The sequence below is a fragment of the Nocardia sp. Root136 genome (assembly GCF_001427185.1).
GTDB classification, from domain to species: domain Bacteria; phylum Actinomycetota; class Actinomycetes; order Mycobacteriales; family Mycobacteriaceae; genus Nocardia; species Nocardia salmonicida.
The window spans coordinates 2,636,075-2,751,417 of sequence record NZ_LMFE01000001.1 but is presented as its reverse complement, the minus strand read 5'-3'; the positions used below and the strand labels follow the sequence as shown (position 1 = coordinate 2,751,417).

80 protein-coding genes and 3 pseudogenes (2 of these 83 running past the window's edge) are annotated in these 115,343 nt (G+C 67.8%); 47 read left to right on the top strand and 36 right to left on the bottom strand.

What is annotated here, in order from left to right; all coding sequences use genetic code 11:
* From rpoB to ASD42_RS12505, 3 genes are all read left to right on the top strand, one after another.
* Positions 1-1,935, top strand: partial view of a DNA-directed RNA polymerase subunit beta gene (gene rpoB, locus ASD42_RS12515; RefSeq protein ID WP_056814323.1) — the 3' portion only. 1,566 nt of this gene lie to the left of the window's left edge; only the last 1,935 of its 3,501 coding nucleotides appear in the window; its start codon lies off the left edge, out of view; it ends in the stop codon at positions 1,933-1,935.
* Positions 1,936-2,040: 105 nt separating this feature from the next.
* Positions 2,041-5,994: a DNA-directed RNA polymerase subunit beta' gene (locus ASD42_RS12510; protein ID WP_056814320.1), complete on the top strand. Its 3,954-nt coding sequence runs from the start codon at positions 2,041-2,043 to the stop codon at positions 5,992-5,994.
* A gap of 94 nt (positions 5,995-6,088) precedes the next feature.
* Positions 6,089-6,436 (top strand): hypothetical protein, encoded by a 348-nt coding sequence (locus tag ASD42_RS12505; RefSeq protein WP_056814317.1) that lies wholly within the window; start codon positions 6,089-6,091, stop codon positions 6,434-6,436.
* A 26-nt stretch (positions 6,437-6,462) separates the two neighbouring features.
* Here ASD42_RS12505 and ASD42_RS12500 read toward each other — a convergent pair whose 3' ends face one another.
* Positions 6,463-7,296 carry a formate/nitrite transporter family protein gene (locus tag ASD42_RS12500; RefSeq protein WP_056814315.1) on the bottom strand — a complete coding sequence of 278 codons (834 nt, stop codon included), beginning with the start codon at positions 7,294-7,296 and terminating at the stop codon, positions 6,463-6,465.
* A 159-nt stretch (positions 7,297-7,455) separates the two neighbouring features.
* Between ASD42_RS12500 and cynS the strand changes: the two genes are divergently transcribed.
* Both cynS and ASD42_RS12490 read left to right on the top strand, forming a co-directional pair.
* Positions 7,456-7,905 carry a cyanase gene (cynS, locus tag ASD42_RS12495; protein ID WP_056814313.1) on the top strand — a complete coding sequence of 150 codons (450 nt, stop codon included), beginning with the start codon at positions 7,456-7,458 and terminating at the stop codon, positions 7,903-7,905.
* A 202-nt stretch (positions 7,906-8,107) separates the two neighbouring features.
* Positions 8,108-9,157 carry a DUF3558 family protein gene (locus tag ASD42_RS12490; protein WP_056814310.1) on the top strand — a complete coding sequence of 350 codons (1,050 nt, stop codon included), beginning with the start codon at positions 8,108-8,110 and terminating at the stop codon, positions 9,155-9,157.
* A 76-nt stretch (positions 9,158-9,233) separates the two neighbouring features.
* On the opposite strand, the gene ASD42_RS12485 is transcribed toward ASD42_RS12490, so the two are convergent.
* A complete protein-coding gene (locus tag ASD42_RS12485; RefSeq protein ID WP_056814306.1) occupies positions 9,234-10,232 on the bottom strand; it encodes an EamA family transporter in 999 nt (332 codons plus the stop codon).
* Positions 10,233-10,270: 38 nt separating this feature from the next.
* On the opposite strand from ASD42_RS12485, the gene ASD42_RS12480 reads away from it, so the two are divergent.
* The gene (locus ASD42_RS12480; protein ID WP_056814303.1) at positions 10,271-10,801 is read left to right on the top strand and encodes a CGNR zinc finger domain-containing protein; all 531 of its coding nucleotides are present in this window, start codon (positions 10,271-10,273) and stop codon (positions 10,799-10,801) included.
* 16 nt (positions 10,802-10,817) lie between these two features.
* On the opposite strand, the gene ASD42_RS33780 is transcribed toward ASD42_RS12480, so the two are convergent.
* The 3 genes from ASD42_RS33780 to ASD42_RS12465 all read right to left on the bottom strand — a co-directional run bounded on the left by ASD42_RS33780 (position 10,818) and on the right by ASD42_RS12465 (position 12,679).
* A complete protein-coding gene (locus ASD42_RS33780) occupies positions 10,818-11,507 on the bottom strand; it encodes a hypothetical protein (protein WP_063004005.1) in 690 nt (229 codons plus the stop codon).
* Positions 11,508-11,603: 96 nt separating this feature from the next.
* Positions 11,604-12,173: a TetR family transcriptional regulator gene (locus tag ASD42_RS12470; RefSeq protein ID WP_200950404.1), complete on the bottom strand. Its 570-nt coding sequence runs from the start codon at positions 12,171-12,173 to the stop codon at positions 11,604-11,606.
* Positions 12,170-12,679 (bottom strand): hypothetical protein, encoded by a 510-nt coding sequence (locus tag ASD42_RS12465; RefSeq protein ID WP_156677431.1) that lies wholly within the window; start codon positions 12,677-12,679, stop codon positions 12,170-12,172. Before ASD42_RS12465 ends, ASD42_RS12470 begins: the two co-directional genes overlap by 4 nt.
* A gap of 85 nt (positions 12,680-12,764) precedes the next feature.
* Between ASD42_RS12465 and ASD42_RS12460 the strand changes: the two genes are divergently transcribed.
* Complete coding sequence (locus tag ASD42_RS12460; RefSeq protein ID WP_056814293.1) at positions 12,765-13,157, top strand: PPOX class F420-dependent oxidoreductase; 393 nt, start codon at positions 12,765-12,767, stop codon at positions 13,155-13,157.
* Between the two features lie 118 nt (positions 13,158-13,275).
* Here the strand turns inward: ASD42_RS12460 and ASD42_RS12455 are convergent, their stop codons facing one another.
* Together ASD42_RS12455 and ASD42_RS12450 are read right to left on the bottom strand one after the other, a co-directional pair.
* A complete protein-coding gene (locus tag ASD42_RS12455) occupies positions 13,276-13,917 on the bottom strand; it encodes a hypothetical protein (RefSeq protein ID WP_056814291.1) in 642 nt (213 codons plus the stop codon).
* Positions 13,918-14,025: 108 nt separating this feature from the next.
* Entirely contained in the window at positions 14,026-15,282 is a 1,257-nt protein-coding gene (locus ASD42_RS12450; RefSeq protein WP_056814288.1) for an FAD-dependent oxidoreductase, read from the bottom strand.
* A gap of 124 nt (positions 15,283-15,406) precedes the next feature.
* On the opposite strand from ASD42_RS12450, the gene ASD42_RS12445 reads away from it, so the two are divergent.
* On the top strand, positions 15,407-15,739 hold the full coding sequence (locus ASD42_RS12445) for an ArsR/SmtB family transcription factor (RefSeq protein ID WP_056814285.1): 333 nt from the start codon (positions 15,407-15,409) through the stop codon (positions 15,737-15,739).
* The gene (locus ASD42_RS12440; RefSeq protein WP_056814283.1) at positions 15,736-16,224 is read left to right on the top strand and encodes an SRPBCC family protein; all 489 of its coding nucleotides are present in this window, start codon (positions 15,736-15,738) and stop codon (positions 16,222-16,224) included. The genes ASD42_RS12445 and ASD42_RS12440 overlap by 4 nt, the downstream gene beginning before the upstream one ends.
* A gap of 121 nt (positions 16,225-16,345) precedes the next feature.
* Here ASD42_RS12440 and ASD42_RS12435 read toward each other — a convergent pair whose 3' ends face one another.
* The 5 genes from ASD42_RS12435 to ASD42_RS12415 form a co-directional block, all read right to left on the bottom strand.
* The gene (locus ASD42_RS12435) at positions 16,346-17,335 is read right to left on the bottom strand and encodes a pirin family protein (RefSeq protein WP_056814280.1); all 990 of its coding nucleotides are present in this window, start codon (positions 17,333-17,335) and stop codon (positions 16,346-16,348) included.
* Positions 17,332-17,649, bottom strand: coding sequence for a GNAT family N-acetyltransferase (locus ASD42_RS12430; protein ID WP_056814277.1), 318 nt, complete (start codon positions 17,647-17,649; stop codon positions 17,332-17,334). The genes ASD42_RS12435 and ASD42_RS12430 overlap by 4 nt, the downstream gene beginning before the upstream one ends.
* A gap of 10 nt (positions 17,650-17,659) precedes the next feature.
* Positions 17,660-18,676 (bottom strand): aldo/keto reductase, encoded by a 1,017-nt coding sequence (locus ASD42_RS12425; RefSeq protein ID WP_056814274.1) that lies wholly within the window; start codon positions 18,674-18,676, stop codon positions 17,660-17,662.
* Positions 18,673-19,137: a MerR family transcriptional regulator gene (locus ASD42_RS12420; protein ID WP_056814271.1), complete on the bottom strand. Its 465-nt coding sequence runs from the start codon at positions 19,135-19,137 to the stop codon at positions 18,673-18,675. The genes ASD42_RS12425 and ASD42_RS12420 overlap by 4 nt, the downstream gene beginning before the upstream one ends.
* 88 nt (positions 19,138-19,225) lie before the next feature.
* Positions 19,226-19,594: a VOC family protein gene (locus tag ASD42_RS12415; RefSeq protein WP_056814268.1), complete on the bottom strand. Its 369-nt coding sequence runs from the start codon at positions 19,592-19,594 to the stop codon at positions 19,226-19,228.
* A 105-nt stretch (positions 19,595-19,699) separates the two neighbouring features.
* On the opposite strand from ASD42_RS12415, the gene ASD42_RS12410 reads away from it, so the two are divergent.
* The gene (locus ASD42_RS12410; protein WP_056816178.1) at positions 19,700-19,903 is read left to right on the top strand and encodes a hypothetical protein; all 204 of its coding nucleotides are present in this window, start codon (positions 19,700-19,702) and stop codon (positions 19,901-19,903) included.
* 17 nt (positions 19,904-19,920) lie between these two features.
* On the opposite strand, the gene ASD42_RS12405 is transcribed toward ASD42_RS12410, so the two are convergent.
* The gene (locus tag ASD42_RS12405) at positions 19,921-20,412 is read right to left on the bottom strand and encodes a SixA phosphatase family protein (RefSeq protein WP_056814265.1); all 492 of its coding nucleotides are present in this window, start codon (positions 20,410-20,412) and stop codon (positions 19,921-19,923) included.
* A gap of 155 nt (positions 20,413-20,567) precedes the next feature.
* On the opposite strand from ASD42_RS12405, the gene ASD42_RS12400 reads away from it, so the two are divergent.
* Complete coding sequence (locus ASD42_RS12400; protein ID WP_056814263.1) at positions 20,568-22,235, top strand: FAD-dependent oxidoreductase; 1,668 nt, start codon at positions 20,568-20,570, stop codon at positions 22,233-22,235.
* A gap of 183 nt (positions 22,236-22,418) precedes the next feature.
* On the opposite strand, the gene ASD42_RS12395 is transcribed toward ASD42_RS12400, so the two are convergent.
* Entirely contained in the window at positions 22,419-23,189 is a 771-nt protein-coding gene (locus ASD42_RS12395; RefSeq protein ID WP_056814260.1) for an acyl-[acyl-carrier-protein] thioesterase, read from the bottom strand.
* Between the two features lie 187 nt (positions 23,190-23,376).
* Here ASD42_RS12395 and ASD42_RS12390 point away from each other — a divergent pair, with 187 nt between their 5' ends.
* From ASD42_RS12390 to ASD42_RS12350, 9 genes and pseudogenes are all read left to right on the top strand, one after another.
* Positions 23,377-25,269, top strand: a complete 1,893-nt coding sequence (locus tag ASD42_RS12390; RefSeq protein ID WP_084465429.1) for a serine/threonine protein kinase — start codon at positions 23,377-23,379, stop codon at positions 25,267-25,269.
* Positions 25,270-25,323: 54 nt separating this feature from the next.
* Positions 25,324-26,298 carry an NADPH:quinone oxidoreductase family protein gene (locus ASD42_RS12385; RefSeq protein WP_056814252.1) on the top strand — a complete coding sequence of 325 codons (975 nt, stop codon included), beginning with the start codon at positions 25,324-25,326 and terminating at the stop codon, positions 26,296-26,298.
* An 86-nt stretch (positions 26,299-26,384) separates the two neighbouring features.
* Positions 26,385-27,496, top strand: a pseudogene (locus tag ASD42_RS12380) (winged helix DNA-binding domain-containing protein).
* 127 nt (positions 27,497-27,623) lie between these two features.
* Entirely contained in the window at positions 27,624-28,937 is a 1,314-nt protein-coding gene (locus tag ASD42_RS12375; protein ID WP_056814249.1) for an amidohydrolase family protein, read from the top strand.
* Positions 28,938-29,049: 112 nt separating this feature from the next.
* On the top strand, positions 29,050-29,835 hold the full coding sequence (locus ASD42_RS12370; RefSeq protein ID WP_056816175.1) for an ABC transporter ATP-binding protein: 786 nt from the start codon (positions 29,050-29,052) through the stop codon (positions 29,833-29,835).
* The gene (locus ASD42_RS12365; protein WP_056814245.1) at positions 29,835-30,677 is read left to right on the top strand and encodes an ABC transporter permease; all 843 of its coding nucleotides are present in this window, start codon (positions 29,835-29,837) and stop codon (positions 30,675-30,677) included. The genes ASD42_RS12370 and ASD42_RS12365 overlap by 1 nt, the downstream gene beginning before the upstream one ends.
* 15 nt (positions 30,678-30,692) lie before the next feature.
* A complete protein-coding gene (locus tag ASD42_RS12360) occupies positions 30,693-31,862 on the top strand; it encodes a hypothetical protein (RefSeq protein ID WP_056814242.1) in 1,170 nt (389 codons plus the stop codon).
* A gap of 11 nt (positions 31,863-31,873) precedes the next feature.
* Complete coding sequence (locus ASD42_RS12355) at positions 31,874-32,866, top strand: isopenicillin N synthase family dioxygenase (RefSeq protein WP_056814239.1); 993 nt, start codon at positions 31,874-31,876, stop codon at positions 32,864-32,866.
* A 29-nt stretch (positions 32,867-32,895) separates the two neighbouring features.
* Positions 32,896-33,534 (top strand): GntR family transcriptional regulator, encoded by a 639-nt coding sequence (locus tag ASD42_RS12350; RefSeq protein WP_056814235.1) that lies wholly within the window; start codon positions 32,896-32,898, stop codon positions 33,532-33,534.
* 19 nt (positions 33,535-33,553) lie between these two features.
* Here the strand turns inward: ASD42_RS12350 and ASD42_RS12345 are convergent, their stop codons facing one another.
* Positions 33,554-34,069 carry an Lrp/AsnC family transcriptional regulator gene (locus tag ASD42_RS12345; protein WP_056814232.1) on the bottom strand — a complete coding sequence of 172 codons (516 nt, stop codon included), beginning with the start codon at positions 34,067-34,069 and terminating at the stop codon, positions 33,554-33,556.
* A 133-nt stretch (positions 34,070-34,202) separates the two neighbouring features.
* Between ASD42_RS12345 and hppD the strand changes: the two genes are divergently transcribed.
* The 7 genes from hppD to tuf all read left to right on the top strand — a co-directional run bounded on the left by hppD (position 34,203) and on the right by tuf (position 41,027).
* Entirely contained in the window at positions 34,203-35,345 is a 1,143-nt protein-coding gene (gene hppD, locus ASD42_RS12340; protein ID WP_056814229.1) for a 4-hydroxyphenylpyruvate dioxygenase, read from the top strand.
* Between the two features lie 31 nt (positions 35,346-35,376).
* Complete coding sequence (locus tag ASD42_RS12335) at positions 35,377-35,904, top strand: DUF3558 domain-containing protein (protein ID WP_056814226.1); 528 nt, start codon at positions 35,377-35,379, stop codon at positions 35,902-35,904.
* Positions 35,901-36,446, top strand: coding sequence for a DUF3558 domain-containing protein (locus tag ASD42_RS12330; protein ID WP_056814223.1), 546 nt, complete (start codon positions 35,901-35,903; stop codon positions 36,444-36,446). The genes ASD42_RS12335 and ASD42_RS12330 overlap by 4 nt, the downstream gene beginning before the upstream one ends.
* 271 nt (positions 36,447-36,717) lie before the next feature.
* The gene (rpsL, locus tag ASD42_RS12325) at positions 36,718-37,092 is read left to right on the top strand and encodes a 30S ribosomal protein S12 (RefSeq protein WP_056814220.1); all 375 of its coding nucleotides are present in this window, start codon (positions 36,718-36,720) and stop codon (positions 37,090-37,092) included.
* A 1-nt stretch (position 37,093) separates the two neighbouring features.
* Entirely contained in the window at positions 37,094-37,564 is a 471-nt protein-coding gene (rpsG, locus tag ASD42_RS12320) for a 30S ribosomal protein S7 (RefSeq protein WP_056814216.1), read from the top strand.
* Between the two features lie 33 nt (positions 37,565-37,597).
* Positions 37,598-39,700: an elongation factor G gene (gene fusA, locus ASD42_RS12315; RefSeq protein ID WP_056814212.1), complete on the top strand. Its 2,103-nt coding sequence runs from the start codon at positions 37,598-37,600 to the stop codon at positions 39,698-39,700.
* 136 nt (positions 39,701-39,836) lie between these two features.
* A complete protein-coding gene (tuf, locus tag ASD42_RS12310) occupies positions 39,837-41,027 on the top strand; it encodes an elongation factor Tu (RefSeq protein WP_056814209.1) in 1,191 nt (396 codons plus the stop codon).
* An 85-nt stretch (positions 41,028-41,112) separates the two neighbouring features.
* On the opposite strand, the gene ASD42_RS12305 is transcribed toward tuf, so the two are convergent.
* Together ASD42_RS12305 and ASD42_RS12300 are read right to left on the bottom strand one after the other, a co-directional pair.
* Entirely contained in the window at positions 41,113-41,430 is a 318-nt protein-coding gene (locus ASD42_RS12305) for a nitroreductase/quinone reductase family protein (RefSeq protein ID WP_056814204.1), read from the bottom strand.
* A gap of 194 nt (positions 41,431-41,624) precedes the next feature.
* A complete protein-coding gene (locus tag ASD42_RS12300; protein WP_056814202.1) occupies positions 41,625-42,056 on the bottom strand; it encodes a PPOX class F420-dependent oxidoreductase in 432 nt (143 codons plus the stop codon).
* A gap of 269 nt (positions 42,057-42,325) precedes the next feature.
* Here ASD42_RS12300 and fusA (ASD42_RS12295) point away from each other — a divergent pair.
* A pseudogene (gene fusA / locus ASD42_RS12295) lies at positions 42,326-44,404 on the top strand (elongation factor G).
* Between the two features lie 53 nt (positions 44,405-44,457).
* Here fusA (ASD42_RS12295) and ASD42_RS12290 read toward each other — a convergent pair.
* Complete coding sequence (locus tag ASD42_RS12290) at positions 44,458-45,360, bottom strand: helix-turn-helix transcriptional regulator (RefSeq protein WP_056814200.1); 903 nt, start codon at positions 45,358-45,360, stop codon at positions 44,458-44,460.
* A 170-nt stretch (positions 45,361-45,530) separates the two neighbouring features.
* Between ASD42_RS12290 and ASD42_RS12285 the strand changes: the two genes are divergently transcribed.
* Positions 45,531-47,081 (top strand): MFS transporter, encoded by a 1,551-nt coding sequence (locus ASD42_RS12285; RefSeq protein WP_056814197.1) that lies wholly within the window; start codon positions 45,531-45,533, stop codon positions 47,079-47,081.
* Here the strand turns inward: ASD42_RS12285 and ASD42_RS12280 are convergent.
* Complete coding sequence (locus tag ASD42_RS12280) at positions 47,007-47,624, bottom strand: TetR/AcrR family transcriptional regulator (RefSeq protein WP_056814194.1); 618 nt, start codon at positions 47,622-47,624, stop codon at positions 47,007-47,009. The two genes, ASD42_RS12285 and ASD42_RS12280, sit on opposite strands and share 75 nt — an antisense overlap.
* Entirely contained in the window at positions 47,624-47,980 is a 357-nt protein-coding gene (locus tag ASD42_RS12275) for an SPW repeat domain-containing protein (RefSeq protein WP_056814191.1), read from the bottom strand. The genes ASD42_RS12280 and ASD42_RS12275 overlap by 1 nt, the downstream gene beginning before the upstream one ends.
* A gap of 219 nt (positions 47,981-48,199) precedes the next feature.
* On the opposite strand from ASD42_RS12275, the gene ASD42_RS12270 reads away from it, so the two are divergent.
* From ASD42_RS12270 to ASD42_RS12260, 3 genes are all read left to right on the top strand, one after another.
* Complete coding sequence (locus tag ASD42_RS12270; RefSeq protein WP_056814188.1) at positions 48,200-49,399, top strand: NAD(P)/FAD-dependent oxidoreductase; 1,200 nt, start codon at positions 48,200-48,202, stop codon at positions 49,397-49,399.
* A gap of 87 nt (positions 49,400-49,486) precedes the next feature.
* Positions 49,487-50,251, top strand: a complete 765-nt coding sequence (locus ASD42_RS12265) for a glutamate racemase (protein ID WP_056814186.1) — start codon at positions 49,487-49,489, stop codon at positions 50,249-50,251.
* 90 nt (positions 50,252-50,341) lie between these two features.
* A complete protein-coding gene (locus ASD42_RS12260) occupies positions 50,342-51,082 on the top strand; it encodes a DNA alkylation repair protein (RefSeq protein ID WP_056816173.1) in 741 nt (246 codons plus the stop codon).
* Here the strand turns inward: ASD42_RS12260 and ASD42_RS12255 are convergent.
* Both ASD42_RS12255 and mftR2 read right to left on the bottom strand, forming a co-directional pair.
* Complete coding sequence (locus ASD42_RS12255; protein WP_056814183.1) at positions 51,079-52,134, bottom strand: ferredoxin--NADP reductase; 1,056 nt, start codon at positions 52,132-52,134, stop codon at positions 51,079-51,081. The genes ASD42_RS12260 and ASD42_RS12255 overlap by 4 nt on opposite strands.
* Before the next feature lie 37 nt (positions 52,135-52,171).
* Entirely contained in the window at positions 52,172-52,804 is a 633-nt protein-coding gene (gene mftR2, locus ASD42_RS12250; RefSeq protein ID WP_056814181.1) for a mycofactocin system transcriptional regulator MftR2, read from the bottom strand.
* Between the two features lie 183 nt (positions 52,805-52,987).
* On the opposite strand from mftR2, the gene mftA reads away from it, so the two are divergent.
* The 9 genes from mftA to ASD42_RS12210 all read left to right on the top strand — a co-directional run bounded on the left by mftA (position 52,988) and on the right by ASD42_RS12210 (position 80,392).
* A complete protein-coding gene (gene mftA / locus ASD42_RS34360; protein ID WP_101468422.1) occupies positions 52,988-53,092 on the top strand; it encodes a mycofactocin precursor MftA in 105 nt (34 codons plus the stop codon).
* A 2-nt stretch (positions 53,093-53,094) separates the two neighbouring features.
* Positions 53,095-54,570 (top strand): mycofactocin radical SAM maturase, encoded by a 1,476-nt coding sequence (mftC, locus tag ASD42_RS12245; RefSeq protein ID WP_082843567.1) that lies wholly within the window; start codon positions 53,095-53,097, stop codon positions 54,568-54,570.
* Between the two features lie 140 nt (positions 54,571-54,710).
* Entirely contained in the window at positions 54,711-56,108 is a 1,398-nt protein-coding gene (gene mftF / locus ASD42_RS12240) for a mycofactocin biosynthesis glycosyltransferase MftF (protein WP_056814178.1), read from the top strand.
* Positions 56,109-56,118: 10 nt separating this feature from the next.
* Entirely contained in the window at positions 56,119-57,501 is a 1,383-nt protein-coding gene (gene mftG, locus ASD42_RS12235; RefSeq protein ID WP_056814175.1) for a mycofactocin dehydrogenase MftG, read from the top strand.
* A 105-nt stretch (positions 57,502-57,606) separates the two neighbouring features.
* Entirely contained in the window at positions 57,607-58,971 is a 1,365-nt protein-coding gene (locus ASD42_RS12230; protein ID WP_056814172.1) for a GAF domain-containing protein, read from the top strand.
* A 423-nt stretch (positions 58,972-59,394) separates the two neighbouring features.
* Entirely contained in the window at positions 59,395-77,364 is a 17,970-nt protein-coding gene (locus ASD42_RS12225; RefSeq protein WP_235569389.1) for a non-ribosomal peptide synthase/polyketide synthase, read from the top strand.
* Positions 77,364-79,490, top strand: a complete 2,127-nt coding sequence (locus ASD42_RS12220) for an AMP-binding protein (RefSeq protein ID WP_056814162.1) — start codon at positions 77,364-77,366, stop codon at positions 79,488-79,490. Before ASD42_RS12225 ends, ASD42_RS12220 begins: the two co-directional genes overlap by 1 nt.
* Positions 79,487-79,702: an MbtH family protein gene (locus tag ASD42_RS12215; RefSeq protein WP_056814159.1), complete on the top strand. Its 216-nt coding sequence runs from the start codon at positions 79,487-79,489 to the stop codon at positions 79,700-79,702. The genes ASD42_RS12220 and ASD42_RS12215 overlap by 4 nt, the downstream gene beginning before the upstream one ends.
* Before the next feature lie 30 nt (positions 79,703-79,732).
* Positions 79,733-80,392, top strand: a complete 660-nt coding sequence (locus ASD42_RS12210) for a hypothetical protein (RefSeq protein ID WP_063893590.1) — start codon at positions 79,733-79,735, stop codon at positions 80,390-80,392.
* An 8-nt stretch (positions 80,393-80,400) separates the two neighbouring features.
* On the opposite strand, the gene ASD42_RS12205 is transcribed toward ASD42_RS12210, so the two are convergent.
* The 8 genes from ASD42_RS12205 to ASD42_RS12170 all read right to left on the bottom strand — a co-directional run bounded on the left by ASD42_RS12205 (position 80,401) and on the right by ASD42_RS12170 (position 91,407).
* On the bottom strand, positions 80,401-81,822 hold the full coding sequence (locus ASD42_RS12205; RefSeq protein ID WP_056814153.1) for a DUF1254 domain-containing protein: 1,422 nt from the start codon (positions 81,820-81,822) through the stop codon (positions 80,401-80,403).
* Between the two features lie 81 nt (positions 81,823-81,903).
* On the bottom strand, positions 81,904-83,118 hold the full coding sequence (locus ASD42_RS12200; protein WP_056814150.1) for a TetR/AcrR family transcriptional regulator: 1,215 nt from the start codon (positions 83,116-83,118) through the stop codon (positions 81,904-81,906).
* A 12-nt stretch (positions 83,119-83,130) separates the two neighbouring features.
* A complete protein-coding gene (locus ASD42_RS12195) occupies positions 83,131-85,074 on the bottom strand; it encodes an acetoacetate--CoA ligase (RefSeq protein ID WP_056814147.1) in 1,944 nt (647 codons plus the stop codon).
* A gap of 56 nt (positions 85,075-85,130) precedes the next feature.
* Complete coding sequence (locus tag ASD42_RS12190; protein ID WP_056814144.1) at positions 85,131-85,946, bottom strand: HpcH/HpaI aldolase/citrate lyase family protein; 816 nt, start codon at positions 85,944-85,946, stop codon at positions 85,131-85,133.
* A gap of 40 nt (positions 85,947-85,986) precedes the next feature.
* Complete coding sequence (locus ASD42_RS12185) at positions 85,987-86,451, bottom strand: MaoC family dehydratase (RefSeq protein ID WP_056814141.1); 465 nt, start codon at positions 86,449-86,451, stop codon at positions 85,987-85,989.
* A gap of 92 nt (positions 86,452-86,543) precedes the next feature.
* Positions 86,544-87,704 (bottom strand): acyl-CoA dehydrogenase family protein, encoded by a 1,161-nt coding sequence (locus ASD42_RS12180; protein WP_056814138.1) that lies wholly within the window; start codon positions 87,702-87,704, stop codon positions 86,544-86,546.
* On the bottom strand, positions 87,701-89,794 hold the full coding sequence (locus tag ASD42_RS12175; RefSeq protein WP_056816168.1) for an acetyl-CoA carboxylase biotin carboxylase subunit: 2,094 nt from the start codon (positions 89,792-89,794) through the stop codon (positions 87,701-87,703). The genes ASD42_RS12180 and ASD42_RS12175 overlap by 4 nt, the downstream gene beginning before the upstream one ends.
* Before the next feature lie 5 nt (positions 89,795-89,799).
* Positions 89,800-91,407 carry a carboxyl transferase domain-containing protein gene (locus ASD42_RS12170; RefSeq protein WP_235569388.1) on the bottom strand — a complete coding sequence of 536 codons (1,608 nt, stop codon included), beginning with the start codon at positions 91,405-91,407 and terminating at the stop codon, positions 89,800-89,802.
* A gap of 88 nt (positions 91,408-91,495) precedes the next feature.
* Between ASD42_RS12170 and ASD42_RS12165 the strand changes: the two genes are divergently transcribed.
* Positions 91,496-92,098, top strand: coding sequence for an SACE_7040 family transcriptional regulator (locus tag ASD42_RS12165; RefSeq protein WP_056814135.1), 603 nt, complete (start codon positions 91,496-91,498; stop codon positions 92,096-92,098).
* On the opposite strand, the gene ASD42_RS12160 is transcribed toward ASD42_RS12165, so the two are convergent.
* The 4 genes from ASD42_RS12160 to ASD42_RS12145 all read right to left on the bottom strand — a co-directional run bounded on the left by ASD42_RS12160 (position 92,058) and on the right by ASD42_RS12145 (position 95,719).
* Positions 92,058-93,368 (bottom strand): chloride channel protein, encoded by a 1,311-nt coding sequence (locus tag ASD42_RS12160; protein WP_056814132.1) that lies wholly within the window; start codon positions 93,366-93,368, stop codon positions 92,058-92,060. The two genes, ASD42_RS12165 and ASD42_RS12160, sit on opposite strands and share 41 nt — an antisense overlap.
* 47 nt (positions 93,369-93,415) lie before the next feature.
* A complete protein-coding gene (locus ASD42_RS12155) occupies positions 93,416-93,847 on the bottom strand; it encodes an NYN domain-containing protein (RefSeq protein ID WP_056814129.1) in 432 nt (143 codons plus the stop codon).
* Between the two features lie 35 nt (positions 93,848-93,882).
* A complete protein-coding gene (locus tag ASD42_RS12150; RefSeq protein WP_056816162.1) occupies positions 93,883-94,593 on the bottom strand; it encodes an ABC transporter ATP-binding protein in 711 nt (236 codons plus the stop codon).
* Positions 94,594-94,678: 85 nt separating this feature from the next.
* Entirely contained in the window at positions 94,679-95,719 is a 1,041-nt protein-coding gene (locus ASD42_RS12145; protein ID WP_056814127.1) for an ABC transporter permease, read from the bottom strand.
* 130 nt (positions 95,720-95,849) lie between these two features.
* Between ASD42_RS12145 and ASD42_RS12140 the strand changes: the two genes are divergently transcribed.
* From ASD42_RS12140 to ASD42_RS12130, 3 genes are read left to right on the top strand one after another with little or no spacing between them, the layout of a single operon-like run.
* Positions 95,850-97,031: an ATP-binding protein gene (locus tag ASD42_RS12140; RefSeq protein ID WP_056816159.1), complete on the top strand. Its 1,182-nt coding sequence runs from the start codon at positions 95,850-95,852 to the stop codon at positions 97,029-97,031.
* Positions 97,028-97,645, top strand: a complete 618-nt coding sequence (locus ASD42_RS12135; protein WP_056814123.1) for a LuxR C-terminal-related transcriptional regulator — start codon at positions 97,028-97,030, stop codon at positions 97,643-97,645. The genes ASD42_RS12140 and ASD42_RS12135 overlap by 4 nt, the downstream gene beginning before the upstream one ends.
* A gap of 60 nt (positions 97,646-97,705) precedes the next feature.
* Positions 97,706-98,131 carry a PPOX class F420-dependent oxidoreductase gene (locus tag ASD42_RS12130; RefSeq protein ID WP_056814116.1) on the top strand — a complete coding sequence of 142 codons (426 nt, stop codon included), beginning with the start codon at positions 97,706-97,708 and terminating at the stop codon, positions 98,129-98,131.
* Here ASD42_RS12130 and ASD42_RS34355 read toward each other — a convergent pair.
* Both ASD42_RS34355 and ASD42_RS12125 read right to left on the bottom strand, forming a co-directional pair.
* The gene (locus ASD42_RS34355) at positions 98,128-98,280 is read right to left on the bottom strand and encodes a hypothetical protein (RefSeq protein WP_156677430.1); all 153 of its coding nucleotides are present in this window, start codon (positions 98,278-98,280) and stop codon (positions 98,128-98,130) included. The genes ASD42_RS12130 and ASD42_RS34355 overlap by 4 nt on opposite strands.
* 23 nt (positions 98,281-98,303) lie before the next feature.
* Complete coding sequence (locus ASD42_RS12125; protein ID WP_082843560.1) at positions 98,304-98,993, bottom strand: DUF3105 domain-containing protein; 690 nt, start codon at positions 98,991-98,993, stop codon at positions 98,304-98,306.
* A gap of 92 nt (positions 98,994-99,085) precedes the next feature.
* Here ASD42_RS12125 and cobM point away from each other — a divergent pair, with 92 nt between their 5' ends.
* A complete protein-coding gene (gene cobM / locus ASD42_RS12120; protein WP_056814110.1) occupies positions 99,086-99,829 on the top strand; it encodes a precorrin-4 C(11)-methyltransferase in 744 nt (247 codons plus the stop codon).
* Positions 99,830-100,248: 419 nt separating this feature from the next.
* A pseudogene (locus ASD42_RS35835) lies at positions 100,249-115,343 on the top strand (non-ribosomal peptide synthase/polyketide synthase); it runs 28,674 nt beyond the window's last position.

The window sequence follows — 115,343 nt, the reverse complement described above, 5'->3', positions numbered from 1 at the left end:
CGCTACGTTCGCGCGCAGGCCAATTCCCCGGTCGACGCCGAAGGTCGCTTCCTCGAGGAGAAGGTCCTCGTCCGCCGTGCGGGCGAAGAGGTCGAGTTCGTGACGCCGGCTCAGGTCGACTTCATGGACATCTCGCCGCGCCAGATGGTGTCGGTCGCGACGGCCATGATCCCGTTCCTCGAGCACGACGATGCCAACCGTGCCCTCATGGGTGCGAACATGCAGCGTCAGGCCGTGCCGCTGATCCGTTCCGAGTCCCCGATCGTGGGTACCGGCATGGAGCTGCGCGCAGCCGTCGACGCCGGTGACGTCGTCGTGAACGAGAAGCCCGGCGTGGTCGAAGAGGTCTCGGCCGATTACGTCACCGTGATGGCCGACGACGGCAGCCGCAAGTCCTACCGGATGCGCAAGTTCAACCGGTCGAACCAGGGCACCTGCTCGAACCAGCGTCCGATCGTGGACGAGGGCGATCGGGTGGAGAAGGGGCAGGTCCTCGCGGACGGCCCCTGCACCGAGAACGGTGAGATGGCGCTGGGCAAGAACTTGCTCGTCGCGATCATGCCGTGGGAAGGCCACAACTACGAGGACGCGATCATCCTGTCGCAGCGCCTCGTGGAAGAGGACGTTCTCACCTCGATCCACATCGAAGAGCACGAGATCGATGCCCGCGACACCAAGCTCGGTGCCGAGGAGATCACTCGGGATATCCCGAACGTCTCCGACGAGGTCCTCGCCGACCTCGACGAGCGCGGCATCATCCGCATCGGTGCCGAGGTTCGCGACGGCGACATCCTGGTCGGCAAGGTCACGCCCAAGGGCGAGACCGAGCTCACCCCGGAAGAGCGTCTGCTGCGTGCCATCTTCGGTGAGAAGGCTCGCGAAGTGCGCGACACCTCGCTGAAGGTGCCCCACGGTGAGTCCGGCAAGGTCATCGGCATTCGCGTGTTCTCGCGCGAGGACGACGACGATCTGCCTCCCGGTGTCAACGAGCTGGTCCGCGTCTACGTGGCCCAGAAGCGCAAGATCCAGGACGGCGACAAGCTCGCCGGTCGCCACGGCAACAAGGGCGTCATCGGCAAGATCCTCCCCATCGAGGACATGCCGTTCATGCCCGACGGCACGCCGGTCGACATCATCCTGAACACCCACGGTGTGCCCCGTCGTATGAACATCGGCCAGATCCTGGAAACCCATCTCGGGTGGATCGGTAAAGCCGGCTGGAATATCGACGTGGCCACGGACGGTACTCGTCCCGATTGGGCGGCCACGCTGCCCGAGGAGATGCTGGCCGCGCCTGCCGACTCGAACATCGCCACGCCCGTCTTCGACGGTGCCAAGGATGACGAGCTGACCGGCCTGCTCGCGTCGACGCTGCCCAACCGTGACGGCGAGCGCATGGTCGACGAGAACGGCAAGTCGACCCTGTTCGACGGTCGCTCCGGCGAGCCGTTCCCGTACCCGGTCGCAGTCGGCTACATGTACATCCTGAAGCTGCACCACCTGGTCGACGACAAGATCCACGCCCGTTCGACCGGTCCGTACTCGATGATCACGCAGCAGCCGCTGGGTGGTAAGGCGCAGTTCGGTGGTCAGCGATTCGGTGAGATGGAGTGCTGGGCCATGCAGGCCTACGGCGCGGCGTACACGCTGCAGGAACTCCTGACCATCAAGTCCGACGACGTGGTCGGTCGCGTGAAGGTCTACGAGGCCATCGTCAAGGGCGAGAACATTCCGGAGCCGGGCATTCCGGAGTCGTTCAAGGTGCTCCTCAAGGAACTCCAGTCGCTGTGCCTCAACGTCGAGGTGCTGTCTTCGGACGGCGCCGCGATCGAGATGGGTGGCGGCGAGGACGAGGATCTGGAGCGCGCTGCGGCGAACCTGGGCATCAACCTGTCCAGGAACGAAGCGGCAACCATCGACGATCTGGCGAACTAGGTGGTTAGCGGTGCGGTCGCTGTGGAAGCGACCGCACCGCGCACCGCGCTCGACAACTAGTGAACTTTTGCTCGAATTCGACCCGAATAGGGGAAAGGAAGTTACGTGCTAGACGTCAACTTCTTCGATGAACTCCGGATCGGCCTTGCCTCCGCCGATGACATCCGCCAGTGGTCTTTCGGCGAGGTGAAGAAGCCGGAGACCATCAACTACCGCACGCTCAAGCCGGAGAAGGACGGGCTCTTCTGCGAGAAGATCTTCGGTCCCACCCGGGACTGGGAGTGCTACTGCGGCAAGTACAAGCGTGTCCGCTTCAAGGGCATCATCTGTGAGCGCTGTGGCGTCGAGGTAACTCGCGCCAAGGTGCGTCGTGAGCGGATGGGCCACATCGAGCTGGCTGCTCCCGTTACTCATATCTGGTACTTCAAGGGCGTTCCGTCGCGCTTGGGTTACCTGCTCGACCTGGCGCCGAAGGATCTCGAGAAGATCATCTACTTCGCCGCCTACGTCATCGTCGGTGTCGACGAGGAGCTGCGTCACAACGAGCTCTCCACGCTCGAAGCCGAGATGGAGGTCGAGAAGAAGTCGGTCGCCGATCAGCGCGACGCCGACCTGGAGGCCCGTGCGCAGAAGCTCGAGGCCGACCTGGCCGAGCTGGAAGCCGAGGGCGCCAAGTCCGACGTGCGTCGCAAGGTCAAGGACGGCGGCGAGCGCGAGATGCGTCAGCTGCGCGACCGCTCGCAGCGTGAGCTGGATCGTCTCGACGAGATCTGGACCACCTTCACCAAGCTGTCGGTTCAGCAGCTCATCGTCGACGAGGTGCTCTACCGCGAGCTCGTCGACCGCTACGGCGAGTACTTCACCGGCGCCATGGGTGCGGAGTCCATCCAGAAGCTGATGGAGAACTTCGACATCAACGCCGAGGCCGAGAAGCTGCGCGAGACCATTCGCTCGGGCAAGGGCCAGAAGAAGCTGCGTGCGCTCAAGCGTCTGAAGGTCGTCGCGGCCTTCCAGACCAACGGCAACTCGCCCATGGGCATGGTGCTCGACGCTGTCCCGGTGATCCCGCCGGAGCTGCGTCCGATGGTTCAGCTCGACGGTGGCCGTTTCGCCACCTCCGACCTGAACGACCTGTACCGCCGCGTGATCAACCGCAACAACCGCCTCAAGCGACTGATCGATCTGGGTGCGCCCGAGATCATCGTCAACAACGAGAAGCGGATGCTGCAGGAGTCGGTCGACGCACTGTTCGACAACGGCCGTCGTGGCCGTCCGGTCACCGGACCGGGTAACCGCCCGCTGAAGTCGCTGAGCGATCTGCTCAAGGGCAAGCAGGGTCGTTTCCGTCAGAACCTGCTCGGCAAGCGCGTCGACTACTCGGGCCGTTCGGTCATCGTCGTCGGTCCTCAGCTGAAGCTGCACCAGTGTGGTCTGCCGAAGCTGATGGCGCTCGAGCTGTTCAAGCCGTTCGTCATGAAGCGTCTGGTCGATCTCAACCACGCGCAGAACATCAAGTCCGCCAAGCGGATGGTCGAGCGTCAGCGTGCCCAGGTGTGGGATGTCCTCGAAGAGGTCATCGCCGAGCACCCGGTGATGCTGAACCGCGCGCCCACCCTGCACCGCCTCGGCATCCAGGCCTTCGAGCCCCAGCTGGTCGAAGGCAAGGCCATCCAGCTGCACCCGCTCGTCTGTGAGGCGTTCAACGCCGACTTCGACGGTGACCAGATGGCCGTACACCTTCCGCTGTCCGCGGAGGCGCAGGCCGAGGCACGCATCCTGATGCTGTCGTCGAACAACATCCTGTCCCCGGCGTCGGGTCGCCCACTGGCGATGCCGCGTCTGGACATGGTGACGGGCCTGTTCTACCTGACCCGTCTCGACGAGGACGGTGCGGGCACCTACCGCGCCGCGGCCACCGACGAGCCGGAGTACGGCGTGTACTCCTCGCCCGCCGAGGCCCAGATGGCCGTCGATCGTGGCGAGCTGACCGTGCGGTCCACCATCAAGGTGCGGCTGACCGAGCAGCGCCCGCCGCGCGATGTCGAGACCGAGCTGTTCCCGGACGGCTGGAAGCGTGGCGAGGCCTGGCTGGCCGAGACCACGCTGGGTCGCGTGATCTTCAACGATCTGCTTCCGGCGGACTACGCGTTCATCAACGAGCCGATGCCGAAGAAGCGTCAGGCCACGATCATCAACGATCTGGCTGAGCGCTACCCGATGATCGTCGTCGCGCAGACCGTCGACAAGCTCAAGGACGCCGGCTTCTACTGGGCCACGCGTTCGGGTGTCACCGTCTCCATGTCGGACGTGCTCGTTCCGCCGGAGAAGCCCGAGATCATGGAACGCTATGAGGCCATGGCAGACCTGATCGAGAAGAAGTACCAGCGTGGTGCGCTCGATCACGCCGAGCGCAACAACGCTCTGGTCAAGATCTGGCAGGAAGCCACCGAGGAAGTGGGCGCCGCGCTGCGGACCCACTACCCGCCGGACAACCCGATCATCACGATCGTCGACTCCGGCGCCACGGGTAACTTCACCCAGACTCGTACCCTCGCGGGTATGAAGGGCCTGGTGACGAACCCGAAGGGTGAGTTCATCCCGCGCCCGATCAAGTCCTCGTTCCGTGAGGGCCTGACCGTGCTCGAGTACTTCATCAACACCCACGGTGCTCGTAAGGGTCTGGCCGACACGGCGCTTCGTACCGCCGACTCGGGTTACCTGACCCGTCGTCTGGTCGATGTGTCGCAGGACGTCATCGTCCGCGAAGAGGACTGTGGCACCGAGCGCGGCATCCTGGTGCCGATCGCGGAGAAGCTGGCCGACGGCACGATCATCCGTGACGCGCACGTCGAGACCTCGACCTTCGCTCGGACCCTGGCGTCCGACGCGGTCGATGCCAAGGGCAACGTCATCGTGGCGAAGGGCGCCGACCTCGGCGACCCCGCGCTGGAGGCGCTGCTCGAGGCCGGTATCACCGAGGTGAAGGTCCGCTCCGTGCTGACCTGCACCACCGGCACCGGCGTCTGCGCCACCTGCTACGGCCGTTCGATGGCCACCGGCAAGCTGGTCGATATCGGCGAGGCCGTCGGCATCGTCGCGGCCCAGTCCATCGGTGAGCCCGGTACCCAGCTGACCATGCGTACCTTCCACCAGGGTGGCGTCGCGGGCGACGACATCACCGGTGGTCTGCCGCGTGTTCAGGAGCTCTTCGAGGCCCGTGTCCCCAAGGGCAAGGCGCCGATCGCGGAGGTCTCGGGTCGGGTGCGTCTCGAGGACGACGACCGCTTCTACAAGATCACGATCATCCCTGATGACGGGTCCGAGGAAGTTGTCTACGACAAGCTCTCGAAGCGTCAGCGTCTGCGGGTGTTCAAGCACGACGACGGCTCCGAGCGCCTGCTGGCCGACGGTGACCACGTGGAGGTGGGTCAGCAGCTGCTCGAGGGCGCTGCCGATCCGCACGAGGTGCTGCGCGTGATGGGTCCCCGTCAGGTGCAGGTCCACCTGGTCCACGAGGTCCAGGAGGTCTACCGCTCGCAGGGTGTGTCGATCCACGACAAGCACATCGAGGTCATCGTTCGCCAGATGCTGCGTCGTGTGACGATCATCGATTCGGGTGCGACCGAGTTCCTGCCCGGCTCGCTCACCGAGCGCGCCGAGTTCGAGAACTCGAACCGTCGCGTGGTGGCCGAAGGCCGCGAGCCGGCCTCGGGCCGTCCCGTGCTGATGGGTATCACCAAGGCGTCGCTGGCCACCGATTCGTGGCTGTCGGCGGCTTCCTTCCAGGAGACCACCCGAGTGCTGACGGATGCGGCCATCAACTGCCGCTCCGACAAGCTGATCGGCCTGAAGGAGAACGTGATCATCGGTAAGCTCATCCCGGCCGGTACCGGTATCAACCGTTACCGCAACATCCAGGTGCAGCCGACCGAAGAAGCCCGTGCCGCGGCGTACGCGGTGCCGTCCTACGACGACACCTACTACTCCCCGGACAGCTTCGGCTCCTCCACCGGCGCAGCGGTGCCGCTGGACGACTACGGTTTCAGCGACTACCGCTAGTCCGTAGGTAGGCAATAGATTTCGGCCCCCGCCCATCAGGGCGGGGGCCGTTTTCGTGTGCGTGGTTCCCTCGGAGTCTGCGTACAGTCGCCGTGTGAAGTATCAGATCGTCGTCGGTGTGCTCGCGGTGATCGGCGTGCTCGCGATGGTGTTCACGGCCTGTCGTGTCGCGGCCACCGTGATGTCGACCCAGGTCTTGCTGGGTTGCAGCCAACAGCACAACACCGAGTACTGCGTCTACCACCGCACGACGTGGGGCCTGTTGAACACCGAGTACGAGATCCTCGTCGGCCCTTCATCCAACCGTGGCTTGATCTACAGCGTCCCCTATCCGGCCCACGAAGCGCATGTCACCTGGGCGGCTGAAACGGCCCTGCTGACGATCGAGATGCCCGGCACCGCACTCACGATCGAGGCCGCGGAATACATCGACACTCGATAGCTCTGCGAGCAGGAATCGCACAGGGGTCAGGCCTCTGATTCGGCAGTTTCGGGTCGAGGCCGGGAGGGGGCGGTTCGGGCGTGGGTGGCGTAGAGGGTCAGGCCGACGAACGTGAGCCCGCCTACGAGATTGCCTACGACGGTGGGGATTTCGTTCCAGATCAGGTAGTCGCCGATCGAGAAGTCGCCGCCGAGGAGCAGGCCGGAGGGGAACAGGAACATGTTCACGATGGAGTGTTCGAAGCCCATGTAGAAGAACAGCATGATGGGCATCCACATCGCGATCACCTTGCCCGACACCGAGGTCGACATCATCGCGGCGACCACGCCGGTGGAGACCATCCAGTTGCACAGCACGGCACGGATGAACAAGGTGAGCATGCCTGCGGCGCCGTGTTCGGCGTAGCCGAGGGTTCTGGATTCGCCGATCTCGCCGAGCTTTTCGCCGACAACGCTGGGGTCGACGGAGAAACCCATGGTGAGGATGATCGCCATCATCACGGCCACGGTGAACGCGCCGGCGAAGTTGCCGACGAACACCAGCCCCCAGTTTCGCAACATCGAGCCCACGGTGACGCCGCGCCGTTTGTCGATCAACGCCAGCGGTACCAGGGTGAAAACGCCGGTGAGCAAATCGAATCCGAGCAGATAGAGCATGCAGAACCCGACCGGGAAGAGCACGGCTCCGAGCAGTGGTTCACCGGTGTTCACGGTGATGGTCACCGCGAAGGCGGCGGCGAGTGCGAGGATCGCCCCCGCCATGTAAGCGCGGATCACGGTGTCGCGGGTGGACATGAACGCTTTGGCTTCGCCGGCGTCGATCATCTTCTCGACGAAGTCCGCCGGTTTGAGATAGGACATGAAAACCCCTTCGTAGTGGCTCTAGCGCAGGAGTTTTCGCTGTCGACATTGCCTCGTGATCACTCGAGGTTGCGCCCGCGTAAATAGTGGTATTCCACTATGGCGAGTGAGCGGCTCCGAATGGCAGGCTAGCGGCGACCCACCGACCTAGGAGCCCGTATGGAACCGATCCTGAGCAAGTCCGCCGCCGCCGACCTCGTCGTCGCCGCCCGTATCCGCAAGGGCCTCACGTGGGCTGGCATCGCGGAATCGATCGGCGCGCCGCTGGTCTGGACGACAGCGGCGCTGCTCGGCCAGCATCCGATGACCGAGGAACAAGCCGCCGCCGTCTGGACCCTGCTCGACCTGGACGACACCGTCGCCGAAAGCCTGCGCCTACAGCCCTCCCGCGGCGCCGACCCGGCACAACTGTCCGACCCCACCGTCTACCGCCTCGTCGAGGCCGTCTCGGTCTACGGCCCCGCCCTCAAAGAACTCATCCACGAGGAATTCGGCGACGGCATCATGAGCGCCATCAACTTCAACATCGACATAGCCCGCCGCCCCCACCCCGACGGCGACCGCGTCGTCATCACCCTGGACGGCAAATTCCTGGACTACCGCTGGTGAGAGGGCTGTACGCGATCGACGCCAGCGCTGTCGCGCTGCGGTGTGGTAGTTGTTGCGCGTGTCCATCCCATCCCGTCCGTTCCTGATTGCGTTGTGCGCGTCGGTGTTCGCAGCAGGCTGCTCGATCGGGGGCGGTGGTACGACGGGTAGTGCGGTCCCCGAGGTTCGGTCGTATTCGGCATTGCCGTCGTCGTGCGAGGAGGTGGACGCGGAGGCGCGGGAGTCACTGGGTCGGTTCGCCGGGTATCTCGAAGACCCGGATACACGGTTGCAGGCCGAGGACATCGGAACGCCCCTCGGGGCGAACCGTCTGTTCTGCACGGTGAGTTTCGATACCGACCCGGTCCCGGTCGGTGAGGTGATGCCTGCTGCTGGACCGTTGCTGCGCACCGTGACCATCGAGCTCGAGCGGGGCCCGGTCCTGCCGCCGCGGATTCACACCACGAGGACGCCGATGGCATCGAATGCCGTTGAGAGTGAGCACTTCAGCACACCGCGTCGGCTGGACGGAATCGGTGACGATGCGATGGTCAGGGACCAGGATCAAGCCGGAGCGATGCGGAGTTGGGCGACCGCGATGGTGGGTAACGTCAGGCTCGAGGTTGTCACGTCAGGGATGGATTGGAGTGGTGGTGCGACGCCTCCGGTCTGGAGGTCGCCGACCATGCGTGACGATCTGAGTTCGGGCGCGGAGGCGATCCTCGCCGATCTTGCCGGTTCGCTTGCCGAAAGCCTGCCTATCGCGACGAGTGAACCGCCGTCGTCGACCCCGACCACTGCTCATCCCGGTACGAAGACGACTGCGGCGCCGGTGCCTGTGTGGGACCCTTGCGGCATTCCTGAATCAGCGATTACCGCAATGGGATTGGATCCGTCGAAGAAGGAAAGTGGCACCGGCGGCCATTGCCGATGGCACGGCGACAAGTACACGGTAGAGATCTTGTCAGGCGCCGAGCCGTTCCATGAGGTGTATTACAGCCACTACGGCTGGTACCCGACTCCGCGACCGACCAAGATCCTGGATCGACGCGCGCTCATGGTCACCAAGGCCTTCGGTGGAGCTGGTGCCGACGTCGACGACGGCTACTGCGAGCTCGGGTTCGACACGCCTTTCGGCACGAAGAACGGCATTCCGACGGGCCACGTCAGCATCGAACTGTGGGATACCGTCGACCGCGAGCCGGCTGCGGTGTGCAAGGACCTTGCCCGCTTGGCGGAACCGCTCGTCGCCCACCTCCCACCCAGCAGATAGCGAGCATCGAACAAGCTTCGCCACCGCATTCCGGACAGTGAGGTGTGGCGGAATGCGTGTTGTCGCGCCAAGGGGATCAGGGTTCGGGCTGCGTCAGTTCGCGCGCGTCGTCGAGGGTGTCTGCCGGTGTCTCGGGGTCGCCGAGGGCGGAGGTCGTCGGTTCGCCGAGGCGGACGGCGACGACTCCGATGAGGATCAATGCGCCGCCGAGTAATTGGATGGGGCGGGGGGCTTCGCCCAGGAGGGCCCAGGCGAAGATCAGGGCGGCGAGGACCTCGGTGAGGGCTACGAAGGAGGCCAGGCGGGAGCCGAGGCGGCGGGTGGCGGCGATGCCGGTGACGTAGGCGATGGCGGCGGTGACTATGCCGATGAGGAGGATGGGGATCCACCAGGGGGTGGTGAAGTCGGCGAAGACTACCTGGTGCGTGGTGGCGTGCAGGGGGACGATGCCGATGGTGCCCGCCATGATCAGGATGAGGCCGCCGATCAGGAGACCGCCGCAGGCCAGGACGGTGCCGGGGAGGTCGCCGCCCTGGGCGGAGAGGACGAAATAGGCCGCCGCGCCGACCATCGCGGCCAGCGCCCAGGCGATGCCGATCGGGTCGGTCGACAGGCCGGAGGCTACATCGAGGACGAGCAGTAATCCGGTGATGCCGAGAACCGCGCCGGCGATCGTGGCCGCGCCGGGCTGTTGCCGGTGGCGCACCCACAACCAGCCCACCACCGCGATCGGTGCGGTGTATTCGATCAGCAGTGCGGCGCCGACTTCCATGTGCGCGACAGCGTTGAAGTAGGCGAGCTGAGTGCCCGCCACGGCGACCAGCCCGTACGCGCCGATGAGACTCGCGTTGGCGCGCAGTAGCTTCCAGTTTCCGCGCAGGTGGGGCACTGCGAGCGGCAAGAGAACCACTCCGGCCAGCAGAACGCGCGCGGCGACAACGGCGGCGGCACTCCACCCCGCGTTCATCAACCCGCGCGCGAGCGGACCGGACAGCCCGAACGAGGTGGCCGACGCCAGCGCGAACAGCAGCCCGGATCGCATCCGGATCGTGCTGTCATGAGTCAAAATCGCCATGACTAATGACGGTAAGCAGCCTGCGGTAATATGTCAATGTGGTTTTTGCTCATGACACCGAGGCGGCCCTGCTGGCGGCGGTCGAACTGGTCAATTCCGCCGAAGATCCCGACACGTTGACCGAGACAGCCCAGCTCGCCGAGTTCTTCGACCGACACGTCTACACGGGCGTGCACACCGGCGACCCCGCCGAACTGGCCGCCGTCCGGGCCCTGCGCGCGCCGCTGCGCGCGATGCTCACCAGCGACCGCGATGCCGCCGTCACGCTCGTGAACGAAACCCTCGCCGAGCATCGCGCCGTGCCGCAGTTGGTCCGCCACGGCGACGTCGACTACCACGTGCACGCGGTCCCGCCGCAGGCCCCGCTCCCGGTCCGCATCGCCGTCGAAACCGCGATGGCGATGATCGACCTGATCCGCGCGGACGACCTGAGCCGCCTCTCGGTCTGCGCCGACGCCGACTGCGCTGGGCTGGTGCTCGACCTGTCCCGCAATCGTTCCCGTCGCTATTGCAGTACGGCATGCGGTAATCGCAACGCCGTCGCTGCCTACCGCGCGCGTCAACGCTGAGGGTCGACTGGTCGTTTCAGCCCAGCGTGCGCACCTTCGGGCACTTCTTACCCGCCAGATGGCACTTGTCCTCGAATCCGGCGGGCAGCCAGGTCCCGGTCTTCAGCAGCGGATGATGCGGAAAATGCCGCAGGGCGGCCGTGACGAAAAGCAATGCTGCCCAAGGGGTCTGGACCTGTATCTGCTGTAACTTCCCGTCCCGGTCGGGGAATCGGCAGCCGACGCGATCCGGTGCGGTGAGGTCGATGGACTCGAGTGCCGACCAGTACAGCGAGAACGACCGCTCGGGGTTGGTCAGGTGCAGCCGCCGGTCCGAGATCATCACCGACCCTGCCCGTTCCGCCACCCAGCGCGGTTGCGCGGCGGCCGCTGCCTGCGTGCGCCGGGTCCGGTTCACGACGGCGTTGCCCAGCTGCGCGGCCACGACAACCGGGTTCGGGCCGACGACGGTGCTGCGGCTGCGAGGCGAGCTGCCGTCGCCCGTCGCCCGCCACGTGTACCAGTTGACCGGCCCCTCGGCCAGACCGACCTCACCGGGCTCGATCCGCACCCGCGTCGCGGTGTGCGGGATCAGCGCCACCTCACCGCGTGCCAGTAGATCGGCCACCCCACACGTGTACAGCAGGTAGTCGTCGAACCACGTCCACCCGGCCTGTTCGGCCAGGGCGCGTTCGATATCGGCCAGCGGGTCGAACACCACTCTCATCACCACCCACCCGTGCGGACTTACTGCCGTCAACGGTAGCGGAGACCGGCGGCAACGCACTGCTCGTGACTCGCAATCACGGGCGCCCCGAGCCGCTCACAGGAGGCGACGCACGGCTTCGACGATCGCGCGGCGGTGATCGGCGGCGGTCTCGGCCTCGGACGAGCCGGGGGGCACGCTGGTGACGTTGCTCGGGCTCCAGGCAAGCGCCATGCTCAGGACGAGGGTCAGTAGCGTCGTGGGTGAGAACTCGGAGCCGAAGCCGTCCTTCTTCTGTGCCGCGGCGAGTGCGTCCAGTTTGGCGTCGCGCGCAGGCGCCGCGCCGACCAGATCCCGGTCGCCACGCTCCAGGCGGTGCCAGGTGGCCAACCGGATGACTTCGGGGTTGTGACGGCAGTAGTCGAACAGCCGCCCCGCGTACTCGGGGAGGTTTTCGGGGGTGAAGGGAACCGAATTCAGGCCGTGGGTGACGTGGGCGTCGATGACCACGTCGAAGAGTTGATCCTTGCCGCCGAAGTAGATGTAGATGAGGTTCTTGTTGGCCCCGGCCGTCTTGGCGATCCGGTCAACCCGGGCGCCGGCGATACCGTAGGTGGCGAACTCGTCGGTGGCGGCCTGGAGAATGCGGGCCTTGGTCGCGTCGGCTCGGGACATCGCCTGCGTCATCCGATTCCGAAGACGGCTGAGGCCGCGTCCGATGCGACGAGTAGCACTGTGCACCACAGGGCGGTCCCGGTCATCAGCCAGCGGATCAGCCGCCAGTTGGGGATGCCGAGCGCCGCACCGAGTAGGGCCGAGCCCCAGGTGCCGAAGAGGGCAGGCCCGACGATGCCGAAGCCGGCCACGCCGTATCTGTCGAGGACCCGCCGGGCCCGTCGCCCCGCGGCGCCGGAGAGCCGGGGATTTTCGGCGGGCGCCACAACGATGGCGGACGCACCGTCGACCTCCGTCGCCGAATCGGCCAGTGTGGTGGCGGATTTCCGGCGAACCCGCCGGGACTGCCAGAGCAGCCGGGCGCGTTCCATGGCGAACACCGCGAAGACCACGCAGCAGGCCGAGCCGAGCAGCACCGCGAACAGGGTGACCGGGCCGGGTAGTGACAGTGAGAGACCGACGGGAACCGCGGGGGTCCCCAAGACGAAGCCCGCGAGCAAGGTCCCGACGAATCGCACCGAGCAGATTCCTTTCCGCCGCATCGTGCGGTTCGCTGGACGGTTCCAACGACCACAAAACTAACTAACTGGTTAGTATTGTGCCATGAAGGACACCGAGGCTGCGCTGGGCGAGTTGGCGGCCGGTAAGTATCTGCTGCTCACTACGTTCCGTCGAGACGGCACGGCGGTCCCCACGCCGGTCTGGGTGATGCGCGACGGGGAAACGCTGGCGGTGTGGAGCGCGGCAGACGCAGGCAAGGTGAAGCGGGTGCGCAACGGGAGCCGGGTGACGGTCGCCCCCTGCGACTGGCGCGGTAAGTCGAACGGTGCCTCGATTCCCGGCTTCGCCGAGGTGCTGGCGCCGGACGCGAGTGCGCACTTCACCGCTCTGATGAAGCGTAAGTACGGGCTGGTCGCCCGGATCGGACTGCTGGGCAGCAGACTGCGCGGCGGCTCCGAGCGCATGGTGGGCATCCGGGTCCGGCTGGACGGTTGAGCGGGGGCGAACCCGGCGCCGAGCGACGCGGTCAGCGTTCGCTGTCCGGTATGGCCGACCGCAGTCACGTGGCTGATCTCCGCGCAACCGTGGTGTATTCCTCAGTCCCGCAACGTGATCAGGGTGCCCCGGTGACGTAGGCCAGCGCGGTGTCGATCGCGGGCTGACCACCCGCCAGCGCGTACCCGGCGAGAGCGCCGATCGCCGCGCCCGCCACGGTGGCGACCGGGACGGTGATGAAGTCCAGGATGAACAGGCCGAGCGGGAAGCCGAGAACGAAACCGATCGCGGCCCCGATGACGGCGCCTTCGATGATCTTCGGTTGCAGACGTTGGGTTTCGGCGAAGAAGCGTTCCTGCGCGCTGATGTCGCGCACCGGTGCGGTGGATTCGCTGATCGGCGTGAGGGTGAGGCTGGTGCCCTTCTCGTCGATCGACGGCGTGAGTGGCACCGCGTGCTCACCGACGCGCACGACCATCGGCAGCGCGGCGAGTACCGCACCCGATTCGTCGGTCACCGTGACAACTTTCGCGTCATGAACGAGTTGGAACCGTCCCGCGTCGATGGTGGTGACCACCGCGCGCCGATCATCGGTCGCGCTCACCTGGTAGTTCAGGCCCTTGTCCACCCCGCGCAGCGAGGGTGCCTCGGCCGGCTGTTCGGTGACGACCGGAGCGGGCTCGGCGTGCCCGTGCCCGGCCGCCGCCACGATGACCCCCATCGCGAGCAGTGCCGCCCCGACCCCAGTGCCGATCCTCATCCCGCAAGCCTCCTGCTGCTTCACCCGGTCCCATGCGTCCCGCTCGTCGCGGCAAACTTAGCCGTTGCGACCCGTTTCGAAAAATGCCGACTGGAGCGGAAGGGCGGATCAGCGCGGCGCGTTCGACGGCGCGACGCCGGACTGCGGACGTCGCGCGAACTCCGGTGCGTGCTCGGGGCGCAGGCCGATGCCGCCGAGATAGGCGGTGAGTCCGGCCAGCGCGGGCACGGCGTCGACGACGCGCAGTGGCAGGGGTGCGGTGTGCAGGGTTCCCCGCAGCGCGGGCGCGATGAGCATGTCGTGCTCGCCACGCTGGGACCGCTGGGTGAAGCTGGCTGGCAGCATCCGCCTGCGCTGCACCTTTTCCAGATCGGCGGTCCGCACGGTGCCGTCGAGCAGTGGCTGCGCCAGGATGCGCGCGGCAGCCACGGCGTCCTGCACCGCGAGGTTGACCCCGACCCCGCCGACCGGTGACATCGTGTGCGCGGCATCGCCGATGCACAGCAGGCCGGGCACATACCACCGGTCGAGCATGCCCACCGTGACCTCGAGCAGCTTGACGTCGTCCCAGGTCCGGATCGCCGCCGTGGCCTCGGTGGACCAGCCGAAGAGTTCGGTGACGCGATCGCGGAGCCATCGCACGTCGTGGGTGGCGCGAAGCTCTGCGTCGCAGCCCTTCTCGATGATGTAGCCGGTCTGGTAGTAGTCGCCGCGGTCGATGGCCACCGCGGAATTGCCGCTGGTGAAGCGGGCCTGCACGGCCCCGCCGTCGATGTCGTCACGCGCTTTGGGGACGCGGAAGAACCACATGTCCATCGGTACGTCCTCCATCCGCTGGCGTAGGCCCGCGGCCTCGCGTGCCACGGAATCACGTCCGTCGCAAGCGATCACGAGATCGGCGCGCAAGGCGTGTTCGACGCCGTCGGCATCGAGGTAGCGCACGCCGGCCACCTGGTCCGCCTCGTGGATCAGCCCGATCGCGGTCGAGCGCATGCGCAATGTGAAGGACGGTTCCTCGGCCGCGGCGCCGGCGAGCAGGTCGAGGAAGTCCCATTGCGGCACCATGGCGATGTGTCGGTACCTGCCGGGAATCCGGGTGAGATCGGCGGCGACCACCATGCGGTCACCCGCGTACATGCACATGCGAGTCAGCGCGGAGTGCGGCAACTCGGCGAACTCGGCGCCGAGCCCCAGTTCGTCGATCAGCCGCACCGTCGACGGGTGCACCGTGTCGCCACGGAAATCCCGGAGGAAGTCGGCGTGTTTTTCCAGCACGGTGACTTCGACACCGGCTCTGGCGAGTAGTAGACCGGCCATCGTGCCCGCGGGGCCACCGCCGACGATGCAACACGTGGTCTTGTCCATGAGTGTTCCCCCTCGATGATTCCCGCCAAGTTCTACGACAAAGCGTAGTAGCAAATCCGTTGGCCCGTCCAGGGTTTTCCGGAAGGGGTTGACCGGATGAAACCGAGGCGCAATACTGAACTAGATGGTTCAGTATGACTTCCTTGACGCCTCGTTCGGGGCGCTCGCGGACCCCACACGGCGGGGCATCCTCGAGCAACTCGGGCGTGGGCCCGCGAGTATCAGCGAGTTGGCCGAGCGGTTCGAGATGACCTTGACCGGCATCAAGAAGCACATCGGGCTGCTCGAGGAGGCGGGCATGGTGGTCACCGAGAAGCGTGGACGGGTGCGGTACTGCCGGATCTCCGAGCACGTCTTCGATCGTGAGGTGGCCTGGATGCAGGGTTATCGGCAGATGCTCGAAGCCCGGATGGACCGTCTCGGTGAATTCCTGCAACGAACGGAGCCAGAGCAATGAGCACAACCACCAACTCCACCGCCAACGCCGTCATCACCTCGACCTCGGACCGCGAAGTCCACATCGAACGCGATTTCGACGCGCCGCTGGACCGGGTGTGGGACGCCTACAGCCGCATCGAGCAGCTCTCGCGCTGGTGGGGGCGCGGCCACGTGCTCGACGTCGAGCGCTGGGAGTTCCGCAAGGGCGGGCACTGGCGTTTCGTCGAACACGACGGCGACGCGTCCCACGGGTTCGAAGGCCGCTTCCGTGAGATCACCCCGAAGGAACGCATCGTGCAGTCCTTCGAATGGGACGGGATGCCCGCCCACATCTCCATCGACGACACCACTTTCGTCGACCTCGGCGACGGCCGCACCAGGGTCGTCACCGACAGCGTCTTCCATACGGCCGAGGAATGCGCGGGCATGCTGGCCTCTGGTATGGAGGGCGGTCTCAACGACAGCTACCGCGCCCTCGACGCCCTACTCGCCGACGGTCGCTGATCGCGTACACCCGGTGCGGCGTCGAGGAGCCGCATCGGGTGCAGGCGCGGACTGATCCGGTTCTGCCGATTCGGCTCGTGCGCAGGCTGATTCGGGGCTGCGATCCGACATCGGTGTCGAGTCAGCGGTGATTGCAGCCGGTCGCTCTTTTGCGTGGCTTCAAGCGTAACGGCGGTAGCGGAGGGGCAGGTATGCGCTCGTCGGGGATGTGACCGACGACCGTGGGAAAGCGGCTGGTGTCGCGGGCTTCCCACGCCTCGCGGGCATCGACGATCTCGTCGTGACTGCGGGCGACGAAGTTCCACCACATCACCAGCTCCTCGGCGAAGGGTTCGCCGCCGATCAGCGCGAAATGCGCACCGTCGGTACTGGACAGCCGCAGTTCGTCGCGGTCGGTACCCAGGTACAACAGCGGTCCCGGGGCGAGATCGGTGCCGTCGACGGTCACCGTGCCCGCGATCACCAGCACTGCGTGCTCGAACGCGCGCTCCAGCGGCAGCCGCACCTCGGCGCCGGGATCGAGCAGGATGTCGGCCCCGACGATCGGCGTGTAAGCCTTCGCCGGTGAGGTGACTCCACCCAGCGCGCCGATCAGCAAGGTGGCGCGCAGGCCCGGTGCCGCGTAGATCGGCAGTTCACGATGCTGCTCGAAATGTGGATCGACGCCCGTCGCGGTGCCGGGCAACGCGATCCACAGCTGGAGGCCGTTGGCCGACTCGGCGCCGGGCACACCGAACTCCGAGTGCGCGATGCCGCGACCGGACGTCATCAGGTTCAGCTGACCCGGTTCGATCACTACGTCGGAGCCGACCGAATCGCGATGCCGGATGCGGCCGTCGAGCGGCCAGGTCACCGTCTGCAAGCCGATGTGCGGGTGCGGCAGGATGTCGGGGGAGGCGCCGGCCTCGGTCGCCGACGCCGAACCGAACCGGTCGAGGAAACACCACGCGCCCACGGTCGGCAGATCCCGTTGCGGCAGTGTGCGTTCCACGTACACCCCGCGCACGCCGCCGAGCGGCACCTCCCTGGCCGGGTACGACTCGGTGATCGGACCCGGCCGAGGCGAGGGCTCACACAGCGCCTCGTCCGGGTCGATCTCCAAGTCGCTCATTGCGCGATGCCCTTGCCCACCACATGCGCGTCGTACTCGGGGTGCTTGTCCAGCCAGCCGCGAATGAACGGGCAGTGCGCGGTGACGGTGCGTCCGCGCGCGATCACGTCCTCGACGGCCTGGCGGGCGAGTACCCCGCCGAGCCCTTTGCCCGCGAACGCGTCGTCGATCTCGGTGTGGATGAAGTCGGTGTCGTTGTCGCGCTCGATGTACTCGGTGAAACCGGCGAGTTCATCGTCGAAGAACACGTCGTAGCGGTTCTTCTCGACATTGCGCACGACACGGCGCTGCGGATCGGCGGTGGCATCGGTCATGGTCGCGATCCTATTCGCGACCGGCCGAGGTGAACGACATATCCGCGTACCGGCTGCCCGCCACCTGCCCGGCGATCGGTTCCAGCGTCGCCAGTTCGTCCGGGGACAGACGCACCGACGCCGCGGCGACGTTATCGGCCAGTCTGGTCCGCTTGCGGGTACCGGGGATCGGCACCACCGACAGGTTGTGCACCCCCGCCCTGGCATGCACCCACGCGAGCGCGGCTTGGGCCTGGGTGATGTCGTGCGCCGCGGCGATCGCGGCCAACGGCGCGAGCAATTCGGCGTTGTGCTGGGCATTGTCGCCGGTGAAGCGAGGCTGGAATCGACGGAAGTCCTTGTCGCTCAGATCTTTCGCCGAGGTGAACGCGCCGGTGAGGAAACCGCGACCCAGCGGCGAGTACGGCACGAACGCCACCCCGAGTTCGGCCGCGGCGGGCACCGCGGTGTGCTCCACGTCGCGCGAGAACAGCGACCACTCCGACTGCAGCGCCGCGATCGGGTGCACCGCGTGCGCGGCGCGCAACTCGTCACCGGTCACCTCGGACAGCCCGAGCGCCCGCACCTTGCCCGCCGCGACGAGTTCGGCCATCGTGGCGACGGTCTCCTCGATCGGCACCGCGGGATCACGCCGGTGCATGTAGTACAGGTCGATGGTGTCGACGCCGAGCCTGCGCAGGCTGGCATCGACCGACGCGCGGATGTAGGCGGGGGAGTTGTCGAACCCGCGGAAGGACGGGTCGTCGGCCTTGCGCACGATGCCGAACTTCGTGGCGATCAGCAGGTTCTCGCGGTTGGCCCGGACGAAATCGGCCAGGAATTCCTCGTTGTGGCCCGAGCCGTACACGTCGGCGGTGTCGAACAGGGTGACCCCGAGTTCGAGCGCGTGGTCGAGAGTGGCCCGCGATTCGGCCGCGTCGGTGTCGCCGTAGAACTCGCTGATGCCCATGCAGCCGAGGCCCTGGGTGCCGATCAGCGGTCCGTCGGCGCCGAGAGTGGTGGTCGGCAGTGTCGCGGTGGTGCTCATATGTCGCTTCCTTCGCTCGTGTGCACGGTGATCGTGGCGGGACGCGACACATCGGATCGGCCTTCGTAGACGGCGATCTTGTAGTCGAGAACGGCCACGGTCTGCTGCAGCTCCGCGATCTTGTCGAGCACATCGGATCTGGTCTGCCGGAACATCTCCAGCCGATCGGGGTAGGTCTGTTCACCCGCCCGGACCAGTTCGGCGTAGCGGATCATGTCGGCCACCGGCATGCCGGTGAGCCGCAGCCGCCCGATCAGTGCCAGCCACTCCAGGTCGCGGTCGCTGAACCGGCGGTTGCCGGTGTGATCGCGACCGATGTAGCCCATCAGCCCGATCCGCTCGTACCAGCGCAGCGTGTCGCGGCTCAGGCCCGATCGTTGCGCCACCTGGCCGATCGAATACCTCGGGCGCCCGTGCTCGTCGTCGCCGCTGTCGTCGCGAAGCGCCGCGTCCTGATCCATCGTGCTCGTCCCTTCCCGTGGAACTTCCTAGAAGCTATCCACCTGGAGTGCGCTCCAAGCAAGACTCAATTCTCACGGGTGGGCGAATTCAGCTGTAGTTCGGCAGCTCCTGGATAGCCCATTTGTTGCCGTCGGGGTCGGCGAAGAACGTGAACCGGCCCCAGCCCATGTCCTCGACGGGGGTGGCCGCCACGCCTGCGGCGATCAGCTGTTCATAGGCCTTGTCGGCGCTGGCCACGACCATCTGCATGCCCTCGACGCTGCCCGGCGCGGCACTGGTGAGCCCGCGCCCGATACAGATCGAACAGCCCGATCCCGGCGGAGTGAGCTGCACGAAACGGATCTCCGGGGTCGGGGTGTGGTCGTGATCGGCGTTGAAGCCGATGCTGGTGTAGAAATCCTTGGCCCGGTCGACATCGGTGACCGGAATGGCAACGAGTTCGATTTTCCAATCCATGTGGTCAAGCATCGTTGCGAGGTCGGACAGAAACAAGATGTGGATCACATGTGGGTGCGTGCGAGCCTGTGTACCGGGGTCCGGCGGAAACGTAGTGTGGATCACATGGCTGGTAAGGACATCGACCGCGTCAGGGCCCGCTCGGCTTGGGAAACGGTCAAGGAGAGCCCGGTGATCACCGCTATCGCGGTGGCGCCGGTGGTACTCGTGCTAGGCGTGGTCTGGGCGCTGACGAACGGATTCGTCGCGTTCGTGCTGCTCGTGCTGCTGGGGGTGGGCATCGTCGTCGGCGGCAAGTTACTCAAGTGAGCCCGCGCCGAATGAACTCAGCGCGGGACGTGGAACGTCGTGAGCTCGCCCGTGCCGGGGCCGAGTTGTGCCCACGGCAGGTCGAATTCGAGCACCGCCAGGGCCGAGGTGGGGAATTTACGGCTGAGTTCGGTCGCCTGATCGGATTCACGGTTGCTCGCCAGTTCCCACGCGGTCCACGGGATGCCGGGCACATGGCCGACGATGAGCAGTGTCGAGATCGTGTCGTCGGTGAGCCCGATCAGCTCCATGAGAGCGTGCGGGTTGGCGTCGTAGATGTCGTCGGTGTATTCGACCGGCGCCGTGATGCCGGTGGCGGCCAGCGTCTGTCTGGTGCGCTCAGCCGTCGAGCAGCGCACGGCGTCGATGGGCGGCTGGGCGGCGCGCAGCCAGTCACCGGCCAGGGCCGCTTCGCGTTCGCCACGCGGCGCGAGCGGGCGCGCGTGGTCGTCGACGTTGTCGGGATAGGCCGATTTTCCGTGCCGCATCAGGATCAGGGTCGCCGCCATGAGACCACCGTAATGCCGGGCAGCGGGGAGGTGGCAGTCACACTCGAGGCACACTGAAAGCTGCGTCACCATCGATGGGTTCGTGGTTCACCAGCCACGGGCCCTGATCGGAGGCGTCTCGAGCCACCGACCACACATTTCGAGGATCTGCACCTATGGCCTACGTCATCACGCAGCGTTGTTGCAACGACGCCAGCTGCGTCACCGAATGCCCGGTCGACTGCATCCGCCCGACTCCGGATCAACCGGAGTTCGCCACGGCGGAGATGCTGTACATCGACCCGGACACCTGCATCGACTGCGGTGCCTGCGTCGACGCGTGCCCGGTGGACGCGATCTTCTCCGAGGACGACCTGCTCGCCTCGCTGGACAGGTATCGCGATATCAACGCCGCCTACTTCCAGCGCCACCCGCTCGAGTCGAACTTCGACCCGTTGAGCACCCCGGCCCGCCCGCCCAAGACTCTGGGCACGCTGCGCGTCGCGATCGTCGGCGCGGGCCCTGCGGCCTGCTACGCCGCCGACGAACTACTGCGGCGCAGTGATGTCGAGATCGAGATGTTCGACCGGCTGCCGACCCCCTGGGGGCTGGTGCGCGCGGGCGTGGCCCCCGATCACGCGGGCACCAAGGGCGTCGCCGAGATGTTCGAGTCGGCGTTCCGTCGCGACACGCTGCAGTACTACCTCAATGTCGAGGTCGGCGAGCACATCAGTCACCAGGAGCTCCTCGACCACCACCACGCGGTGATCTACGCCGTCGGTGCCTCGAGCGACCGCTCGCTCGACATCCCCGGCGAAGACCTGCCCGGCAGCCACTCGGCCACCGAGTTCGTGGCCTGGTACAACGGCCACCCCGACTTCGCCGACCGTGAGTTCGACCTGTCCGGCGAGCGCGCGGTGATCGTCGGCAACGGCAATGTCGCCCTCGATGTGGCGCGTGTGCTCACCGGCGACCCCGACGAGCTCGCCAAGACCGATATCGCCGACCACACGCTCGACGCCCTGCGCCGCAGCAACATTCGCGAGGTCGTGATCCTCGGTCGGCGCGGTCCGTTGCAGGCCGCCTACTCCTCACCGGAGTTCCTGGCGCTCACCTATCGCAACGGCGTCGATGTGATCATCGACCCCGCCGATGTCGAACTCGACCCGCACAGCCGCGCGGTGCTCGACGACCCGAACATCGAACCCTCGTTGCGCCTGAAGTACGAACTCGCGCAGGAGTATTCGACGGCGCAGCCGGACCTGTCGAACAAGCGGATCGTCTTCCGCTATCTCGCCACGCCGACCGCCGTGCACGGCACCGACGCGGTCACCGCGATCGAGTTCGCGCACAACGAGTTGACCGAGGAGAACGGGCAATTGGTGGCCACCGCCACCGATCGCACCGAGACCATCGAGACCGGCCTGGTGCTGCGCGCGATCGGCTACCGCGGCGAACCCATCGCCGGCCTGCCCTTCGACGAGCGCCGCGGCACCGTGCCGAGTGAGCACGGCCGCGTCATCGACGCCGCCGAGCCCGTCCCCGGCGTCTACGTCTCCGGCTGGATCAAGCGCGGCCCGCGCGGAGTGATCGGCTCCAACCGGGTCGACGCGGAGGAAACCGTCGAAGCGGTGATCGCCGACTTCATCGCGGGCAAACTCACCACGCCGACCGGCGATCGGGCCGCTCTGCGCGCACTGCTCGCACAGCGCCAGCCCGATCTGGTCGACCGCAAGGGCTGGAAGACCATCGACCAGGCCGAGAAGACCGCGGGCAAGGCGGCAGGCAGGCCACGGGTCAAGTTCACCACCCGCGCCGACCTGCTCAAGGCCGCGAAGGGCTAGACGTAGAGCCGGCACGGGGGCCCGCGGCGCCGGGTTCCCGTGTCGGCTGCCATAGGAACGGCCGAAGGCCGGTTCTCGGCGCGCCTCCGCCGATGGACTGACCGAAGGGTGCGACGAAGGAGTGCCCGTAGGGAGGGAAGAGGTGGAGTCAAGCGCCGAGAACCCGCGGCGCCAGCCGCCATATCACGGCAGGGGCATGATTCTGACGACGGTGGTGGTCACGCCGCCGACCACGAACCACAGTCGCAGCACCATCTGCCCGGTCCGGTCACCCGGTTCGTGGCGGGCGCGCACGGTGATGTGCTCGCGGGCCAGCACCGGCGCCACGTACTCGATCACGGCGCGGTGCGGTCCGGCGACCAGCTTCGGGAAGTCGACGAGGAACTGTTCGACGGCCTGCCAGTAGCAAGCGTTGTTGACGTGGTTGTACTGGTCGATATCGGTCGCCCGCACCGGGAACGGTAGGTCGTTGTCGGACTCGCGAGGCGCCGGATCGGTGAGATAGGGCCGCCAGCGCAGGCGGTGCTCGTCGGTGGATCGGGCCAGGTAGGCGAGGCCGTCGTCGCTGATCCGGGCGGGCAGATTGCTCGATTCGCTGAGGTTGATCCAGAAACCCTCGGTCTCGATCAGCCCGCCGCGCTCGCTGGTGATGCGCGTGCGCATATTCGTCCACCGGGTGGACATCGACGAACACCAGCGCTCGAGATGCACGTGATCGGGCCACACGATCGGGCGGACCACGTCGATGACGGTGCGGCGCACGATCCAGGTGGGATCGGTGAGATGCAGAGCCGTCTGATTCAGCTCGTCCCAGGCGATGTCGGACAGATAGCGCGCCACGGCATCGAGGCGCAGTCGTTGATAAGGATCCACGTCGCCGGCCCGGACGGGCCACGCCGTGGCGAAACCCGTGCCCTCCTCGGGAAGCGGGGCCAGTGGCTGATCGAGTGACACGTGTGCTCCTTGCACGACACACCAGTGCGTCGCGACTTCTTGCGTAGTTCTGTAGACGACTTTACGGGTCGCAGATCACACCCTCACGCCGAGTCGGGACTAGGGGTACCAGGTGTCGGTCACCACGGGGGTAGCGGCGCGGTTGTCCTACATGACAGACCTATCCGCGCCCAGGTAGCCTGCTGTAATGGCCGGCGGAGCAATGGCGGGCTCGATGTTCGGGCGCTATGAAATTCGCAGACTTCTGGGAGTCGGCGGCATGGGGGAGGTCTACGAGGCCTACGACACCTCCAAGAATCGTGTTGTCGCGCTCAAGATGCTCAATCGCGAACTCGCCACCGATCCCACCTTCGTGCAGCGCTTCCGCCGCGAATCGCACGCGATGGCGAGCGTGCAGGAACCGCACGTCATCCCGGTGCACGACTGGGGCGAGGTCGACGGTGTCCTCTACATCGACATGCGCCTGGTCAAGGGCGTCGATCTCAAGGAGCGGCTGCAGCAGTACGGCAGGCTCACGCCCGTCGAGGCGGTGCAGGTGGTCGAGCAGATCGCGTTCGCGCTCGACGCCGCGCACGAGATCGGCCTGGTCCACCGCGATGTGAAACCGGCCAATATCCTGCTCACCGGCAACCTGTTCGCCTACCTGGTCGACTTCGGCATCGCCCACTCCGCCACCGACCCGCAGCTCACGAGCGCGGGCAGCGCGGTCGGCTCGATGGCCTACATGGCGCCGGAGCGGTTCGAGAGTGTGCCGATGGCGCCGTCGGTGGACACCTACGCGCTCACCTGTGTGCTCTACGAATGCCTGGTAGGCCGGGTGCCGTTCCCGGTGAACAGCCTCGCGGGCGCGATCGGCTCGCATCAGATGGCGCCCGCCCCGCGTCCCAGCGCCGCCGATTCCACGCTGGCTACCTTCGACGCGGTCGTCGAGCGGGGCATGGCCAAGCGTCCCGACCAGCGTTACGCCACCCCCGTCGACCTGGCCCGCGCGGCCAGAGCCGCGTTGATCCAAGCCGAACGCTCCACTCCCGCAACGGTATCCGGCCCCCGCATCGAGATCACCGGCCCGCAGACACCGCCGAACCGGTCCGACGAGCTGCCTTCCCCGCCGACAACCCGTGGCTCGGCGGTGGTCCCGGCCGACTCGCAACCCCCACCGACGCGGGACTCCGCGGCCTTCTCGCCCGACGCGCACTCGCCCCCGACTCGGGCTTCCGGGGCGCTGTCGCCCGACTCTCGTTCACCCGCTACTCGGGATTCCGCTGCGCTGTCGCGTGATTCGCAGTCGCCCCCGACGATCCGCGGCTCGGTCGCCTATCCCGGCGAACCGCATGCGACGCGCCGCGTGACCGGTCCACAATCCGCCGGGCCGCAGTCGACGCGCCGCGTGACCGGACCCCAACCCACCGGCGCGTATCGGGCAGCGGGGCACGAGCCCACGGTTCTGCGCGCGTCACCCAGCGTGGGCGGGCCCGGTCAGGGAAGTGGTTATACCCATCCGTCGGCGCCGATACCGATTCCCCCGCAGCGTAATTCGGCGACTCCGCTCCTGGCCGGTGCGCTGGGTTCGCTGATCGTGTTGGCGGCGGTCGGTATCGGGGTGTGGTTCATGATGAACGCCGACGACCGCCGCAACGTGGCCGTCCCGCCGCCGCCCGCGTCCGGTGTCGTCGATCCCACCGTGATCGAGACCGGTAGCCAGACGGGCTACACCACAGCGCCGGCCACGACCACCGTCCCTCCACTGCAATCGAGTGTCTCCGGCGCCGATGGTCGAGGCTTCCTCACCGCGGGCCCTCGGTGCAATGACAACGACGCCGCGATGTCCATCGCCCGCACCACCAGATCGCGCGTCGTCATCTGCCATACCGGCGACCAGCGGTACTACTACAAGGGCGTACGAGCCAGCGACGGAGCCGGGATCGAACTAGACGATCCGGTACCGAACGGTGATGGCGCGTACACCGTGACCAACCCGACCGACGGCACCCAATACCAGCTCAACGCATCCGGTCTGACGATCATCAAGGCCGGTTCGGTGCTCGCCAGCGAGCCGGTGATCGAGTTCGCCCATCGTTGATCCCGTCGCCGGGTTATGTTCGCTGGCGAATGTCATAGAGAGAGGTGTCGAAAAATGCGCGCAGCCCAGGTCGGCAAGTTGGATGGACCGTCGGCGATCGAGATCGTCGATCTGCCCGAGCCGGTGGCCTATCCGGGCGGCGTGCTGATCGACGTGCACGCCGCGGGCATCGCCTTCCCCGATGTGCTGATGACGCGCGGTCTCTACCAGATGAAGCCGGGCCTGCCCTTCGTCGTCGGCGGCGAGGTGGCCGGGGTGGTGCGCGAGGCGCCGGAGGGTTCGTCGCTGCGCCCCGGTGACCGGGTCGCGGCGCTGACCATGCTCGGCAACGGTGTCGCCGAGGTGGCCGTGTCCCCCGAGCATGCCGTGTTCGTGCTGCCCGACAACGTCTCCCTCGAAGCGGGCGCGGGCGTGCTGTTCAACGACCTCACCGTCCATTTCTGCCTGACCAAGCGCGGCAGGCTGGCCGAGGGTGAGACGGTCCTGGTGCACGGCGCGGCAGGCGGCATCGGCACCTCCACGCTGCGCATGGCCAAGGCGCTCGGCGCGGGTCGGGTGATCGCCGTGGTCAGCACCGACGAGAAGGCCCAAGTGGCCAAGGCCAATGGCGCCACCGATGTGGTGCTCACCGACGGCTGGCTCGCCGCGGTGAAGGACCTGACCGAAGGTCGCGGCGTCGATATCGTTCTCGACCCGGTCGGTGGCGACCGCTTCACCGACAGCGTTCGTTCTCTGGCGGGCGGCGGCCGACTGCTGGTCGTCGGCTTCACGGCGGGCGAGATCCCGACGGTGAAGGTGAACCGCCTGCTGCTCAAGAACGTCGAGGTCATCGGCGCGGCCTGGGGCGAATGGGTGATGTCGCACCCCACCTACCTCGCCGAACAGTGGGCCGAGATCGCGCCGCTGCTGGCCTCCGGTGCGATCTCCGCTCCCGATCCGGTGCTCTACCCGCTCGACAAGACCGCCGAAGCCGTTGCGGCACTGGACAACCGGACCGCCACCGGCAAGGTGGTCGTGCAGCTGCGCTGACCAGGCGCATCCGTGCGGTCGCGGTCTGGCTGTCACAGGTCGGCGGTAATGTCGGCGGATCGTAGCGGGCCGACGGAGGAACTCGAATGCAGTTGTCGAATCGAACGCTCAACCGGACCCTGCTGGCCCGGCAGCATCTGCTGGAGCGCTCAACGCTGACCGTCGCCCAGATGTGTGACCATCTGATCGGTTTGCAGGCTCAAGACGTCCCGCCACCGTTCGTCGGATTATGGAGTCGGATAGCCGATTTCGATCCGGCGACGGTATCGGCAGGGCTAGAGGACCGCTCTCTGGTGCGAATCACCTTGATGCGCGGCACGATCACCTGGTCACTCCGCCCGACGCCTTGCGTATCGCGCCCCACATCCAGCCGGAACTGGAAAAGGCTCCATTCCGCAAGGGCTTCAATTTCGGCGCGATGGTCGGTCTGGATCCGGAGGAGGTGCGGGCTAACGGGGAAGCGGTTCTCGGCGACAAGCCGATGTCGGCGGCGGACATGCGTGCGGAGGCCGCGCGCCTGTACCCAGACCGTGACGCCGGTGCCGTCCTGCAAGCCTGGCTGTACCAACTCCCCGTCCTGCAAACACCCCCGCGCGGCCGCTGGCGCGACAACAGCCGCCCGGTCTGGTCACGAGTCGAGCCCTGGCTGAACACACCGCTCGACTCGACCTACCCGGTATCGGAACTGGTCCTGCGCTACCTGCGCGCCTTCGGCCCGGCCAGCACGATGGACATGCAGGCCTGGTCACGCCTACCGGCCATGAAGAAGGCCGTCACCGAACTCGGCGACCGGGTTCGCACCTACACCGACGACCGCGGCCGCACCCTCTACGACGCCGCCGAACTCGAACTCGCAGACCCTGACCTGCCCGCTCCCGTCCGCCTGCTCGGCTGGTACGACAACGCGTTGCTCTCGCACAAGGACCGCTCCCGCATCATCGGCGACGGCTCCGCCACGTCGTTCCGCACCTTTGCCACCATCGTCTCCTCGATCCTGATCGACGGTTTCCTAGCCGGGGTCTACAAGATCTTCGTCAAGTCCGGCACCGCACATCTGCGGATCAGTCCGAACCGCGCCTGGACGAAAACCGAAGCGGCGCAAGTAGAACAAGAAGCCGCAGTGCTACTGGCCTTCCTCGAACCCGAATCCGAGCCAGCGGTGGAGATCCTGGCTCCCGGCGCGGACCTCCGCCTGTGACATCGCTTTAACGTCGAGGCAACAACCGGTTCCTAGGGTCGTCCCCACGACGTTCATGGCTGCAACGGACGACGTGCGGCGCTGAATCCGGCGCGCTAACCAGCCGCATCCCGAAAGAGGTGCGCGCATGGAATCTGTCGCGTCCGTCGTCATTACCGATGTCACCGTCTACACCGAGCAGGGCTGGACGCCCGGCGAAGTCGTGGTCCACGGCGGTGTTGTCATCGCTCTCCGCGCCGGGCCCGAGCACGCGGACCTGCCCCGTTTCGACGGCGGTGGCGGCTACCTGCTCCCCGGCTTCGTCAACACGCACACTCACCTGCAGCAGGCGGTTCTGCGGGGAGTCGGCGAGGGCCTGCCGCTGCTGGAATGGCTGCGCTGCGTCGGCGAACACACCGTGGCCGCCACCCCGGAACAGACCTACCTCTCGGCGCTGGCGGGTGGTCTGGAACTGCTGCGCAGCGGCGTCACCACGGTCGTCGAACACATGTGGCCCAGCCCGTCCGACGAGGTCCATCAGGCGATGGTCCGCGCGCTGCGGGAACTCGGCATCCGCGTGGTCCTCGGGCGCGGCATCGCCGACCGCGCCGACATCACCCGTAAATGGGGCCTCGACCCGCGCCTGATGCAACCACTCGGCGAGGCCCTGGCCCACGTCGACGAACTCGACAAGCAACTGGTCGGCACGCGCATCACCACCGCTCTCGCCGTGCCCAACCCGCGCTGCCTCACCCCCGACGGCATGGCGGCCACGCGCGAGTACGCGCAGGCCGCCGGCAAAACGGTGTCGATACATGTTCTCGAGACCACCACCGACGACGATATGTGCCGATTGCATGCAGGCGTCGCGGCCGTCGACTACCTCGACGCGAGCGGTTTCCTCTGGGACCGCACCCTCGCCGTGCACTGCGTCAACCTCGACGACCACGGCCGCAAGGTCTTCGCCGAGCGCGGTGTCGCCGTGTCCTACAACCCGGTCTCGAACATGCGGCTCGGCAGCGGCGTCGCCCCCGTTCCGCAGATGCTGGCCGCGGGCATCGATGTCACCCTCGGGGTCGACGGCGCCGCGAGCAACGACACCCAGGACATGTTGCTGGCCCTGCGTATCGGCGCGTATCTGCAGCGTGCGGCCCACAAGAAGGCCGACCTGCTCGGTTTCGACCAGATGGTGCGGATGGCGACCGGCGCCGCGGGCCGTGTACTCGGCCGCCCGTCGCACACCGGCATCGCGATCGGCGACCGCGCCGACCTCACGCTCGTGCGCTTCGACCGCGACTTCGCCTGCCTGCCGGTTCTCGACCCCGGCGCCACCCTGCTCACCGCCGCGTCGCCTCGCGTGATCGACACCGTGTGGGTCGACGGCGAGGCCGTGATCCGCGACGGCGCCAGCACCCGCGTCGATCATCGGGATCTCGCGCGTCGTCTGATCCACATGCGATGACTGTTAATGAGTCCGAAACGAACAACACATTGCATGTAATCCAGTTCGTTCAAACTGAATCCACCCACAAGTTGCACGCAACACCGATATACCGCAGGAGAAGGTGATCACGGTGACGCTCTACGACACGGTGAACGACGCCGACGCGAGGACGCTGCTGTCCGGCCTGGAGGTTTCCTTCGCCGACGTGAGCAAACGCTTCGGCGGCGAAGAGGGCACGCTCGCCCTGACCGACATCGACCTCGACATCCGCGAAGGCGAATTCGTGGCGGTGGTCGGCCCGTCCGGCTGCGGCAAGTCCACGCTGCTGCGCCTGGCCGCCGGTCTCGAGCCGGTGAGCTCGGGAGCCGTTGCGGTGCGCACGAATTCGATCGGCTTCATCTTCCAGGAAGCCACGCTGCTGCCGTGGCGGAAGGTGCGCCGCAATGTCGAACTCTCGGCCGAACTGGCCGGTGTCGACCGCAAGACGCGCCGCGAACGGGTCGAGCGGGCGATCGAAGCCGTCGGCCTCGCGGACTTCGCGAACAAGCTGCCCAGCCAGCTCTCCGGTGGCATGCGCATGCGCGTCTCGCTGGCCAGGGCGCTGACGCTGGAACCGCGCCTGATGCTGCTGGACGAACCGTTCGGCGCGCTCGACGAGATGACCAGGCTGAACATGCAGGAAGAGCTGCTGCGCCTCTACCGCGACAACGCCTTCACCGCCCTGTTCATCACCCACTCGGTCTCCGAGGCCGTGTTCCTCGCTTCGCGCGTGGTGGTGATGTCGGCCAGACCGGGCCGCATCCATGAGGTGATCGACGTCGACCTGCCCTACCCGCGGGACCGCGAACTGCGCTTCGAACCCGCCTTCACCGAACTCGTTTCGCGCATCTCGCGCTCGTTGAAAGAGGCTGCCTGATGGTGAGTATCGCGGCCCGTGTCCCTGCCACGGCGAAGGTGCAACTGCCGACTACACAACTGCGCAGATTCGGCAGTGCCCTGGTGGCGCCGATCGTGTCGATCACCTTGGCGCTGGCCGCCTGGTACGCGGTGTCGATGCTGATCCTCAGCGAGGGCCGCCGCTTCCTGCTGCCCGCGCCGCATGTGGTGTTCAGTGAATCGCTCGCCGATCCGAAGAAGCTCGAGGTGATGCTCGAGGCGCTGGCCGTGACCGCCAGGGTCGCGATCACCGGCCTGCTGATCTCGGCGGTGCTCGGGGTGGCGATCGCGGTGCTGATGAGCCAGGCCAGGCCGATCGAGAACGTCGTCTATCCGTACGCGGTGGTCTTGCAGGCGATTCCGGTGCTCGCCGTGGTCCCGCTGATCGGCTTGTGGCTCGGCTACGGCTTCGCCGCCCGCACCACCGTGTGCGTGCTCATCGCGATCCACCCGATCATCGCGATGACCCTGTTCGGCATCAAATCCGTCGACGGCAATCTCCAGGAATTGTTCACCCTCGGCCGAGCGGGCCGCCTGCGCCGCCTCTGGTCGCTGCAACTGCCCGCCGCTCTGCCCTCGACGCTGACCGGGTTACGCACCGCCGCAGGTCTTTCGGTCACCGGCGCGATCATCGGCGACATGTTCTTCGCCCAGGGCAAACCCGGCATCGGCACCCTGCTCGATACCTACCGCGCCCGCCTGCAATCCGAGGACCTGATCGGTGCGCTGCTGCTGGCCGCCCTGTTCGGCGTGCTCGTGTTCACCGTGTTCACGGTCATCCAGAAGGTCAGCGTCGGCCGCTGGCACAACTCCGCCCAATAGCTTGTAAGGACAACCATGAAGACACTTCCGCTGCGCCGCATAGGTTTCGCCGCGCTGGCCGTGCTGCTGGCCGGTACCGCGTCCGCCTGTTCCGACGACACCACCGACGCACCCGCCGTCGCGCTCGAACCCGCGCCGGCCGAACAGCAACTCGCCGGTGCCTGCCCCGCCACCGTGGTCGTTCAACTCCAGTGGGCACCCGAGACCGACTCCGGCCCGATCTTCGGTCTGCTCGGCCCCGGCTACACCGTCGACGCCGACAACAACAAGATCACCGGCCCGCTGGTCGCCGACGGCAAGGACACCGGCGTGAAGCTGGAGATCCGCGCGGGCGGTCCGGCCATCGGCTTCCAGACCGTGCCGTCGCAGATGTATGTCGACCAGAGCATCACCCTCGGCCTCGCCCACTCCGAGCACGCCATCGCCGCCGCCGGTCAGCAGCCGATCGTCGCCGTCACCACCCTGCTGCGCAACAGCCCGCAGATGCTGATGTGGGACCCGAAGACCAATCCCGACTGGCAGGGCATCGCCGATATCGGCAGGTCCGGCAAGCCGGTCGTGGTGTCCAAGGGGCAGCTCTACCCGGACTGGCTCGTCGCCCGCGGACTGGTGAACAAGGATCAGATCGACGCCTCCTACGACAATTCGCCCTCGCGCTTCGTCACCGATCCGTCCTTCGCCCAGCAGGGCTTCGCCAACGCCGAACCCTTCACCTACGAGCACGAAGTGCGGGCCTGGAACAAGCCGGTGGGCTACCAGCTGCTCAAGGACGTCGGCTACGAAGGTTATGCCCGCACCGTGAACGTGCGCGCCGACAAGCTCGCCGAGCTGCGCCCGTGCCTGCGGAAGCTGGTGCCGATGATCCAGCAGGCCACCGCGTCGTTCAAAGCTGATCCCGGTCACGTCAACGATGTCGTCGTCGACGTGGTCGAACAGAACCCCAAGCTCAGCCCCTACAGCGCCGAACTGGCCGAATTCGGTTCCAAGGCCCTCATCGACGGCGGCCTGATCGGCAACGACACCGACGGCGTGCTCGGCAGTTTCGACGAGGCCCGCGTGCAGCGCATCATCGACGAATTCGGACCCATCCTGCGAGCCGGCGGCGCGAACGTGCCCACCGGCCTGACCGCGAAGGACCTGGTCACCAAGGAATTCCTCGACCCCGCCATTTCCGTCACCGGCTAAGGAGACACCCCATGACCGCCAGCTACGACCTGTCCGAAGTCTCGCGCGAGAAGCAGATGGGCGGCCTCGGCAAGGAGACCGCCGATCGCGAGATCCGCGTCATCGACCTCGCCGACTTCGAGAACCGTCGCGCCGAGATCACCGAGGAACTGTGGGCCGCCGCCACCGAGATCGGCTTCTTCCAGCTCTCCGGCCACGGCATTCCGCAGGACCTGATCGACGAAATGTTCGGCGCCACAGCCGATTTCTTCGCCCTTCCCGAAGAGGTCAAGGGTCAGTACCCCTTGGTCAAGAAGAACAACGCGGGCTGGGAGAGCTTGAGCCAGGTGCGCCCGTCCATCGGCGTGCCCGATCAGAAGGAGTCCTACCAGATCACCCGGCCGCATATGGACCAGCTGTGGCCCAGTGAGACCGAACTGGCCGGATTCCGTTCCCGGGTGCTCGATTTCGAGCGCCGGGCCTGGGAAGTGGCGATGCGGGTGCTGTCGTGCTTCGCCGACCGCCTCGGCCTCGAACGCGAACACTTCACCGCCGCACACGATCCCAGCTCCGAGAGCTACCAGAGCGCCCTGCGGTTGCTGCACTACTTCGCCGTCCCCGAGGAACTGCGCGGTGTCCCCGGGCGCTGGCGGGCCGGTGCCCATACCGACTTCGACTGCCTCACACTGCTTTTCCAGCGTGACGGTCAGGGTGGGCTCCAGGTGTGCCCCGGCAAGGAGATGGCGGAACAGGAGTGGACCTCCATCACCCCCTCGTCGAGCCTGATCACCTGCAATATCGGCGACATGCTCACCCGCTGGAGCGACGACCTGCTGCCGTCGAACTTCCACCGCGTGCGCAGCCCCGGCGAGGGCGAGTACCAGGGCGAGCGCTACAGCATCGCCTACTTCGCCCAGGCCGACCGCGACGCCGTCATCCAGGGGCCCGCGGGCAAGTACCCGCCCGTCACCGCGGCGGACTTCTTGACTCAGCGGGTGCAGGCGAACTACCGGCCCCAGGGATAATTGCCGCAATCAACGGAAAGGGCACTGCGATGACCGAAGCCTCGCTGCTCGGCCAGTCTGTCCATCGGCAGATCCGGCAGATGGTCCTCTCCGGCGCGCTGACCCCGGGCCAATCGCTCAGCGTGCCGGCGCTGGCGACCGAACTCGGGGTCAGCCGCAGCCCTGTTCGCGAAGCGGTGCAGCAGCTGATCTACGAGGGTCTCGCCGTGAGCGCACCGCACGCGGGCGCGAAGGTGGCCGCCGTCGACGACGACCGCATCCGCGACGTGCTCGCGGTCCGCGCCGCCCTCGACGGCCTCGCCGCCGCCGCGGCCGCTACCCGACTCACCGAGGCCGACCTCGACAAGCTCACCGGCATCATCAGTGCCCAGCAAGCGCACCTCGACGATCCGACCGACCCCGCGCGCGACGCCCAGCTCGACCTGGAATTCCACACCTTCATCCGCGACGCCTCCGGCAATGGGTGCGTCGTCGACGAACTGGCCCGCCTGGAAGCCCAGGCCCACCTCTACCGCGGCGACCTGTGGTGCTCGGCCCGCAACCGCCGCGTCGCCCTGCGCGAACACCGCCGCATCGTCGAAGCCCTCGAGTCCGGTCACCCCGAGTCCGCCCGCGCCGCCGCGGAGGCGCACGTACAGGGGCTACTGACCCGCCTCGCCAGGCAATAACAGCTTCTGTCAGGAATCCTCAGCGTTGATCCCGGTACGCGGGCGCCTTCGCGGTGCCCGCCGGGGTCAGCGTGTGCAGCAGCGGCATCGTGCGGTGCGCGACCACCGTCGACAACACGACCACGCTGTGCGACCGCACCACCGAACCCGTCCGGTCGATGCTCAACAACACCGCTTGCAATCCCGCGTGTGAATCGGCCCCGATCCGGCACAACACATCGCCGGAGCCCGTCGTCGCGTACGCCTCGATCACCCCCGGAATCGCGGTGAGCTCCGAACTCACCTGGTCGAGCGCCCCCTGCGCGATCTCCAAGGTCACGAACGCCTGCACATCGAAACCCGCTGCGGTGACATCGATCTGCGGATCGTAGGACGCGATCACACCGGATTCCTCCATCCGGTTGATCCGCGCCTGCACCGTCGCCCGCGCGACCTTCGTCCGCCTCGACAGCTCGAGAATTCCGGCCCGCTGGAATTCGTGCATCGCGGTGAGGATCGCCAGATCGAGCTCATCCAATTTCGCGGGCGTGCGCATGCGAAGACCTCCCTGTCCGGTAGCTATTCAAATTGTCCACCATTTGCGCGCATTCGGTGGCTTCTCGAGCCAGCCTGTTCAGGGAAATATGGAGTAGTTGCCCACCTGCGGCGTGACGCGATTTCCTAAGGTCATGACCATTGAGCAGCAGCTCGTCGGGCTGATCGAGCACGACGACAGTGTCGATCCGTTTCCGGTGATCGGGTGGGACGCCCTCGTCTGGGTTGTCGGCAACGCGACCCAGAGCGCCCACTTCCTGCAGTCCGCGTTCGGCATGCGACTGGAGGCGTACTCGGGCCCCGAGACCGGCAATCGCGACCACAAGTCGTTCGTGCTGCGCAGTGGGGGAGCGCGGTTCGTGATCACCGGCGCGGTCGACCCCGACAGCCCCCTCATCGCCCACCACGACCGCCACGGCGACGGCATCGTCGACATCGCCCTCGAGGTCCCCGATGTGGATCGCTGCATCGCCAGGGCCCGCGAACGCGGCGCGACGATCCTCACCGAACCCCACGACGAGACCGACGAATTCGGCACCGTCCGCTCCGGCGCGCTGGCCACCTACGGCGACACCCGACACACTCTCGTCGATCGCTCCGGCTACGTCGGTCCCTATCTCCCCGGCTATATCGCCCGCACCTCCACCCGCGCGCCGGGCAAGCGCGTATTCCAGGCGATCGACCACGTAGTGGGCAATGTCGAGCTGGGCATGATGGACCGCTGGGTCGACTTCTACCGCGGCGTCATGGGATTCACGAACATGGCCGAATTCGTCGGCGACGACATCGCCACCGAGTACTCCGCGCTGATGAGCAAGGTCGTCGCCAACGGCAACCACCGCGTGAAGTTCCCCCTCAACGAACCGGCCCTTGGCCGCAAGCGTTCTCAGATCGACGAGTACCTCGAGTTCTATCGCGGCCCCGGCGTACAACACATCGCGCTGGCCACCGGCGACATCCTCGACACCGTCGATGCCCTACGCGCCGAGGGCGTCGAGTTCCTCGCCACCCCCGACGCCTATTACGAGGACCCGGAATTGCGCGCCCGCATCGGGGCCGTGCGCGTACCGGTCGACGAACTCCAGCGCCGAGGCATCCTGGTCGACCGCGACGAGGACGGCTACCTCCTGCAGATCTTCACCCGTCCCCTCACCGATCGCCCCACCGTCTTCTTCGAACTCATCGAGCGACACGGCTCACTCGGTTTCGGAAAGGGCAATTTCAAGGCCCTTTTTCAGGCCATCGAACGAGAGCAGGAGGCTCGCGGCAACCTGTGACCGGGTCCGCGGACCTACTACAGTTCATGCCATGCGGATCCCCTCGGCGATCATCACCGGCATGACCTTGGTCGTCATGCTGACGTCGTGCGGATCGGGGGGCGACTCCGATACGCCGGCAGGGCCCAACCGACCACCACCGAAGGTCGCCTCACTCGGCCCCTTCGTGGGCGAATGCGGCCATGTCACCGACGACGAAGTGCGCACACTCGCGGGCCTCGGCCAGATCGCTCGGGTCTACAAGAACGCGACCGGCTGCAACTGGCAATCTGCCGGATTATCCTCGCCCAGCGTCACTTTCGCCTCGTACCGGGGCAGTCCGATCGAACGTGAGAAGGCGTGGGTGTCCAACGTGGGCCGTGCGCCCGAGTCCATCGAGGTCGGCGGCCATCCCGGCTTCCAGGCGCTCGCGCCGGAGGGCACCGTCTGTGACTTCGCCGTGCAACTCGACGACGACTTCTTCGAGTGGTCGATATCCACCGGCCTGTTCGCCACCGGCGGCAACCCGTGCGACCGCACCAGGAAACTGGCCGAGCTGACCGTGGGACGGCTGCGGTGAGCGCCGGCAAGGTCGCCGCCGCGGCGCTGATGCTCACCCTCGCGTTGGCAGGCTGCGGCCAGAAGATCGAGGGCAGTGCCCAGCCGCTGGGAAAGGGTGGCGGCGGTGAGTCGATCAACACCGACTTCGACAAGCTGCTGCGCGAGTGCGAGGTGGTGGCCGCGGACAAGATCGGCGAGATCATCGGCAACGCCAAGTACGTGAGCGCCTCCTTCAGCGGCGCCGTCTGCATGTGGGACATCGAGGACGCACCCGGTGGGGGAGCCATGGCCAGCCTCAACTGGTACGAGATGGGTACGCTGAACAACGAGAAGGCCACCAACGACAAGTTGGGCTACCTCTCCGGCGACATCACCGTGCAGGGCCGCAGGGCGCTGCAGGTGCGTCGACCGGGCGACAACGACTCCTGCGGCGTCACCGCACCGGCCGCCGATGTCGGCGTCGTCGGCTGGTGGATCAACTACCGGCCCGGCTCGGCTCACCCCGATCCGTGCGCGGGCGCCCAGAAATTGGTCGAGCTCACCTTGGATCTCGCCCGGTAGAAGGCTTGACGCGGCCCCCCGCTTTGACCCCCCATCAGGCACGCGGGTATCGTAGATCCCTGTGCCCGGATTGCTACGGGCAAGTTCGTGTGTGAACGTAGGCCAGCGAAAGCGGCCGATACGTTCCAGCGTGCCTTGAAAAGGGCACTGAGCGCCACGGCGACACGCCCGACCACGGGTTAACGGAAACGTGGTCTGACGTGCGAGTGAAAGCTCGATGAACTGCAAGACACTGCACACCAAGCGAATTACCAATAAGGAAAGCCGGTCTATGCCAACCATCAACCAGCTGGTCCGCAAGGGTCGCCGCGACAAGGTCACCAAGACCAAGACTGCGGCCCTGAAGGGGAGCCCGCAGCGTCGTGGCGTGTGCACTCGCGTGTACACCACCACCCCCAAGAAGCCGAACTCCGCGCTCCGTAAGGTCGCGCGTGTTCGCCTGACCAGCGCGATCGAGGTCACGGCGTACATCCCCGGTGAAGGCCACAACCTGCAGGAGCACTCGATGGTGCTCGTCCGCGGCGGTCGTGTGAAGGACCTTCCCGGTGTCCGTTACAAGATCATCCGTGGCTCGCTCGACACCCAGGGCGTGAAGAACCGCAAGCAGGCGCGCAGCCGCTACGGCGCCAAGAAGGAGAAGAGCTGATATGCCACGCAAGGGCCCCGCACCCAAGCGTCCGCTGATCAACGACCCGGTCTACGGGTCCCCGCTGGTCACTCAGCTGGTCAACAAGATCCTCATGGACGGCAAGAAGTCCACCGCCGAGCGCATCGTCTACGGCGCACTCGAGCAGGCGCGTGAGAAGACCGGCACCGATCCGGTCGTCACCCTCAAGCGCGCACTGGACAACGTCAAGCCCGCCCTCGAGGTGAAGCCCCGTCGTGTCGGTGGCGCCACCTACCAGGTGCCGGTCGAGGTCCGTCCGGGCCGCGCCAACACCCTCGCGCTGCGCTGGCTGGTCAGCTACTCCCGCGCCCGTCGCGAGAAGACCATGGTCGAGCGTCTCGCCAACGAGCTCCTCGATGCCAGCAACGGCCTCGGTGCCGCCGTGAAGCGTCGCGAGGACACCCACAAGATGGCCGAGTCGAACCGGGCCTTCGCGCACTACCGCTGGTGATTGCCCGGCCCGTCACTTAAAAGGGAGAATTTCGTGGCACAGGACGTGCTCACCGACCTGAACAAGGTCCGCAACATCGGCATCATGGCCCACATCGATGCGGGCAAGACCACCACGACCGAACGCATCCTGTTCTACACCGGCATCACGTACAAGATCGGTGAAGTTCACGATGGCGCGGCCACGATGGACTGGATGGAGCAGGAGCAGGAGCGTGGTATCACCATCACCTCCGCGGCTACCACTTGCTTCTGGAAAGACAACCAGATCAACATCATCGACACCCCCGGGCACGTCGACTTCACCGTCGAGGTGGAGCGTTCGCTCCGCGTGCTCGATGGTGCGGTCGCGGTGTTCGACGGCAAAGAGGGTGTCGAGCCCCAGTCCGAGCAGGTGTGGCGTCAGGCCGACAAGTACGACGTGCCGCGTATCTGCTTCGTGAACAAGATGGACAAGCTCGGTGCGGATTTCTACTTCACCGTGCAGACCATCAAGGACCGTCTCGGCGCTCGCCCGCTCGTGATCCAGCTGCCGATCGGCGCTGAGAACGACTTCGAGGGCATCGTCGACCTGGTCGAGAACAATGCCAAGGTCTGGAAGGGCGAGACCAAGCTCGGCGAAGAGTACGAAGTCGTCGAGATCCCGGCCGACCTCAAGGAGAAGGCCGAGCAGTACCGTCAGGAACTGCTCGAGACCGTCGCCGAGTCCGACGAGGCACTGCTCGAGAAGTTCTTCGGTGGCGAGGATCTCACCATCGAGGAGATCAAGGGCGCCATCCGCAAGATGACGGTCAACTCCGAGCTGTACCCGGTGCTGTGTGGTTCCGCGTTCAAGAACAAGGGCGTTCAGCCCATGCTCGACGCGGTCATCGATTACCTTCCTTCCCCGCTGGACGTCGAGGCCACCACCGGCCACGTGCCCAACAAAGAAGAAGAGCTGATCACCCGCAAGCCCAACGTCGATGAGCCGTTCGCGGCCCTGGCGTTCAAGATCGCGGTGCACCCGTTCTTCGGTGAGCTCACCTACGTGCGCGTGTACTCGGGTCAGGTTGCCTCCGGCGCCCAGGTCGTGAACTCGACCAAGGGCAAGAAGGAGCGTCTGGGCAAGCTGTTCCAGATGCACTCCAACAAGGAGATGCCGGTCGCCACGGCGTCGGCAGGCCACATCTACGCGGTCATCGGCCTGAAGGACACCACCACCGGTGACACCCTGTCCGACGCGCAGAACCAGGTCGTCCTCGAGTCGATGACCTTCCCGGATCCGGTCATCGAGGTCTCGATCGAGCCCAAGACCAAGTCCGACCAGGAGAAGCTCGGCACCGCGATCCAGAAGCTGGCTCGCGAAGACCCGACGTTCTCGGTCAAGCTCGACCAGGAGACCGGCCAGACCGTCATCGGCGGCATGGGCGAGCTCCACCTCGACATCCTCGTCGACCGTATGCGTCGCGAGTTCAAGGTCGAGGCCAACGTCGGCAAGCCGCAGGTGGCCTACCGCGAGACCATCACCAAGAAGGTCGAAAAGCACGAGTTCACCCACAAGAAGCAGACGGGTGGCTCCGGCCAGTTCGCGAAGGTCATCATCGCCCTCGAGCCGTTCGTCGGCGAAGACGGCGCGACCTACGAGTTCGAGAACAAGGTCTCCGGCGGTCGCGTGCCCCGTGAGTACATCCCGTCGGTCGACGCGGGCGCCCAGGATGCCATGCAGTACGGCGTGCTCGCCGGCTACCCGCTGGTGAACCTGAAGGTCAGCCTGCTCGACGGCGCGTACCACGACGTCGACTCCTCGGAAATGGCGTTCAAGATCGCGGGTTCGCAGGCCCTCAAGGAAGCGGCCCGTAAGGCCGGTCCGGTGATCCTCGAGCCGCTCATGGCGGTCGAGGTCATCACGCCCGAGGAATACATGGGCGACGTGATCGGCGACCTCAACTCCCGCCGTGGCCAGATTCAGGCCATGGAGGAACGCAGTGGTGCCCGTGTCGTCAAGGCGCTGGTTCCGCTCTCGGAGATGTTCGGTTACATCGGTGACCTGCGGTCCAAGACCCAGGGTCGCGCGAACTACTCCATGGTGTTCGCCCAGTACGCAGAGGTTCCGGCCAATGTGTCCAAGGAGATCATCGCCAAGGCGACCGGCGAATAAAACCCTCTTGCGGTCCAGTGGCACACTGGACCGCAAGTGCCGGGCGTCAAGTAATACCCCCGATCCCCGCCTCCAGCGGGGATGACACACGCACTGCTGCAAATGCACGCACCAACAAGTCCAGGAGGACCCAAAAGTGGCGAAGGCGAAGTTCGAGCGGACGAAGCCGCACGTCAACATCGGCACCATCGGTCACGTCGACCACGGCAAGACCACGCTGACTGCAGCGATCACCAAGGTGCTGGCTGACAAGTTCCCGACCCTGAACGACGCGTTTGCGTTCGATCAGATCGACAAGGCGCCGGAGGAGAAGGCTCGTGGTATCACGATCAACATCTCCCACGTCGAGTACCAGACCGAGAAGCGCCACTACGCGCACGTCGACGCCCCGGGTCACGCGGACTACATCAAGAACATGATCACCGGTGCGGCGCAGATGGACGGCGCCATCCTGGTGGTCGCGGCCACCGATGGCCCGATGCCGCAGACTCGCGAGCACGTGCTGCTCGCCCGTCAGGTCGGCGTGCCTTACATCCTGGTCGCGCTGAACAAGTCGGACATGGTCGATGACGAGGAAATCCTCGAGCTCGTCGAGATGGAGGTCCGCGAACTGCTGGCCTCGCAGGAATTCGACGAGGACGCGCCGGTCGTGCGCGTCTCCGGCCTGAAGGCCCTCGAGGGCGACGAGAAGTGGGCCGAGGCCATCGTCGAGCTCATGCAGGCTGTCGACGACTCGATCCCGGACCCGGTCCGCGAGACCGAGCTCCCGTTCCTGATGCCCGTTGAGGACGTCTTCACGATCACCGGTCGTGGCACCGTCGTCACCGGTCGTGTCGAGCGCGGCATCGTCAACGTGAACGAGGAGGTGGAAATCGTCGGCATCAAGGAGAAGTCGACCAAGACCACCGTCACCGGCATCGAGATGTTCCGCAAGCTGCTCGACCAGGGCCAGGCGGGCGACAACGTCGGCCTGCTGGTTCGTGGCATCAAGCGCGAAGATGTCGAGCGTGGCCAGGTTGTCGTCAAGCCGGGCACCACGACTCCCCACACGGAGTTCGAGGGCCAGGCGTACATCCTGTCGAAGGACGAGGGCGGCCGCCACACCCCGTTCTTCAACAACTACCGCCCGCAGTTCTACTTCCGTACCACGGACGTGACCGGCGTCGTTACCCTCCCCGAGGGCACCGAGATGGTCATGCCCGGCGACAACACCGAGATGCTGGTCAAGCTGATCCAGCCGGTCGCCATGGACGAAGGCCTGCGCTTCGCGATCCGCGAAGGTGGCCGCACCGTCGGTGCCGGTCGCGTCACGAAGATCATCAAGTGAGTCTGTAGACCCACTGACACCGCAACGGCGTCACCCCTTCCGGGGGTGGCGCCGTTCGGCGTTTCCGGGGTTCGAGTGATGGGTGTCAGGCGGAGGCGTCGAGGTGTACGCGGACCGTGACCCGACCCTTGGGATCGCGTTGGGCGACGGCGTGGCCGGAGTGGTCGACGCCGTCGATGCGGAGGCTGACAGGGCCGCCCGCACCGAGAAAGTTGCGCCACCACTGCTTCTTGTCGGGCATCGCCACGCCGATGATGTACTCGTCGCCGGAGTGCCGATAGTTGACCGGCGTCGTGAATGTGCGCCCGGAACGCCGCCCCACGTAGCTGATCTGCGCGAAAGACTTACCCAGAACCTTCCCGATGACAGGGGCTTCGGTCAACGCCACCACTCCGGCATTCATCCCCTTCAATCCCCGACGCAACAACGATTCTCGAGTCAACGGCTTCTCCTGCCTGCTGAAGAACGAACCTGTTGTTCCCGAAGCTACCGAGGATCTATGGCAAAGCGCTGAGAGTCATCCGCGATCGCGGCCAACCGACGAAACACCCCGGTTCGCTCCGGATAACACCGAATTCCGCTCGGCGACAGGATGACTCAGCGAATCTTGGCCCCGTAAACGTGCTCGACGGACAACGCCATGAGTACCCGCCGGTCCGAGACCATGACTTCGCGGTACTCGTTCCAGTCGGGGTGCTCGCCCGCGGCCGCACGGTAGTAGTCGACCAGTGCCTCGACTTCCGGTCCGTTCGGATCGGTTCCGGGACCGGTCAATGTCGCGGTGCCCTCGGCGGTGGCCCACGACCATCCGTCGGCGCTGGTGACCTCGAGGGCGGCCCGGGGATCGCGTCGGAGGTTGACCGTTTTGGCGCGGCCCTCGGTCATCGAGACATAGATGATGCCCGCCGCACGGTCGTAGTACGGGGTGACGGGGGAGAGCTGGGGGCGGCCGTCGGACTTGATGGTGGCCAGGATGCCGATGCGGGAGTCGGCGATGAGAGCGTGCAGGTCGAGTGGGGTTTCGGGCATCGGTCGGCTCCTAGGGGTGGCGGGGCTGTTCGTTGTGACGAACCGCCGTGCTCGCCTGTTTATGCCCGGGCGGCGGAAATCCCGTCGACAGCGCGCGATCGGGCGCGTAGAACTTGTCGCATGGTTACAGCACGTCCGCAGTCGCGGTTCTAGCTCGCATCGGGTCCTTCGGCGCCGGTGCGGCGCCGCGTGATCCGACGCCCGTGCCGTCTCAGGAACGCACAACTGGCGAGCGTCGATTCATCGACCGAACCAGCCTGGGGATTCTCATGACCAGATTCGATCTCGCCCGACTACGCAATATCGGCATCGCCGCCCACATCGACGCGGGTAAGACCACGACCACCGAGCGGGTGCTGTTCTACACCGGCGTCACCCGGACTCTCGGCGAGGTGCACGACGGGACCGCGGTGATGGATCGCATGGTCCAGGAGCGCGAGCACGGCATCACGATCGCGGCGGCGGCGACCACCTGCTGGTGGAACGAGCACCAGATCACCATCCTCGACACCCCCGGCCACGTCGACTTCACCGTCGAGGTGGAGCGTTCGCTGCGGGTACTCGACGGTGCGATCGCGGTGTTCGATGCCAAGGAGGGCGTGGAACCGCAGTCCGAGCAGGTGTGGCGCCAAGCCGACAAGTACGGCGTTCCACGGATCTGCTTCGTGAACAAGATGGACAAGCTCGGCGCCGATTTCGCGTTCACCGTGCGGACCATCGCGGAGCGACTCGGCGTGCGTCCGCTGGTGATCCAGCTGCCGATCGGCGCGGAGCGCGAGTTCGACGGCATCATCGATCTGGTCGAGATGACCGCGAAGGTGTGGCGTGGCGACACCGATCGCGGCACCCACTTCGAGACGATCGAGATCCCGGAAGACCTGCGCACCAAAGCCTTCCAGCATCGTGACGCACTGGAGGCGGCGGTCGCCGAAGCCGATGAGCAAGTGCTCGAGCGCTACCTCGCCGGTCGGCCGATCACCGTCGAGATCATGAAAGCCGCCATCCGGCGGATGACGATCGACGCACAGGCCTACCCGGTCCTGTGTGGTTCGGCGCTGGCGAACATCGGTGTGCAACCGCTGTTGGACGCCGTCGTCGACTACCTGCCGTCGCCGCTGGATGTTGTCGCTGTGCACGGATTCTCGCCGGAGGGCGAGCACATCCACCGCGCGCCCGATGTCGCCGAGCCGTTCGCGGCCCTGGCGTTCAAGGTCGCGCTGCACCCGTTCTTCGGCAAGCTCGTGTACCTGCGGGTGTACTCCGGTACCGCCGAACCCGGTGCGACCGTACTGAATTCGACCACTGGGCGAAAGGAGCGCCTCGGCAAACTGTTCCAGATGCATTCGAGCACCGAGATCGCCGTCGAGCGGGTGCGGGCCGGTCAGATCTGTGCCGTGATCGGCCTGAAGGCAACGGGAACCGGCGACACCCTGTGAGACCGGGAAGCCCCGGTCGTTCTGGAGTCGATGACCTTCCCCGACCCGGTACTCGCCGTCTCGATCGAACCGAGGACCCGCGCCGACCAGGACAAGCTGGGCACCGCCCTGGCTCGCCTGGCCGACGAGGACCCGACGTTCACCGTGCACGTCGACGCCGAAACCGGCCAGACGGTCATCGGCGGCATGGGCGAACTGCACCTGGAGATCCTGGTCGACCGGATGAAGCGGGAGTTCCGCGTCGACGCCGACATCGGCGCCCCACGCGTGGCCTACCGCGAAACCATCACCGCCGCAGTCGATCTGTTCGAATACACCCACCGCAAGCAACAGGGTGGGCACGGACAGTTCGCCAAGGTGGTGATCGCGCTGGAACCACACGTGGCCGATGACGACGCGATCTACGAATTCGAGAGCCGGGTCACCGGCGGACGGGTACCGCGGGAGTACATCCCCGCGGTCGACGCGGGCGCACAGGACGCGCTGCGCGTCGGCACGCTCGCCGGCTTCCCCCTGGTGAACGTGAAAGTGACGCTGCACGACGGCGCCGCTCACGTGCAGGATTCGTCGGAGCCCGCGTTCCGTCTCGCGGGCGCGGCCGCGGTGCGTGCCGCGATCGCGAGGGCGAAGCCGATACTGCTCGAACCGGTGATGGCCGTCGAGGTCGTGACTCCGGAGGAGTACGTCGGCGAGGTGATCGGTGATCTCAACGCCCGCCGTGGCCGGGTCACCGAACTCGCGGAACGAGGCGGCGCGCACGTGGTGCGGGCCCTGACCCCGCTCCAGGAGATGTTCGGCTACATCGGGGACCTCCGCTCGAAAACCCGTGGCCGAGCGAACTACTCGATGGTGTTCGACTCCTACGCTCCGGTCCCACCGGGCGCGGCGGCGTCGATCATCGCGGGCGGCTGATCGACACCGGTGGCGTCGCAGTGCGTGCGGCGTCACCGGTTCGTCGTCGATGCCTAGGTGGGGGTGCCGTCCGATGTCTCGGAGTCGACCATCGCCGGAAGCTGATGTTTCCCAGCGGATCCTGCAGTCAGCAGGCGCAGCGCGTCGGCCGAACTCTCATCGCGCGCGGTGTAGATCTCGAGCCGGTGGTCGGGACTGTCGGGCTGCAACCACACCTGATAGTCGACGTCGACGCGCCCGATCGTCGGATGACGCAGATCCATCGGTCCCACGGTGCAATCGGCGACCTCCGCCGCGGCCCACAGCGTCGCGAAAGTCGTACTGCGCATGGCGAGTTCGCCGATCAGTTCGGCCAGGCGCGCGTCGGTGGGATAGCGTCCCGCGGTCAACCGCAGATAGCCGACGTGGATGCGGGCGAGTTCGTCCCAGTTTCGGTACAGGTCCCTGGCGAAGGGATCGAGGAAGAACAGCCGCGGAATCGACGGGCGTCGCGCGGGGTCGTCGGGGGCGGTGACATCGAGGTGCTCGCCGACGAGCGCGTGCCCGGCGCGATTCCAGGCGAGTACATCGCCTCGGCGCCCGAGAACGATGGCGGGCATGGTGTCACCGAGCGAGGTGAGCAGCGCCAGCACCCGAGGGTGAGGTTGCTCCGGTTCGTCTCTGACCAGGCGCGGGACGGCCGGTTGGCCTGCGAGATTGTGCAGGTGGGCCGTTTCGGCCGGGTCGAGTTGGAGCACCCGGGCGATGGCATCGATGACCTGCGTGGAGACGGTTCCAGCCTGGTCCTGTTCGAGGCGGGTGTAATACCCGGCACTGACCCCGGCGAGCTGAGCGAGCTCCTCGCGGCGCAGGCCGGGCACGCGGCGGGTGACGCCGAAGGTCCGTAGGCCGATCCGTTCAGGGGTGGTTCGGTCGCGGCGGGACTTGAGGAACGTTCCGAGGCTTTCCAACTCCATCGTTCCCATCGTAGGCACCGGGGCGCGGTCGTGCTCGATGGATGCAGGCGCGAAGCGTCCTCGGTCTCTTGCGCACGGCCGGAGCGAAGGCGGAGGTACGCCTATCCCGGCTGGGTGTACCCACGTCAGGGGCCTGGTTGTCACCCGCACGCGCTCGCAGGGTGAGTGACATGAATCGAACCCATGACACCGACGTGCGGTCCTGGCTGGGCCTGCTGGTGGTGCTCGGTCCCGTCCTGCTCGTCGCGATGGACGGCTCGGTGCTGTTCCTGGCGATGCCCGCCATCACCGACGCACTGTCACCTTCGGCCGACGAAACCCTGTGGATCCTGGACAGCTACGGCTTCGCGGTCGGCTCACTGCTGATCGCGTTCGGCACCATCGGCGACCGCTACGGCCGCAAGCGCCTGTTGATGATCGGCGCCGCGATGTTCGGCCTCGGCTCGGTGGGGGCGGCCTTCGCCACGAGTCCCGCACTCTTGATCGCCTTCCGGGTCCTGATGGGTGTGGCAGGCGCGACGCTGTTGCCGTCGGCTCTCGCCGTGCTCGGCACCCTGTTCACCGACCCACGCCGTCGCGCACAGGCCATCGGCATCTTCGCCGCCACCTTCGCGGCGGGTTTCGCGATCGGCCCGATTGTCGCCGGTCAGCTGCTGACGCGGTTCTGGTGGGGATCGGTGCTGCTGATCAATGTGCCCGTGGTGCTGGTGTTCCTGGTGCTGGCGCCGATCCTGCTCGGTGAGGTACGCGCGACCGGGCTCGGCCGTATCGATGTGGCGAGCGTGCTCACCTCGGCGACCGGGCTCCTGCTCACCATGTACGCGGTGAAACACGCGGCCGCCCAAGGTGTCTCGATCTCGACGGTGATGGTCGGGCTGGCCGGTGTGGCTCTGCTCGGATCGTTCGGCCGCAGGCAGGCGCGCATCGACAACCCGCTCGTCGACTTCACCTTGTTCCGCAACCGGGTCTTCACCATCGCGATCATCACCGGGTTCCTGCCCCTGGCGGCCTGGTCGGCGACCGCTTACCTGGCCGCGACCTACCTGCAATCGGTCCTCGGGATGTCGATCGCCGACGCCGCGCTGCTCGCGGTCCCCGGCGCCCTCGTGCTCACCGTGGCCGCCGTCCTCACCCCGGCCGCCGTCGCCCGTGTCGGACACTCGGCAGCCCTGATCGCCGCCCACTTCACGATCGCGGTCGGCCTGGTGCTGCTGCTGGCGACCGGTTCCGGCGGCGGTGTGGGCTGGTACATCGCCGCGACCGTGGTCGCAGGCATCGGCTACGGCATCTCGTTCAGCGTGGTCGCCGATATCGCCGTCGCCGCGGTCCCGGTCGAACGGGCCGGGGCAGCCGCCGCTCTGGCCGAAACCGGCAACGAACTCGGCAACGCGCTCGGTATCGCCCTGTTCGGCTCCCTGGCCGCCGTCCTCTTCCGCGTCCAGGGTCCCGACCTCGCTCCCACCCTCGGCGAAACCCTGCGCCTTTCGGTCCTCACGCCCGCGGTGCTGGACGACGCCCGCAGCGCCTTCGTCAGCGGATTGCACGTCGTCGCCGCGACGGCAGCCGTCCTGCACGTAGTCCTCGGTCTGGCGGCCATCCGCGTCCTCGGCGGCGGTTCGCGGGCGAGTCGAGCGATCGCGCCGGGATCAGCCGAGTTGGGTCATCCCCGCCGCGACCACCTGGGCGACGTTCACCAGGTCGTCGGCCGTCGGAACGGGTAGACCGTCGAGAGCGTGGAGGCGGTCGGTGCTGGCGATCGCGAACATGGCGGACACCCAGGCGGCGGCGCACGCGTGCAGGGTGCCGGGCCGAACCGGGACCGGGGTGCTGGCTTGCAACACCCGGGCGGTGACGTCGAGGAGCTGGTCGCGCAGGACGCGCAGGGTGCGGCGGACGTCGGGGTGGGTGTCGGCCTCGCGCCACATGATCACGCGCAGGACCGAGGAATGGTGGTCGCGCAGGTTGATCGCGGTATCGAGATTGATGAGGCTGGCGGCCGGATCGCCGGGGCTCACCACGGCGGCGAGGTCGTCGATCGGATGTGCCGGGACGCGTTCGCGCATGAGCGCGGACAGGATCGCGTTCTTGGTGGGGAAGTAGTAGAAGACCAGTCCTTTCGGCACATCGGCGGCCGCGGCGACGGCCGCGGTCGGTGTGGCATCGAATCCCTGTGTGGCGAACAGGGTTTCGGCGGCATCCAGGATGAGTTGCCGGGCGTCGCCATCGCGTTTCGCGTTGCGGCGCCCGACTCGTCGGCCCGGCATCAGTGATGTGGAGCCATGTTGTGCAGGCGCTGGTTCATCGCGGGCAGCGCGGCGACCGCCACCACCGCCGTCACCACTCCGACCACCCATGCGGTCCAGGATGCGCCGCCGAAGGCGGTGAAGTCCATGGCCCACGGCGAGATGAACAGCAGCACGCCGAACACGCCCATCGCGTAGTCCGCGACGGACAGATCGTCCCTGGCCATCTGGATCAGACCGGTTGCGGCGATGAGGACGCCGAGCACGATGAGAGTCCAGCGGGCATTGTCGTTGGTGTCGAGCCACAGGGGCGACAATGCGGTGAATGCGCCGAGCACCACGGCGAGAAAATCCTGTGCGCGACTGTTGGTGAACATGGGGAATGCCTCCTCGTTGAGACGAAAATACCTCTGACCTCGGTCTACTCCTGATTGACCGCCCGGTCGATATCGGGAGCGGCACGGTTGGGTTGCGACGTGGGTGTCACAGGTCGCCCGGCGCACTGGTACAAACATCTGGGGGCCGTAGTGGTCCGCGACACAGCAGAAACATGGCATGGGTGCGGTCGGTGACCGAGCATGCCGAGAGGACACAACATGAGCGCGCCCATCGTGATCGTCGGAGCGGGTCTGGCAGGCCTGCGAACGGCCGAGGAACTGCGTCGGGCCGGGTACGAGGGCGGTGTGCTGCTGCTCGGTGACGAGACGCGCCCGCCGTACGACCGTCCGCCGCTGTCGAAGCAGTTCGTGCGTGGCGAAACCGACGACACCACCCTTCGCCCGCCGGAGTTCTTCGCGGACAAGAACATCGAGCTGCGCCTCGGCACCGCCGTCACCGGCGTCGACACCGCCGCGCGCACCGTCGCCCTGGCCGACGGCAGCACCATCGCCTATGACCAGCTGATCATCGCGACCGGTCTGCGCCCCCGCAGGCTTCCCGGCCTGCCCCAGGTCGCGGGCGTGCACGTGCTGCGCGCCCACGAGGACGCCGAAACTCTGCGCGCCGAACTCGACGGCGCGACCCGCGCGCTGATCATCGGCGCCGGTTTCATCGGCTGTGAGCTCGCCGCCAGCTTCCGCGCCGCCGGAGTCGAGGTCACCCTCGTCGAACCGCAGCCCACTCCGCTCGCGTCGATCCTCGGCGAGCAGATCGGCGGCCTGGTGGCGCGCATGCACCTCGACGAAGGCGTGGACCTGCGCTGCGGCACCGGCGTCGACACCCTGCGTGCCGACGACGCAGGCCGGGTGTCCGGCGCCGTCTGCACCGACGGCACCGAAATCGACGCCGACCTGGTCGTGGTCGGTGTGGGTTCGGTGCCCGTCACCGACTGGCTGGCCGAGTCCGGCATCGAACTGGCCGACAGGTCGGCGGGCGGTGGTGTGCTCGCCGACGAGGTCGGCCGCACCTCCGCCGACGCGGTCTGGGCGGTCGGCGACGTCGCCGCCTGGCAGCACGACACCGGCGTCCGCAAGCGCGTAGAACACTGGACCAGCGCGGGCGAACAGGCAAAACTGCTGGTCACCGCCCTCCTCGGCGGCGCACCCCCCACCATGGCCCGCGTCCCGTACTTCTGGAGCGATCAGTACGACGTCAAGATCCAGGCCCTCGGCACCCCATCGCCCGACGACGACCTCACCATCGTCAGCGACGACGGCCGCAAGTTCCTCGCCTACTACTCCCGCGACGGCATCCTCACCGCCGTCCTCGGTGCGGGCCTGACCGGCCAGGTGATGAAACTGCGCGCGAAGCTGGCCACGCCCACCCCGGTGGCCGATCTCCTCGCCGCCGCGGGCTGAGGGCCACCCCCCGTCTCGACACGGGCGCCACGGCGGCGCACACACGGTCGCGATCGGCCGCTCTCGCCGCTGTAATACGGTGTAGCGGTGATCGTCGCGCTCATCGATTCCGGCCTCGGCCTCCTGCCTACGGCTTCGTGGTTGCGCAAACTGCGGCCCGATGTCGACCTGCTGCTGTTGCTCGACCCCGACGGCGCGCCGTGGGGGCCCAAGCCCGAGCAGTGGGTGGTCGAGCGGGTCGTCGGGGCGGCGCGCCAGGCGGTCGAGTCGGGGGCCGAGGTGATCGTGCTGCCGTGCAATACCGCCAGCGTCACCGCGTTGGACCATGTGCGGGCCGAGGTGGGGGACTCTGTGCCGGTGATCGGCACCGTTCCCGCTATCAAACCCGCTGCCGCGCAATGTAATTCGGTGGCGGTGTGGGCGACAGCGGCGACCACGGCCAGTCGCTACCAAGCCGATCTGATCGCCCGGTTCGGCGGTGACGCGAAGGTGGTCGGGGTCGCCTGCCACGGGCTGGCCGACGCGATCGACCGCGGCGACGTCAAGGCCATCCGCGAGTCGATCGCCGACTCCGCGGCCCGCACCCCGGCCGATGTCGAGGGCGTGGTCCTCGGCTGCACCCACTATCCGCTGGTCATCGACGCCATCGTCGCCGCCCTGCCCGACGGTGTGCGCCTGTTCGACAGCGCCCAAGCCGTCGCCGCCCAAACTGTCCGCAAGATGGACGAACTCGGTCGCCCCACCACCGGCACCGGCACGGTCACCGTTCGCACCAGCGGGCGACCGGGCGAATTGCCCTCCGGTGCGGCGACATTCGAGTCGGGCCGACTGCTCGGTGCGCTTCCTGCGTGATCGGCGGCGCGGCCGTAGGGGCGACGGCCTGCGCGAACATGTCACCGCACCAGTGTTGAATGCGGGGGAATCCCCGACCCGGAGGTGCGTGTGTCCGAGCTCCCCACCGCTGCACAGGTGCGCAAGACCCTCGCCGACCTGGCGAACCCCACCGACGCGCATCACTTGCAACGCTTCTTCAAAACCGGCGCCGACGAATACGGCGAAGGCGATATCTTCCTCGGCATCCGAGTTCCCGTCACCAGGAAGGTGGCGAAACAGTTCGCCACACTTCCCCTTTCGCAGATCGACGAACTCCTCGACAGCCCACTCCACGAGGAACGTCTGGTCGCCCTGTTCATCCTCAACGCCCGCTTCGCCGAGGCATCGAAACCGCGCGTCCGCGACGACAAGGCCCGCGAGGAGATGGTCGACCTCTACCTGGCAGCCGTCCGGAGGGGGCGAGTCAACAACTGGGACCTGGTCGACGCCTCCGCCGAGAACATCATCGGCCCGTGGCTGCTCGACAAAGACCGAGCTCTGCTTTTCGAACTGGCCGACCAGGATTCACTCTGGGAGCGCCGAGTAGCGCTGCTGTCCACCTTCGCCTTCATCAAGGCGGGTGACCCGAGCACGACCCTGGAACTCGCCGAGATTCTTCAGTCGGATCGCCGAGATCTGATCCAGAAAGCGCTCGGCTGGATGCTGCGCGAAGTAGGCAAACGCGTCGACCAGGCCGCGCTCACCGACTTTCTCGACGAGAACGCACCCGAGTTGGGCCGCACCGCTCTGAGTTACGCGACCGAACACCTCGAGCCCGAGCAACGCGCCGCCTACCGCGCCATGCGTTAGAACTGGATCCGCAACCGATCGGTCACCGGCCGCGCCTGGCAGCCGAGGATGTACCCGTTCTCGATGTCCTCGGGATCCAGGATCTCCGAATTGGCCATCTCCACTTTGCCTTCCAACACGGTGCAGGCACACGACCCGCACTCGCCCTCCTGGCAGGAGTAGGGGACGTCGAGGCCCTTGTCGAGCATGATGTCGACCAGCGTCTGCTTGCGCGGCCACGACATTTCGTGCACCTCGCCGTCGAGCTCCACCTCGACCGTCGCCGCGTCGGCAGCCTCGGCCTCGGAGACCTCGGCGGGTGCGTGGGCGGCGAACGGATCGCCCGCGAGGGAATTGAACACCTCGGCATGGGTCCGGTTGCGTGGCACCTCGAGCGAGGCCAACGCGTCGTGCACCAGGTCCATGAACGGCTTCGGCCCGCACATGAACGCCTCATAGGCGGTGTAGGGCGAGACCAGGGTGGCCATCATGTCGGCGGTCGGCAGGCCGAGCAGCGGCTCGAGCCAGTGGATGACGGTGAGTCGCTGGGGATGCTTGCCGACGAGATCGCGCAGTTCGTCGGCGAAGATCACCGAGTTCGCGTCGCGATTGGCGTAGACCAGCACGACCTTGCCCGAACCCTGCGACAGCGCCGACTTCAGAATCGACATCACCGGCGTGATCCCGCTGCCCGCTCCGAACAGCAGCAGGTTCTCGTCGAGATCCTTCGGCGTGAACACACCGGAGGGCGGCAGCACCTCGACCTCGTCGCCGACGGCGAGGTTGTCGCAGAGCCAGTTCGAGCCGTACCCGCCCTCGGTGCGTTTGACCGTCACCTTCGGCTGATCATCGGTGAACGGCGAGCTGGCCAGCGAATAGCAGCGGGCGACCGATCCGGTCTGCTCGCTCGGGATGCGCAGCGTCAGGAACTGGCCGGGGGTGTAGGCGAAGCGCTCGCGCAGTTCGGCGGGCACCTCGAAGACCACGGAGTGGGTGTCGGCCGTTTCGGCGATCACCGCTGCTACCCGCAGCACCACCGAGCGCGAGCCGTGCGGAACCTCGACTGTGGTCATGTCGTCCTCTCGGGCAAAACTAGAACGTGTTTCAGTTTCATGCTAGGCCGGGACGCGCCTGCAGGGCAAGCTGTGCCTCGAGTCCGGCGACCAGCACCTCCATCCCGAAGTCGTAGGAGTACTTGCCGCGCAGGTCGGGCATGTACTTCGTGGCTCGGGCCACCGCCTCGGGCAGCAGCACGTCCGCCGGCGCGGAACGGTCGCGCGGGTTCACTCTGCTGCGGCCGAACAGGTAGGTGTGGATGGTCGCGTAGGCGGCCAGCACGTTGCGGTCGCTGAAGCCCGCGTCGAACAGGATCTCCATCACCGCTTCGATCAGGTCGAGCTGCTTGCCGAGCATCTGCTCGAGCAAGATGTCGCCGAGGCCGGGATGCGTGCGGAGTTTATCGTCTATCTGATCGATCAGATCGCGCAGGCGCTGCTGCCACGGACCGGACTCGCGCGGCGGCTTGCGCACCCCGAGCAGTGCGGCGCTGGCGACGAGGTCGAGCAACTCGCGCTTGTCGGCCACGTAGTAGTACGGCGCCATCGGCGACACCCCGAGCTCGCGCGAGAGCCGTCGCATCGAAAGCTTTTCGACCCCGTCCTCACGCACCACCTTCAGTGCCGCGTCGACGATCTCGGTCTCGGACAGTGTCGAACTAGCGCCCGCCCCACCATGGTTACGCAAGCCTCTGCCTCACCTCTGTTGCCACCGGGCCATCAGCCCTTTTCCCATCCTGCCCCCGGAAGTCTAGAGGGGTTCGCAGGTGATGGGGCGGGGTGTGCTCAGAGAAAGATTTTCCGATTCCGCCCTTTATGGCAGTCACTGACGTTAAGGTTCGAGGTGACCGGCAACACAATGGAGGTAGTCATGCCTGAGAACACCACGCCTGCGACCGTCGAATCCGACGAGGACCTGGTCACCGAGACGCTGATCGAAGAGGTCAGCATCGACGGCATGTGCGGCGTGTACTGACCATGCTCGATCTCGACACCCGTTGGACGCTGCACCCGCGGGTCTCGTTGCGCCCGGAGTCCTTCGGCGCGCTGCTGTACCACTTCGGGACCCGCAAGCTCTCGTTCCTCAAGAGTCGCGATCTCGTCGACGTGGTCCGGTCGCTGCCCGCGCACTCCTCGGTGCGCGAGGCGCTGCGCGCCAAGGGCATCGACGCCTCCGACGCGCACCTGGCCGCGCTCGGGCAGCTCGCCGACACCGACATGATCGTGGCATCGCCCGGCCCGGTCACCGCCGCACCCGAAGCCTTGCCCGCGGGTGACGCTCCTCAGGGCGGCAGGCTGATCGACCGCTTCGAATCGGGCCTCGGCGCACCGATCTGCCTCACCTGGGAACTCACCTACGCCTGCAACCTGTCGTGCGTGCACTGTCTGTCCTCGTCGGGCCGCCGCGACCCGAACGAACTGAGCACCGAGCAGTGCAAGGCGCTGATCGACGAGTTCGAGCGCATGCAGATCTTCTACGTCAACATCGGCGGCGGTGAACCGACCGTGCGCCCGGACTTCTGGGAACTGGTCGACTACGCCACCGCGCACAATGTGGGGGTCAAGTTCTCCACCAACGGCGTTCGCATCAACGAAGAGGTCGCCGCGCGCTTGGCGGCCAGCGACTACGTCGACGTGCAGATCTCCCTCGACGGCGCCGACGCCGCGGTCAACGATGCCGTGCGCGGCCCCGGCTCCTACGACACCGCGATCAAGGCGCTGTCGAACCTCGCCGCGGCGGGTTTCAAGGACGCGAAGCTCTCGGTCGTGGCCACCCGCCACAACATCTCCCAGCTCGACGAGTTCAAGGCCATCGCCGACAAGTACGGCGCCACCTTGCGACTCACTCGGCTGCGCCCCTCGGGTCGTGGCGCCGACGTGTGGGACGAACTGCACCCACTGCCCGAGCAGCAACGCGAGCTCTACGACTGGCTCGTCCGCAACGGCGAGGGCGTGCTCACCGGCGACTCGTTCTTCCACCTGTCCGCATTCGGCTCGGCGCTACCGGGTTTGAACATGTGTGGCGCGGGTCGTGTGGTCTGCCTGGTCGACCCGGTCGGCGACGTCTATGCCTGTCCCTTCGCCATCCACGACCGCTTCAAGGCCGGAAACATCGTCGCCGACGGTGGTTTCGAGTCGGTCTGGACCGATTCGGCGCTGTTCGCCGAACTGCGCGAACCGGTCGACGGTGGCGCGTGCACGAAGTGCTCGCACTACGACTCCTGCCGCGGTGGCTGCATGGCGGCGAAGTTCTTCACCGGTCTGCCCGCCAACGGACCTGATCCGGAATGCGTGCAGGGCTACGGTGAAGCGGCATTGACAGCGCCGGGTCGCACCATTCCGCGCCCCGCCGTCGACCACTCACGCCCGGTTCGCAGCCGTGCCAGGGTGTCGCTGCCGCTGACCGTGAAGCGCCCACCTGCCAAGGCGTGCAACGAGAGTCCGCTCGGCTAGTCGAATCCGGTTGCCGGAAATGCGCTGCCGATCTTGTTGACACGTCCGGCAACCGGTCAGGGCGGCATTTCAGGCAGACTTTCCTCCTTTTTTGTGGGGTGATGATGTCTGAGAGCCCAACTGCGAATAGCATGCGAGGAATGCGCCATGATCGTCTGCCCGACGGCTTCGGGGTACGGATCGATCCACGGGTACGCGCATTTTCCGGGGGTCGGATCCTGATCGGAGGATCGCCCGCACGGATGCTGCGCTTGGCCCCGGAGGCCGCCGAGTTGATCGGCGACGGATACCTGGAGGTGACCGACACCAAGTCCGCGATCGTCGCCCGCCGACTGCTCGATTCCGGCGTGGCCAACCCGCGTCCGCGGCTCGAACCGTCACTCGACGACGTCACCGTCGTCATCCCGCTCTACAACAATGCCGACGGACTGTTACGTCTGCTTGCGGTGTTGCGCGGGCACAACGTGATCGTCGTCGACGACGGGTCCGACGAACCTGTCCGCATCCCGCCGCGATCGGGCCGTGGTCAGGTGACGGTGCTGCGGCACGAGAGTCCGCTCGGCCCCGCGGCTGCCCGAAATGCCGGATTGCAGGCGGCGACAACGGGCTTCGTGGCGTTCCTCGACTCCGACGTGGTGCCTCGCAGCGGGTGGTTGGAGGTCATGCTCGGGCACTTCAGCGATCCGCAGGTCGCGCTCGTCGCGCCGCGCATCGTCGCCCTCGACTCCGAATCCAACGCGCTCGCCCGCTACGAACACACCCGCTCCTCACTCGATCTCGGCCGCCGCGAGTCGGCGGTGCACGCGCGCGGCATCGTGTCGTATGTGCCGAGCGCGGCGCTGCTGACGCGGCGCGCGGCGCTGCTCGGTGAGGGCGGATTCGACGAATCGATGCAGGTGGCAGAGGATGTCGACCTGTGCTGGCGGCTCGAACGCGCCGGCTGGCGATTGCGCTACGAGCCCGCCGCGCACGTCGCCCACGATCACCGTGTCGCCTTCCGCGCCTGGTTCGGACGAAAGCTGTTCTACGGCACCGGCGCCGCACCGCTCGGCAAACGGCACTCGGGCCTGGTCTCGCCGCTGTCGGTGCCGACCTGGACCGTGCTGGCGAGTCTGCTGTTCGCGACACTGTCGAAGTGGGGTCTGCTCGGTGGACTCGTCACCCTCGCCACTGCCCTTGTTCGTCTGCGCCGGGTCTTCACCGAACTCGACAACCCGACCAGGATCGCCGCGGTCTACCTGGCCCGCGGCTACTTCGCCGGTATGTGGCGACTGGCTTCGGCGATGTGTCGGGACTATTGGCCGGTGACGCTGCTCGCCGTCATCGCGTCGAGCCGGATCCGCAGGATCGCCATCACCATGGCGCTCGCCGACGGTCTGGCCGACTGGTTCACCCATCGCGACTCCGGCGGCCTCGACCCGCTGCGCTATGTGGCCTACAAGCGCCTCGACGACGTGGCCTACGGCACCGGCCTGTGGCTCGGTGTCATCCGGGCGCGCAGTTTCGAAGCGCTCAAGCCGAGCGTGCCTCCCCGCTGAATACGCCTGCGTGACGAGCACTCTCATCGTCGGAGCAGGGTCGGCGGGGTGTGTGCTCGCGGCCCGGCTCAGTGCGGATCCGGCGCGCTCGGTGCGCGTGTTCGAAGCTGGACCGGCCCACCGAACGACGGGGAAACTGCTCGACCCGGCTCACCTACCGGTCGGCCCCGATTCCGGGGTGCTCTGGCGGTACCCGGGAAACCTGGTGCGCGGCAAGCTGATCGGCGGATCCGGTGCGATCAACGGCAGCTACTTCATCCGTCCGCCCGCCACCGACTTCGCGGCGTGGAGTGCGGTGGCGGGCCCACGCTGGTCGTTCGAAGCGATCCTGCCTGTTTTCCGCGACCTGGAACACGACATGGATTTCGGCAGCGCCCCCGGCCACGGCGTCGGCGGCCCGATCCCGATCTCGCGAACCAGCGATCCCACGGAGTTCAGTGCCGAGTTCGCGCGACGGTGCGCGGCAGCGGGGTTCCCGGAAATACCCGACCTCAACGCACCGGCCGAATCTGGCGATGGGGGATTCGGCCGGGTGCCGTTGGCGGTGTCGCGCGGTCGTCGAGCGGGGCCGGCCATCACTCATCTCTATCCAGCGATGGGGCGACAGAACCTGACAGTCACCAGCGACACCATGGTGACCCGGCTACTATTCCGCGGCACGAAGGTGATCGGTGTGGAGTGGGCGCGCGGTCGTGAGCGCGGGCGAAGCTATGCCGATCAGACGGTGTTGTGCGCGGGCGCGGTCGAGTCGGCCGCGCTGTTGATCAGATCCGGGATCGGCCCCGAACCGCTGCTGCGCTCGCTCGGTGTCGAGATCGTGCGGCCCGCGCCGGTCGGCGCGTGGTGCACCGATCACCCCGAGATCGGCGTCGAGTTCGGCGTCTACGAGCCCGCCGAGTCCGCTGTCCCGCTCGAATACGTCCTCGAAATCGACGACCTGGAACTACGCCCGTACACCCCGATGTTCACGCCGGGTCTGCGCCGGATCGGGGTCGCCCTGATGCATCCCGAGTCGACCGGCGAGCTGACGCTCGTCTCGACAGATCCCACCGTTCCCGCCCGCGTCGACCAGCGCTATCTCCGCAGTGCGCGAGACCGCGCCCGCCTGCGCGACGGAGCAGCGCTCACCGCCGATCTGCTCGGTCGACCGATCAGTCGCATCGACGACGCCTGGCTGTACGCCAACCTCGGGACCTCGCAACACCTGTCCGGTACCTGCCGTATGGGCCCCGCGCACGACGAGCGCGCGGTAGTCGACGAACAGGGTCGCGTCCACGGCATCGACGCCCTGACGGTCGCCGATCTGTCGGTTGTCCCGGTCCCGCTGCGCCGTGGTCCGCAGGCCACGACAGTGATGCTCGCCGCAGCCATAGCCGGCCGCATGGTCGTGTGACGAAGTGACGGCTGATACCACGATGTGACCTGCGGGACAAACCCAGACTTCTGGCGTTTCGCCCGATAACTGCCCGGTACAGTTTGTAGCGGGAAAGAAAGGCAAATGGTCAGCAATCTTGCAGGTGGGAGGCCCCCACGGCAGGCATCGGAGTCGGGCGCACAGCTCGGTGCTCTGGAAGCCTATGCCGCACAGGCCCATGGATATCTCAGTGCCGGTGGTGAACAGCTTACCCAGCTGGCCGGTCTTCTACGTCCGCTCGTTCTCGAATCATGGCTGCGCAGTGTGCGCGGTGGTGTCGATCCGACGGACGTCATCGACGGTCGCGGGCTGCGCGGCGCCGATCTCGAGCGGTATCGCGATGCCCATCCCATCGCCGCGCTCATGCCGCTGATCGACAAACTGCTGGTCCAGGACGCGTCGCAGGCCGGATTGATCGTGACGGTGGCCGACCAGTTCGGTCGCGTGCTCTCGGTGCACGGTCATCCCGAGCAGGTTGCCGCCGCCGCCGAGATCGGCGTGCGCGAAGGCGACGATCTCAGCGAACGCCGGATCGGCACCAACGCCGTCGGCCTCGTGGTGCGCACCGGCCGCGCCACCTGGATCCACGGACCCGAACATTTCCTGCATCGCATGCATCAGATCACCGGCGCCGCGGCCCCCGTGCACGAGCCGGACGGCCGTCTGATCGGCGTTCTGATGATTGCCGGCGGGATGCGGGTGGCCAAGCCGGAAATCCTCGCCTTGGTCAAAGCTGCCGCGACCGCCGCCGAAATGGACCTGGTGCTGCGGGCGATGCGCGCGAGCCACGGCATCGCGGCCCCGGTGCCGGCCAACCGCGACGACACCGAACAGGCCAACCTCGGTCTCGATGTCTTGGGCCTCGGCCAACCTCAGTTGAGTATCGCGGGGGAGCGGGTGCCGCTCTCGCAACGTCATGCCGAGATTCTGCTCTTGCTCACCGAACATCCCGAAGGACTCGGCGCCGACCACCTGGCGCTGCTGCTCGACGACACCGATCTGGACAACGGCACGATCCGTGCGGCGATGTCGCGGCTGCGGTCGGTGATCGGCGCCTCGGTCGTCGGTTCGCGTCCTTACCGTCTGCGCGTGCATGTCGCAACCGATGTGGAGGCCCTGCGGGCCGCCCTCGACTCCGGTGATATCGAATCCGCATTGCGCTTGTACGCGGGCCCGGTGCTGCCGCGCTCCTCGGCTCCCGGCATCTGCGACATCCGCGACGAGCTCCGGGTCCGGTTGCGAACCGCCGTGCTCGCCGCCCCCGACGCCGGCGTGCTGCGTCGCTGGACGTCGGGCCCGGAGGGGCGCGACGATGCCGCAGCGTGGGCCGCCTATCGATCGACGGTCGATCGTGATTCGCCGCTGTATGCGCAGATAGAAGCCAAGATCCGGGTGCTCGATCGGCGCATCGGCGCGGATGCAACGCAGATGCAACGTTTCGGCTCATAGTGTCCGGGTCTGAAGGTGTGGTGGCTCACATATCGATATCCGATGTGTTGGAGCCCACACTCATGCCCTGGTCGTGAGTACTCACTCGGACAGACTGGACAATCGACCGGTTTTTTTACCGGAATAAGTTCCCTTTTATTAAATGAGCGCCTACTGTCGGCCTTGCATGGACAGGCTCCATGTGACGTAACTGACACAGCCGTTGGAGGAACGATCATCAGCTAGGCACCCGCGACGGACGTAACGTCCGTTTGCTTCGGCGACCAGTGGTCGCCGATCTCGTCCATATGATCTGTCGGGGATCTTGCGCGAGTGTGGCGTCACGCCCACCGCGTTCATATCGAATCTTCCGGTTCACGAGGTGTATTCGTGCTGCCCGAAAACATTCGATCTGCTGTTCTTTCGCGATTCGAGGAGGCTCTGGTGCACGGTACGGAGTTGGGTGGGTTCAGTGCGCGACCACAGGAAGCGCAGGTCGTCGGCCTGCCGTTTCCGCTGACCCCGGCCCAGCTGGGCGTCTGGTACGCGCAGCTGCTCGACCCCGATGTCCCGATCACCATCGCCCAGTACGTCGACATCGACGGCGAGCTCGATATCGCTGTGCTGCAGCAGGTTTCGGCCGAGGCCGCGCACGCCTACGGCTCGCCGCTGGTGCGCATCGGCGAATTCGACGGTGTCCCGCACCAGTACGTCGACCACACCATCGCGGTCGAGCAGGAGCTGCCGCTGATCGATCTTCGCCACCACGACGACCCCGTGGCAGCCGCGCAGGAATGGATGCGCGCCGAGTTCGGCGCCCCCATCGACCTGTTCACCGACCGGCTGGTGGCGGGTGCGGTGCTGCGGGTCGGCGAAGCGCGGTGGTTCTGGTATCTGCGCGGCCATCACATCGTGCTCGATGGGTACGGCGCGTTCACCAACTCCCAGCGCGTCGCCGAGCTCTACACCGCGCGGATGCTCGACATCCCGGCCCGCGAGGTGGTGCCGGGCGAGCTGTCGGCGCTGGTCGAGGGCGAACAGCGGTACCGCGAAAGCACCCGTTTCCTCGGCGATCGTGAGCACTGGGCCCAGCGCATCGCGGGCCTGGACAGTCCCACCGCGCTCGACGGCCGCACCGCGCCGCGCTCGGCGATCAACCTGGTGACCGGTGGGCGCCTGTCGGAGAAATTGGTCGACCGGCTGGAAACCATTGCCGCCAGCGATGATTCGGCGATCTCCGCAGTACTCCTCGCCGCCTTCGCCGCCTACCTGGGCCGCCTCACCGACCGCCCGGACGCGGTGCTGAGCCTGCCCGTCACCGCCCGCACCACCGCGGTCATGCGCCGCTCGGCGGGGATGCTGTCCAATATCGTGCCGCTGCGACTCCCCACGGGCGCGGCGGGTTCGGCCGCTACCTGGGGTGAGCTGCTGCGGGCGGCGCGGGTGGAGGTGGCGGGTGCGCTGCGCCATCAGCGCTACCGTGCCGAGGACATCCGCCGCGACGCCGAGGACGACGGCCGCCCCGCCCGGCGTGCGCTGTTCGGTCCGCTCGCCAACTTCATGCTCTTCCGCAGTGACCTGACGCTCGGTACCACCACCGGCCGCTATCGGGTGCTGTCCACCGGTCCGATCGAGGACCTGAGTCTCAATGTCTACTACGGCGACCGCGATCGGGTGCACGTTGATTTCGAGGCCAACCCGCACCTCTACGACGCCGACACCCTGGCCAGGCATCACGCCCGTTTCCTCGGTTTCCTCGAGCGCTTGGCCGCTGCCGACCTCGATACCGCGCTGAGCGCGATCGAGGTGGCGACCGAGCTGGAACTCCAGGTCAGCACGAGGATCTGGAACTCCACCCGGTTCGATGTCGATGCCGCGCTGGCCGAACGTTCGGTGCCGGCGGCCACCCTGCCCGCCCTGTTCGAAGCCCAGGTCGCGCGTACCCCCGACGATGTGGCCGTGCGGATGGCGACGTCCTCGCCCACCGAGGACGCGACGCTGACCTATCGCGAGCTGGCCCAGCGGGTCAACCAGCTGGCCCGGCGCCTGCGGGCAGACGGCATCGGCCCGGAATCGCTGGTGGCGCTGAGTATTCGGCGTTCGCCCGAACTGGTCGTGGCGATGTACGCGGTGCTCGCCGCGGGCGCGGCCTACGTGCCGATCGACCCGGATCACCCGGCCGAGCGCATCGCGCACATCCTCGCCACCGCCGCCCCGGCCGCGGTGCTCACAACCACCCGCGACCGCGCGCCCGTCGACGGGCTGCCGGTGCTGACTGTGGACACGCTCGATCTGAGCGGCTACGACGACGCCCCGCTGAACGATGCCGACCGCACCGTGCCGCTGCGCCCAGGTCACCCCGCGTATGTCATCTTCACCTCCGGCTCCACCGGTCTGCCCAAGGGCGTCGCCGTCGAGCACGCCGCGATCGTGAACCGGCTGGTGTGGATGCAGCAGACCTACCGGCTGCACGGCGTCGACGTGGTGTTGCAGAAGACCCCGATCACATTCGATGTGTCGGTGTGGGAGTTCTTCTGGCCCTTGCAGATCGGCGCGACGCTGCTCCTGGCTGAGCCGGACGGCCACCGTGATCCCGGCTACCTGCGCCGCGTGATAGCCGAATACGGCGTCACCGTGGCACATTTCGTGCCGTCGATGCTGGAAGTCTTTCTGGCCCAACAGGAAATCGCCGAGCGCACCTCGCTGCGGCTGGTCTTCGCCTCCGGTGAGGCGCTGCCCGCCGCGCCCGCCCAGCGCCTGCGGCTGCTGACCGGTGCCCGGCTCCACAATCTTTACGGCCCGACCGAGGCCGCCGTCGACGTCACCTTCCACGAGGTGAACGACAGCGACCGGGTCACGGTGCCGATCGGCGCGCCGGTGTTCAACACCCGGCTCCATGTTCTCGACTCACGGCTGCGGCCTGTTCCGGTCGGGGCTCCGGGTGAGCTGTATCTGTCGGGGGTACAGCTCGCCCGGGGTTATGTAGGACGTCCCGAGCTCACCGCCGGACGTTTCGTCGCCGCGCCCGCGGTGGTGTCCGCCGACTCCGGGCGCTCGGTCGCCGAGGGCGGATCCGGTGTCGCTGTCGTGCACCCGCTGCCGGGTGAGCGGATGTACCGCACCGGTGACCTGGTCCGCTGGACCACCAATGGTGAGCTGGAATATCTGGGGCGCACCGATTTTCAGGTGAAGCTGCGTGGTCTGCGGATCGAGCTCGGCGAGATCGAGGCCGTTCTGGAGAGCGTCGACTCCGCGGCGCGCGCCGTGGTCATGGTCCGTGACGACGCGGGCGTCGGCGAGCAGTTGGTCGCCTATGTGGTGGAAGCCGAGCCGGGCGCGGTCGCGATCGATGATCTGCGCGAGACCGCGCTGCGCGCGCTGCCCGCCTACATGGTGCCCGCCGCGTTCGTGCTGCTCGATGCCCTTCCGGTGAACGCGTCGGGCAAGCTCGATCGCAAGGCTCTGCCCGCACCCGTCCGCACCGTCGTCACCTACGCCGAACCGGTCGGCCCGGTGGAGCAGACGGTGGCCAGGGTGTTCGGCGAGGTACTCGGCCTCGATCGCATCGGTCGCGACGACGACTTCTTCGCCCTCGGCGGCAACAGCCTGGTGGCCACCCAGGTCGCGGCCCGCCTCGGCGCCGACCTCGGCTGCCGCCTCGGCGTGCGCGATCTGTTCGGCGCGACCACCGTCGCCCGCCTCGCCGCCGCCGTCGCCGAACGTGACGACACCGGTGTCTCGGCTCAGCTCCCCGTGCTCGCCGCTCGCCCCCGCCCGGCGCTGATCCCGCTTTCCCCCGCGCAGCAACGAATCTGGTTCCTCAACCGCTTCGACCCCTCGGCCCCCGGCTACAACATGCCGTTCGTCGTCCGCCTGCGCGGCACCGCCGATCTCCCCGCCTTGGTCGCCGCGCTGCACAAGGTCGTCGACCGCCACGAGGCCCTGCGCACCGTGTTCCCCGCGGTCGACGCCCCTGGTGGCGAGGTTGCCGAGCAGGTCGTCCGCGATGCTGGTTCGGTCCGCATCGGTGATCCCGTCGCAGTGTCGGCCGCCGACCTCGACGCCGAGCTGACTCGCTTCGCTCGCGCCGGGTTCGATCTCGAACGCGAAGCTCCTTTCCGCGCGGGCATCTTCGTCGTCCCTGATGCTGTCGACAGCGCTGTGGACAACTCCGCCTCGCGGCTCGCCGAGCCCATCGCGGACATCCAGGCAGGGGAGTGCGTACTCGCAGTCGTGCTGCATCACATCGCGGCAGACGGCGTTTCGCTGCAGGTGCTCGTCCGCGATGTACTCACCGCCTACCGTGCCGCGGCCGACGGCGTCGATCCGGGTTGGTCGCCGCTGAGTGTGCAGTACGCCGACTATGCCCTCTGGCAGCGCGAGCTGCTCGGCACCGAAGCTGATCCGCAGTCGCTGGCCTCGCGCGAGATCTCTTTCTGGGAGCGGACTCTGGCGGGACTGCCCGACCAGCTCGAGCTGCCCTCGGCCCGGCAGCGGCCGGTCGAGCCGAGCATGCGCGGCGCACGCACCGCCTTCACCATCGACGCCGACCTGCATCGGCGGCTCGCCGATCTGGCCCAGCAGGCGGGCGCCTCGCTGTTCATGGTCCTGCACACCGCGCTGGCCGTGCTCCTCGCGCGCCTGTCCGGGACCACCGACATCGCCATCGGTACCGGCGTCGCGGGCCGTGGTGACCGTGCCATCGACGACCTGATCGGCATGTTCGTCAACACCCTGGTTCTGCGCACCGAGGTCGATCCGGCGGCGAGTTTCACCGCCGCGCTCGAAGGCACCCGGGAAACCGACCTGGCCGCCTTCGCCCATGCCACCGTTCCCTTCGATCGCCTGGTCGACGTCGTCAACCCGGCTCGCTCGCAGTCGCGGCACCCGCTGTTCCAGGTGGCGCTCAACTTCCAGGCCGTGCTCGACACCACCTTCGAACTGGCAGGTTCGCCGGTCACGGTGCGTGAGATCGAACTCGACATCACCAAGTTCGACCTACAGCTCACCCTCGCCGAACGACGCGGTGCCGCGGGCGAACCCGACGGCATCGACGCCGTCACCCTGTATGCCACCGACCTCTTCGACGAGCCCGAGATGCACACTCTCGGCGCGCGTTTCGTGCGACTACTGGCCGCGGCGGTCACCGCCCCCGACACTGCGGTCGGTGACCTCGCGCTGCTGTCGCCGCACGAACACGCCCGGCTCGTCGGGATGCGCGGAGCGCCGGTGACCGCCACCGGCCTGCTACCCGACCTCCTGGCCAGGGCCGTCGCGGCCGATGCGGATCGCGATGCCGTGACCGACGGCGACCGCACCCTCACCTACCGTGAACTCGACCGGGCGTCGTCACGCCTGGCCAGGGTCCTCATCGACAGTGGCATCGGTCCCGACGACGTCATCGCCGTCGGCATCCCCCGCTCCATCGAGTCGGTCCTCGCGGTGTGGGCTGTCGCCAAGTCAGGTGCGGCCTGGCTGCCCGTCGACCCGAGCTACCCGCTCGATCGGATCACCCATATGGTGGCTGATTCCGGTGCGCGACTGGGTCTTACAGTGTCCGAGTCGCAGCCCGCACTGCCCGGCTCGATCGACTGGCTGGTCCTCGACGAACTGAAGCTGATGGCCGAATGCGCCGGGCGTTCCAGCGACCCCGTCACCGACGTCGAGCGCGTTCGACCCCTGCGCACCGAGCACCTCGCCTACGTCATCTACACCTCCGGCTCCACCGGCCTGCCCAAGGGGGTGCTGGTCACCCAGGCGGGCATCGCCGGTTTCGCCGCCGAGGAAACCGCCCGCATGTTCGGCTCCGCCGACGCTCGCGTCCTCCAGGTCGGCTCCCCGTCCTTCGACATCTCGGTGATGGAATTCCTGCTCGCCGTGAACTCCGCCGCGACGCTGGTGATCGCCCCGCTGGGTCGCCATGTGGGAGACGAACTGGCCCAACTGCTGTCGGAACAGCGCGTCACCCACGCGCTGATGACGCCCTCCGGTCTTGCCGTGCTCGACCCCGCTCGACTCGACGCCCTTCGCATGGTGATGGTCGGCGGCGAAGCCTGCCCGCCCGACCTGATCGCCCGCTGGACCACCGGCCCCGTCCCGCGCGCGTTCGTGAACGCCTACGGCCCCTCCGAGACAACGGTCGCCACCAATATCAGTGCCCCCCTCACCGCGGATTCCCCGCTGACCCTCGGCACCCCACTGCGCGGCATCACCCAGTGGGTACTCGACGCGCGGCTGCAACCGGTCCCCACCGGTGTCGCGGGCGAGCTGTACGTCGCGGGCGCCCAGCTGGCCCGTGGCTACCGCTCCCGCGCGGCCCTCACCGCGGCGCGGTTCGTCGCCTGCCCGTGGGCGCCGTCCGAGCGCATGTACCGCACCGGCGACCTGGTCCGCTGGACCACCGAGGGCACCCTCGAGTACCTGGGTCGTAACGATGACCAGGTCAAACTCCGCGGCTTCCGGATCGAACTCGGCGAAATCGAAACCGCCCTGCTCGCCCTGCCGTCGATCCGCCAGGCCGTCGTGCTCGTCCGTGCCGACGCCCACCGCGGCGACCAGCTCGTCGCTTACCTGGTGCCCGCTGCCACCGGAGACCGAGCTGTCGATACGACGGCAGTGGCTCTCGAGGTCGACGCGATCACCGCTGCCCTGCGTGGCACCCTCGCCCCGCACATGGTGCCGTCCGCGTTCGTCGTGATCGATGCGCTGCCGCTCACCCCCAACGGCAAGCTCGACCGCAAGTCGCTGCCGGAGCCGGTGTTCACCGCGCGCGCCTTCCGTGCGCCCGCCGCGGGCATCGAGGCCGCGGTGGCTCAGGTGTTCGGCGAGGTGCTCGGGGTCGAGCAGGTCGGCGCCGACGACGACTTCTTCGCGCTCGGCGGCAACTCCCTCGTCGCCACCCAGGTGGTGTCTCGCCTCGGGACCACGCTCGGTCGCGCGGTGTCGCTGAAGGTGCTGTTCGAGGCGCCGACCGTGGCCGCACTGGCCGCCGTGCTCGATTCCGCGGAAGCGGTCGCGCCGAGGCCCGCCCTGGTGGCAGGCGAACGGCCGCACCGGGTTCCGCTGTCGTACGCCCAGCAGCGCATGTGGTTCCTGAACCAGTTCGACGCCGAATCGGTCGCCGACAATATCGCCGCCGCCATCCGCCTGACCGGCGCCATCGACTACACCGCGATGAACGCGGCCGTCGCCGCGGTCTTCGCCAGGCACGAAGCGCTGCGGACCCGCTACCCCGCCGTCGACGGCATCCCGTACCAGCAGGTGCTCGACGCCGACCAGCTGACGATCACCCTCGAACCGCATGCGATCGCCCCGGTCGACCTCGACAGCCGGATCCGCGCGCTGGCGGCTGTCCCGTTCACGGTCGACCAGGAACCCCCGGTCCGCCTGCATCTGCTGCACACCGACACCGACGAGCACGTCCTCGTCCTCGTGCTGCACCACATCGCCGCCGACGGCTGGTCGGTCGCACCACTGACCCGTGACGTGATGGTCGCCTACGCCGCTCACCGGGCGGGCGCCGCACCCCAGTGGACGCCACTGCCGGTGCAATACGCCGACTTCGCCCTCTGGCAGCGCGATGCCCTCGGTGCCGAGGACGACGCCGACTCCTCCCTGTCGCGCCAGATCGCCTTCTGGACCGCTGAACTGGCGGATCTGCCCGACCTGCTCTCGCTGCCGAGTGACCGTCCGCGCCCGGCGGTGGCCTCGGGTCGCGGTGCGCGCCAGACCTTCACGGTGCCCGCCGCGATCACCGAACGACTGCGCGGCCTCGGCGCGGATGCCGGCGCCTCGCTGTTCATGGTGCTGCACACCGTATTCGCCGCCACACTCACCAAACTGTCCGGCCAACAGGACATCTCGATCGGCACTCCGGTCGCGGGCCGCGGTGACCAGGCGCTCGACGACCTGGTCGGGATGTTCGTCAACACGCTCGTGCTGCGGGCCCGGATCCGGCCCGACGCCACCTTCACCGAACTCCTCGGCACGGTCCGCGACAGCGACCTGCGCGCCCTGGCCAACACCGACGTCACCTTCGACCGTCTCGTCGAGGCGCTCAATCCCGAGCGCTCGACCGCGCGGCACCCGTTGTTCCAGGTGATGCTCGACTTCCAGAACAACTCCCGAACCGAACTCGAACTCGCGGGCTTGACCGCCACGGAAATCGAGATCGACACCCACACAGCCAAATTCGACCTGCACCTCACCCTGCGCGAGACCTCCGACGGACTCTTCGGCCGCTTCGAGTACGCGACGGACCTCTTCGACGCGCAGACCATCACAGATCTCGGCACCCGTTTCCTGCGAATGCTGGATACGGTGACCGCCGATCCCACCGTCGTGATCGGCGACATCGACCTGCTCGACACCGCGGAGCGCACCCACCTGCTCGACACCTGGAACGCCACCGCGTACCCGGTCGACGAGCGCATGACGCTGGTCTCGCTGTTCACCGCGCAGGCCCAGCGCACCCCGGATGCGACCGCCGTGAGCTTCGACGGCGAATCGCTGAGCTACGCCGAGCTCGCCGCCCAGGTGAATCGCCTTGCTCGCCTGCTGATCTCGATCGGTGTTCGCCCCGATCGCACCGTGGCTCTCGGTATGCGTCGCTCGACCGACCTGGTCGTCGCCATGTACGCGGTCCTCGCCGCGGGCGGCGCCTATGTGCCGCTCGACCCGGACCACCCGGCCGAGCGCATCGCCCAGGTGATCGACGCCGCCGACCCGGTCTGCGTCCTGACCCGCGCGATCGACGACGTCGACCTGTCCGCGCAGGATCGCGAGGACGCGCGCGTGACCGCTCACCCCGCGATTCTCGACCTCGAGCAACTCGACACCACCGACTACTCGTCCGAGCCGATCACCGACGCCGACCGCCTCGCCACCCTGACTCCAGGCAACGCCGCCTACCTGATCTTCACCTCCGGCTCCACCGGTCAGCCCAAGGGCGTCGTCGTCTCCCACGCCGCCATCGTCAACCGCCTGGTGTGGATGCAGGACGCCTACCGCCTCACCCCCGACGACGTCGTCCTGCAGAAGACCCCCGCCACCTTCGATGTGTCGGTGTGGGAGTTCTTCTGGCCCTTGCAGATCGGTGCCCGCCTCGTGCTGGCCCGCCCCGACGGCCACCGCGACCCGGCCTACCTGGCCCAGCTGATCGACACCGAGCGGATCACCGTCGCTCACTTCGTCCCCTCGATGCTGGCCGTCTTCGTCGCCGCGCTCGACGAAGCGAGAGCTGCGACCACCGCGAGCTGTGCATCGCTGCGCCTGGTGTTCGCATCGGGCGAGGCGCTGCCGCCCACGCCCGCCCAACTGCTGCGCCGACGCACCGGTACGGCTGTGCACAACTTGTACGGCCCCACCGAGGCCGCGGTCGACGTCACCTTCCACGAGGTGATCGACGCCGACACCGTCTCTGTCCCGATCGGCGCGCCTGTGCACAACACCCGGGTGTACGTCCTCGACGGTCGACTGCATCCGGTCCCCGTCGGCGTTCCCGGCGAGCTGTACCTGGCAGGTGCTCAACTGGCGCGAGGCTACGCGGGCCGTGCCGACCTCACCGCGGACCGCTTCGTCGCCGACCCGTTCACCCCCGCCGAGCGCATGTACCGCACCGGCGACCTCGTCACGTGGACCACGGACGGTGAGCTGGAGTATTTGGGCCGCACCGACTTCCAAGTGAAGCTGCGTGGTCTGCGGATCGAACTCGGCGAAATCGAAGCCGTTCTGTCCGGACTTCCCGAGATCACCCAGGCCGCGGTCATCGTCCGCGACGACGCCCTGGTGGCGTATCTCGTCGCACCACAGCACCTCGACGTGGATGCGGTGAAGTCCACGCTGATCCGTACCCTGCCCGCCTACATGGTCCCCGCGGCGTTCGTGGTCCTCGACGAGTTCCCGCTCAACACCTCCGGCAAGCTCGACCGGAAGTCGCTGCCCGCACCGAGTTTCGAAGCCGCGGTGTTCCGTGCGCCGACCACCGAGGTCGCTCGCATCGTGGCAGCCACGTTCGCGACGGTCCTCGGTTTCCCCGCCGATCGCGAAGTCGGTCTCGACGACGATTTCTTCGCCCTCGGCGGCAACTCCCTCAATGCCACCCAGGTCGCGGCCCGCCTCGGCGCCGCCCTCGACACCCAGATCCCGGTCCGGTTGCTGTTCGACGCGTCGACCGTGGCCGACCTGGCCCACCGGTGCACCGCCCTGCGCGGCACCGGTGGCCGCCTCGAACTCACCACTCGCGAACGGCCACAGCGGATTCCGCTGTCGGCCGCGCAGCGCCGGATGTGGTTCCTCAACCGCTACCTAGCCGACGTCGACGGTATCGGCGATGCCGTCGACAACATCCCGGTCGCGCTGCGGCTCACCGGCGACCTCGATATCGCCGCCCTCGAAGCCGCCCTCACCGACGTGGTCACCCGGCACGAGACCCTGCGAACCAGCTACCCCGACGGTGCGGAGGGCGCCGAACAGCTGATCTCGGACACGGCAGAACTCACCCTGCGGCCCGAGGCGATCGCCGAGGCGGAACTGCCCGAACGCCTGTTGTCCTGCGCCGCCGTTCGATTCGACCTCACTACCGAAATCCCGCTGCGTGCGGCCTTGTTCGCGGTGAACGGCGACCACGTGCTCGTCCTGGTGGTCCACCACATCGCCGCGGACGGTTTCTCGCTCGGCCCGCTGGCCGCCGACCTGATGGCCGCCTACGCCGCCCGCCGCGAAGGGACCACCCCGACCTGGGCCCCGCTGCCGATCCAGTACGCCGACTACACACTCTGGCAGCACGAAAACCTCGGTGACGCGACAGATTCCGAATCGCAGGCACACACCCAACTGGCCTTCTGGCGCCACGGCCTGGCCGGCCTGCCCGAGCAGCTCGACCTGCCGACCGACCGTCCCCGCCCCGCCGAATCCACCTACCGTGGCGCCGTCCACCGCTTCCAGATCGACTCCGATCTGCACAGCGAACTGCGCGAACTGGCCCGCAAGCACGAGGCCACCCTGTTCAGCACCGTGCACGCGGCCCTGGCCGTCCTCCTGGCTCGCCTGTCCGGCGGCAGCGACATCGCCATCGGCACTCCGGTGGCGGGCCGTGGCGAGGCCGCCCTCGACGGCCTGATCGGCATGTTCGTCAACACCCTGGTCCTGCGCACCCAGATCGATCCGCGCGTCGAATTCGAGACTGCCCTCGACGCTGTCCGCGCGGGCGACCTGGACGCCCTCTCGCACGCCGACATCCCGTTCGAGCAGGTCGTGGATGCCGTCGACCCGGCGCGAGCTCGCAACCGCCACCCGCTGTTCCAGGTGGCACTGGTTCTGCAGAACTTCACCGTCCCCGCGCTGGAGGCCGCGGGGCTGCGTGTCGACCCTGTCGATTTCGATGCCGCCGTGGCGAAGTTCGACCTGCAGTTCACCGTCGGCGAATCCGACGACATCGATGGACGCGCGAACGGCATGTCGATCGAAATCGCCTACGCCACCGATCTGTTCGACGAGGGCAGCGTCGCGGTGCTGGCTCGTCGCTTCACCCAGGTGCTGGCCGCCGTCGTCGCCGACCCGACCGTCGTGGTGGGCGACATCCAACTGCTCAGTGCCGAAGAGCAGCAGCGCACCCTGCACGATTGGTCGTCCACCGGCGCTTCGGTGGCCGCCGCCGACACCATGGTGAACCGATTCGCCCGCGCCGCCGCCCTCGATCCGAACGCCGTCGCCGTGAAGGCCGGCGAGCTCACCCTGAGCTACGGCGAGCTCGACGCCTGGTCCAACCGCCTGGCCCGGCGTCTCGTCGCCGCGGGTGTCGGCCCGGAATCGCTCGTAGCGGTAGCACTTCCGCGTTCAGTGGAGTTGCCCGTCGCCCTGCTCGCCGTGCTGAAGGCGGGCGGCGGCTACCTGCCGATCGACCCCAACTACCCAGCCGATCGCATCGAATACGTGCTGGACGATGCCCGCCCGCACTGCGCCATCACCAACGCTGACACCGGCCTGGCGCCCGACTGGTTCGGTGGCCCGGTCATCGACCCCGACGCGGGCAACCTGTCCGACTTCGCCGCCGAACCCCTGACCGACGCGGACCGGCGTACGCCCTTGACGCCCACGAATGCCGCCTATGTCATCTACACCTCCGGCTCGACCGGCCGCCCCAAGGGCGTCGTCGTACCGCACGCGAATGTCGTGGCCTTGCTGGACAACACCGCGGCGCGTTTCGACTTCGGCCCCTCGGATGTGTGGACGATGTTCCACTCCTATGCCTTCGACTTCTCGGTGTGGGAGCTGTGGGGCGCCCTGCTGCACGGCGGCTCGATCGTCTTGGTCGACTACTTCACCTCCCGCTCGCCCGAACAGTTCCGCGAGCTGTTGCGCGCCGAACGCGTCACCGTGCTCAATCAGACGCCGTCAGCGTTCTACGGGCTCGTCGCCGCCGACCTGGCCACGCTCGAACCCACCGAATATGCCTTGCGCACAGTGATCTTCGGTGGCGAGGCGCTCGAACCCCAACGCCTGGCCGGCTGGTTCGCCCGCTACCCGGACTCGCCCCGCATGGTGAACATGTACGGCATCACCGAGACCACCGTGCACGCCTCCTACCGGGAGATCACCCCGAACACGGGTTCCGCCAGCGTGATCGGCGGCGCCATCGCGGGACTGACAGTGCGCGTGCTGGATTCGCGTCTGCGCCCCGTTCCGGTCGGCGTGCCCGGCGAGATCTACGTCTCCGGACCGCAGTTGGCGCGCGGCTACCTGGGTCGACCCGACCTGACCGCGAGCCGCTTCGTCGCCGACCCCTACGGGCCCGCCGGATCCGTCGCCTACCGCTCGGGCGACCTCGCACGCTGGACGGTAGCGCCGGACGATCTCGCGTCGCCGGCTTCGGCAGCCGCCGAACTCGAATACCTGGGTCGTGCCGACCAGCAGGTGAATCTGCGCGGCTTCCGCGTCGAGCTCGGCGAGATCGAGGCCGCGCTGCTGCGCAGTTCGGTGGCCCCGCGCGAAGTGGCGGTCCTCGTCCGTACCGACCTGGTCGACGAGCCGCGAATCGTGGCCTACCTGGTCGCGGAATCGACCCACGTCGACACCGCCGACCTGCGCAATGAGCTGGCGCGGACCCTGCCCGAACACATGCTCCCGGCTGCCGTGGTACTGGTCGACCGCATCCCGCTCACGGTCAACGGCAAGCTCGACCGTGCCGCGCTCCCGGCACCCGTCTTCGAGACCACCGCCTACCGCAAGCCCGCCACGATCACCGAGCAGATCATCGCCGACGTCTACACCGAGGTCCTCGGCCGTACCGACGGGCAGCCGGTCGGCGCCGACGACGACTTCTTCGCCCTCGGCGGCAGCTCGCTGCTGGCAGCCAAGGCCGTCGCCCGCATCGGTGCTGCCCTCGACCGGCGCGTCGGTGTGCGGACCCTGTTCGAGACGCCGCGCGTCGCCGAGTTGGCCGCCGCCGTCGACGCGCAGTCCGAGGTCGATCGGCCCGCGCTGGTGGGCCGGGCCCGTCCCGAGTTCCTTCCGCTGTCCCCGGCTCAGCAGCGGATGTGGTTCCTCAACCGCTTCGACGGCGCGTCGGTGGCCTACAACATCCCGTTCGCGCTGCGCCTGAGCGGTGCGCTCGATACCGGTGCGTTGCAGGCCGCGATGTCGGACGTGGTCGCCCGGCACGAGTCGCTGCGCACCATGTACCCGGTGTCGCGGGCCACGGGGACCGATATCGACGGCACTCCGACGCAGTCGATCGTGGCTGCCGCCGACGCCGTGGTGTCGCTGGAACCGATCGCGGTCGCCGACGCGGACCTGCCCGCGGTGATTCGCGAACTGGCCGAGACCACCTTCGACGTCACCACCGAGATTCCGGTGCGCATGCGCCTGTTCCAGGTGGCCGACACCGAATTCGTGCTGGCCGCCGTCATGCACCACATCGCGGCCGACGGCTCCTCCGTCGCGCCCTTCGTGGCCGACCTGATGCGGGCCTACACCGCCCGGCTCGCCGATGCCGCACCCGGTTGGGCGCCGCCCGCCGTGCAGTTCGCCGACTACGCCCTGTGGCAACGCGAACTGCTCGGTGACGAGTCCGATCCGGAATCCGTGGCCGCCCAGCAGGTCCGCTACTGGCAGACCCAGCTCGCCGGACTGCCCGATCAGCTGGCCCTGCCGACCGACCGGCCACGCCCCGCCCGCCAGAGCCTGCGCGGCGACAAGGTGAGCTTCACCGTCGACGCCGATCTGCACGCCGCGCTGATCGCACTCGGCCGCGGCAACGGTGCCACCCTGTTCATGGTGGTCCACGCGGCCTTCGCGGCCCTGCTGGCCAGAGTTTCCGGCACCGCCGATATCGCCGTCGGCACCCCGAACGCGGGACGCGGCGAAGCCGAACTCGACGAGGTCATCGGCATGTTCGTCAACACCCTCGTGCTGCGCACCCAGGTCGCGGGCGACGCCGCGTTCACCGATGTGCTCGCCGCGGCACGCACCGCCGATATCGCCGCCTTCTCGCACGCCGACGTGCCGTTCGAACGGTTGGTCGAGGTGCTCAACCCGGCTCGATCCACCGCAAGGCACCCGCTGTTCCAAGTTGGCTATTCGTTCCAGAACCACGAGCGTGGTCAGCTGGAACTGCCCGGCCTGACCGTCTCGAACATCGAATTCGATTCCGGCGTAGCACAGTTCGACCTGCACCTGTTCGCCCTCGACAACTACACCGCCGATGGTTCTCCAGCGGGCATCGAGATGGCCCTCGGCTATGCCACCGATCTGTTCGACGCCGCAACCGCCGAACGCTTCGTGGGTCAGCTGCGCCGAGTGCTCGAATCCGTCACCACTACACCGGATGTCGTCGTCGGCGACCTCGATGTGCTCGGCGCCGACCGCACCCTGCTCCTCGAAACGTGGAACGACACCGCTCATCCGGTCGAGTCGACCACCCTCGCCGAACTGGTTGCCCGCCAGGCGCACCGAACCCCGACCGCGCTCGCGCTGGTAGACGACGAGACCGGCGAATCCCTGGACTACGCCACCTTCGATGCCCAGATCAATCGTGTCGCTCGGCTCCTGATCGCCGAGGGCGTCGGCCCGGAACGCACCGTCGTGCTGGCCATGCGCCGAGGTATCGACCTCGTGATCGCCATGCACGCCGTGGTCCGGGCGGGCGGCGCGTACGTGCCGATCGATCCCGATCATCCCGTCGACCGCATCGCCGACATCGTCGCCACCGCGGCACCGCTGTGCGTGCTCACCACCGCGGTCGATGGTCTCCCGATCTCCGTCGACGTCCCCGTCTTCGAGCTGGATCACCGCGCCCTGCAGGATCTCTCGACCGAACCGGTGACCGATGTCGAGCGCATCGCCCCGCTGCGTCCGCAGCACCCCGCGTACATCATCTTCACCTCGGGCTCCACCGGTCGCCCCAAGGGCGTAGCCGTCCCGCATGCCGCGATCGTCAACCAGCTCGCCTGGCTGCACGACCGCTTCGCCATGACCACCACCGATCGCGTTCTCCTGAAAACCCCTGCCACCTTCGACCTCTCGGTCTGGGAGTTCTGGTCGCCCCTCAGCTCCGGCGGTGCCCTGATCGTCACCCGCCCCGGCGACGAGCGTGATCCAGATCGGCTGCGCGCCACCATGACCCGGCACGGCGTCACCGTCCTGCACGCGGTGCCGTCACTCGTCGGCATGTTGCTGACCACCGAAACCGCACTCCCGGTCTCGCTGCGCGCCGTCCTCGCCATCGGCGAAGCACTGCCCGCCGCCACCGCTACCCAGTTCCGCGCCAGCGGCACCACCGCCGCCCTGCACAACCTGTACGGCCCGACCGAGGCCGCCGTCTCGATCACCGAATACGAAGTAGCCCAAGACCCGTCGCACGTTGTTCCGATCGGTGCCCCGGCGTGGAACAGCGCCCTCTACGTTCTCGACGCTCGTCTACGGCCGGTCCCGATCGGCGTAGCAGGCGAGCTCTACCTGGCCGGAGACCAACTCGCCCGCGGCTACCACGGCCGCCGCGCGCTCACCGCCGACCGCTTCGTCGCCAACCCCTTCACCACCAGGGCAGGTGCGTCGCTCGGATCGCGGATGTACCGCACCGGTGACATCGTGCGGTGGCGTGCCGACGGCACCCTCGAGTACCTCGAACGCGCGGACTTCCAAGTCAAGATCGGTGGCTTCCGCATCGAACTCGGCGAGGTCGAGACAGCCCTGCTGCGCTGCGCCGATGTGCGGGCGGCGGTCGCCGTGGCCAAGACCGACGAGCGTGCGGGGGCGCGGCTGATCGCCTACGCGGCGGTCGCCGATCTGACCCCGGGCGACGAACAATCCGTCGCGGCCCGACTGCGCGGCGAACTCGCCGCGAGCCTGCCCGCCTACATGGTTCCCGCCGCGCTGGTGGTGCTCGACGCGCTGCCGCTCAACGCCAACGGCAAGGTCGACCGGGCCAACCTGCCCGAACCGGAGTTCGCCGAGGCGGCCTTCCGCGCCCCGGTCACCGAGGTCGAACAACTTGTCGCCCGGACTTTCGCCGAGGTGATCGGCTGCCCGACCGCCGGACTCGACGACGACTTCTTCGCTCTCGGCGGCAACTCGCTGATGGCCACCCGGCTGGCCGCGCGCCTCGGCGCCGCGCTCAGCATCCGAGTCCCGGTAGCAGCGGTCTTCGATGCCCCGACGGTGGCCGCACTGGCCGAACACCTCGCCACCGCCGATCGCACCGCCGCCCGCCCGCCGTTGACCAAACGCACCAGCGAAGGTCCCGCGGTCCTCTCGCCCGCGCAGCAACGCATGTGGGTCCTGCACCAACTGTCGCCGCAGTCCTCGGCCTATCACATCCCGGCCGCCATCCGCCTGACCGGAAACCTGGACCTGCCGGCCCTACAAGCGGCGATCGCCGACCTCCTGGCCCGCCACGACACCCTGCGCACCCGCTACCCGGACACCGCAGGCGGTCCCGTGCAACAGGTGATGCCCGCCTGGTCCGCGGCCGTCGACCTCACCCCGATCCCGGTCGCGCCCGCCGATGTCGAAACCCGCATCGCGGCACTGGTCGCGCAGCCCTTCGACATCACGGCCGCGCCCCCGATCAGAGTCGCCCTCTACCGCCTCGCCGACAACGATCACGTCCTCGTCGTCGTGGTGCACCACATCAGTGCCGACGGCTACTCGATCGACCCGCTCACCCGAGACCTGGTGCGCGCCTACGTCGATCGCAGCCAAGGGCGCGAACCCGGCTGGAGCCCGCTGGAAATCCAGTACGGCGACTTCAGCGCCTGGCAACGCGAGTTGCTCGGCACCGAGGCCGACCCCGACAGCGTGTTCACCCAGCAGCTCACCTACTGGACCCGCGAACTCGCGGGCGCGCCCGAACTGCTGGCGCTGCCGACAGATCGTCCGCGCGCGGCCCGGCGTGAGATGCGCGGCGCGACGCTCGAATTCGAGATCGATGCCGACCTCACCCGCAGCCTCGACCAGGTAGCTCGCGCCAACGGAACCACCCTGTTCACACTGGTTCACAGCGCCCTTGCCGTCCTGCTCGCCAAACAATCAGGCAGCGCCGACATCACCATCGGCGCCCCGGTAGCCGGTCGCGGCGCTCGCGAACTCGACGATCTCGTCGGCATGTTCGTCAACACCGTCGCTCTGCGCACCGAGGTCGACTCACGCGCACCGTTCACCGACCTGCTGGCCCAGGCCAAGCGACGCGACCTGGCCGCCCTCTCCCACGCCGACGTCCCGTTCGAGCAGGTGGTCGATGCCATGGGTCGCACGCGGACCGGCGCCTACACCCCGCTGTTCCAGGTGATGCTGACCTTCCAGAACATGCCGCCGGGCGGTATCGACCTACCGGGCCTACACGTTCGACCGTTGGACCCCGGCCTGACGGAAGCCAAGTTCGACCTGCACCTCACCGCCCTGCAGCGCTACGCGGACAACGGCGACCTGGACGGTCTCGATGTCCACTTCGGCTACGCCATCGACCTTTTCGACGCGTCGACGGTCGAGGCGCTGGCCGAACGGTTCCGCAAGATCCTCGCCGCCGTCGCCGCCGATCCCGCCGTGGCGGTGCGTGCCATCGACATGCGCACCGACGCCGAAAAGACCCCACCATCGAGCACCTACACCATCGCCGATCTTCCGGGCCTCGTCGGCTCGGCAGCTCGGCTCGCGCCGGCGACCGTGGCATTCGCCCACGGCGAGCACGCCATCTCCTACGGAGCACTCGACGCCAAACTCACCGCGGTGAGCAGGGCGATGGGCGCGAAGATGAAACCTGAAGCGTTGGTGAACGTCGCGCTGGCCGGCCTCGTGCCCGGCGTGCTCGCCGCACTCGGCGCGGTCGGTCTCTCTTCCACTCTGCAAACACTGGTGACCGATGCTGCCGCGGTAATCGCCGGGGCGGGGTCGGCTGACGACTCGGAAGGACAACTCTGATGTCGCACACGGATTCGGTCACGACCGCCGCCACCCTCGCCGCGCTCCTGCGTGACCTGGACGGCGACCGGCCGCGTGACCCGGCGACCCTGCTCGCCGCCTTCTCCACCTACGCCGATAGCGAACCCGACATCCTCGCGGTGCGCGACGGCGAAATCGGCCTCACCTATGGCGAACTAGCCGAGCGTGTCGATGCCTTGGCCGCGGCTCTCATCGAGCACGGCGTCGGACCTGAGACCACCGTCGCTGTGTCGCTACCGCGCTCGGCGGAACTCGTTGTCGCCGTGCACGCGGTGCTCACCGCGGGCGGTGCCTTCGTTCTGCTCGACCCCGCTACCCCGGCGGAAGTGCAAAGCCGCACCTCGGCGCTGGCCGCGCCGACGCTCGTCCTCACGAGCGCCCGGACACGGCACCCGGCCGGGTTCCCGGTTCTGTACACCGACGCCACCGTCGAGATCACTCCCGACGAGCTACCAGGGCCTACCGCGGACAACCCGGCCTATCTCGTCGTCGACATCGCCGCCTCCACCGCGGTCGTCGTCGGGCATCGCGCGGCACAGGCGAATTCGAGCTGGCGTCAGCGTCTCTGCGGTATCGGCGCTGGTGATTCCGTGCTCTGGCACGCACCGCTGACCGGGCAGGCCGCGGTAGGGGAGATGCTGCTCGCCCTGCAAACCGGTGCCACGCTGGTGGTCTCGCCGTCGGAAGTGCTCGCCGACGCGATCTCCCGAACAGGCGTGACCACAGCATGTCTCGACCATGCCGAGCTGGCCGAACTGGCGGCGCTGCCCGATGCCGAGGAACGCCTCGACTCGCTGCGCGTGGTGCTCGGCTCCGGTGGGTCATTGCTCGCGAAAACCGCTGCCGCCTTGCGCTCGGTGAGCGGAGCGACCCTGTGGCATGTCTACGGCAGGCCCGAAACCGCGGGCGAGTTCGTCGCGCACGAGGTGACCGGGGCCGATCTGGAGGTGGTCCCGTTCGGATCGGCCGCCGACGATGTCGAACTGCTGATCCTCGACGAGCACCTGTGCCCCGTCGCCGACGGTGAGATCGGTGAACTCTACGTCTCCGGTGTGCAATTGGCGCGCGGTTACGTCGGCAGACAGGCCACCGCCGCGACCTTCCTGGCCAACCCCATCGGCCCGGTGGACGACCGCATGTTCGCCACCGGCGACCTGGTGCGGCGCAGGCCGCCGGGCGATGCCTGGACCGCCGAGATCGAATTCGTCGGCCGCATCGACGACGGGCACTATTCCGGTGCGGTGGGACTGCCGGGCGAGCTCCTGCTCGACGAATTCGAAGCGCAGTCCGCCGCGACCCCTTTCGACCCGGCCGTCGTCCATGCGCCGAGCGACGGCCCGACATCGATCATCACCTACGGTGACCTCGACCGGCGCACCAACCAACTGGCCCGGCATCTGTCCGCCCTCGGCATCGGACCCGAATCCGCTGTGCTCGTAGATGTTCCGCGTTCCATCGAGTTCGTGGTCGCCACCTACGCGGTGCTCAAGGCCGGTGGCACCGTGGTGCCGATCGACACCGCGAACCCCCTGATCCCACCGGTCGTCAACCCCGCACTGGCCCTGACCATCGCGGCCCGCGAACACCTCGGGGCCTACGACATCCCGACGGTCACGGTCGACCGGGTCGCGCTGTCGGCCTACTCCAGCGAACCGATCGCCCGCGGCGAACATCGCGCCCCGATCCTGCCGCAGCACTCCGCCCTCGTGCTGTTTCCGCCCGGCTCGACCCACAGCGTCACCATCAGCCACGCGGCCGCGGTCCACCGGGTGACCGCCATGCAGGCCCGCCACCATCTCTCCACTCGCGACGTCTACCTGCACCAGGCCCACACCGGCGACGCCACCGCCTGGCACGGCTACCTGCTACCCCTTCGCGTCGGCGCGACCGTAGTCCTCACCGAGCCGCCCGACCCCTCCCGGTTAGCCACCCTCATCACCGCCTACGGCGTCACCACCACCGACTTCACCCCGCACTTCGCTCCCGCCCACCCCACCCACAGCGACCGCCTGTTCCGCACCAGCGAGCTCGCCCACCACGAAATCGAAGGCACCCCATCAGCATTAGCCCATCTGGGCACTCTCCTCGGAAAGGCCACCCCGTGACCAACCCGTTCGACGACGACAACGCCCAGTTCTACGTTCTGGTCAACACCGAGGGTGAACACTCCCTCTGGCCCACCTTCGCCGCCGTCCCCGGCGGCTGGTCGGTAGCCTTCGGCGCCGCCCCCCGAACCTCCTGCCTGCACTACGTGGAGTCCCACTGGCTCGACATGCGCCCCAACTCCCTCATCGCCGCCATGTCCAACAAGCCCTGATCTGTCAGACGGTCGAGCTAGCTTCTCCCCATGGGACTTACCGTAGGGACCGGGGGACTGGCCTATGCCGTGGAAGACGGCAGTGACCCGGAAAATCTCGACAGGCTGAGAGATCAGTTGCATGCGCTCAACGAATTGCTGGTGCGGGAGGGGCTACCCCCTCACGACGAGCCGAGGGTCGCGGGCTCAGCAGTGGACCGCGCTCGGATATTGGGCGTGCCCTACTCTTTCGTGCACTCGCTGCGCCGCGCGTATGCCCTGGCGCGCGAATACCCCGAGCAGCCGCTGACTCCCGTTGCCGAGGGTGAGCGGGCTTCGGATGATCCAGTCATCAACGTGGTCGGATCCACCTTCGACTCCCACCTCGTCTGCCACTCGGATTGCGAAGGGCTTTACGTTCCCGTCGAATTCGAGGAAGTTCTCTTCGTCGGCGACGGTGTCGACATCGCCGGTGGCATGGTCGGGTCGAGCATGGCGCTGATGCGCGAACTGGCCTATGTCGCACCGTATTTGGGTATCAGGCTGGTCGAGGGTGAACTCTCCGATGCCGAGCTCGTCCGGATCCGGGCGGTGCTGGACAGCACCAACGACGCGGAGCACCCGTTCTACCGGGAGTTGAACACCTGGCTGTTGTTCTTCGAGGCAGCCAGGGTTTCGATCGAGAACGGCACCGTCATCGAATTCGGGTGAATCCGGACCTAATCGTCGACGCGGGTCATCGGTGGTGGCTTCCACTTCCCCTCGAGCGCAGCCTCCTCGGGTGCGTAGAGGCGCAGAGTCAGGGAGAAAACGCCGGTCGAGGGAATGGGGAGCCAGTTGCCCGTGGGGACGGCGGGGCGTGGGTCCTGTTGTTGGACAGCTATTTCCACGGAGCCATCGGGGGCGCGGACCACGGCGGGAAAGTTGCCGACCGAGTAGATCTTGTCGGGGTTGGGGACCAGGAACCCTTGGGTGTCGTAGGCGGTGATCGTGGCGAAGGCGTCGACGGGGGGCCATTGGCCTGGTTCGAAGCGGATTCGGTAGCGCAGGGCTTCGCCTCGGTCGTCGGTGGCGGGCGCGTCCAGGTTCGCGTAGAGGACGTCGCGGATGGGGGCGAGGCCGGGCGAGAGTCTGGTGTTGGCCGCGCGGCGTAGGTAGTCGGTGCCGTAGGTGCCGCCCAGGTCGATGGGAATTTCCCAGCCGTTGACCCGGCGGGCGGTGGGGTCTTGCCAGTCGGCGATGCGGCGCTGGGCCTGGCGGACCGCTTCGTCGAGGACGTCGGCCGGAAGGTTGTCGACTACTCCGCCGGGCTGGATGTCGACCGTGGCCAGCTCGGTCATCAGCGGTGCGTCGTCGGCGGTGGGGGGATCGGCGATCATCAGCCGACAGACGCGGTTGAGATAGGTGCGGCCGTCCAGTGCCGCAATCCGTTTCGTCGGGGGTTCCGGCCCACGGTCGATCGGGTGGACGCGGCTGACCGTGCTGTCGAGTTCACCGCGGTTCCAGGCGCTCAGCGGGATCAGTTTCATCCGCTGCTGCCACTGGTTGACCTTCGGCGCGTCCTCGGTGCCGTTGATCTGGATCCGCCCGACGATCGTGCACAGCTCCGACGGCATCCGCAGCCGTGTCATCCTCGCAGGCAGCTCGCCCGTCCACTGCGGGCCGGTGAGGAGATAGGTGAAGGGCGGACCGTCGGCGTTCACGGCGGTCCGCGGATTCTTGCTGGTCAGGTCGTGCACGGTATTGCCCCACCCGTCGAGCAACTGGAAGAGCCAGAACCGGTCGGGCTCCGCCCCGGGAATCTGCAACACCATCGGCTCATCGGTCAGGTCCAGCCACGCCTGCGTGTAGACCATGTCGTTGCTGAGTCTGGCCACGCCGCGGTCGTAGGGATCGGGCAGCACGCTGTGATCGAGGCTGTTGGTCGGACCACTGGCCGCCCGCATCACGTCCATCATGATCAACGGATACCCGAAGATGTAGGCGTCGATAGCCAGGGCGAGCACATCCGGGCGACCGGTGGTGCGGACCGGCCAGGACGTCGGTTCGTCGCCACATGCGGGCAACACCGCTCCCACCGCGACCGCGGCACCGAGCCCCAGCAACGATCGCCTGGTCAGCGCGCTCGCGCGGGGATCCATGCACGCTCCGTTCGACGGCCTGATCGCCGAGCGTAGGCCGAATCGAGAACGGTCTGCCTCATACGCGACGGGTGAATTGCCTCAACCGAGCAGCACCCGCCGCATCAGGAACCCCACCCTGGCCCGGCCCGCGATCGGGTCGTCGCCGAACCGCTGACCGAGGTCGATGACCATGGCGAACGCCGCGTGCACCAGGAATCTCGCCTCGGCCGCGGAAAGCTCCGGCCGCATCTCGCGCACCAGCCGCGCCCACTCCTGCACGCTCAACCGCTGGATATTGCGCAGGACGGCACGCTCCTCGGCGGGTACGTGCCCGAACTCGGCGTAATAGACGACGGCGAGCGCTCGCTCGTTGAACGTGTCGGCCACGAACTGATCGACCAGCACGCCCAGCGCCGCGCCACTGTCGGACGTGCTCGCGACCGCGGGCCCGATCGCCCCGGACACCCGGTCCGCCGCCCGCCGGAACGCGGCGGCGAGGATATCGCTCTTGCCGCGATAGAACCGGTACACCGCCGACGCCGCCGACAATCCCGCTGCCGAGGCGATGTCCTCCACGCTGACATTGGGATAGCCGCGTTTGTGGAAGAGGTCCACCGCTTTACGAAGCAGCAGTTCGTGTTTGAACGAATCCGGAATCTCGGCGCGGGCGCCCTGCTCCGAAAAGGTTGCCGCGGGCGGCAATTCCCTGTCGGTCAGTGCCATGCAGGCCGCACCGAGCAACCTGTTCAGCGTGCGAACGGGCAGAGCCGCGTGGTGATCGGCGACGCTGGTGATCACACCGAGAACCGCCGTGGAGACCATGCGCCGCTCAGCCGTGGTCAATTCGGGTCGCAAGTCCGCCAACTGTTCGTCGAGCGCGACCAGCACCGACTCCTGCTGCTCGTCGAGCACCACTCGATCGGTCGGTTCGAGGTAGCGGCCCTCCCACCGCACCAGCCGCACCGTCGCCCGATTCTCCACGGTCGCGCCGATCAGCCCGGTCAGCATGTGCCGCAACCGTTGCGCCGCGGGCAGCGTGTCCTCGGCCGACACCACGATCGACGCGGTGAACGCCTGCCCGACCCGAAGTAACTCCTCCCGGAACAACGCGTACTTGCTGGGGTAGTGCCGGTACAGCGCGGCCGAGCTGATCCCCAGCCCGGACGCGATGTCCTCCATGCTCACCCCGTGATACCCCGCGGCCCCGAACGCCACCGCCGACGACGCCGCGATCTGCGCCCGACGATTCTTCGGCCTACGCCGCACTTCGGTCCCAGCTACCCCACGCGCCCCACGAGACTCGCTGACATTCATGCGAGAAGTGTATTAGGGCTTGTCGGGCGGGGTTATCCGGGCATACCAGTCGAGCAGCGCGGGGTCGTCGACGGCGCTGCGTTCGACCACGCGGGCGGGGTCGGCGCCCTGGAAGAGCTTCTTGATGGGGACTTCCAGTTTCTTGCCGGTTCGGGTGTGCGGGATGCCGGGGGCTTCGCGGATCTCGTCGGGGACGTGGCGGGGGGAGACCTCGGTGCGGATCGCCGTGGCGAGGCGGGTTTTCAGGTCTTCGGTGAGTTCCGCGCCTGGGGCGAGCAGCACGAACAGCGGCATCCAGTAGCCGCCGTCGGGTTGTTCGGCGCCGATCACCAGGGCCTCGGCGATCTCGGGGAACTGTTCGACGACCTGGTAGATGTCGGCGCTGCCCATCCGGATGCCGTGGCGGTTGAGGGTGGAATCGGAGCGGCCGTGCACGACGATGCTGCCGTGTTCGGTCAGGGTGATCCAGTCGCCGTGGCGCCATACGCCGGGGAAGGTGTCGAAATAGGCCGCGTGGTAGCGCTTTCCGTCGTCGTCGCGCCAGAAGCTGACCGGCATGGACGGCATGGGTGCGGTGACCACCAGCTCGCCGACCTCGCCGCGCACGGGCAGGCCCTGCTCGTCGAAGGCGTCGAGGGCGACGCCGAGATACGGCGCCGACAGCTCACCCGGCCAGACCGGCACGGTCGGCACGCCGCCGACGAACGCCGACACCACGTCGGTACCGCCGCTGATCGAGTTCACCTGAACATGCTCGCCCGCATTCTCGTTCAACCACAGCGCGCTCGACACCGGCAGCGAGGAACCGGTGATGCCGACCGAGCGCAGGGCCGACAGGTCGTGATCGGCGCGCGGCACGGAACCCGCCTTGATGCACCCGAGAACGTATCCGGGACTCGTGCCGAAAACGGTGGCGCCCACCTGGGCCGCTAGGCGCCACAGCGCATCCGGTCCGCCCGCGGTCGGGCTGCCGTCGTAGGTGACGATGGTGGAACCGGTCAGCAGCCCGGCCACCTGGAAGTTCCACATCATCCAGCTCGGGCTGGTGTACCAGAAGAACGTGTCCTCGGGGCCCATGTTCGATTGCAGCGCTACGGCTTTCAGGTGCTCGAGCAGCACGCCGCCGTGTCCGTGGACGATGCCTTTGGGCAATCCGGTGGTGCCGGAGGAGAACACGATCCACAACGGGTGATCGAAATCGACAGGGACAGTCTCGATCACGCCGAGCCCGGCGTCGGCGATCGCGTCCGTCCAGGACAGCGTGTCGGAGACCTCGAGTTCGAGCTGAGAGACGACGACGGTGGCGCGCAAGCTGGGCAGCCCGTCGCGCAAGGCCGCGATGTCGGCCCGCTTGTCGTGCTCCTTGCCACCGAAACGGTAGCCGTCGGCGGTGACCAGCACCGTCGGTTCGAGTTGGCCGAGCCGGTCGAGCGCGGCCTTGGCGGAGTAGTCCTGACCGCAGGCACTCCACACCGCGCCGATGCTCGCGGTGGCGAGGAACGCGACGATCGCTTCCGGAATATTGGGCAGGTAGCCGATCACCCGATCGCCCGCTTCGACACCCTGCTCACGCAAGGTGCGCGCGAACACCGTGACCTGCTCGATCAATTCCGACCAGGAAACCTCCCTCGGCTCGGCGTCCTCGTGCAGGGCGATCACCGCCGGGCGGCCGAACTGGGCCATCCGGATGACCTGGTCGACGTAGTTCAGCCGGGTGCCGGGAAACCACTGCGCGCCCGGCATCTCCCGCGAGCCGAGGACCTCACCGGCGGTCTCGCCGAGTTCGAAATAGTCCCACACCGCCTGCCAGAAACCGGCGATGTCGTCCACCGACCATCGCCACAGTGCCTGGTAGTCGGGGTATTCCTCGCCGGTTCGCGCGGTGACGAAGGCGGCGAAGTCGGTGATTCGGGCCGACGCGACGTCGTGTGCGTTCGGTACCCACTGCGGTTGCACCGGATGTCCTCCTCGGACTGGACTACTTCGGGTATCGGGGAGTGGTTACCCGATGTTCAGCCGGGCACGCCCGCGCGCCGGACTATCTGTTCGGCGTGCCGCAGCACCGGAGCGTCGACCATACGACCCTCGAACGCGAAGACGCCACGGTGGTCGGGCACCGCCGCCAGCACCCGGTGCGCCCAGTCGAGCTCGGCGGGGTCGGGCGCGTAGCCCGCGCGGATCACGGCGACCTGACTCGGATGGATGGCGACCTTGACGTCGAAGCCGACGGCGACGGCATCGCTCGTCTCTGCGGCGAGACCGTCGAGATCCTTGATGTCCAAGTACACCGAGTCCAGCGCGAAGCGGCCGAATGCCTTGGCCGCCAGCAGGGTCGACGAGCGCACGTGGCGGGCGACCTCCCGATAGCCACCCTCGGCGTGCCTGCTCGAGTTGCCGCCGAGTCCGGCGACCAGATCCTCGGCACCCCACATCACGCCGATGGCGTTGTCGGCCTGTACCGACTCGGTGACTCGCACCGCGCCGAGTGGCGATTCGACCAGCACGATCACCTCGTAGCCCGCGAGGCTTCGAACCTGTTCGGCCGATTCGCATTTGGGCAGCATCACCCGGCGGTAGGCGGTCTGGGCGAGGATCGCCAGATCGGCCGCGTAGTCGTCGGTGTCCGCCGCGTTGACGCGAATCACGGTGTGCTGCGGGTCGAGTGGGGTGTCGATCAGCGCCTGCCTGGCCGCGGCCTTGTCACCCGCCGCGACGCCGTCCTCGAGATCGAGGATCACCACATCGGCCACCGCGGCGGCCTTCGCGAAGCGTTCGGGGCGATCAGCGGGGCAGAACAGCCACGCGGGACCACTCGGCTGCCAGCTCATACTGCGTCCTCTCGACGGGTGCCATGCGTGGGGCGGTCGCTCATGCTGTCGGCGCCTTGCGGACCAACGTCTTGCGTACCGCCGTTGCCACGATCACGCCGTGCTGGTTGCGTGCGGTGTGCGCCAGGCTGACGATGCCCTCGCCGGGACGGCTCTTGGATTCCCGCTTGTCGGTGACCATCGTCTCGGCGTACATGGTGTCGCCGTGGAACAGCGGCGCGGGCGTGGTCATCTCGGAGAAGCCGAGGTTGCCGACCAGCGTGCCCTGGGTGAGCTGGGCGACGGAGAGCCCGACCAGGGTCGAGAGGGTGAACATCGAGTTCACCAAGCGCTGGTTGAACGGCGGCTGCGCGTCGGCGAAGGCCGCGTCCAGGTGCAGGGCCTGGGTGTTCATGGTGAGCGTGGTGAACAGGACATTGTCGGCCTCGGTGATGGTGCGGCCGGGTCGGTGCTCGTAGATCGTGCCGATCTCGAACTCCTCGAACCACAGGCCACGCTGGACCACCCGGCGTTCCTCGGTGCTCGATGGCGCCTGCTCTCGAGGCCCTGCGTGGTCACCGTCCGCTGCCGCCTCCGGGCCGCCGTGATCAGGCGCGTTCACAGACCCAGCTCCCTTGCGATCAGCATCAGCTGAACCTCCGTGGTGCCCTCGCCGATTTCCAGGATCTTGCTGTCACGGTAGTGCCTCGACACCGGGTACTCGTTCATGAACCCGTTGCCGCCGAAGATCTGGGTGGCGTCGCGGGCGTTGTCCATCGCCGCCTCGCTGGCGACCATCTTCGCGATCGACGCCGCCTTCTTGAACGGTTTGCCGGCCAGCATCAACGCGGCGGCGTCGTAGTAGGCGGTGCGCGCGACATGGGCCCGCGCCTCCATCCGGGCGATCTTGAACGCGATGGCCTGATTGCGGCCGATCGCCTGCCCGAATGCCTGACGTTCGCCCGCGTAGCGCACGCTCTCGTCCACACAGCCCTGCGCGGCGCCGACGGCGAGCGCGGCGATGGCGATGCGGCCCTCGTCGAGGATGCGCAGGAAGTTGGCGTAGCCGCGACCGCGCTCGCCGAGCAGATTCTCCTGCGGCACCCGCACATCGGTGAAGCTCAGCGGGTGGGTATCGGAAGCGTTCCAGCCGACCTTGTTGTAGGCGGGCTCGGCCACGAAACCCGGCGTGGAGGTCGGCACCAGGATGGTGGAGATCTCCTTCTTGCCGCCGGACTGCCCGGTGACCGCGGTGACGGTGACCAGTCGGGTGATGTCGGTGCCGGAGTTGGTGATGAACTGCTTGCTGCCGTTGATCACCCAGCTCTCGCCGTCCTGCACGGCGGTGGTCCTTGTACCGCCCGCGTCGCTGCCCGCGTCGGGTTCGGTGAGTCCGAAGCCCGCCAGCGCCTGCCCGCTGGTGAGCTGCGGCAGCCATTCGGTGCGCTGCTTGTCGTTGCCGAAGCGGTAGATCGGCATGGCGCCCAGCGACACGCCCGCCTCCAGGGTGATCGCCACGCTCTGATCGATCTTGCCGAGCTCCTCGAGCGCCAGGCACAGGGCGAAGTAGTCGCCGCCCATGCCGCCGAACTCCTCGGGAAACGGCAGGCCGAACAGTCCCATGTCGGCCATGCCCGCCACGACCTCGTACGGAAAGCTGTGTTCGGCATCGTGTTTCGCCGACACCGGCGCAACGACCTGGTTGGCGAAGTCGCGCACGGTCAGCGCGAGTTGGCGATATTCCTCGGGCAGCGAACCGGAGGACAGGTAGTCGGTCATGCGAGGGATCCTTCGCGCTCGGTTTCGGTGGTTTCTGCTGCGGCACCATCGGCCGCCGCGGTTTCTGTGGGATGGGCGACGACGCGTACCAGTACCTGGTCGAGCTTTACCTGGGCGCCAGGGGCGGCGAGCACCTCCACCGTGCCTGCCACCGGCGCGGTGAGCGCGTGCTCCATCTTCATGGCCTCGATGACGATCACCGGATCACCGACAGCGACGGTCGCGCCGTTCTCCACCGGCGTCGCGATCACCGAACCCGGCATGGGACTGCGGATCTCGGCGTCACCGACATGGGCGGCATCGCCGCGCACGCTCGCCTCGGCGACCTCGCGCAGAACGGCGAGGGCGCCGTCGTGGCTCACCCACAGCTGACCGTCGGCCTCGGCGATGCGGTAGGTGCGGCGCAGTCCGTCGAGAGTCGCCGCGAGACCCTCGGCAGTGACAGTGGCGGTGAGCGTGTGCGGCGCGAGTTGGGTCGATGTCGACACCTCGGCCCCCGGCTCGTCGAGCCACACAGTCGCCGAAGCCGGTGTGCCCGCGATGAAAACGTGGCGCACCTGCTCGCCCGCGGACAGTCTGATCGAGGTCGGGGCCGGTGTGCCGAGGCGCCATCCCGAGGGGACCGCCCAGGGATCGCCACCGGTGACGGGCCAGCGTCGCAGCCAGTGATGAGCTGCGGCGGCGATGAATTCGGCATCGGTGACCTCGGCGGTCACGAAGTCGGCGACGCGCCGGTCCAGCAGCGCGGTGTCGAGACGACCCGCCTGCACGTCGTCGTCGGCGAGCAGGAACCGCAGAAACTCGATATTGCTCGTCACGCCGAGCAGCACAGTCTGTTCCAGTGCCCGGTCCAGCGCGGCGAGTGCTTCGGCGCGAGTGTTGCCCCGCGCGATCACCTTCGACAGCATCGGGTCGTAGTCGCTACCGACCACGGTGCCTACCGACAGCCCCGAATCCACCCGCACGCCAGCGCCTTCGGGCTCCGACAGCGCGAGTACGGTGCCGCCGGTCGGCAGGAACCCGCGGCCCGGGTCCTCCGCGTAGACGCGTGCCTCGATAGCGTGCCCGACGAGGTGGACCTCGTCCTGGGTGCGCGCCAGCTTCTGGCCCGCGGCCACCCGCACCTGGCACTCCACCAGATCGACGCCGGTGACCAGCTCGGTCACCGGATGTTCCACCTGCAGGCGGGTATTCATCTCCATGAAGAAGAACTCGTCCGGCTGGTCGGCCGAGACGATGAACTCCACGGTGCCCGCGCCCACATAGTCCACGCTGCGGGCGGTATTGCAGGCGGCGGTGCCGATCCGCGCTCTGGTCTGCGCGTCCAGCAGTGGTGACGGCGCTTCCTCGATCACCTTCTGGTGCCTGCGCTGCAAGCTGCACTCGCGCTCGCCCAGGTGCACCACATTGCCGAACTTGTCGGCCAGGACCTGTACCTCGATGTGGCGGGGCCGGTTGACGAACCGTTCGAGGAACAGGGTGTCGTCGCCGAAGGCCGCACCGGCTTCGCGCCGGGCGCTCACCAGCGCGGCAGGCAGATCGGCGGGGTCGGCGACTCGGCGCATGCCCTTGCCGCCGCCACCGGCGGAGGGCTTCACGAGTACCGGATAGCCGATTTCTGTCGCGGCGGCGATCAGTTGGTCATCGGTCAGGCCGGGCTCGGCGATGCCGGGCACCACAGGAACCCCGAACGCCGTCACCGTCTTCTTCGCGGTGATCTTGTCGCCCATCACCTCGATCGCCTTGGCCGGCGGGCCGAGGAACACGATGCCCGCGTCGGACAGCGCCGCCGCGAAGGCCGAATTCTCCGACAGGAAGCCATAACCCGGATGCACAGCCTGCGCACCGGACCGAACGGCGGCGTCGACGACCTTCTCGATCGACAGGTAGCTCTCGCGTGCCGGCGCGGGCCCGAGCCGCACCGCGACATCGGCCTCACGCACATGGCGCGCGTCGGCGTCGGCGTCGCTGTAGACCGCGACCGAGCGAATGCCCATGGCGCGCAGCGTCTTGATCACTCGCACCGCGATCTCGCCACGATTGGCGACCAGGACGGTGTCGAATTCGACGGGGTGGTTCTTGTTCAGCATGTCGCTCACATCCGGAAGACGCCGTAGGAAACGGGTTCGAGCGGCGCTTGCGCGCACACCGAAAGGGCAAGGCCGAGCGCGGTTCTGGTGTCGGAAGGCGCGATCACGCCGTCGTCCCAGATGCGTGCGGTCGCGTAGTAGGGGTTGCCCTGGGTCTCGTACTGCTCGCGGATCGGGGCTTTGAACGCCTCCTGATCCTCGGCCGACCACGGCTTGCCCGCATTGTCGAGCTGATCGCCGCGGACCGTCGCCAGCACCGACGCGGCCTGTTCGCCACCCATCACCGAGATGCGCGCGTTGGGCCACATCCACAGGAAGCGAGGCGAATACGCGCGCCCGCACATGGAGTAGTTGCCCGCGCCGTAGGAGCCGCCGATCACGACCGTGAGCTTGGGCACCCGCGCGCACGCGACGGCGGTGACCATCTTCGCGCCGTGCTTGGCGATGCCGCCCGCCTCGTAGTCGCGCCCGACCATGAAGCCGGTGATGTTCTGCAGGAACAGCAGCGGGATCTTGCGCTTGTCGCACAGTTCGATGAAATGCGCGCCCTTCATGGCGGATTCGCTGAACAGCACGCCGTTGTTGGCGACGATGCCGACGGGATGGCCGTGGATACGCGCGAAGCCGGTGACCAGGGTCTTGCCGTATTCGGCCTTGAACTCCTGGAAACCGCTCTCGCCGTCGACGATGCGGTCGATGACCTCGCGCACGTCATAGGGCGTGCGCGGGTCGACGGGGACCACGTCGTAGAGCTCGTCCTCCGGCTTGGCGGGCGGGGTACTCGGCAGTACCTCCCACGGCGCCTCGGGGCGCGGGCCGAGCGTGGCGACGATATTGCGGACGATGCGCAGCGCGTCGCGGTCGTCGTCGGCCAGGTGGTCGGTGACGCCGGAGGTGCGCGAATGCAGCAGGCCGCCGCCGAGGTCCTCGGCGGTGACGATCTCGCCGGTCGCCGCCTTCACCAGCGGCGGGCCGCCGAGGAAGATGGTGCCCTGGTCGCGCACGATCACGGCCTCGTCGGCCATCGCGGGCACGTACGCGCCACCGGCGGTGCACGAACCCATCACCGCCGCGATCTGGGCGATGCCCTTGGCGCTCATGTTCGCCTGGTTGTAGAAGATGCGGCCGAAGTGCTCGCGGTCGGGGAACACCTCGTCCTGGTGTGGCAGGAAGGCGCCGCCGGAGTCCACGAGGTACACGCAAGGCAGGTTGTTCTGCGCGGCCACCTCCTGCGCGCGCAGGTGCTTCTTCACCGAGATCGGGTAGTAGGTACCGCCCTTGACCGTGGCGTCGTTGGCCAGAATCAGACACTCGCGGCCCGCGATGCGGCCGATGCCCGCGATCACGCCCGCGCCGGGGCACTCGTCGCCGTACATGCCGTCGGCCGCCAGCGGGGACAGTTCGAGAAAGGGGCTGCCGGGGTCGAGCAACTGGTCGACGCGCTCGCGGGGGAGCAGCTTGCCCCTGGCCACGTGGCGTTCGCGGGACTTCTGCGGACCACCGAGCGCGGCTGTGGCCAGCCGCTGCCGCAGATCCGCGACCAGGGCGCCGTGCGTATCCCGGTTGCTCGTCGCGGCCACGGTGCCGTCTTCGGTCTCGTGCGTAACCGTCATCGCGCCCATTCTCTCATTCGGTTAATCGCTAATAACTGAAATTCAGGTTAATCTTCACTAACCAAGTTGTCCAGAGGGGGCGGCCACAATGTCGACTAGCGAGCCTGTCCAGGTGACCCGGCGCGAGCAGCTCAAAGCTCAGCGTCGCGAACAGCTGCTCGCCGCGGGCGCCCGTCTCATCGCCGACCGCGGCTTCTTCGGCGTGCGTCTGGACGACCTCGGCGCGGCAGTCGGCATCAGCGGCCCCGCCGTCTACCGGCACTTCGCGAACAAAGAGGCGCTGCTGGTCGAACTCCTGGTCGGCATCAGTGAGCGTCTGCTCTCGGGCGGTCGCGCCGTCGTCGACGAATCGCCGTCGGCCGCCTCGGCGCTGACGGCCCTGGTCGACTTCCACCTCGACTTCGCCTTCGGTAATCCCGAACTCATCCGCATCCAGGACCGCGACCTCGACAATGTGCCCGCCAACGACCGCCGGATCCTGCGCCGCACCCAGCGCCAATACGTCGAGATCTGGGTGGGCGTCCTGCGCGAACTGAACCCCGATCTCCCCGAGGAAGCCGCCCGTATTCAGGCCCACGCCGCCTTCGGCCTGATCAACTCCACCCCGCACAGCGCGTCGGCGGCGAGCGCTTCGCGGGCCCGTCCGGTGCTCAGGCAGATGGCTTTGGCGGCGTTGTCGGCAGGACATTGATCAGGACAAAGGCCACGGCCACAGCGACGACCACCTGGGGGGTCACCGAGATGCCGTCGGTACCGAGCAACAGCACACCCAGCAGCGCTGAGGTCAACGGGAGGCGCAGCATCACCGCGCACATCGCCCCGATGCCCATCGCGATCGCCGGGCCCATACTCATACCCGGCAGCCCGCTCATCGCGATGCCGAGAACGGCGCCGATGAAGATCGACGGGAAGACCGGTCCGCCACGAAACGCACTCAACGAAATCGAATAGGCAACCGTTTTGCAGAGACCGAGCAGAAGCAGGACACCCACCGAATAGTCGGCGGCGTGGGCGACGAGTTCGGGTAGGGCGTCCTGTCCGGAGAACAACACCTGGTTGAAGCTGTTCCCGGAAATCAGCTGGTAGGCGGTGGCGGTAAGACCGACGAGCAACCCGAGCATTGCCGTCACGAGGATGCGATGGGTGTGTACGAGCGGTCGAAGTGCCAGCCCGCCCCAGCGGATCGCCCAGCCGAGGAGCGCCGCGATCGCACCGACGACGACAGCCCAGCACATCGTGGCCACAGTGGGGTTCACCGCCGCCGGGACGGATGTCAGCGCGAGGGAGAACGTGCCGAGTCCGGTGAGACTGTCGAGTCCGACGAAGACGACGGCGCCGATACCGGAGGCGAGCAGTCCCGGTACCGCGACGAGACTCAGCGTCGCGCCGCCGATTCCGGCGGCTTCCATGATCAGGAACGCCGCCAGGATCGGGGAGCCGAACAGGGTGCTGATGGCGGTGAAGCTGCCCGCCGACGCCATGATCACCAGCGCCATCGGAGGCGCGTCCTTCTTCAGCAGGTGCACCGTGAGCACTGCGAGTCCGCCGCCGATCGCGATCAGCGGGGCCTCCGGACCGAGAACGGCACCCAGGCTGAGCGTGGCCAGTGCCGCCAGGATGATGCCCGGCAATTCCTTGTCGACCGGCGTGCCTCCGGCGTGGAACCCGAATGCCGGAGAGTGACCGGCGTTGCCTGGCAGATAGCGAATGGTCGCACCGGTCAACACGCCGCAGAGCACCAACCAGGGCAGCGGCCACCATGATGGCGTGCCACCGGAGAAGACGTCACCCGGGAGGTCGCTGAAGAGGAACTGCTGGATCTTCGTTACCGCGGCCAGGAAGCCATACGCGACCAACGAGATCGGTATGCCCAGAGCCGCCGCCAGCAGTAGAGCCACGAGGTACCGCTTGGAGCGCATGACCGCAACCGGATCGACGTCCGGGGCATGCGTATCCGCCATCACACCTCCATGACCGAATCCCCACGATGAGGAGCGAAGTCAGCCTGTCAGCCCGACTCGGTCCTGTCCTCACCCGAAGCGGGTGAAGCTTCGATCTGGTTCCAGAGCCAGCCGGGGCCGACGGTTTCGGCGCCATGGGCTTCGACTCTGGTGCGGAGTTCGCGGTCGGCGGTGACGACGGTGATCTTTTCGTGGGAATCGGGCTCGGCGACCACGTCGACGATCTTGTCGTCACCCGACCGGTCGGCGAGGACCACCTTCAGCCGCGGCGCGGAGGGTTCGGCGCCGTCGGCGGCGGCTTTGGCCGCGCCTTCGAGGACGACGGTGACCGCGGTGGTCTCGGGCAGGCGGGTTATCAGGTTCGCCAGGTCGGAGAGAAGCCTGCGCGCGGCACCCGCGCGGTCCTTCCACCAACCGTTGGGGCGCGAGCCGATGACATTGGCCGCATCCACCACGATGAGATGCCTCGGATCGCTCATGGGCCCAGTCTGCCCGGTGGCGGAACGGTCAGGCGTCAGGCGGGCGCGACCACGTCGACGTCGGTGAGGCGGCCGTCGGTCATGCGGTAGACCGCGTCCATGCGGTGCAGGTGGGTCGGGTCATGGGTGACCAGGATGGTGGCGGCGCGGTGTTCGCGGGCGATGGTGGTGATCAGGGCGATGATCGCGGCGCCGCGTTCGGAATCCAGCGCGCTGGTTGGTTCGTCGACCACGAGCAGGGCGGGGTCGTTCATCAGGGCTCGGGCGATGTTGACGCGCTGGCGTTGGCCGCCGGAGAGCTGGGCGGGACGTTTGTGAGCCTGTTCGGTCAGCCCTACCGCTTCGAGTAGTTCCTTTGCGCGGGAATTGGTTTCACTACGCGAAGCTCGCTTCGGTCCGCCGAGGTGGGCGGTCACTTCCAGCTGCTCGACGGCGGTGAGCGACGGGATGAGATTCGGTTGCTGGAAGACGATGCCCATCGAGGTCCGGCGAGCCGTGGCGGCCGCTCGGCGGCTCAGCTCGGCCAGATCGATAGTGGCCGAATCTGTTTCGAGCACAACCGTGCCCGAGTCGGGCCGGATCAGGGTCGCGGCGACGGCGAGCAGGCTCGACTTTCCTGAGCCGGACGCGCCGGTCACCGCGGCGATGGTCCCGCCGGGGACGTGCATGTTCACTCGGTCGAGGGCGGTGAGACGGTCGGCGCCATCAGGGTAGGTGAGGGTTACGTCGGTGAGAGTGATTGCCACGGTGGATCCTTCGGTTGGTCGCGTGGTGCACCGGATCGGCGGCGCGACTGCGGCGTCGGTGCGGGCGACGGTCGTCATGGGTTCGTCAGCGGGTCGCGCCGAGCGCGGTCAGCGGGTCGGTGGTGAACAGGAAGCGCAGGGCGACAGCGGCGCCGACGAGGCCGAGGACGATCAAGGCCAGCGCGGGGACCAGGGTCGTCGCGGGACTGAGCACGAAAGGCATTGCCTCGCCGAGGAACAGGGAGGCGAGGGCGGTGATCGCCAGGCCCGCCGTGACGCCCGCGGTCAGGACGATCGCGGCTTGGGCGAGGGCATCGCGAACCAATGAGCCGGTGGTCGCGCCGAGCGCCTTCAAGGTGGCGATGTCGGGTTGGCGCTGCACGGTCCAGACCGTGAAGAAGGCCCCGATCACCAGCGCCGAGATGGCGAACAGCAGCACGGTCATCAGGGTGAGTGAACTGTTCTCGGCCTGGTAGGAGCCGATCGCCTGGACGGCATCCTCGGCGGGCAGCGAGTGCGTTCCGGCTTCGGCGTCGAGGCCGCCGGGGACATCGCCGGTCACCGCGAGCACGGTCGCGGCACCGGCGCGCGGGCTGGCTGCCTGCCAGTCCTGCATGCTCGTCCAGATCACGGGGGTATGGCTGTACCACTCGTCACCGGCGACGTCGGCGACGGTGAACTCGTGGCCCGCCAGCAGCACGACGTCACCGGTACCCGCCGACAGCTCACGAGCCGCCGCCGAACTCAGCACCACGGCGCCGGGGGCGGTAGCAGGGCGATTGCTGAACGCCGACGGGTCGCCGCCGAACAACGCGACCTGCGTCGGGCTGGCGCCGGCGTGCTCGGCCCTCGTGCGTGAGATGCCGATCGGGGTCGCGTCCGCAGATTGCCACTGCGAGATCTGCTGCTCGGTGAGCACCGACGAGTCGAAGGACGGATCGGCCCCGGTCTCGGCGAAAACCACCTGGTCGGCGTCGATGCCCTGGACCGCGGAGATGTTCTGGTGCGCGAGCCCGGCGGTGAGACCGCTGAGGAAGCTCACCAGCACCGCCACCAACAGCACGACGGTGGTGATGAGCAGGAAGCGGCCACGGGCGGCTCGGAGATCTCGGAGTGCGACGAACATGACTCCACTCTGTCGATCTCGTCTGCCGACGCCATCGCACCGGCGCACGAAACGCCGTCCATCCAAGGTCTGGCGGCGTTTACATCTTTCGATGGATGCCCGTGTGGTTGCCGCACATAAGCTGGTCGACGTGCACTCGTCCCCCCTGACCCCGGTGGTCACCACTCTGCGCCTCGGCCTGCATGTGCTGGTGACGGTGCTGGCGGTGGTGGTCGCGGTGCGTGCGTTGCTGCCCGACGGCGGCGGTCACGGTATCGCGGTGGTCGCGCTGACGGTGGTGTGGTTGCTGGTCTATTTCGCGGGGACCGAGTTTCCTCGCTCGCGTTCGCGGACGGTTCCCGATGGAGCGGTGTGGGTGTGGCTGGCGGCGTTGACCGTGTTGTGGCTGGTCTTGCTCGCGCTCACTCCTGATGCGGTCTACCTCGCGTTCGGGCTGTTCTTCGTCTACCTGCACCTGCTGCCACGGCCGTGGAGTCTGGTCGCGGTGGTCTCGGCGACGGCGGTCGGTGTACTCGGGTTCGCGGCGCATCGTGGTTGGTCCGCGGGCGCGGTGGTGGGGCCGGTGCTCGGCGCGTTGGTGGCGATCGGGATCGGGCTCGGCTATCAGGCCCTGCATCGTGAGGCGGTCGATCGGGAGCGGTTGATCGACGAATTGATCGGCACCAGAGCGATTCTCGCGGAACAGGAACGAACAGCGGGCAAGCTCGCCGAGCGCGAACGCCTGGCCAAGGAAATCCACGACACCGTCGCCCAGGGGCTGAGCAGCATCCAACTACTCCTGCACGCCGCCGAGCAGGCCGCACCGGATCATCCTGCGCTGGATCGTATTCGGCTCGCACGCGAGACCGCCGCCGAAGATCTGGCCGAAACCCGAAGGCTCATCGACGAATTGTCGCCCGCCGCGCTGGACGGACAATCGCTCGCCGAAGCGCTGGAACGTATTTGCCTTCGCGCGCAGTCGCCGACACTGTCCACGCAGCTGCTCGTCGAGGGTGAACCGGAACGACTGCCGATGCCGGTCGAGGCGGCCCTGGTGCGGATCGCGCAGAGCGCGGTGGCCAATGTGGTCCAGCACGCGCAGGCCGCGCGCATGCGGGTCACCCTCACCTACGGCGACACCGACGCGCACTTGGACATCGTCGACGACGGGATCGGGATCGACCCGGATATGTTGCGCCACCCTCGATCCGGCGCGTTCGGCCTCGCCGCCATGCGCAGTCGCGTCGAGCAACAGGGCGGTGCGATGACCGTCGAATCCGAACCCGGCCATACCGCCGTGACGGTGTCCTTCCCGCTCGGATCCGCCTCATGATCCGCCTTCTCCTCGCCGACGACCACGCCATCGTCCGCGCGGGTCTTCGCGCGCTCCTCGACGCCGCCGCCGACATCACCGTCGTCGGCGATGTCGCGGATGCCGACGCGGCAGTGGCCTTTTGCGCCGCCACCCCCGTCGACCTCGTCCTCATGGACCTGCGTTTCGGCGAGGGCCGCTCCGGCGCTTCCGCCACCGCCGACCTGCGCGCCCTCCCCACCCCACCGAACGTCCTCGTCGTCACCAATTACGACACCGACGCCGACATCCTCGGCGCCATCGAAGCAGGCGCCGTCGGCTACCTCCTCAAGGACACCCCACCCACCGAACTCCTCGCCGCCGTCCGCGCCGCCGCAGCGGGCGAAAGCGTCCTCTCCCCAACAGTCGCCTCCCGCCTGATGACCAGAGTCCGCCGAGCCGACACCACCCTGAGCCCCCGCGAAGTAGAAGTCCTCCGCCTGGTAGCCGCGGGCCTGTCCAACCGCGACATCGCCAAACAACTGTTCCTCAGCGAGACAACAGTGAAGTCCCACCTCGTCCACATCTACGCCAAACTGGGCGTCAAGTCCCGAACCTCCGCCGTCGCGACCGCTAGACAAAGCGGTGCGATCTGACCGTCGACATGCACCTTTCACCTTCGCCGCCACCTCCAGCGCTGCGTTTACCCTGAGTGCATGGCCTCTCTGTCTGATCCCAAGGTGCTCGAATTTCTTTCCCACGGAACGCGAACGGGCAAGGTGGCGTTCGCTGCCGCCGATGGGCGTCCGTTGGTGACTCCGGTGTGGTTCATCGTCGAAGGTGACGAGCTGGTTTTCAATACGGGTAAGAACTCGGCCAAGGGGCGGGCTTTCGCGCGTGATCCCCGCGTCGCGGTGTGCGTCGATCTCGAGGAACCGCCGTATGGGCTGGTCGAGGTGCAGGGGACGGTCACGCTGTCCGAAGACCTCGATGAGCTGGTGCGCACGGCCACCGACATCGCCGCCCGGTACATGGGGCCGGACAAGGCGGAGGAGTTCGGCAAGCGCAATGGGGTGGCCGGTGAGCTCGTGGTCCGGGTTCGGCCGACCAAGATCATCGCGCAGTTCGATATGACCGGTTAGGCCGTCGCTGACTCGCGAGTAGACAGCACGAACTGTTTGCCCGGATCGACCATTTTTCGCACGGTCGCGCCTTTCGAATATTCGCCGAGGGCAGTCATATTCCATCCGTGCGCGGCGCGGGTGAGCATCGCCAGGAACACCACCCCCATGGTCGTCCTCCGCTCTCGTCCGACTACCGAATGCCCGACATCGGAACCGCGTCGGGGCCCGGCGGGGTCGGGTCGTACGGTGGGGGATCGGTGCGGTCGAAGAGGGGAGACGAGCAGGTCGCGCCGACTTCCGGGGTGGTGTAAGGGTTTTCGCGGAGGGCCACGATGAACTGGTCGATGCGTTCGTCGGTGGCATCGTCGAGGGTGAGCTGATGGCCCCACGACTGCAACGAGATCGGGTGGTCCATGTCGGGGATGGGCGACATCAGGGTGTACTGCCTGTCGGTCACCTTCGCGCTCAACACCGCCTGGTCCTGCGGGCTCACCTTCGCGGGGTCGTAGGCGATCCATACCGCGCCGTGCTCCAGCGAGTGCACCGCGTTCTCGGTGCGTAGGGCCTTCGCATAGACGACACCGGTGCAAGCCGCCCATTGCGCGTCATGCGGTCCGCCCACCGGGGGAATCGACGGATAGGCCACTCGCTGGTTCGGGCGCACATGCTGCTGCCCCGGCGCGATCTCGGTGACGACGACGCCGGGGATCTGGAGCGAGGGGTCACGATTGTCCGAGGACGGGGCGAAGCTGTCCGCGGTAGCAGTGGCCTTGCCGACGATCTTCTCGGCTGAGCACCCCGTCGCCAGCGTGGCGGCCACGACCACCACCGCGCAAGCGCCCGCGCCGCGCACCCCACCGGACCTACTCGAAACCCGCATCGCGGACCCCCGTTTCCTCGTCGCCGCCGCTTGCCATCCGACACAGAACCTACTTGTCTCCCGGTCTCGGGGGCACTTCTAGACTCCCGACTATGACTGTGCACTTCATCGGGGCAGGCCCCGGCGCCGCCGACCTGCTCACGGTGCGAGCGGTCGAGCTCCTACGCGACAGTCCGGTCTGCCTCTACGCGGGCACCTACCTCGATCCCGAGGTCCTCGCGCACTGCGCACCCGACACCGAAATGATCGACACCCAGCACCTGAACCTGGACCAGATCATCGACCATCTCGTGCGCGCCACCGAGGCGGGTCGTGACGTGGCGCGGCTGTGCTCGGGCGATCCCTCCCTCTACTCGGCCCTCACCGAGCAGACCCGCAGGCTCGATGCCCACAACGTGCCGTGGGACATCACCCCGGGCGTCCCCGCCTACGCGGCCGCCGCGGCGGCCCTAGGGACCGAACTGACCGTCCCCGAGGTCGTCCAGTCGGTCGTACTCACCAGGACCCAGGCCCGCTCCACCGCGATGCCGGCGGGCGAGGCCCTGGGGAACTTCGCCGCCACCGGCGCGACCCTCGTCCTGCATCTCGCCATCACCCGGATCAGGGTGCTGGCCGAGGAACTGGTCGCCGAATATGGTGCGGACTGCCCGGTCGCCGTCGTCTATCGCGCCAGCCAACCCGAACAACTCGTCCTGCGCGGCACGCTCGCCGACATCGCCGATCAGGTGGAGGGCGCGGGCCTGCGTCAAGCCGCGGTGATCCTGGTCGGGCGCGCGCTGTCCACCGCCATCGACTGCGCCCAGTCGCACCTCTACGACCCCGCCAGGACCCGGTAACACCCGCTGCCACGACAGCAGACCGATCGGTGTGAGCCATCACTCAGTTCCTGCGGTGCACCGGTGATCGGGCTGGGATGTGAGAACGCGGACAAGCGTCAGCAAACGTGGGGCGGTGGCTTCACCAGGGACGATGTTTGCGAGCTATGGAGGTGGTTGGTTGCGGGGCGGCCACACCGGTAGATTGGTGCGATGGTTTGCGACGAGTAGACCGGCGCTGGCGGCCGGACGGTCAGGTGCATGGTCTCGGCTGTGTAACGAGACCGACCCGGGCGACAGATAGTGCCAATGGACATTTTGCCTGATTGATTCGAGAACTGAACCCGAGACGCGGGCGCCACGCTGGTAGTTAGGTGGGCGCTCGCGTTCCGGTGTCGTCGGGGAGCGCCTGATTGGGTGTTCCGGAAGCGAGGTTTGGGTTGGACCGGCTGGATTTCGGCGGAAACGGCGAAACTGGTGACGGACGTGGAGGCTCCTCGGAGTACTTCCCGCTCTCGCCCGCACAGCTGGGTATCTGGTACGCGCAGCACGTCGACCCACAGGTGCCGATCAATATCGCCCAGTACGTCGACCTGCGCGGACGCCTCGATGTCGCCGTGCTCGAGCGCGCGAGCGCCGACGCGGCCACCGACCTCGAATCGGGCTGGTTGCGCATCGTCGAGGTCGACGGTGAGCCGATGCAGACCATCGACCCCACCCAGGACGCGACGCTGATCTATGTCGATCTGCGTGGCGAGTCCGACCCCGAAGCGGCCGCCGCCGCGTGGATGCGCGCCGAGTACAGCCGCCCGCTCGACATCGTCGAAGACCGCCTCGTCCAGGCCGCCGCGCTGCAGCTCAGCGATGATCGCTGGTACTGGTATGCCCGCGTCCACCACATCGTGCTCGACGGTTTCGGCGCCAACAACTTCGTCAACCGCACGGCGGAGCTCTATACCGCCGAGGTGACCGGCACCCCGGCTCCGCCGAACAAGGCCACCGACCTGCGCGCGCTCTACGAGTCCGAGCTCGTCTACCGCGACAGCACCCGTTTCCAGTCCGACAAACAACACTGGGCCCAGCGCGTAGCGGGTCTGGAAGAGGGCAGCAGCCTCACCGGCCGCTCGGCCCCGCCCTCGCCGGTCAACGACATCACCAGCGCGGCGCTGAGCACGGCTCGGGACGAGCTGCTCACCGCGGCGATCGCCCGCCACGACAGCACCGCCGCACCGCTGCTGATCGCGGGTTTCGCGGCGTATCTGGCCCAGATCACCGGCACCGAGGACGTGATCCTCAGTCTCCCGGTCACCGCTCGCACCACCGCGGTGATGCGTCGCTCCGGCGGCGTTACCTCCAACATCGTCCCGCTGCGCCTGCGTGTGGGCCACGACACCACCGTCGCGCAGCTGCTGCGTTCGGTGACCACCGAGGTCTCCGGCGCCCTGCGCCACCAGCGCTACCGCCACGAGGACATCCGCCGTGATTCGGCGGGCGACGGCATGGTCTCCACGGAGTTCTTCGGCCCGTGGGTCAACATCATGTTGTTCGACAACCACCTGAGCTTCGGTGGCATGGAGGGCACGCTCAACGTGCTGTCCACGGGCAGCATCGAGGACCTGGGCGTCAACTTCTATCAGTCGCACGGTGGCACCCGCTCCCACATCGATTTCGAGACCAACCCGAACCTGTACTCGGCCGCCGACGCGCAGACCCATCACGGCAGGTTCCTCGAGTTCTTCGACCGGTTCCTGGCCGCCGACGCCGAGCTGCCGGTGTGGAAGCTGCCGGTCACCGGCACGGCCGAGCTGGAACGCTCGCTCACGGAGTGGAACGACGCGGCCCACGAGGTCCCCGCCACCACGCTGCCCGCGCTGCTCGACGCGCAGATCCCGCTCACCCCGGACAACATCGCCCTCGATTTCGACGGCGAAACCCTCACCTACGCCGAATTCGGCGCGAAGGTGAACCGGCTGGCCCGCTTCCTGATCGCCGACGGCGTCGGCCCGGAATCCCTCGTCGCGCTCGGTATGCGCCGTTCGCTCGACCTGGTCATCGGCATGCACGCCGTGCTGCGGGCCGGTGGCGCGTACGTGCCGATCGACCCGGATCATCCGGCCGACCGCACCGCCTACATCCTCGAGTCCGCGGCACCGGTCTGCGTCCTGACGACCACCGGCGACGACCTCGACCTGCCCGATACCGTCGCCCGCGTCGAGATCGATCGACTCGACACGACCGGTTTCGACGCCACACCTGTCACCGATGCCGACCGCCTGTCCCCGCTGCGCCCGGACAACACGGCCTACGTCATCTACACCTCGGGTTCCACCGGTCGCCCCAAGGGCGTCGCGGTCACCCACCACGCGATCGTCAACCAAGAGCTGTGGATGCTCGACGAGTACCGGTTGACCGCCGACGACGTCTACCTGCAGAAGACCGCGACCACCTTCGACGTGTCGCTGTGGGGCTACTTCCTGCCGCTGATGGTCGGCGCGAAACTGGTCATCGCGAGCCCCGACGGCCACCGCGACCCGCTCTACGTCGCGGACATGATCGAACGCCACGGCGTCACCGTGACGGACTTCGTCCCGTCCATGCTCACGGTGTTCGTCTCCCACGCGACGCAGGCCCAATGTGCCACGCTGCGTGCGGTTTTCGTCATCGGTGAAGCACTGCCGCCCGAGACCGCCGCGGGTCTGCGCGCGATCTCCGACGCCGGCCTGCACAACCTCTACGGCCCCACCGAGGCAGCGGTCTCGGTCACCTACTGGGAGGCCACCGAAGCCGACACCACCCAGGTGCCGATCGGTATCCCCGAGTGGAATGTCGAAGTCTACGTACTGGATTCGCGGCTGCGACCGGCCGCGATCGGCGCGCCGGGCGAGCTGTATCTGGCCGGTCGTCAGCTGGCCCGCTGCTACCGCGGCCGCCCCGACCTGACCTCGGATCGCTTCGTCGCCAACCCCGTCGGGGCCCCCGGCGAGCGCATGTACCGCACCGGTGACCTGGTGCGCTGGAACGCCGACGGCGTGCTGGAATACATCGGCCGCACCGACTTCCAGGTGAAGTTCCGTGGTCAGCGCATCGAGCTCGGTGAGATCGAAACCGACCTGCTCGCGCACCCGAGCGTCAGCCAGGCCGCGGTCCTCGTGGTCGACACCGCGACCGGTCAGCAGCTCGTGGCCTACATCGTGCCCGCGCCGGGCCAGTCCGCCGACCCGGCGACGCTGACCCGCTTCGTGTCCGAGAAGCTGCCCGCTTACATGGTGCCCGCGTCGATCATGGTGCTCGACGCATTCCCGCTCAACACCTCGGGCAAGCTCGACCGCAAGGCCCTGCCAGAGCCCGTCTTCACCGCCGCCGCAGGCGATTTCCGCGCACCGCGCACCCCGGCCGAACAGATCGTGGCCGGCATCTTCGCCGACGTGCTGAGCCAGGTTCGGGTCGGCGCCGATGACAACTTCTTCGAACTCGGTGGCAACTCGCTGGTCGCCACCCAGGTCGTCGCCCGCGTCGGCGCCGCGTTCGGCATCCAGCTCGGTGTACGCGCGCTGTTCGAGACCCCGACCGTGGCCGGACTCGCCTCGCGGGCCGAATCCGCTACGCCCGCCGATGTTTCCGTCGCGCGTCCGCCGCTGGTCGCGCAGCCCCATCCCGAGCAGGTCCCGCTGTCGCTGGCCCAGCAGCGGATGTGGTTCATCAACCAGTTCGACCCCACCGCGCCCACCTACAACCTGCCCTTCGTGGTGCAGATGAAGGGTCGCGTCGATGTCGACGCCCTGATCGCCGCGCTCAATGATGTTGTGGTGCGCCAGGAATCGCTGCGCACGATCTTCCCCGACGCCGACGGCGGCTTCCAGCAGGTGCTCGGCGCCGACGACTTCGATCTCGGCATCGCGGTGACCCCGATCGACCAGTCGCGCCTGCGCGAGGAACTGATCGACTTCGCCTCCACCGGATTCGACGTCACCCTGGAACTGCCCATCCGCGTGCAGATCTTCAAGGTGGTCGGCGGAACGACCAACGGCACACCGGAATACGCGGTGGCCTTCGTCGTCCACCACATCGCGGCCGACGGCTTCTCCTTCGGCCCGCTGGCCCGCGACGTCGCCACCGCCTACCTGGCCCGTGCCGCGGGCGAGGCCCCGGCCTGGCTGCCGCTGCCGGTCCAGTACCGCGACTACACCCAGTGGCAGCACGATCTGCTCGGCGCCGAGTCCGACCCGACCTCGATGGCCGCGCGTCAGCTCGACTACTGGCAGCGCGCGCTCGAGGGCCTGCCCGACCAGCTCGACCTGCCCAGCGACCGCCCGCGCCCACAGCAGCAGAGCTTCCGTGGCGCGCGCGTCGGTTTCGAGATCGACGCCGACACCCACGAACAGCTCGCCGCCGTGGCCCGCGCCAACGGCGTCACCCTGTTCATGGTGGTGCACGCCTCCCTGGCGGTGCTGCTCGCGCGTTTGTCGGGCACCACCGACATCGCCGTCGGCACCCCGATCGCCGGCCGTGGTGAGCAGGCGCTGGACGACCTGATCGGCATGTTCGTCAACACCCTGGTGTTGCGTTCCGACGTCGACCCCACCCAGCCGTTCACCGAATTCCTCGCCCGCACACGCGAAACCGACCTGAGCGCGTTCGCCAACTCCGACGTGCCGTTCGAGCGGCTCGTCGACGTGCTCAACCCGTCGCGCTCGCAGGCCCGGCACCCGCTGTTCCAGGTGGTGCTGTCGTTCCAGGAGATGTCGCACGGCACACTCGAGCTGCCCGGTCTCACGGTCACGGCCGACGAGGTCGAGGTCGACATGGCCAAGTTCGACCTGCAGTGGACGCTGACCGAGGAACACACCGGCACCGGCTCGCTGTCGGGCATGACCGGCGTGCTCACCTACGCCATCGACCTGTTCGACCAGTCGACCGTCGAAGAGCTGCTGCTGCGCTGGCGCCGCGTGCTCGACGCGATCCTGGCCGACCCGGCCGTCACCGTCGGCGCGATCGATGTGCTCGACGCCGCCGAACGCACCGACCTGGTCACTCGCTTCGGCGCCACCGCCGCGGTGGCGCGCACCCTGCCGCAGCTCATCGCCCAGGCCGCCCGCGACACCGAATCCACCGCCGTGGTGTTCGAGGGGACAGCTGTCTCCTACGGCGAACTCGATCGGCGCTCGAACCAGTTGGCGCGCTTGCTGATCCAGCAGGGTCTCGGCGCCGAGGACTTCGTGGCCGTGGCCGTGCCGCGTTCGCTGGAGTCGGTGCTGGCGGTGTGGTCGGTCGCCAAGACCGGCGCCGCGTTCGTGCCCGTCGACCCGAACTACCCGGCCGATCGCATCGCCCACATGATCGCCGATGCCGGTGTGTCCGTGGGTATCACGGTCACCGGGGAAGCAGGCGAGCTGCCCGATTCGGTGAGCTGGCTGGTGGTCGACGACCTCGACCTCGACTACATCTCCGATGCCCCGCTGGCCCCGCGCGAACTGGTCCGCCCGACCGATCCCGCGCAGCCCGCGTACCTGATCTACACCTCCGGCTCCACCGGTGTGCCCAAGGGCGTCGTGGTGACCCATGCCAGCGTCGCCAACTTCTGCGCTGAGCAGATCGACCTCTACTCGCTCGACTCGAACACGCGCGCACTGCATTTCGCCTCGCCCTCGTTCGACGCCTCAGTGCTGGAACTGCTGCTCGCGATCGGTCGCGGCGGCACCCTCGTCGTCGTCCCGCCGGGCGTCTACGGCGGTGAGGAACTGCGCGACATCCTCATCACCGAACAGGTCACCCACGCCTTCGTGACCCCCGCCGCGCTGGCCACCTTCGACGCGCGCGGCCTCGATCACCTGCGGGTGCTCGCCGCCGGTGGCGAAGCGGTGCCGCCGGAGCTGGTCGCCAAGTGGGCGGTGCGCCTGCCCGACGGTTCGCGCCGCATGCTGGGCAATGTCTACGGCCCCACCGAGACCACCATCGCGTCCAACCTCAGCGAAGGGCTGATCCCGGGGGAGCGGGTCGTCATCGGCGGACCCATCCGCGGCGTGCACACCCTGATCCTCGACGACCGCCTTCGCCCCGTGCCGGTGGGCGTCGCGGGTGAGCTCTACATCGGCGGCGTCGGTATGGCCCGTGGCTACCACGCGCGCGCCTCGCTGACCGCCGACCGATTCGTCGCCAATCCCTACGCCCCCGGCGCGCGGATGTACCGCACCGGTGACGTGGTGCGCTGGACCGCCGATCGCAATGTGGAATACGTCGGCCGCTCCGACTTCCAGGTGAAGGTCCGCGGTTTCCGTATCGAACTGGGCGAGATCGACTCCGCGCTCGCCTCGCACGAGACCGTCGATTTCGCGGTCAGCATCGGCCACAAGAACAAGGGCGGCAGCACCTCGCTGGTGTCCTATGTCGTCGCGGTGCCCGGCACGTCGATCGAGATCGCCGAACTGACCGACCACGTCGCGCAGCGCCTGCCCGCGTACATGGTGCCCTCGTCGGTCATGGTGCTCGCCGCGATCCCGCTGACGGTCAACGGCAAGCTCGACCGTCGCGCGCTGCCCGCGCCGGTGTTCGAGGTGCGCGAGTTCCGTGCCCCGACCACCCCGATCGAGCAGATCGTCGCGCAGATCTTCGCCGACGTGCTCGAACTGGGCCGCGTCGGCGTCGAGGACGACTTCTTCGAGCTGGGCGGCAACTCGCTGATCGCCACCCAGGTCGCCTCCCGCATCGGTATCGCCCTCGACACCCGTGTCCCGGTCCGCATGCTGTTCGAGGCTCCCACGGTGGCGGCGCTGGCCGCCCGGGTGGAGTCCCAGGCCGGTGACGGCGCGCGCAAGGCGCTGGTCGCCCGCGAGCGCCCCGACCGGGTGCCGCTGTCGCTGGCACAGCAGCGCATGTGGTTCCTCAACCGCTTCGACACCGCCTCGGCGGTCAACAACATCCCCGTCGCGATCCGGCTCTCCGGTGATCTCGACGTGGCCGCATTGCAGGTCGCGGTCATCGACGTCATCGACCGGCACGAGTCGCTGCGCACCGTGTTCCCCGACTCCGGCACCGGCCCCGTGCAGGTGGTCCTGGACGCCGCGCAGATCGTCCCCGACCTCACCCCGTACCGGGTCACCGAGGACAACCTCATCGATCACCTGATCGACCTGGCGTCGATGGCGTTCGACGTGACCAGCGAAGTACCGCTGCACGCACGGCTTTTCGAGGTGTCCGAGTCCGAGTACGTGCTCGGCATGGTGGTGCACCACATCTCCGCCGACGGTTGGTCGATGGCGCCGCTCTCGCGCGATGTGATCATGGCGTACGCGGCCCGCACCTCGTGGGAAGCGCCGACCTGGGCCGAATTGCCGGTCCAGTACGCCGATTACGCGCTCTGGCAGCGTGAGGTGCTCGGTTCCGAGGACGATCCGCAGTCGCTGATCTCCTCCGAGATCGCCTACTGGGCAAAGGAACTCGCCGACCTACCCGACGAGCTTGTCCTCCCGGCCGATCATCCGCGCCCGCCGGCCGCCTCCTACCGGGGTGGCACGTACAGCTTCGTGATCGCGAGCGAAACCCAGCGCGCCCTGGTCGAATTGGGCCGCCGCTACAACGCCTCGCTGTTCATGGTCATGCACAGCGCGTTGGCCGTGCTGCTCGCCCGCGCCAGCGGCACCAGCGATATCGCGATCGGCACCCCCGTCGCGGGCCGTGGTGATCAGGCCCTCGACGACCTGGTCGGCATGTTCGTCAACACCCTGGTGCTGCGCTCGCAGGTCGAGGGCGCCACCCCGTTCGCGACCCTGCTCGACCAGGCCCGCGAGACCGACCTGCAGGCCTTCGCGCACGCCGACGTGCCGTTCGAGCGGCTCGTCGAGGTGCTCAACCCGGCCCGTTCGCAGGCGCGCCACCCGCTGTTCCAGGTGATGCTGTCGTTCCAGAACAACAAGCAGGCCTCGCTCCAGCTGCCCGGCCTCGCGGTCAGCGGCATCGATTACGACCCACAGCTGGCCAAGTTCGACCTGCAGCTCACGCTCACCGAGGTGCAGGACTCCGACGGCGAAGCCGGCGGCATGGCGGCCGAGTTCTCCTACGCGCTCGACCTTTTCGAGGAATCGACGATCGCCGCGTTCGCGCGCAGGCTCGACAACATCTTCGCCGCGATCGTCGCCGATCCCGAGGTGTTCGTCGGCGACATCGATCTGCTCGCGCCCGAGGAGCACGCGCAGGTTCTCGTCGACTGGAACGACACCGCGCACGCGGTCCCGCAGGGCACGCTGGTGTCGCTGTTCGACGCGCAGGTCGAGCGGACCCCGGACGCCGTCGCCCTGGTCTTCGAGCAGGAAGAGCTGTCCTACCGCGAGCTCCAGGAGCGGGCCAACCGCATCGCCCGCCGCCTGATCGCCGACGGCGTCGGCCCCGGTGACCATGTGGCACTGGCGATCCGGCGCTCCACCGAGCTGGTCGTCGCCATGTACGCGGTGCTGCAGACCGGCGCCGCCTACGTGCCGCTCGATCCCGATCAGCCCGCCGACCGTATCGGCCACATCATCGAGACCGCGCGGCCGCGCCTGGTGCTCACCAGCCGTCGCGACTCGTTCGAGGCCGACGGCGTCACCGTGCACGTGGTCGAGAACATCTTCTCGCCCGCCGATTTCAGCGGCGCCCCGATCACCGATGCCGAACGCGTGCAGCCGCTTCGGGCCACCAACACCGCCTACGTGATCTTCACCTCCGGCTCGACCGGTCGCCCCAAGGGCGTCGCGGTCGACCATGCGGCGATCGTCAACCGGCTGCTGTGGATGCAGCACGAGTACCCGATCGATGCCGCCGACGCCGTGCTGCAGAAGACCCCGGCCACCTTCGACGTGTCGGTGTGGGAGTTCTTCTGGCCCTTACAGACCGGCGCCCGCCTGGTCGTCGCCAAGCCCGACGGCCACCGCGACCCGGTGTACCTGGCCCAGATCATCGCCGAGCGCCACATCACCACCGCGCACTTCGTGCCCTCGATGCTGTCGGTGTTCGTCTCGACCCTCGGCAGCAACGGCAACGGTGACGCGGTGCGCCTGCGTCAGGTGTTCGCCTCCGGTGAGGCGCTGCCCGCGCCCACCGCGCAGCGGCTGCGCGAGCTCACCGGCGCCCGCCTGCACAACCTGTACGGCCCCACCGAGGCCGCGGTCGACGTCACCTATCACGAGGTCGTCGACGCCGATGTGGAGTCGGTGCCGATCGGTCGCCCGGTGTGGAACACCAGGGTGTTCGTGCTGGATTCGCGGCTGCACCCCGTGGCCCCCGGTGTCGCGGGTGAGCTCTATCTCGCGGGCGATCAGCTGGCCGTGGGCTATCTCAACCGGGCCGACCTGACGGCTGACCGTTTCGTCGCCAACCCGTACGGCGCGGCAGGCTCGCGGATGTACCGCACCGGTGACCTCGTCACCTGGACCGCGGTGTCCGCCGGCGACGGGCTCTCCTACGGCGAGCTGAACTACCTGGGCCGCACCGACTTCCAGGTGAAGCTGCGTGGTCTGCGCATCGAACTCGGCGAGATCGAGGCGACCCTGCTGGCCCAGCCGGGCGTGGCGCAGTCGGTCGTGGTCGTGCGCTCCGACGCGCACGCCGGTGACCAGCTCGTCGGTTACCTGGTGCCCGAAGCGGGAACGACCGTCGACGTGGCCACCGTGAAGGCGGGCGTCACCGCCGAGCTGCCCACCTACATGGTGCCCTCGGCCCTGGTCGTGCTCGATGCCTTCCCGCTCAACGCCTCCGGCAAGCTCGACCGAAAAGCGTTGCCCGCGCCCGTGTTCGAGGCGAAGGTGTTCCGCGCGCCCTCGACCCCGATCGAGGAGATCGTCGCCGAGATCTTCGCCGACCTGCTCGGCGCCGAGCGCGTCGGCGTGGACGACGACTTCTTCGCCCTCGGCGGCAACTCCCTGGTCGCCACCCAGGTCGCGGCCCGCCTGAGCAAGGCGCTCAACGCCGAGGTCGGCGTGCGCACGCTGTTCGAGGCGCCCACCGTCGGCGCGTTGGCCGCGCGCGTGGAATCGCACGCGGGTTCGGGTCTGCGCGCCGAGCTCACCGCCCGTCCGCGTCCCGAGCACCCGCCGCTGTCGCTCGCGCAGCAGCGCATGTGGTTCCTCAACCGCTTCGACGTCGCCGACACCGGCACCTACAACATTCCGGTGGCGGTCCGCCTGCAGGGCCTGCTCGACCTGCCCGCCCTGCGCGGCGCGGTCGCCGACGTGATCGCCCGCCACGAGACCCTGCGCACGGTCTACCCCGTGTACGTGGCCCCCGAGTCGGGGCGCGCCACCATGGCGGAAGGCACCGCGTACCAGAAGGTCCTCGCCGCCGCGGGCTCCATCCCCGACGTCGAGCTGATCGAGGCCGACGAGACCGATATGGCGATCTCGCTCTACGAGTTCGCCCGCCGCGGTTTCGATGTCACCGCGAACGCGCCGGTGCGCCTTCGGGTCTACGAGCTCGGCGAACGCGAGCACGTGCTGGTGATGGTGGTCCATCACATCGCCGCCGACGGTTTCTCGCTGCGCCCGCTGGTGCGCGACCTGATGACCGCCTACGTCGCCCGCACCGCGAGCACCGAACCCGGCTGGCCGCCGCTGGCCGTGCAGTACATCGACTACGCGCTCTGGCAGCGCGAAGTCCTCGGCGACGAAACCGATCCCACCTCGCTGATCTCCGAGCAGCTCGAGCACTGGCGCGGCGCGCTGGCCGACCTGCCCGACGAACTGCGCCTCGGCCACAAGTCGCGGCCCGCGCAGGCCAGCTACCAGGCGGGCACGCACCGCTTCGAAGTGCCGGGCGAGCTCGTCGAGGCACTGAACCGGGTCGCCCACGAGCACAGCACCACCCTGTTCATGGTGGTGCACAGCGCGTTCGCCGTCCTGCTGGCGCGGCTGTCGGGCACCTCCGACATCGCCATCGGCACGCCGGTCGCGGGCCGTGGTCAGCAGGCGCTCGACGATCTGGTCGGCATGTTCGTCAACACCCTGGTGTTGCGCGCGCAGGTCGACCCGGGCGCGAGCTTCACCGAGCTGCTCGCTCAGGTCCGCGGAGACGACCTGGCCGCTTTCGCGCACGCCGACGTACCGTTCGAGCGCCTCGTCGAGGTGCTCAACCCGACGCGGTCGCAGTCGCGGCACCCGTTGTTCCAGGTGATGCTCTCGTTCCAGAACCTGGGCCGCACCACCCTGGAACTGCCCGGCCTCACGGTCTCCGAGCTGGGCATCGACCAGCACATGGCCAAGTTCGATCTGCAGCTCGCGCTCAGCGAGGCCCCGGCCGACGACGACAGCCACATGGACGCCGAACTCGTCTACGCGACAGACCTTTTCGACGCGGGCTTCGCCGCCACCTTCGGCGCCCGACTGCTGCGCGTGCTCACCGCCGTCGTGGTCGACCCCTCGGCCCCCGTCGGTGACATCGAACTGCTCGACTCCGCCGAGCGCGCCCTGGTGCTCGATCGCTGGAACGACACCGAATTCGCCGTCGACGCCGCGCTGAGCACGCCGAGCGACGACGAACCTGCCACTCTCCACGCCCTGTTCGAGGCCCAGGTCGCGCGGACCCCCGACGCGATCGCGCTCACGTTCGAGGGGACGAGTCTGTCCTACGCCGAGTTCGCCGGGCGGGTGCGTCAGCTGGCGCGCTGGCTCAAGGACGCCGGTGTCGGCCCGGAATCGTATGTGGCACTCGGCATGCGGCGCTCGATCGACCTGCTGGTCGGCATGTACGCCGTGTCCGCCGCCGGTGGCGCGTATGTGCCGCTCGATCCCGACCACCCGACCGAGCGCATCGAGCACATCCTCGAGACCGCGCAGCCGGTCTGCGTGCTGACCTCCGGGGAGAGCCTGCCCGCTGCCGCCGGTCGCGAGGTGCGCATCGACCAGCTCGACCTGTCCGGCCACTCCACCGCGCCGGTCACCGATGCCGACCGGCACCGCCCGCTGCGCTCGGACAACACCGCCTACGTCATCTTCACCTCCGGCTCGACCGGTCGTCCGAAGGGCGTCGCGGTCAGTCACGCGGCGATCGTCAACCGCCTGGTGTGGATGCACGCCGCCTACGGCCTCGCCGCCGACGACGTGGTGCTGCAGAAGACCCCCGCCACCTTCGACGTGTCGGTGTGGGAGTTCTTCTGGCCCTTGCAGGTCGGCGCGCGCCTGGTCGTCGCCAAGCCGGACGGACATCGCGACCCGGCCTACCTGGCCCGTCTGATCGGGGCCGAACAGGTCACCACGGTGCACTTCGTGCCGTCGATGATGGCGGTGTTCGTCACCGAACCGCTGGCCGCCGAGTGTGTCTCGCTGCGCAATGTGTTCGCCTCCGGTGAGGGTCTGCCCGCGCCGACCGCGCAGCGCCTGCGCGAATTGACCGGCGCCGCACTGCACAACCTCTACGGTCCGACCGAAGCCGCGGTCGACGTGACCTATCACGAGGTCACCGACGCCGACACCGAGACGGTGCCGATCGGCGCCCCGGTGTTCAACACCCGTCTGTACGTGCTGGATTCGCGACTGCGACCGGTTCCGGTGGGTGTCGCGGGTGAGCTCTACCTCGCGGGCGTGCAGCTGGCCCACGGGTACGTCGGTCGCGCCGACCTGACGATGGACCGCTTCGTCGCCGACCCGTTCGCGGGCGGCGAGCGCATGTACCGCACCGGCGACCTCGTCACCTGGACCGCCGACGGCGAGCTGGAGTACCTGGGCCGCACCGACTTCCAGGTGAAGCTGCGTGGTCTGCGCATCGAACTGGGCGAGATCGAGTCCGCGCTCACCGCGCTGCCGGAGATCGCCCAGTCGGTGGTCGTGGTCCGCGCCGACGAGCACACCGGCGATCAGCTGGTGGCCTACGTCATCCCGGAGACCGGCGCCACCATCGATACCGACGCGGTCAAGGACGCGCTCGGCACCGAGCTGCCCGTCTACATGGTGCCCGCCGCGTACGTGGTGCTGAACGCGTTCCCGCTCAACGCTTCCGGCAAGCTCGACCGCAAGGCGCTGCCCGCGCCGGTCTTCGCCGCCCGCACCTTCCAGGCGCCGGTCACCCCGGTGCAGCAGATCGTCGCCGCCACCTTCGCCGAAGTGCTCGGCGCCGGTCAGGTCGGCCTCGACGACGACTTCTTCGAACTCGGCGGCAACTCGCTGGTCGCCACCAGGGCCGCGGCCCGGCTGTCCGAGGCGCTCGACACCCAGGTGCCGCTGCGCGCGCTGTTCGAGGCCTCGACCGTCGCGGCGCTGGCAGCTCGCGTGGAAACGCACACCGGTCGTGGCGGCCGGATCCCGCTCGTCCCGCGCCCGCGTCCCGAGTTGGTGCCGCTGTCGCAGGCCCAGCAGCGGATGTGGTTCCTCAACCGCTTCGACAACCGCACCGCGGTCAACAACATCCCCGTCGCGATCCGCCTCACCGGTGACCTCGACGTCGCCGCGCTCGAAGCGGCCGTCGCCGATGTGGTGGCCCGGCACGAATCACTGCGCACCTTCTACCCGGCATCCGACGTCGCCGCGGGCCCGGTCGACGAAGGCGCCGGCTACCAGCAGGTCCTGCCCGCCGACGAGGTCCGTTTCGCGCTGCCCGCCCAGCCGGTCGCCGCGAGCGACGTGGTCGCGCGTGTGGTCGAGTTGGCGAGCGTCCACTTCGACGTGACCCGCGAGGTCCCCTTCCGTGCGAGCCTGCTGCGCGTCGACGACCGTAATCACGTGGCCGTATTGGTGATGCACCACATCAGCGGTGACGGCTTCTCACTGCGGCCGCTGCTGCGCGATGTCGTCGTGGCCTACACCGAGCGCACCCGGGGCGAGATCCCCGCCTGGTCGCCGCTGGAAGTCCAGTACGCCGACTACACCCTGTGGCAGCGTGAGGTCCTCGGCGAGGAGTCCGATCCCGAATCGGTCGCCGCGAGCCAGCTCACCTACTGGACCGAGCAACTGCGTGACCTGCCGGATCAGCTCGAACTGCCCGCGGACCGCCCGCGTCCCGAGGTCGCCACCAATGCCGGTGACCTGCACCGCTTCTCGATCGACGCGCACCTGCACCATGCGCTCACCGAGATCGCCCGCGCTCGCGGGGTCACCCTGTTCATGGTGATGCACGCGGCACTGGCCACCTGGGCCGCGCGCCTGTCCAACAGCACCGACATCGCCATCGGCACTCCCATCGCCGGTCGTGGCGAGCGCACGCTCGACGACCTGGTCGGCATGTTCGTCAATACCCTGGTGCTGCGCAGCGAGGTCGACTCCGGCGCGAGCTTCAGCGACCTGCTGGATCAGATCCGCAAGGTCGACCTGTCCGCTTTCGCCAACGCCGATGTGCCGTTCGAGCGCCTCGTCGACGTGCTCAGCCCCACCCGTTCGCAGGCGCACCACCCGCTGTTCCAGGTGGCGCTCACCTTCGAGGCGGCCACCGCCGCCGACACCGGCACCATCGCACTGCCCGGTCTCGAACTCGATGTCGTCGACTTCGATCCGGGCACAGCGAAGTTCGACGTGCAGCTCACCGTGGGCGAAGCCGCCGACGGCTCCCTCGCGCTGTCGTGGAACTACGCCACCGATCTGTTCGACCCCGAGACCGTCGCGGCCTTCGGTGACCGGCTGGTGCGCATCCTGCGCAGCGTCGCCGAGAACCCCGACGTGATCGTCGGCGATATCGACCTGCTCGGCGAGGCCGAACAGCGCGATGTCGCCCAGCGCTGGGTGTCCTCCGGCGCCGACGCCATCGGTCTGCCGGTCATCCACGACGCCAGCACCCCCGCGGGCTACCGGCGGGGCTTGTTCGGCAACAAGCACACGACCCTGGTCGACCTGTTCGACGCCGCGGCCGCCGCCTACCCGGACCGCATCGCCGCCAAGTTCGGGGTCGAGTCGCTGACCTACGCCGAACTCGATCGTCGCGCGAATGTGTTGGCGCGCAGGTTGATCGACGATGGCGCGGGCCCGGAATCGCTGGTCGCGGTGATCCTGCCGCGCTCGCTCGATCTCGTCGTCGCGCTGCTGGCCGTCGTCAAGACCGGTGCGGGTTACGTGCCGGTGGACCCGACGTACCCGGCCGAGCGCATCGCCTACGTGCTCGAAGACTCGCGGCCCACCAGCGTGGTCCTCGATTCCACCGTCCAGGTGACGGTGCCGGAGCACCTGCCCTCGGTGGTGCTCGACGGATTCGCCGTGGAAACCGGCAATATCGAAGACGCCGACGACGGCACGATCACCGACGCCGACCGGCTGGCACCGCTCTCGCCGGACAACGTCGCCTACGTCATCTACACCTCCGGCTCGACCGGTCGACCCAAGGGCGTCGCGGTCGCGCACCGCAATGTGGTGCGGCTGTTCGCCAATACCGACCGCGACTTCGGCTTCGGCCCGCGCGATGTGTGGACGCTGTTCCACTCCTACGCCTTCGACTTCTCGGTGTGGGAGCTGTGGGGCCCGCTGCTGTTCGGCGGCTCGCTGATCGTCGTCGACTATTACACCTCGCGCTCGCCCGAGCAGTTCCTGGAATTGCTGCGTGTGGAGCAGGTGACGGTGCTCAACCAGACGCCGTCGGCGTTCTACCAGCTGGCCGA

What these genes read in the sequence shown, in the direction of transcription:
- ASD42_RS12135 (WP_056814123.1), top strand. Translation starts at nt 97,028, where the DNA reads ATGATCCGCCTTCTCCTCGCCGACGACCACGCCATCGTCCGCGCGGGT.
- ASD42_RS12350 (WP_056814235.1), top strand. Translation starts at nt 32,896, where the DNA reads ATGACCGAAGCCTCGCTGCTCGGCCAGTCTGTCCATCGGCAGATCCGG.
- ASD42_RS12430 (WP_056814277.1), bottom strand. Translation starts at nt 17,649, where the DNA reads ATGACCGATGCCACCGCCGATCCGCAGCGCCGTGTCGTGCGCAATGTC.
- ASD42_RS33780 (WP_063004005.1), bottom strand. Translation starts at nt 11,507, where the DNA reads ATGAGAGTGGTGTTCGACCCGCTGGCCGATATCGAACGCGCCCTGGCC.
- rpsG (WP_056814216.1), top strand. Translation starts at nt 37,094, where the DNA reads ATGCCACGCAAGGGCCCCGCACCCAAGCGTCCGCTGATCAACGACCCG.
- cobM (WP_056814110.1), top strand. Translation starts at nt 99,086, where the DNA reads ATGACTGTGCACTTCATCGGGGCAGGCCCCGGCGCCGCCGACCTGCTC.
- ASD42_RS12400 (WP_056814263.1), top strand. Translation starts at nt 20,568, where the DNA reads ATGGCCTACGTCATCACGCAGCGTTGTTGCAACGACGCCAGCTGCGTC.
- ASD42_RS12405 (WP_056814265.1), bottom strand. Translation starts at nt 20,412, where the DNA reads ATGGCGGCGACCCTGATCCTGATGCGGCACGGAAAATCGGCCTATCCC.
- ASD42_RS12420 (WP_056814271.1), bottom strand. Translation starts at nt 19,137, where the DNA reads ATGGATCAGGACGCGGCGCTTCGCGACGACAGCGGCGACGACGAGCAC.
- ASD42_RS34355 (WP_156677430.1), bottom strand. Translation starts at nt 98,280, where the DNA reads ATGGGGGTGGTGTTCCTGGCGATGCTCACCCGCGCCGCGCACGGATGG.
- ASD42_RS12160 (WP_056814132.1), bottom strand. Translation starts at nt 93,368, where the DNA reads ATGGCGGATACGCATGCCCCGGACGTCGATCCGGTTGCGGTCATGCGC.
- ASD42_RS12390 (WP_084465429.1), top strand. Translation starts at nt 23,377, where the DNA reads ATGGCCGGCGGAGCAATGGCGGGCTCGATGTTCGGGCGCTATGAAATT.
- ASD42_RS12205 (WP_056814153.1), bottom strand. Translation starts at nt 81,822, where the DNA reads ATGGATCCCCGCGCGAGCGCGCTGACCAGGCGATCGTTGCTGGGGCTC.
- ASD42_RS12415 (WP_056814268.1), bottom strand. Translation starts at nt 19,594, where the DNA reads ATGGATTGGAAAATCGAACTCGTTGCCATTCCGGTCACCGATGTCGAC.
- ASD42_RS12270 (WP_056814188.1), top strand. Translation starts at nt 48,200, where the DNA reads ATGAGCGCGCCCATCGTGATCGTCGGAGCGGGTCTGGCAGGCCTGCGA.
- mftF (WP_056814178.1), top strand. Translation starts at nt 54,711, where the DNA reads ATGCGCCATGATCGTCTGCCCGACGGCTTCGGGGTACGGATCGATCCA.
- ASD42_RS12375 (WP_056814249.1), top strand. Translation starts at nt 27,624, where the DNA reads ATGGAATCTGTCGCGTCCGTCGTCATTACCGATGTCACCGTCTACACC.
- ASD42_RS12210 (WP_063893590.1), top strand. Translation starts at nt 79,733, where the DNA reads ATGGGACTTACCGTAGGGACCGGGGGACTGGCCTATGCCGTGGAAGAC.
- rpsL (WP_056814220.1), top strand. Translation starts at nt 36,718, where the DNA reads ATGCCAACCATCAACCAGCTGGTCCGCAAGGGTCGCCGCGACAAGGTC.
- mftA (WP_101468422.1), top strand. Translation starts at nt 52,988, where the DNA reads ATGCCTGAGAACACCACGCCTGCGACCGTCGAATCCGACGAGGACCTG.
- ASD42_RS12125 (WP_082843560.1), bottom strand. Translation starts at nt 98,993, where the DNA reads ATGCGGGTTTCGAGTAGGTCCGGTGGGGTGCGCGGCGCGGGCGCTTGC.
- ASD42_RS12300 (WP_056814202.1), bottom strand. Translation starts at nt 42,056, where the DNA reads ATGCCCGAAACCCCACTCGACCTGCACGCTCTCATCGCCGACTCCCGC.
- ASD42_RS12155 (WP_056814129.1), bottom strand. Translation starts at nt 93,847, where the DNA reads ATGAGCGATCCGAGGCATCTCATCGTGGTGGATGCGGCCAATGTCATC.
- ASD42_RS12275 (WP_056814191.1), bottom strand. Translation starts at nt 47,980, where the DNA reads ATGTTCACCAACAGTCGCGCACAGGATTTTCTCGCCGTGGTGCTCGGC.
- ASD42_RS12220 (WP_056814162.1), top strand. Translation starts at nt 77,364, where the DNA reads ATGTCGCACACGGATTCGGTCACGACCGCCGCCACCCTCGCCGCGCTC.
- ASD42_RS12190 (WP_056814144.1), bottom strand. Translation starts at nt 85,946, where the DNA reads ATGAGCTGGCAGCCGAGTGGTCCCGCGTGGCTGTTCTGCCCCGCTGAT.
- ASD42_RS12435 (WP_056814280.1), bottom strand. Translation starts at nt 17,335, where the DNA reads ATGAGCGACTTGGAGATCGACCCGGACGAGGCGCTGTGTGAGCCCTCG.
- ASD42_RS12145 (WP_056814127.1), bottom strand. Translation starts at nt 95,719, where the DNA reads ATGTTCGTCGCACTCCGAGATCTCCGAGCCGCCCGTGGCCGCTTCCTG.
- ASD42_RS12500 (WP_056814315.1), bottom strand. Translation starts at nt 7,296, where the DNA reads ATGTCCTATCTCAAACCGGCGGACTTCGTCGAGAAGATGATCGACGCC.
- ASD42_RS12165 (WP_056814135.1), top strand. Translation starts at nt 91,496, where the DNA reads ATGTCGACTAGCGAGCCTGTCCAGGTGACCCGGCGCGAGCAGCTCAAA.
- ASD42_RS12290 (WP_056814200.1), bottom strand. Translation starts at nt 45,360, where the DNA reads ATGGAGTTGGAAAGCCTCGGAACGTTCCTCAAGTCCCGCCGCGACCGA.
- ASD42_RS12230 (WP_056814172.1), top strand. Translation starts at nt 57,607, where the DNA reads ATGGTCAGCAATCTTGCAGGTGGGAGGCCCCCACGGCAGGCATCGGAG.
- ASD42_RS12470 (WP_200950404.1), bottom strand. Translation starts at nt 12,173, where the DNA reads ATGACGCAGGCGATGTCCCGAGCCGACGCGACCAAGGCCCGCATTCTC.
- ASD42_RS12285 (WP_056814197.1), top strand. Translation starts at nt 45,531, where the DNA reads ATGAATCGAACCCATGACACCGACGTGCGGTCCTGGCTGGGCCTGCTG.
- ASD42_RS12200 (WP_056814150.1), bottom strand. Translation starts at nt 83,118, where the DNA reads ATGAATGTCAGCGAGTCTCGTGGGGCGCGTGGGGTAGCTGGGACCGAA.
- ASD42_RS12425 (WP_056814274.1), bottom strand. Translation starts at nt 18,676, where the DNA reads ATGAGCACCACCGCGACACTGCCGACCACCACTCTCGGCGCCGACGGA.
- ASD42_RS12175 (WP_056816168.1), bottom strand. Translation starts at nt 89,794, where the DNA reads ATGCTGAACAAGAACCACCCCGTCGAATTCGACACCGTCCTGGTCGCC.
- ASD42_RS12170 (WP_235569388.1), bottom strand. Translation starts at nt 91,407, where the DNA reads ATGACGGTTACGCACGAGACCGAAGACGGCACCGTGGCCGCGACGAGC.
- ASD42_RS12130 (WP_056814116.1), top strand. Translation starts at nt 97,706, where the DNA reads ATGGCCTCTCTGTCTGATCCCAAGGTGCTCGAATTTCTTTCCCACGGA.
- ASD42_RS12455 (WP_056814291.1), bottom strand. Translation starts at nt 13,917, where the DNA reads ATGAGGATCGGCACTGGGGTCGGGGCGGCACTGCTCGCGATGGGGGTC.
- ASD42_RS12410 (WP_056816178.1), top strand. Translation starts at nt 19,700, where the DNA reads ATGGCTGGTAAGGACATCGACCGCGTCAGGGCCCGCTCGGCTTGGGAA.
- ASD42_RS12345 (WP_056814232.1), bottom strand. Translation starts at nt 34,069, where the DNA reads ATGCGCACGCCCGCGAAATTGGATGAGCTCGATCTGGCGATCCTCACC.
- ASD42_RS12180 (WP_056814138.1), bottom strand. Translation starts at nt 87,704, where the DNA reads ATGACCGACTACCTGTCCTCCGGTTCGCTGCCCGAGGAATATCGCCAA.
- ASD42_RS12255 (WP_056814183.1), bottom strand. Translation starts at nt 52,134, where the DNA reads ATGACCACAGTCGAGGTTCCGCACGGCTCGCGCTCGGTGGTGCTGCGG.
- ASD42_RS12385 (WP_056814252.1), top strand. Translation starts at nt 25,324, where the DNA reads ATGCGCGCAGCCCAGGTCGGCAAGTTGGATGGACCGTCGGCGATCGAG.
- ASD42_RS12440 (WP_056814283.1), top strand. Translation starts at nt 15,736, where the DNA reads ATGAGCACAACCACCAACTCCACCGCCAACGCCGTCATCACCTCGACC.
- ASD42_RS12445 (WP_056814285.1), top strand. Translation starts at nt 15,407, where the DNA reads ATGGTTCAGTATGACTTCCTTGACGCCTCGTTCGGGGCGCTCGCGGAC.
- ASD42_RS12280 (WP_056814194.1), bottom strand. Translation starts at nt 47,624, where the DNA reads ATGCCGGGCCGACGAGTCGGGCGCCGCAACGCGAAACGCGATGGCGAC.
- ASD42_RS12355 (WP_056814239.1), top strand. Translation starts at nt 31,874, where the DNA reads ATGACCGCCAGCTACGACCTGTCCGAAGTCTCGCGCGAGAAGCAGATG.
- ASD42_RS12450 (WP_056814288.1), bottom strand. Translation starts at nt 15,282, where the DNA reads ATGGACAAGACCACGTGTTGCATCGTCGGCGGTGGCCCCGCGGGCACG.
- ASD42_RS12305 (WP_056814204.1), bottom strand. Translation starts at nt 41,430, where the DNA reads ATGAATGCCGGAGTGGTGGCGTTGACCGAAGCCCCTGTCATCGGGAAG.
- ASD42_RS12485 (WP_056814306.1), bottom strand. Translation starts at nt 10,232, where the DNA reads ATGGCGATTTTGACTCATGACAGCACGATCCGGATGCGATCCGGGCTG.
- ASD42_RS12335 (WP_056814226.1), top strand. Translation starts at nt 35,377, where the DNA reads ATGCGGATCCCCTCGGCGATCATCACCGGCATGACCTTGGTCGTCATG.
- mftC (WP_082843567.1), top strand. Translation starts at nt 53,095, where the DNA reads ATGCTCGATCTCGACACCCGTTGGACGCTGCACCCGCGGGTCTCGTTG.
- ASD42_RS12365 (WP_056814245.1), top strand. Translation starts at nt 29,835, where the DNA reads ATGGTGAGTATCGCGGCCCGTGTCCCTGCCACGGCGAAGGTGCAACTG.
- hppD (WP_056814229.1), top strand. Translation starts at nt 34,203, where the DNA reads ATGACCATTGAGCAGCAGCTCGTCGGGCTGATCGAGCACGACGACAGT.
- cynS (WP_056814313.1), top strand. Translation starts at nt 7,456, where the DNA reads ATGGAACCGATCCTGAGCAAGTCCGCCGCCGCCGACCTCGTCGTCGCC.
- ASD42_RS12460 (WP_056814293.1), top strand. Translation starts at nt 12,765, where the DNA reads ATGAAGGACACCGAGGCTGCGCTGGGCGAGTTGGCGGCCGGTAAGTAT.
- ASD42_RS12360 (WP_056814242.1), top strand. Translation starts at nt 30,693, where the DNA reads ATGAAGACACTTCCGCTGCGCCGCATAGGTTTCGCCGCGCTGGCCGTG.